Origin of the sequence: Ensifer sp. ENS10 (genome assembly GCF_014852025.1) — a bacterium.
Taxonomy (GTDB): Bacteria; Pseudomonadota; Alphaproteobacteria; order Rhizobiales; family Rhizobiaceae; genus Ensifer.
The window spans coordinates 1-115,343 of record NZ_JACVAS010000006.1; the positions used below are offsets into that span (position 1 = coordinate 1).

Consider the following 115,343-nt stretch of genomic DNA (forward strand, 5'->3'; position numbering starts at 1 on the left):
TTATAGACCCCCATCCTCACAGACGTCAACAGCGATCTTCAAAAAAACTTCAAAAAAGAACAAGCCATTGAATCTAAATGACTATTTCGACTGTTGATAAACTCGCTCGATTTTGAGGAGCGGAAACACGGGCGTTTGCGGCGCAAATCACCCCTTGGCCACGAAGAGACCCATCCCGGCATCACCCGACACGGATTACGATCGCGATATGCGCCGCATGCCCGTCATCAGCGACGCAGTTTCCCGGGTGAAATCCGCCCGGTGTTCCCGAACGATCTGCATCAGGAATTCGCGCACCGCCCTTACCCGCGGCACCGCGACCAGATCCCGGTGGCAAACCAGCCAATAGGTGCGCTTGAGCTCAATCTCTTCAGGCAGGACGATCTCCAAGTCTTCTTCCTGCTGCGCGATGAAGTACGGCAGCACGCATAGTCCCAGCCCCTGCCGCACAGCCTTTAGCTGCGTCAGGATGCTCGAACTCTGGAAATGAGCATGCAGGCCCGGCTGGAGTTCTCCCAGATAATCGAGGCCCGGCGCAAAGATCATGTCTTCGATATACCCGACGAAGCGGTGCGCGGCGAGGTCGTTGCGTCCGGTGATCGGCGGATGTTTCGAGAGATAGCTGCGCGCGCCATAGACATGCAGCGTATAGGGCGTCAGCACCTCGGATTGGTAAGGTCCGGCTTTCGGCGCCGTCAGCGCCACCTGGATATCCGCTTCCTTGCGCGATAGCGACATGATCTGCTGGATCGCCACCAGTTCCAGCGAGACGTTCGGATAGTTTTCGGCAAAATCCGCCAACCGATCGGCCAGGAAGAAATTGCCGAAGCCTTCAAGCGTGCTCAACCTCACGACGCCGCGCTGCGCCGTCAGGCCATCATTGATGTCGAGCTGCAATTGTTCGGTCTCGCGCTCGATCCGCTCGGCGGTTTCGATGAAACGCTTGCCCATGCCGGTCAACACGTAGCCGCGCGGATTGCGCTCGAACAGCTTGACCTTGAGCGCGAACTCCAGCCGATCGATGCGACGCGAGACCGTGGCATGGCTGGTCCTCAGGCGTCGGGCCGCCGTCGACAATTGTCCGGTACGGGCAACCGCGAGAAAGAACTGCAGATCGTCCCAGGTGAAATTCGGATTCATCGCCACCCCCATCTGTTCGAAAATGAACAGATCCTGTTTCGCAATTTACGGTCCAGGCCGCTTGCATCCAAGCGGTTTTTTCCGGATTGTAGTCGCCGGAGCCGACATCTGAGGAGCATGTCTGGCCAATTATGAACAGAACGAAACGGCACCGCCATCCGCGCAGAGGAGCCCGCGTACATTCCTACGCGCGCGTTTCGCGGCGGTTCCCGAACACCAAGAGAACCCAATGGACACGTTCGACTATATCGTCGTCGGGGCGGGTAGCGCCGGCTGCGTGCTTGCCAATCGCCTTTCCGAAAACTCGAGCCATCGCGTGCTCTTGCTGGAGGCCGGTGGCCGCGACAACTACCACTGGATCCACATTCCGGTCGGCTATCTCTACTGCATCAACAATCCGCGCACCGACTGGTGCTTTACGACGGCCGCCGAAGAGGGCCTCAACGGCCGCTCGCTCGGCTATCCCCGCGGCAAGGTGCTGGGCGGCTGCTCGTCGATCAACGGCATGATCTACATGCGCGGCCAGGCGCAGGACTACGACCATTGGCGCCAGCTCGGCTGCACCGGCTGGGCCTGGGACGACGTGCTGCCGCTCTTCAAGAAGTCGGAGGACCACTATAAGGGTGCCAACGACATGCACGGCGCTGGCGGCGAATGGCGGGTGGAAAAGGCCCGCGTGCGCTGGGACGTGCTCGACGCTTTCCAGAAGGCCGCCACCGAAGCCGGCATTCCAGAAACGCCGGATTTCAACCGCGGCAGCAACGAAGGCTCCGGCTATTTCGACGTCAACCAGCGCTCCGGCATCCGCTGGAACACGGCGAAGGCGTTCCTGCGCCCGGCGCAGAAGCGCGGCAACCTCACGGTTCTGACCAAAGCGCATGTGCGCAAGCTGATCATCGAAGGCGATCGCATCGCCGGCGTCGAGTTTCAGCACGATGGCACGGTCAAACGTGCCCGCGCAGCCCGTGAGACCGTGCTTTCCGCCGGCGCGATCGGCTCGCCGCATATCCTCGAGCTCTCAGGCATCGGCCGCGGTGACGTGCTTCAGGCCAACGGCATCGAGCTTCGCCACGAACGCGCAGGTGTCGGCGAGAACTTGCAGGATCATCTGCAGCTGCGCATGGCCTACAAGGTGACGGGCGTGCCGACGCTCAACGAAAAGGCCAATTCACTCTTCGGCAAGGCGTCGATCGGGCTGGAATATCTGCTGCGGCGCTCCGGTCCCATGGCGATGGCGCCAAGCCAGCTCGGGATCTTCACCCGGTCCGGCCCGGAGAAGGAAACGCCCGACCTGCAATATCACGTGCAGCCGGTCTCGCTCGACAAGTTCGGCGAGCCTGTTCATTCCTTCCCGGCAATCACCGCCAGCGTCTGTAACCTGCGTCCGGAAAGCCGAGGCTCGGTACACCTGAAGGGGCCGGATTTTGCCGCGGCACCGGACATCCGGCCGCGCTACCTGACCGCAGAGGCCGATCGCAACGTCGCCGTCAGCGCCATCCGCCTGACGCGGCAAATCGTCAAACAGCCTTCCTTCGCCCGCTTCAACCCGGTCGAGTTCAAGCCGGGCCCATCCTACGAGACGGAGGACGACCTGAAGCGCGCCGCTGGCGATATCGGCACGACGATCTTTCATCCGGTCGGCACCTGCCGCATGGGCGCTGACGCTGAAAGCGTCGTCGATCCTGAACTGCGCCTTCGCGGCCTCAAGGGGTTGCGCATCGCCGACGCCTCGATCATGCCGACGATCACCTCGGGCAACACCAATTCGCCGACGATCATGATCGCCGAAAAGGCGGCAAGCCTGATCCTGGCAGCCAATCGCTAGCGAAAATGCGGGGTGGTTTTGTGTCAGCGAATGCGACATCCAGTGTGATCGAAGGTGCTGATTCGACGCCGGATTCGGCCCGGAGAGGGGCAGCGGATAACGGTAAACTGTCCGAAAAGCGACGCGAAACGCTTAAATCACGGGCCTTGAACCCCTATATCGGGCCCTGATGGCTCAGTTTTGAGCCCAAGCAAGATTAGGGGTTGTGATGGCAATGCAGCGATTTGGGCGTTTTGGACGAGCTCTGGCAATGATGGCGATCGGCTTGACCGTCGCGCTGACAGTTGTGGACGTCGCCGAAGCGCGGCGTTCGGGCGGCGGCTTCGGCAGCCGCGGCACCCGCACCTTCTCGCAGCCGCCCGTTACCCGCACGGCGCCGACCAACGCGGCACCGATCGACCGCTCGATGACGCCGCGCCAGGACGCCGGCCCCACCGCCACCAATCCGGCGGCCGGCCAGACGCGCCCGAACGCTACCCAGCCGAACGCCCGTCCGGGCTTCTTCAGCGGCTTTGGCGGCTCGCTGCTCGGCGGCCTCATGGTCGGCGGCCTGATCGGCATGCTGATGGGCGGCGGCTTCGGCGGTGCGGCCGGTTTCCTCGGCCTGATCGTGCAGATGCTCCTCATCGGCGGTCTGATCATGCTTGCCATGCGCTTCTTCGGCCGCAACCGCCAGCAGACGGCCTATGCGGGCCCGTCCGAGCGGTCGTCGGCTCAGCCGAACGGCATGCCGTCGTTCAAGATTCCGAGCATCGGTGGCGCCCAGGCCGGCGGTCAGGCGAACGCGCGCCCGACGGCAGCACCTGCACCGGCCCCCGTCACCGACGGCCCGGCTGACGAAATCGGCGTCCAGCAGGCCGACCTCGAACAGTTCGAAAAGATGCTGAAGGACGTGCAGGCGGCCTACGCCGCTGAAGACTACGGCACGTTGCGTCGCCTGACGACGCCGGAAGCCATGTCCTACCTCGCCGAAGAGCTGAGCGACAACGCGACGAGCGGCGTCAAGAACGATGTGCGCGACGTGCACCTTGTCCAGGGCGACGTGGCCGAGGCCTGGTCCGAAAACGGGACCGACTACGCGACCGTTGCCATGCGTTACGAAAGCATCGACGTGATGCGAGACCGCGCCACGGGCAAGGTCATCAGCGGTGATCCGGACAAGCTGACCGAAGCGGTCGAGCTCTGGACCTTCGTCCGCAAGCCGGGCGCGGAATGGCAGGTTTCGGCGATCCAGGGCGTCAGCCACGACTGACGCGAAACAGAGTCTATGAGAAAGGCCCGGTCGGCATCGCCGCACCGGGCCTTTTCATTTTCAGGATCACATTTTCCCACGATCAAACGATGGCCGGAACCGACTCCGATGGCGCGAGAATGTGGGTGATCAGATCCCGGAGCCAGCGGTGGGCGGGATCGCCGTCGCGCCGCCGATGCCAGATCTGACGGAACGAAAAAGGCGGGATGGCGAAGGGCGGATCGAAGACGGTCAGTGACCCGGCCTCAGCATCACGCGGCAGGATGCGGTGTGCCACCGTAAGCACCATGTCCGTGCCGAGAACCAGGCCGGGCGCAGCACTCCAATGGGGCAGCGCCAGCACGATGCGGCGCTTGTGCCCCGCGGCCGCCAGCGCCAGGTCGATCTCGTTGCCGGTGTCGCCGCGCAGCGAAACGAGAATATGCGGCCGCTCCAGATAGGCCGTCAGATCCATCGCCTTTTCGCCACCAAGGCTCGCGCCATCTGCCAGGCAGGCGAAGTGTTCCTTAAACAGGAGCGATGTCCTCAGATCCTCGGTCAGCGTCGGAAACACCCCGAGCGCCAGATCGATCTCGCCGTCGACAATTTGCGACATCATCACTTCACGGCTCGCCTGGCTAACGATGAGATCGACGTACGGCGCTTGCCGGCGCAGCACCGCCATCAAGCGCGGCAGCAGAACGAGGGCGGCATAGTCGGACATCGCGAGCCGAAAGATATGGCGCTCCATTGCCGGATCGAACGGCTGAGACCCCATGAGCTGGCGCATGTGCGCCAGGGCCTCGGCAAGCTGTGGCGCGATCTCCAGCGCCCGCACCGTCGGTTCAAGCTGTCCGCCATGGCGGACGAGCAAGGGATCGTCGAAAAGAGCCCGCAAGCGCGCAAGCGCATGACTGACCGCCGGCTGGCTCTTGTTCAGCCGCAGGGCCGCACGCGATACATGGCGTTCCGCCAGCAGGGCATCGAGCACCACCAACAAGTTCAGGTCGATTCCGCCGAGATTATTCATGAGGCGAATGTAACACGTACGAAATTTGAATTTCCATTCCTCCCATCGATGCGTGAGGATGAGGCAATCAAGAAGGAAAAAACAATGCCCACTCTCTCCTCCCTCCTCATGCTTGCCACGGCGATCTTCGCCGGCGCCGTCGTCCCCCTCCAGGCCGGCGCCAATGCCAACCTTGGCCGCCTCCTCGGCCATCCGCTCTGGGCGACGGTCGTCTCGCTCGGCGTCAGTCTCGCGCTCATCCTGCCGATGCTGATCGCGTTGCGGGCGCCGTTGCCCAGCCTTGCGACGGCATTCAAGGGTCCGTGGTGGATCTGGATCGGCGGCGCCGCCGGCGTGATCTATATCACCGCTGCTCTCCTCCTTGCGCCGAAGCTCGGCGCGGCAAGCTTCATCGTCGCCGTCATCGCCGGCCAGATGGCGGTCTCCCTGCTCATCGATCACTTCGGCCTGATGGGTTTCCCCGCAAAGCCGGTCAATGCGGCGCGACTGACCGGCCTACTCTTCATCGTCGGCGGCATGGTGATCACACAGATCGCCAATGTTGCTCCGGCGCTCGCCAATGCAACGCGATAGCGGATCGCCGCAACCCGACGCGGCAGCCGAGACCAGCCTGGCTGCCGCTTGTCACATGAGAAGCACGCATGGTAGATGGCGACCATGTCGAGCGAACCGCATTTGATGGCCTGATCTGCCCCGCAAGGCGGGGCTTGCACCTGTGAGCCCAGAACCGTCCGCCTGTTGAGCGGACAAATCTCGTTCGCATCGATCCGCCCACCCCGTTTTAACGGGGCACCCGGATCGACTGCCTGCCATCGGGCTCGTCATGACCACATCCAATCTCTGGGGCTGCGCCGCCTTCCGGCGCATCAGCTTCGTTCTCGTCGTTCATTCCTTCTGCTCCTGGATGTTCGTTGCCGCGCTGCCGCTCATCGTCGCCGCACGCTTCGGCACCGGGGCGGAACTCGTCGGCAGCCTGGCGTTTGGCCTTTTGCCGCGCATCGTGTTTGCGCCGCTCGCCACCGCGCTCCTCCGGCGGACCGGCCCGCGTATTCCCGTGTTCTGCGCAATCCTTGGCGTCGCCACTGCGATCCCGGGCCTGGCGGTGGCGCCCGATGCGACGACGTTGCAAGCCATCGTCTTCCTCATCGGCCTTGCGGATACGGTGATCACGCCGGGCCTCCTGACGCTCCGCGCCGCCTCCGTTCCGCCCGGCCGCAACATGGAGGCCAATACGACCTTTCAGGCGATCGACCGCTGCGCCAAGATCTTCGGCCCGCCAGCGGCAGGCCTCACAGCGGCTGCGACTTCGATCGCGATTACACTTATCGCCTTGGCGCTCGGCCACGTCGTCGCGGCAACTCTCCTTTTGCGCCATTCCGGCAACCGGCGGCCGCGCGAGCCATTTGTCTCCTGCACGCCGAGCTTCCGGCAGGAGGCGATCGCGATCATGCGCGACAATCCGCTGCTCTGGGCTCTGCTGCTCCCTGCCCTCGGCTACATGGTTTCGCTCGGCGCGCTGCAGCCCTTCCTGTTCTGGCTCAACCGTGACCAGTTTCACCTGGGACCCGAGATGTGGACCGTGCTGCTCGGAGCCCAAGGGCTGGGCGCGCTGAGCGGCGCCCTCGTCTCGAACCGGCTGGCAAGGGTCTTCACCGATACGCGCGCACTACTGCTTGCCTATCTCGTCGCAAGCCTCTTCGAGGGCGTCTCGACCTTCGCGCTGATATTCGCGCCCAACCACGGCACAGCCACGGCGCTGCTGATCCTCGGCGGCATACCGGAGATGGTCGCTTTCGCGGCCTATTTCACCCTCGTGCAGCGCGGCCTGCCCCTGGAACGCCAGACGGCTTTCTACGCCCTTACCTTGCCCCTGATGGATCTTGGCCTTGCCGCAGGGGTGCTGTCGGGAGCGATGTTTACGAGTGGGCTCATGTCGCTTTGGACAATTCTGGCTGTATGCCAGTGCCTGTGCCGTGCTGCCGGTTCTGCCGTTCCTCGCATGGCGCGGGCGCGTTACCGACCTCTGAGCGACGTCTCCGAACCAAAAAGATCAACGCCAGCCGTAACTTGCGACTGGCGCGCTTCGCATAGTCTGGCCATACTTGCTCCGGGCTAAAAAGGGGTTATGGCATGCAGGATCGGCTGTTCATTGGCGGCAAATGGGAAAAACCGCGGCGCGGCGGCACGCTCGACGTGGTCGACCCGGCAACGGAAGAGGTCATCCACCGGGCGCCGGCCGCGACCTATGAAGACGTGGACAGGGCTGCAAAGGCCGCCCGCATCGCCTTCGACAGCGGTTCCTGGCCGAAACTGTCAGGCACTGAGCGTGCCGTCTATCTCCGGGCGATCGCGGCGAAGATCGAAGAGAAGCGCCACTCGCTGGCGCGGCTCGAAGTCGCCGACAACGGCAAGCCGCTGCCTGAGGCGCTCTGGGACATCGACGACGCCGCCGGTTGCTTCCGCTTCTATGCCGGCCTCGCCGAGGAACTGGACGCCGATCCGGAGGAGACGATCCCCGTCGGCGACAGCCGCTTCACCGCACGCGCCGTGCGCGAGCCGCTCGGCGTGGTCGGTGCCATCACCCCCTGGAACTATCCGCTGCTGATGGTCTCCTGGAAGGTAGCACCGGCGCTTGCCGCCGGCTGCACCATCGTGCTCAAACCCTCGGAACTGACGCCGCTGACGGCGCTTGAGCTTGGCGTCATTGCCGAGGAAGTCGGGCTGCCGCCCGGCGTGCTCAATATCCTCACCGGCACCGGCCAGGATGCCGGCCAGCCGCTCACCGAGCATCCGCTGATCGACAAGCTCGCCTTCACCGGCTCTGTCGTGACCGGCCGCAAGGTGATGATGGCCGGCGCTCAGGACATCAAGAATGTCAGCCTCGAACTCGGCGGCAAGTCGCCCTTCGTCGTCTTTGCCGACAGCGACATCGACAAGGCCGTCGAATGGATCATGTTCGGCATCTTCTGGAACCAGGGCCAGGTTTGTTCGGCAACCTCGCGGGTGCTGGTCGAGGAGGAGATTTACGAGACCGTCGTCAGCCGTCTTTGCGAAGAGGCCGCGAAGATCAAGATCGGCAATGGCTTGGAGGACGGCACGCTGCTCGGGCCGATCGTCTCCCGCGGCCAATATGACAAGGTTGTCGGCGCCATCGATCGCGCCCGGCAGGACGGGGCCACGGTCGCTGCAGGCGGTGGCCGCCCGGCCGGCCTCAACAGCGGTTACTTCCTCGAGCCGACCGTGCTGACCGACATGCGCGAAGACAGCTTCGTCTGGCGCGAGGAGATCTTCGGCCCAGTCGTCTGCGTCAAGCCGTTCCGCGAAGAGGCGGACGCGATCCGCATGGCCAATGACAGCCGCTTCGGTCTCGCGGCGGCTGTCATGTCGGCTGACCGCGAGCGTTGCGAACGCGTCGCCCGGGCTTTTCGCGCCGGTATCGTCTGGATCAACTGCTCGCAGCCCACCTTCCCCGAGGCTCCCTGGGGCGGCTACAAGCAATCGGGCATCGGCCGCGAACTCGGCCGCTGGGGCCTTTCGAACTATCTCGAGACCAAGCAGATCACCAGCTTCGACACCGACGAACCCTGGGGCTGGTATATGAAGGGATAGGGACGATCAGGGGCGCAGAAGCGCCCGGCGTCAAATTCCTTTCATGCGTCTGTGAAATAAGCCGACTAACGATAGAATTTGCAAAGCTGTCGGTGGACACATCGTATCGGAGGGTCAGATGAACAGGTCGAACGACGAGATCGAGACGCAGGACTGGCTGGAAGCGGAACTGGCCGACACGCTCGACGAAGACTACGAACTCGAGCTTTCAGAACCGGCGCTCTCTGAGGAGATCCGCAAGATCTATCGCAAGAGCCACCCGCCGACGATCCCGCGCATCGATTACTTCCGCGCGCTGCTGAAGCTGCAGTCGGAGCTGATCAAGCTGCAGGACTGGGTGGTCTACCACAAGGAAAAAGTGGTGGTGATCTTCGAGGGGCGTGACTCCGCCGGCAAGGGCGGCGTCATCAAGCGCATCACCCAGAGGCTCAATCCGCGCGTCGTGCGCGTCGTCGCGCTGCCGGCACCCTCCGACCGTGAAAAGACGCAATGGTATTTCCAGCGCTACGTGCCGCATTTGCCGGCCGGCGGCGAGATCGTGCTCTTCGACCGCTCCTGGTACAACCGCTCCGGCGTCGAGCGGGTCATGGGCTTTGCCGCCGAAGATCAGGTCGAGCAGTTCTTCAACGACGTCCCTGAATTCGAGCGCATGCTGGTGCGTTCGGGCATTCGGCTGGTCAAGTACTGGTTCTCGATCACCGATGAAGAACAGCAGATGCGCTTCCTTGTGCGCATCCATGATCCGCTGAAGCAGTGGAAGCTGTCGCCCATGGACCTGCAATCGCGGGTGCGCTGGGAGGGCTATACCAAGGCCAAGGAAGAGACCTTCGCCCGCACCAACATTCCGGAAGCGCCCTGGCATATCGTCGAAGGAAACGACAAGAAGCGTGCCCGGCTCAACTGCATCGATCATCTTCTGACGCAGTTCCCCTACGAGGAGGTGCCGCACGAGGAAATCTCGCTGCCGGAACGCGTCTTCAACCCGGATTACGAGCGCAAGGTGCTGCCGCCGGAACTCTACGTGCCGTCGAAGTACTGACGGCGGGGCTACTGCATGTCTCCTTAAATCGACCTCGATTTAAGGACGAAGACATGCAGCAAATCAAAGTGCTACAGCGACCTTCGCGCGTCTGATAAGACGCGCGGCGCTGTAGGACCTTCCCCCGTTCCCAGTTGAAAGCGAGGCGGCACCCGCCCGCCTCGCTTGCAATATCCTCTCGAAAATCAGAGATTGCCGTGAAACGACAGTTTCATGGAATCGACATGAGCCCCAAAGAACGCTCCTTCCTCACGCGCGTCCGCCAGGTGCTGCCGGAGCTGCATCCGGCCGAGCGGCGGCTGGGGGATTTCCTTTGCGATTTTCCCGGCGAGGTCGCGAGCTACTCGGCCCAGGAGCTGGCGGCGCTGGCGCATGTGTCGAAGGCGACCGTCTCCCGCTTCATCCAGCGCTTGGGCTACGACAACTACGAGGAGGCGCGCCGTCATGCTCGCGCCGACAAGCAGACGGGCTCGCGGCTGTTCCTTGCGACTGCCACCGACAGCGGCGGCGAACAGTCGCTCTCCTCACATGTGGCGCAAGGCGTGGCCAACATCGAGGCGACCTTTCTCGCCATCTCCGAGACCCAGGTGACGGCGGCGGCAAACGCCATTCTCGGCGCCCGCAAGGTCTGGGTCATCGGCTTCCGCGCCAGTCATTCCTTCGCCACCTATCTGCAATGGCAGATGACCCAGGTGGTCGAGCACATCGCCGCCATCCCCGGCGGCGGCCAGACGCTCGGCGAACATCTGGTCAGCATCGGCCGCGACGATGTCGTGATCCTCTTCGGGCTGCGCCGGCGCGTCTCCCTCATGGAGCCGATTCTCGGACAGCTGGAAAAATCCGGCGCGCGGCTGCTCTACATCACCGACGAGGGCGTGCCCTTCCTCAACCAGGCGGAATGGCATTTCCGCTGCCAGACACTGGCGCCAGGCCCCCTCTTCAACCACGTCTCGGTCATGGCGCTCTGCCATCTCTTGACGACACGATGCATCGAAATCGCCGGCACTGCCGGTCGAAATCGGCTGCGTGGCATCGAAGCCATCAACGATGCGCTCGAGGAATTGTGAGCGTAGATTGGGCAGCGGCCTGAAACGCCAGATTATTTTTTGCACATAAGAAATCTCAGTTTCGTTCGCTTGCGACACGACAGCCAGCCTCCAAGCCGCTGACTGCAAAAGAGAAACTGTGGTTTCTCTTGAGATGGCACGAAACCTGCATTCCACGAATTTTATGCAGCGAAGGGCTCCTTCCTTTCGCAGTGCATCACAGAATCTTCTATGAAACCTCAGTTTCATGATGTAGATTTCATGAAACTGAGTTTTCACATTTTCACGTTGTTAAGCCATAAAGGGGAACGAACCATGGCAGCGGAAAATATGGTGCCGTCCGGCAGGTCATCGCCGGTCATCAGACAGTTGGAATCAGCCTTCACCAAAATTGGCGTCACCGGCGCCCACAAGCAGATCCTCGCCCTCGTGCTCATCGGCTGCCTGTTCGACAGCTTCGAGCAGAACACCATCGGCGTCGCCGGCCCGATCCTGAAGGAACATTGGGGGCTCACCGGCACCGACATCGGCTTCCTCAACACCATCACCTTCGGCAGCGCCGCCATCGGCCGCCTGCTCTCCGGTATCCTTGGCGACCGCTACGGCCGCCGCGTGATGCTGACCATCAACCTCCTGCTTTTCACCATCGGTTCGGCCGCCTGCGCCATGGCGCCGAACTTCGCCACCCTCTGCTTTGCCCGCGCCATCGTCGGCTTCGGGGTCGGCGGCGAGATCTCCACGGCGGTCACGATGCTGTCGGAATTCTGCTCGCCAAAATTCCGCGGCACGGCAGCCGGCCTCGTCAATGTCGGTGCTGGCGGTTTCGGCAACTTCCTGGCACCTGCCTTCGGCCTGATGATCTTCACCCTCTTCCCGGGTGAAAACAGCTGGCGCTGGCTTTTCGCCTCGCTTGCTCTGCCGGCCCTGCTTGTCGTCTTCTATCGCCGTTTCGTGCCGGAAACACCGCGTTTCCTGGCATCACAGGGCAAGATCGACGAGGCCAATAAGGTGCTTTCGATCCTCGCCTCCGGGTCGCTGCGCCCGCGCAACCTCAAGGTCCAGGAATATCTGACCAAGGACCACCTCAAGGACCAAGAACCGGCCAAGAGCGACTGGAAGGAACTCTTCCGCGCGCCCTTCATCGGCCGCACCGTCCCGGTCGCCATCGCCATCCTGATGAGCTACGGCGCCCAGCTCTCGGTGCTCACCTTGATGCCGATCATCTTCGTGTCCATGGGCTACACGCTCCAGGGAAGCCTGCTCTACAGCATGATCATCCAGAGCGGCAGTGTGCTCGGTGCTATCGCCGCCTCGATGTTCGGCTATTACTTCCCGCGCAAGAGGGTGCTGACCCTGGGTGCCGTCTTCGCCTGCCTTGCGGCGGTCTCGATCGCCTATCTCGGCACCAACATCTATCTGGTGCTGATGTTCGGCGCGATCTTCCAGTTCTTCGTGCTCTTGCTCAACACCTCGATCTGGATCTATGCGCCCGAACTCTTCCCGACCCGCGTCCGCGCCTTCGGCGTGGCGCTGATCCTGGCAACCGGCTCGGCCGCGGGCTCCTTCATCCCAACCATCGCCGGCGCGCTCTTCGACGTCTACGGCATGGTCGGGGTCTTCGGTCTCGCCGCCGGCATGTATGCGGTCTTCGCCTTCTGCATCCAGCTCGGGCCCGAGACCTATGGCATGTCGATGGAAGACCTGACCCAGCCTGCCGATGCCGACCTCGCAAAGGCTGACACTTCTGAAATCAAAGTCGGCGCGGAACTGAGAACGTGAGTGCACATATCCTTCTGATTAACCCGAACAGCTCGCTTGCCACCAGCGACATGATGGTCTCCATCGCACGCCGGGCTGCATCAGGACGCATGGCCGTGGCAGTCGCCACGGCCATGCGGAACCCGCCGATGATCGTGACGCCCGAGCAGTTGGATGCGGCCGCTGCCGAGGTCGTCGAGATCGGCGAAAGGCATGAGGCTGGATGCCTCGGTATTGTCGTCAGCGCCTTCGGCGATCCCGGCCTTGCCGCCCTCAAACGCCGCCTCGCGATCCCCGTGATCGGCATCTGCGAGGCCTCGATGATCGAGGCCTCGCAGGGCGGCCGCAAGTTCGGCGTCGCCACCACGACGCCGGAATTGATCCAGGCGATCGACGACCGCGCCCGCGATCTCGGCGTCTGGGACCAGTATACCGGCATCCGCTGCACGTCAGGCGACCCGCTCGCGCTCTCCGCCCACCCCGAGCGCCTGCTGGAAGCCCTCGGCGACGCCGTCCGTCAGTGTGTTGAATTGGATGGCGCCGAGGCCGTCATCATCGGTGGCGGCCCGCTCGGCCAGGCGGCCGAACAGCTCCAGCCGCTGTTCCCGACGCCGATCATCGCGCCCATTCCGAGCGCGATCGACCGCATGCTCGACCTGATGCAGGTCGCCGCCTGACAGGCATTCATCATCGCAGCCACCCAAAAGGAGTATGGATCAGGCAACGGTAACGCCTGTTTCCACCGGTCGCCCTGTGGTATTTTCGCTCTTTCCAATTGGGCAAGACCGAAGCTGGGGCGGAGGTTGCGCGATGAAATCTATCCTGGCAGCATTCGTCGCGGTGGCGTCCTTTGCTGCGGTGGCCATGGCCGGCCCTTTGCATGACGCGGCACGGGACGGCGACACGGAGCGCGTCAAGCAGTTGCTCGATCAGGGAACCGACATAACCGAGCCCGATGCGGCCGGCGAGCCGGCGCTGTTGATTGCCGCTCTGAAAGGACGCACCGAGGTTGTCGCGCTCCTCATCGAGCGCGGCGGCGACATCGAGATCCGCAACAAGGGCGGCCTGACGGCCCTGCACGCCGCCGCCTATGGCGGCAATCTCGAAACCGTCAAACTGCTCGTCGCCAAGGGTGCTGCTGTCAACGACGTCGCCAACTTCTACAAGATGTCGCCACTGCATGCGGCAGCCGAAGAGGGCCACGCCGAGATCGTGGCTTTCCTGCTGACCAACAAGGCCGACATCGAGGCCAAGGAACGCAACGGCTACACGCCGCTGACGCAAGCGGGGTGGCGCTCCCACTGGCCGGCCGCCGAGCTGTTGCTGAAGGCTGGAGCCACCTGCCAGAAGGCCGACCTCGTCGGCGACTGGCTCTACGGCGAATGCACCAAGCGACAATAACAAGCACATCCGGAAACGGAGGACATGGCATGTCTCGACACTCCATACCATTTGCGACCGCGGCGACGGCGGTGCTGCTCGCATTCGCCAGTCCGGCGTTGGCGGAAGAACCCGTCAACACCGGCTATTTCGGCGACGTGGCGATCAAGGGTTATGATCCGGTCGCCTACTTTACAGAGAACAAGGCGGTCGAAGGATCGCCAGAATTCAGCTATCGCTGGCTCGGCGCCACCTGGCAGTTCGCCAGCGCCGAGCACCGTGACCAGTTCATCAAGGAACCCACCCGCTATGCGCCGCAATATGGCGGCTACTGCGCCGACGGCGTCTCCTTTGGCACGGTGACGACCAACATCGACCCCAAGGCCTGGCGCATCATCGAGGACAAGCTGTACCTCAGCTACGATCCGGGCGCTGCTGACGGCCTTGTGAAGAATCCGAACAAGGTGGTCGATTCGCGCAAGCACTGGTCCGAGGTCGAGCAGACGCTGCTCACTGAAAAGGCGTCGATCAACTGGACGAAGCCCTCGCCCTAAAGCAGTTCCAGAAAAGTGTGTAGCGGTTTTCCGTCCAGAACAGCGTCAATTGAGTGAATCGGAGTGCCTTCGATGCCGGGTGACTGCCGTCACCGCTCGATCGAGAAGAACTTCAGCGCCTGCGGCGTGACGTTGATGTAGTCCGCCGTGCGCTCGCCCTTTGCCGTGTTGCGGTAGACATAGCCGCAAACCATGCGGTCGAGGAAATATCCGTCATACTTCTCGCAGAGCTGGTTGCCCTTCACCTCGATGCGGCCGGTGATGTTCGTATTGCTGGTGCGGTAGGCGGTGTTTCCGTCCTTGTCGAAGAACTGCGCGAAGCTCGTGCCGTTCTTGTGCACGCCAACCCAGGTCTTGTCATCGGTCAGTTGCTTGAGTTCCGCCGGGCCAAGCCGGTCGCTGGCAGCACCAACAAAGCCGAAGGGCCATTCCGGAATGCCAGCGACACGCAGGCCGAAAAGGTGACGATAGAGGTCCTCTTCGCGCCAGTAGTCATAGAGATAGCTATAATAGGTCAGGTTGGTGTCCGGAAAGAGTTTTAGCAGTTCCGCGGCTACTGCCGCTGCGCTCTGCTGATCGCCGCGCTGGGCATAGGCCGAGGCGAGATACTCCTTCACGGCTTCCGCCTTCGGCAGCGTCTCGCGCGCCGCTTCGATCAATGGGATCGCCTTTTCGAGGCGGCGCGCCGTGTAGTAGACGATGCCCGCCAGAAGCTGCAGGCTCGATGAGGGCGACGGATCGAGCCTGAGTGCCCGTTCGATATCGTCTAAGGCCTGCTCGTGCTCCCCGGTCTGGGCAAGGATCAGCGCCAGATTGGCGAGCGCCTCGGCATCGTTAGGCTGCATGGAGACGGCCCTGAGCGCCGATTCCTTTGCCTCCGAAGCGCGTCCATCGACGAGCTGCAGCAACGCCAGCACCGTATGGGCGCGCGCATTGTTGGCGTCGAGTTTCAGCGCCTGCCCGGCCGCATCATAGGCGATCTTGCGCGCCACCGCCGCCGACCAGAGATAGTTGTAGTCGTTGCGCCAGACGTCGACCGCGATGCGGGCTATGCCGGCATGAGCATCGGCGAAATCGGGATCGAGATCGATCGCCCGCTGGTAAAAGGCGAGTGTCTGACGATTGGTCTCGACATCGCGCCAGATAAGGCCCTGCTGCTCGGCGCGCATGTAGTTGTCATAGGCTTCGAGATTATCGGTGGGGATCCGTGCCAACCGGTCGCGCTCGCCCTCGCTGAGCTTGACCTCAAGCGCGGCAATGATCTTGCCGATGACGTCATCCTGAACGGCGAAGAGATCGGCATATTGGCGGTCGTAGCGCTCCGCCCAGAGCGACAACCCGCTCACCGCGTCGAAGAGCTTGACGTTGATGCGCAGCCGCTGGTCGGCCCGCTGCAGCGTGCCCTCCAGCACATAATGCACGCCGAGTTCGGCCGCCACGTCCTGGATCTTGGTGGCGCTCCCTTTGAGCGCAAACACCGAGTGCCGGGCGATGACGAAGAGGCCGGACACTTTGGACAATTCGGTGATGAGATCGTCGGTCAGTCCCTCGGCCAAGTGGTCGTGGTCGCTGTCGCCGCTGACATTGATGAAGGGCAGCACCGCGACGGAAGGCTGGTCCGGCAGGGGATAGGCGAAACGCTGCGCCGGGCCGTCCTGCCCGATCCATGTCCACGGCTGCCACCAGGCGAGCGCGGCTGAAATTGCGATCGCCGCAAGCCCGGCCACCAGCCCCTTTACCCAGACAGTCTTTCGCCGGTTTTTCTCAACAACCGTCCTGCCCGCGGCTTCCGGGTCCAGGAGCACGCGGTAGACCCGTATCGGATCGCCGAGCCCCTTGACCGGCTGCTGCCCGAGCGACACGAAACCGGCCTTAAGCTTCGAGCTGACCTGGTCATAGGCCGTGCCGGATATCGCAATGCCGCCAGGCTCGGCCAATCCCTGCACCCGGTCGGCGATATTGACGCCATCGCCATGGATGTCGTCGCCCTCGACGATGATATCGCCGAGATTGATACCGATGCGGAAATCCAGCCTCTCGCCATCTGGCCCCTTGTCGGCTTCTGCCGCCTTGCGCCTCTGGATTTCGATTGCGCACTGCGTCGCATCGACAACGCTGCGGAATTCAACGAGCAGCCCGTCGCCCATCGTCTTCACCAGACGCCCGTGATGCTCGATAAAAAACGGCTCCAGGATGTTGGAAAGGTCCGACTGGAATCGCAGGCGCGTCCCTTCCTCGTCCAGCCGACTCAGGCGGCTGTAACCGACGACATCCGCGATCAGGACGGCAGCGAGACGGCGCTCCATCGACGAGCTCTCAACGTACGATGTACTCCAACACAGATGTTACCGCAGCTTGGCAGACGGCGCCATCGGCGCGGTCCGGCGATGGCGCCCCGCGTGCGTCGTAACCGTTACGTACTTGCGGTTCCCCGTCGAACTGGCACGATTTTGGGCTACCATCGGATGGAGTTTGCCACGCTAGGTGACGAAGCGAGCACCGCCGATGCAGCGCGGCAACTGACTGAGAAGGATCCGAGCATGATGTATTGTCGTTCGCTCTTCATGGCCGGCGCACTGGTGATGGCCGTCGCCACACAATCAACCGCCGCCGACCCCGTCACGGTCGGCGTCGACAACTTCGTCCGCGCCGAGAGCGACATGTATGCGGCCAGCATGGTCAAGGACGGCGCCTTCGGCAAATTCCTGCACCGCCGCGAACCGGCTTCGATCGACAACCAGACCGTCATTCGCCTCAACCGCGACACGCTCTATTCGTCGGCCGTGTTCGATCTCGATGCCGGGCCGGTTACCATCACCATGCCGGACGCGGGAAAACGCTTCATGTCGCTGCAGGTGATCAACGAGGATCACTACGTGCCCGAGGTCGTCTACGGCGCCGGCGAGACGACGCTGACGAAGGAAAAGGTCGGCACGCGCTACGTCGTCGTCGGCATCCGCACGCTCGTCGATCCGGCCGACCCGAAGGACATCGCCGAGGTTCACACCCTGCAGGACGCGATCAAGGCCAGCCAGCAAAAGGAAGGCAAGTTCGAGGTCCCGGCCTGGGATCCGGCCAGCCAGAAGAAGGTGCGCGAGGCGCTGCTCGCGCTCGGCGCCACCATGCCGGACTTCAAGAAGGCCTTCGGCACCAGGCAAGAGGTTGATCCGATCCGCCATCTGATCGGCACGGCCACCGGCTGGGGCGGCAATCCGGACAAGGATGCGACCTATCTCAACATCACGCCCACTAAGAATGACGGCAAGACGATCTACAAGCTTACCGTCAAGAACGTGCCGGTCGATGCCTTCTGGTCGGTCAGCGTCTACGATGCGCAAGGCTTCTACGAGAAGAACCGGTATGATGCCTATACCATCAACAACATCACCGCAAAGAAGGGCGACGATGGCAGCGTCTCGATCCAGTTCGGCGGCTGCGACGGCAAGATCCCCAACTGCCTGCCTGTGGTCGACGGCTGGAACTATACCGTGCGGCTCTACCGGCCCCGCAAGGAAATCCTCGACGGGTCCTGGCACTTTCCCGAGCCGCAACCGGTGAACTAAGCTTCCCGCGTGATGAATCAGGCACGGGAGACTGAGCGCATGGAGTTCCGGGACGATGGTCTTGTCGCGTTTGCCGGGCATGGCGCAGCGCCCCTGCCCGCCGCAACCGTCGAGGGCCATGTCGAGCGCGATGGTGCGCGCATCTGGTATGCGACCTATGGATCGGGTACGCCGGTGATCCTGCTGCATGGCGGCCTCGGCCATAGCGGCAACTGGGGCTACCAGGTGCCGGCACTGCTGGAGGCCGGGCACCGCGTCATCCTGATCGATAGCCGAGGTCACGGCCGCAGCACCCGCGATGCCAGGCCCTACACCTACGAACTGATGGCGTCGGACGTGCTCGCCGTTATGGACAGGCTCGAGCTTCAAAAAGCAGCCTTTGCCGGCTGGAGCGACGGCGCCTGCATTGCGCTCGTCCTCGCCTCGATGGAACCGGAGCGTGCCGCCGGCGTCTTCTTCTTCGCCTGCAACATGGACCCGAGCGGAACCATGGAAATCGAGCCGAGCCCGGTGCTCGACCGATGCTTCGGCCGCCATTCGAGCGACTACAGACAGCTGTCGGCAACGCCGGATGATTTCGGCGCCTTCGTCGATGCCGTCAGCGAGATGCAGAAGACTGAGCCGAACTACACCGCCGAAGAACTCGGCCGGATCCGCGTACCGGTCGCGATCGTCCAGAGCGAAAACGACGAGTTCATCAAGCGCGAGCACGCCGACTATCTGGCGCGCAGCATTCCCGGCGCCAAATTCATCCTGCTCCCCGACGTCAGCCACTTCGCCCCGCTGCAGCGGCCAGAGCGCTTCAACGTCGCGCTCATCGGCTTTCTGGCAAGCCTTCCCGACTGACTGCATGCCCCGGGTGCGACGGCCTCCGTGCGAATGGACGGGCCAAGACCGGCCCGTCTGCCTGCCGTTCGAACGAGATTACTCGGCCGCCTCACTCTCCGGCATCGGCACGTAGTTGAGGATCGGCGACAGCCAGCGCTCGACCTCGCGCACCGGCATGCGCTTGCGTGTCGCGTAATCCTCGATCTGGTCGCGCTCCACCTTGGCGACACCGAAGTAATAGGCCTCGGGGTGGCCGATATAGAGGCCTGACACTGACGAACCCGGCCACATCGCATAACTCTCGGTGAGGCTGACGCCAATCGCAGCTTCCGCATCGAGCAGCCGGAAGAGCGTCGCCTTTTCCGTATGGTCGGGCTGCGCCGGATAGCCCGGCGCCGGACGGATGCCGGCATAGGGCTCGCCGATCAGATCCTGCGGCGTGAAAACCTCGTCGGCCGCATAGCCCCAGAGCTCCTTGCGCACATATTCATGCATGCGCTCGGCGAAGGCTTCGGCAAAGCGGTCGGCCAGCGCCTTGACCAGGATCGAGGAATAGTCGTCGTTGGCGCGTTCGAAACGCTCGGCAATCGCAACCTCCTCGATGCCGGCGGTCACGACAAAGCCACCAACATAGTCGTTGGAGCTGCTGTCGGCAGGGGCGACGAAGTCGGAAAGGGCCACATTCGGGCGACCGTCGCGCTTCGTCAGCTGTTGGCGCAGCGTGAAGAAGGTCGCAAGCTCAGACGACCGGTCTTCTCCAGTGAAGAGCCGGATGTCGTCGCCGACCGTGCCGGCCGGCCAGAAGCCGACCACCGCCTTCGGCGCAAACCACTTCTCTTCGATGATCTGCGCAAGCATCGCCTGGGCGTCGTCGAACAGTTGCCGGGCGGCGGCACCTTGCGCCTCGTCCTCCAGGATCTTCGGATAGACGCCCTTCAGTTCCCAGGTCTGGAAGAACGGCGTCCAGTCGATATAGCGGGCGAGTTCCGCCAGGTCCCAGCTCTCGAAGACCCGCGTGCCGAGGAAGGACGGCGTCTTCGCCTGATAGACAGACCAGTCGACCTTGTGCTGGTTGGCGCGCGCCTGCGACAGCGGCAGCCGACGCTTTTCCGCTTCGTTGCGTGCATGTGCGTCGGCAACCTTGCGGTACTCCGCCCGGACCGTCTCGATGTAGTTGCCCCGCGCCTCCGGCGACAGGAGGCTCGAAACGACGCCGACGGCGCGGCTGGCATCGGTGACATAGACAGTCTGGCCACGATCGTAGCGCGGATTGATCTTGACCGCCGTATGGACGCGGCTGGTCGTCGCGCCGCCGATCAAAAGCGGAATGTCGAAGCCTTCGCGCTCGAGTTCGGAGGCGACATGCACCATTTCGTCGAGCGACGGGGTGATGAGCCCCGAAAGGCCGATGATATCGACCTTCCGCTCGCGCGCCACGTCGAGGATCTTCGCCGAAGGCACCATGACGCCAAGATCGATGATCTCGTAATTGTTGCAGGCGAGCACGACGCCGACGATGTTCTTGCCGATGTCGTGCACGTCGCCCTTGACCGTCGCCATCAGGATCTTGCCGGCGCTTTCGCGCGCTTCGCCGCCATTGGCAAGCTTCTCCGCCTCCATGTGCGGCAAGAGCACGGCAACCGCCTGCTTCATCACGCGTGCGGATTTCACCACCTGCGGCAGGAACATCTTGCCGGAACCGAAGAGGTCGCCGACGACATTCATGCCGGCCATCAGCGGGCCTTCAATGACGTGCAGCGGCCGCGCGGCGGTTAGCCGGGCCTCTTCGGTGTCGATCTCGATATACTCGGTGATGCCGTTGACCAGCGCGTGCTCAAGACGTTTTTCGACCGACCATTCACGCCAGGAGAGATCCTTCTCGCGCGCCTGTGAGCCGCCCTGGCCGCGATAACGCTCGGCGATTTCAAGCATGCGCTCGGTCGAATCGGCGCGGCGGTTGAGCACCACGTCCTCGCAGGCCTCGCGCAGCTCCGGATCGATTGCATCGTAAACGGCAAGCTGGCCGGCATTGACGATGCCCATGTCCATGCCCGCCTGGATGGCGTGATAGAGGAAAACGGCATGCATCGCCTCCCGCACCGGCTCGTTACCGCGGAAGGAGAAGGAAAGGTTGGAGACACCGCCGGAGATATGCACATGCGGCAGCGTGGCGATGATTTCGCGCGTCGCCTCGATGAAGTCGACGCCGTAATTGTTGTGCTCCTCGATGCCGGTCGCCACCGCAAAGATGTTCGGGTCGAAGATGATGTCCTCGGGCGGGAAGCCGGCCTCTTCCGTCAGGAGCTTGTAGGCGCGGCTGCAGATCTCGACCTTGCGCGCCTTGGTATCGGCCTGACCGACCTCGTCGAAGGCCATGATGACGACGGCGGCGCCATAGGCGCGGCAGAGTTTCGCGTGGTGCAGGAAAGCCTCTTCGCCTTCCTTCATGGAAATGGAATTGACCAGCGGCTTGCCCTGAACGCATTTTAGGCCCGCCTCGATCACTTCCCATTTCGACGAGTCGATCATCACGGGCACGCGGGCGATATCCGGCTCGGAGGCGACGAGGTTCAGGAACTCGATCATCGCCTGCTTCGAATCGATCAGGCCCTCGTCCATGTTGATGTCGATGATCTGGGCACCGTTCGCCACCTGGTCGCGCGCGACATCGAGTGCGGCCGAATAGTCGCCGGCGGTGATCAGTTTGCGGAACTTGGCCGAACCGGTGACGTTGGTGCGCTCGCCGACGTTGACGAAGGGAATGTCCGCGGTCAGCGTGAACGGTTCCAGGCCGGAGAGCCGCATCAGCGGTTCGACCTTGGGGATCTCGCGCGGCGGATGCTTGGCAACCGCTCTCGCAATCGCGCTGATATGAGCCGGCGTCGAGCCGCAGCAGCCGCCGACGATGTTGAGGAGGCCATCGCGCGCGAAGGCTTCCACTTGGGCGGCCATCTGCTCGGGTGTTTCGTCATACTGGCCGAACTCGTTCGGCAGACCGGCATTCGGATAGGCGCAGACAAGGGTATCGGCAACGCCCGAGAGCTCGTCGATATGGGCGCGCATGGCATTGGCGCCGAGCGCGCAATTGAGCCCGATGGTGAACGGATCGGCATGGCGAACGGAATGCCAGAAGGCGGTCGGCGTCTGGCCGGAAAGCGTGCGGCCCGAAAGGTCGGTGATCGTGCCTGAGATCATCACAGGCAGCTCGATGCCCTTTTCGGCGAAGACTTCCTTGGTGGCGAAGATCGCGGCCTTGGCGTTCAGCGTATCGAAAATCGTCTCGATCAGGATGATATCGGCGCCGCCGTCGATCAGCCCGCGGATCTGTTCGGCATAGGCGATCCTGAGGTCGTCGAAGGTGACGGCGCGATAACCGGGATTGTTGACGTCAGGCGAGATCGACGCCGTGCGGTTGGTCGGTCCGAGCGCGCCGGCGACGAAGCGCCGGCGGCCGTCCTCGGCCTCGGCACGCTTGGCGGCACGGCGCGCCAGCCGGGCGCCGTCGCGGTTGAGCTCATAGACCATGTCCTCCATGCCATAGTCGGCCTGGGCGATGCGGGTCGAGGAGAAGGTGTTGGTCTCGAGGATGTCGGCGCCGGCGATCGCATAGGCGTAGTGAATGTCCTCGATCGCCTTCGGCTGCGTCAGCGTCAGAAGATCGTTGTTGCCCTGCTGATGACACGCGCAGCCGCCGAACCGGTCACCACGGAAATGCTGCTCGATAAAGCCGAGCTGCTGGATCTCCGTGCCCATCGCGCCGTCCATGATCAGGATGCGTTCACTCGCCGCCCGACGCAGCGCCTCTTTGATCTCGGAGCCGTCCGGCTTGGAGGAAACGTCACCGAAAAGGGCGCCGATGGCGGACATGGGAAATCTCCCGTTCTGAAAACGACAAACAATAATCGAGTCAATCACATAAAGATATCTTTATGTCAACATATGGCGCGATCACATTTGGCCATCTGGACAAAGAAAATGGCCCGCCGCGATTGCGACGGGCCATTATGAAAGGACCTGCTCCGGACGGCAAATCAAAGCCGTGCCAGGCAATCCTCGGTTTCGTATATGGCGCAGAGGATGTGATAGAAGCTGCTGGCCGGTGCAGGCTCGTCAACGAAGCTGCCATCGGCCTTCTGCTTGTCGCGCCAGAGACCCGCGACCGGGGTCTCCAGGAAAGTCTGAAGCGCTGCCGCCGCCCGCGCAGCCGAAGCGAGATAACGCTCCCGCTCGGCGCCGCCGGTCAGCGCCGCGAAACGAACCGCGGCCTTCAGCCACTCGGTCTGCGGCCAGAGCCGCGCGATCGGGTCGGCCACCGAGAGATCGTCGAGAAGCGTCATGATCGCAACGTTGCGGTTCGCGCAGATGCCGTGCGCCTCGCCGATATCGAAGAGCCGCCGCGCTTTCACGATCGCCTCGGCGCTGCCGCGGCGTTCCGCCCAGCGCAACAGCAGCCAGGCCCATTCGAAGAGATGACCGGGCTCGACGATGCGGCCCTTGTCGCCGGCAATCGGCGCCCAGTCGTGATCGAAGAACTCACGCAGGACGCCGGTCTCAGCGTCGATGAAATGATCCATCGCCAGATCCGCAATCTCGTCAGCGAGATTGGCCCAGGCGACCTGATCGAAGCCCTCGACCGCCTCGCTGGCGAGGCACGCCTCGAAGAGATGCATGTGCGGGTTGGAGCAAAGCGGCAGCCGTGGGGGATTGTCTTCCTCGAAACCCGCAACCGGATGCTTGACATGCGCCTCGATCCGAGACCGAAGATCATTGCTGCGTTCGATCATTTCGGCCTTCCGTGCCGGCACGACCTCAGCGAGATAGGCGAAGGCGAGCAGCGCGAAGGCCTGGTTGTAGAGATCGAAGGATCCGTCGAGCAAATTGCCATCCGCATCGGCGAGCGCGCCGTAGAAGCCGCTCGGCTGCTTGAAGACGCGATCGAAATAGGCAAGCCCGCCTTCGGCAGCGCCGCACCAATCGCCGGACCAGCCGCGTCGGCCGGCTTCGGCAAAGCAATAGACCTGCCGCGGCTGGACGCGCGCGCGCCTGTTGGCGCGCGTCGGTTCACCCGCCATGTCGATCGTCTCGACGAAGCCGCCTGGGGAATCGACACCCTTGTCGCGCCATAGCGGCAGGGCCTTGTCGGCGAGCCATTGCGAAAGAGCCTGGGACTGAGACAAAATATCGCCTGACAACACTCAGCCCTCAAGCTTCAACGCGTCATGATCCTTGCCGAGCAAGGACGAAAGCGCTTCGACGACCATGTTGTGGTCCTCGCGCTGCGGCAGGCCGGAAACCGTGACCGCACCGATGCAGCCGGTGCCTTTGACGACGATCGGGAAGCTGCCGCCATGCGCGGCGTAATCAGCATCGGCAAGCCCGAGCTTTGCCTGCAGATTCGTCTGTGCCTTGGCGAGCTCGCGGCCCGTGGCATAGCTGCTCTTGAACAGCCGGAAGACCGTGTTGCGCTTGCGGCGCACCCAGTTCGGATTGTCGGGCGTCGCCCCTTCGAGCGCGGCGTAGAACACCGGCATCGAAAACAGCGTGATGTCGATGACGACGCCGAGCTTGCGCTCGACCGCCATCTTGCGCAGCAGCGCGCCGAGCTCCCAGGCCGTTTCGAGGTCGAAGCGCTCGAACTGCAATTCCTGTTCCTGCCGCGCGATGCGGCCCAAGTCCTTGTCGATATTCATGGGTTCAGTCCTTCCAGAGCCAGGCCGCACCGCGCACACCGGAACTGTCGCCATGCAGGGCCTTGCGGATGGGGGTTTCGAACGTGTCGCCGAAGAGATAGTTGACCACCCGCGGCGGCACGTCGTTATAGATCTCGTCGACATTCGACATGCCACCGCCGAGCACGAAAACGTCGGGGTCGACGATGTTGGTGAGCAGCGCCAGGCTGCGCGCCAGCCGGTCGACGAAGCGCTCGTAGACGCCCGTTGCAACCGGGTCGCCCGCCCGCTTTGCCTCGATGATGTCGCGGCCGCGGCGCTCCGCGCCTGTTGTGATCCGGTAGTCGAGCTCGACGCCGGTACCGCAGGCATACATGTCGAGGCAGCCGTGTTTGCCGCACCAGCACTTATGCCCGGGATATTCGTCCTTCGTCATCCACGGCAGCGGATAGTGGCCGATCTCGGCGGCAACGCCCTGATAGCCGGCATGCACCTTCTTGTCGATCGCAAGACCGCCGCCATGGCCTGTGCCGACGATGACGCCGAAAACCACATGCGCGTCCCTGCCCGCACCGTCGACCGCCTCCGAAACCGCCAGGCAGTTGGCGTCGTTGGCGAGCCTGACCGCACGGCCGAGTGCCGCCTCCAGGTCACGTCCGAGCGGCTTGCCGTTGATCAGCACCGCATTGGAATTGCGCACGATGCCCGTGCGCGGATTGGGGCTACCGGGAATACCGATGCCGATCGAGCCCTTTTCGCCCGCCGTCTGTTCGGCAGCAGTGACAAGATCGAGAACGGCGCGAATGCAGTCGTCGTAGCCGCTGTTCGGGGTCGCGACGCGATGCCGGGCGCGCGTTTCGCCATCGCGCCCGAGCGCGATGACTTCCATTTTCGTGCCGCCCCAATCTATTCCGATGAACATATGTGGATCAGGTCTCTGATGAAGGTCTCACGGGGAACGCCAGCCTCCTCAAGCCGACGCCCGCCTTGCTTAGCATTCGAGCGACCGGAAAGACCAGCCCCGTTTCGCAATCGATTTAAACACGCGGGAGATGGCGCCAATGCGTCGCTCTGACGAGATAACCCAGGCTCGGCGGCGCCGGCATTTCCGCGGACACACGCGCAAAAACACTTGGCTAAGACGCCTTGCTTTTGTATGGGTGCTATCCAAGTGGTCCCGTAGCTCAGCAGGATAGAGCACCAGATTCCTAATCTGGGGGTCGCGCGTTCGAATCGCGCCGGGATCACCATAAAAATCAAATAGATAGAATTCCAACCCTCCGACACATTCCCCGGGCCGTTCCCCACTCGCGTTTACGCAGCGCTCTATGCCCCCGGCCAAAATGTGAGATTCCAGCCAAACGCATTACACTGGTGCACTCATGGTTCAGTTGCTCGTGACCTATATGGAAATGCGTGGACAACGCGCGGGCGAAGCGCCTCCATCTCCGGTCGAGGGTGCGCGGGTCCTGCCCGAGTTGCCCGATGCCGCCACGTTCCTATCGCTCTACCGCGCCGTCGGCGATCCGTTGCGCTGGGATCAGCGCCTGCGCATGAGCGCAGCCGATCTCGACGGTTTTCTTCGCAGCGAATCGACTGGCCTCTACATCCTGCGGGTGGACGAGCGAGCGGTCGGGCTCTGCGAATTCGACCGCGTCGGGACACCCGACATCGAGCTCACCCATTTCGGCTTGGTCCCCGAGGCGTACGGCAGGAAGCTCGGACCGTTCCTGCTCGACAGCGCGCTGCGCGCTGTCTGGAGCGGCGGACCGAACCGCATCTGGCTGCACACGGACGAATGGGATCACCCAAAGGCGCAGGACACCTATCGCCGCGCCGGCTTCAGCGTTTTCGCGCAGAAGCTCGAAGAGGTCGATGGCTAGCGAAGCGGCTGCCATGCCGGGCCGCGCCAGGCTCTCAACGCCTGCAAGAAGACCTGAAGTCGCGACGGCAAAAACCGCCGCGTCGGACAGACCGCATGCACAAAGACATCCGGCGCCGACCATCCGGGAAGCACGCGCACGAGCTTGCCGCTCCCAAGCAGGCTGTCGCAGAAGATCGGCGGAAGCCGGCCGATGCCATGGCCGCGCTCGGTGATGGCGCTGGCCGACTGGATATCGTGGACCGAGACGGCTCCGGTCACGTGAAGCCTGATCGATTCGTCCCCGTTGACGAGATGCCATTCGGTTTCGTTGCTCCGGGCATTGACCAGCACACAACGGTGGTCGCGCAGATCTTCCGGCACGGAAGGCATGCCGTGTTCGTGCACGTATTCGGGAGCAGCCACGAGGAAGTGGGTGCTCCTGCCGATGCGCTGTGCGACGAGCGACGAATCGCGCAATTCGCCAAATCGGACCGCCACGTCGATGTTTTCGGCAACGAGATCCATGAACATGTTTGTGACCAGCAGGTCGACCTCGATCTCGGGGTATTTCTTCAGGAAACCAGACAGGAAATCAAAGAACGGCGGCTGCCCGAGAGTCATGGGGACTGTGATGCGCAAAAGCCCTTCGGGTTTTCTTTGCGCTTCGCTCAGGACCCGTTCCGCGTCGTGAAGCTGCTTCAGCGGTTCGCTGCACTCCGCGTAGTAAGCGCGCCCCTGAAGCGTGAGGTTCAGTTTGCGCGTCGTCCGCTGCAACAGAGTGACGCCCAGTTGCTCCTCAAGGGCCGTCACTTTGCGGCTAACCGTTGAAACCGGCATGCCGAGCGCGCGCGCCGCCCGGCTGAAACTCTCGAATTGCGCAACGGCAGCGAAGACCGCGATATCGTTCAGATCGACCATGGCAACGATTTTTGCACTGATGGAAAAGTAATTCCAGATAATTTCATCTAATCGTGCAATCGCACCTCGACCATATTGATCCCACGAACGCAATCCAACCGTGGAGAGATCAAATGACCAACAAGGTCGCCATCATCACCGGCGCGTCCCAGGGTATCGGCGCGGGCCTTACAAACGCCTTCCTCGCTCAGGGCTACAGTGTCATCGCAACCTCGCGAAGCGTCAGCCAGTCCCGGGACATCGTCGAATCGGACCGGCTGGCCCGCGTCGACGGCGATATCGCCGATCCGGCCACGGCGAAACGCGTGGTCGAAACCGCGATCGACCGGTTTGGCTCGATCGACGCGCTCGTCAACAATGCCGGCATCTTCTTCACCAAGCGCTTCGTCGACTACACCGCTGAGGACTACCGCCAGCTGAGCGCGACGAATATCGAAGGCTTCCTCCACACGACCCAACTGGTCGTCAGGCAGATGCTGGCGCAGAAGAGAGGCGGCAGCATCGTCAGCATCACGACGCCGCTGGCCGATCGCCCGATCGCGGGCATGAACGCCTCGGTCGCGATGCTGACCAAGGGCGGCATCAATGCGATCTCGAAGAATATCGCCATGGAATACGCAAGGGACGGAATTCGCGTCAACGTCGTTGCCCCCGGCGTCGTCGACACCCCGCTCCACAAGGACAACCCGAAGGATTTCCTCAACACGCTCTCGCCGATGCACAGCATTTCCAGCGTCGATGAGATCGTGGATGCCGTCCTGTTCCTGACCAGGGCGCCGCGCGTCACCGGGGAGGTGCTGAACGTCGACGGCGGCGCGCATTTGGGCAAATGGTAAGCCGCGGGCAAGCGACCGCCGCTGGCGCAGAACAGCGGCTGAATGAACTCGGCATCGCGCTGCCTCCTCCACCGACACCGTTCGGCAACTATGTCGAAGGGGTCAGGATCGGCAAGCTGCTCTATCTGAGCGGCATGCTGCCGGTCATCGACCGCAAGCCGCAGGTCGTCGGCCGACTTGGGGTCGAATTAACGGTCGATGAGGGACGTCGCGCGGCGGAAATCGCTACCCTGAGTGCATTGTCGGCAATCAACGCTGAGCTCGGTTCGCTCGACAAGGTCGCTGCCATCGCCAAGCTCGGCGTCTACATCGCAACATCAGGCGATTTCCGCGACCACCCCGCGGTCGCCGATGGCGCATCCGACCTGCTGGCCGATGTCTTCGGTCCCGAGCTTCTCTCGGGCCGTATCGTCCTCGGCGTCGCCAGCCTTCCGCTGGGATTGTCGGTCGAAATCGAGCTTTTGGTCGAAGTGGCAGATTGAGACCATCGGTCGGCGGCGATCCACGCCGCCGACTTTCGGGACGGAAGTCAGTTCGTCATTCGCCTGTCACGAACAGAAGCTATTTGAACAGTCACACCTTCTTGATGACCACGGATGAACTGGCGTCGATCGAAGGTGATGAGGAAGGTCGGGTTTGCCCCGGCCTTTTTTGTTTCGGTCATTGCCTACAGTGTCGTCGCAGCCTGCTCTGGCCGGTACCGTTCCCTTCCCAGCCCCATGACCGCTCTAACCACCAGGATTGAAACCACAGCGACCATTGCGCCGGCAATCACATCACTCAAATGATGTCCACCTTCCGGCAGCGTACCGATGATCATCACTGCGTTCAAAACAGCGATCGGGCCGGCGGCCCAGCGAACGCTGCGCAGGGAATACACGACCATGATTCCAAGGGCCGTGTGGTAGGAGGGGAAAGTCACAAGGCCTTGCGCGTTCCCAACGAACAGGTTGAAGTTGTCCCCCGACCTCAGCCTCAGCAGTTCGGAGTAGTGCCACATCCCGGCTTGTGCCGTAAACGCGTCGAAGGTTTCGGGCGGCGGATCGAAATAGGCATAGGCGCCCGCGGCCGGAAACATCGCCATCAACAGGCCGGTAAACACCGAGGAAACCGCAAGCAGCGCGACGAACTCCAAGGCTTTGTCCGCTCGCCGAGCCGCACTGTACAAGAGAAACAGCGCAATCACCTGAGGCGTCAGGCTGTGATAGGCGATTACCAATGCCCATGCGACCGGCGGAGACCCGTTCGTCGTCTCCAGAAACGAACGCCAATCGAAGCCTAGCGCCGCGTCGAGTGCGGCCAGTTTGCCATCGACCAGGGGAACCTGGGTTGCCGAGGCCAAATACATGAAGATGGCACTGACGAAGCCGAGTGGTAGAAAGATCGTGGAAACCGCGACCAGTACAATCAGGCGGTCCGCAGCCCATCGCATCGCACCGGCCGCCCACGATCTTTCATCGCGCAGGCGGTAGAGAACAAGCCTGCCGATCAGATAGGCAGCCAAAGCGGCCGACGCCGCCTTCGCAAGGTGACCAAAGTTTCGAGGATCAAGGCTGATCACTGAAAATGGCAGCCACACAACATCGATCGCCGCGAACAAGACAGTCACACAACGATGATCGAAACCAAACGACGATTAGCCCCCATATCGACATAGAACCATTCTTTGCCAGTACCGGCAATACTTGGTTCAACTCGAGCAAGGGCCGCGTCACTGCTTTCCCGAACAGGGATCGACCACCTGCAGGCTTAGGCAAAATCGGCCCGGAATCACAGCGTTCGCAGCACTTCAATCATCCGGCCGGCAGACGCGCAGGCGATGGCCATCCGGGTCGAGTGCGACGAAGGTGCGGCCGAAGACGGCCGTTTTCAGCTCCTGCTCGATCGTAAGCCCCCGCTCCCGCCAAGCGGTATAGAGCCGCTCGACCTCGGCATCGTCCTTCACCATGAAGGCGATTTCCGAGCGATGGCCCGTGCCGGAGGACATGAAATCCTTCGCCGCCGTGGACCAGAGACTGAACGTCAGGCCGTTTTTCAGTTCGAAGGCGACATAGCTTGGAAAGGCGGCGGCGGGCTCGCGATCGAGCAGGTCGGTGTAGAAGCGTGCGCTCGCCAGCGGGTCTTCGACATAAAGCAGGATGAGGTTTGGTGACAGCATGGTCGGGTCTCCCGTTTCGACAACGCGACCCTGGGCATAATGACTGTCAGCTTCCGTCAGCATCGACCGACCGCGCAGAAAAACCGCAGGCACATCGGAGCCGGCGGCTTTCACATTGGTTGGGAACGAGGCGCGTCAGAAGACGGCCAAGTATTTCAACAGAGAGATGATGCCGATGATGATGACGATGATCTGGACGATCTGTTTGGCGCGCGCGTCGAGCGGCAGCCGCTGGACGAGATAAAGCACCAACACGATGACAAGGAACGTAATCAGGATTCCGATAAGCAGCCCCATGGATCAACTCCCTTTTCACAACGACAGCGCGATAGCGCCGGGATTGTAACTATGGAGCGAGGGTAAAAGTTCCGATTCTCCCGGAAACTTCTTTAGCCGGGTTGGAAAGCGCGGTTGGAGAAGTTGCGGGGCAGCCTCCGCGTCAAGGCGCAGGCTTGCAGGCGATGCCCTGGTCCTGTTCGCCCTTCGTCGCGTCGAAAAGCGTCGCTTCGTCACCCTTGGTCCACCAGATATACTGGCCGCCGGCATATTTGGCGCCCGAAGCGGCAACCACATTGGCGGCGACGACAAAGGTATCGTCGATCGTGAAAGTCACCAATGAAACCGGGCCGGCATTGATGTACTCCGCTTCGACGGGCTTGCCGCCGCAGTCATAGCGCACCGATCGCCGATCCACCGTACCGGCTCCCGGAGCACGGAACGTCACGTCGATCCCTTCGGAACCCACCGTCATCGACGCCAGTTTGATCGCGGTCCTGCCCTCCGCCTTGTTGAGCACGAGTTTCGATCCCTCGACTGCCCAGGAGAGTTCGCTGCCAAGCGCCTCCAGGAATTTCTGTTCCTGGGTCATCGCCGCCGGCACGCACATCTTGCGTGTCGATGCGGCCGGGCCGAAGGTGATCTTCGTGCCCGACAGACTGAAGGTGCCGGTGAAATGGTTGCAGCCGGCCATGCCGCCGTAAGTGCCGTCCTCGCGGATTTCCAGCGTCGATTGCAGATCGTCGATGACGCCGCCGCCACCGATGTCCTCGGCAAGCCAGGTACCGACGAGCTGCGGCGGAACGTTTTCGGCTGCAACCGGCTGCATCGAGGCCATCTCGATGGTCACGCAGGCGCAGGAAACGGCGGTAATGATCTTCAGCATCGCGAACTCCTTCGGGCTCCGACTCAAAGCAGTCCGATTCTTAGCCCGTGGACGACACGGATTGAAGACCGCGCCCTTGTTGCCGGCGGAATTCGCCTGTAGAGCCTAGCAAACAACATAAAAAACTCGGATCGATCTCGCGAAGATCACGTGTCCGCAGCGCAGGCTGCGCCGGGCATCCCGTCCGAAAAGAAGAACATGGGTATTGGCATGGCATCCCGCGACAGTGCGAAGCGCCGACTGACGATCCTCGGATCAACCGGTTCGATCGGCACCAACACGCTCGACGTCATCGAGCGCCTTGGCGGTCGCGAGCGCTTCGACGTCGTCGCCGTCACCGGCAACGGCAACATCCCCCTGCTCGCAGAACAGGCCTTGAAGGTTGGCGCAGAACTCGCCGTCACCGCCAACGAAAACCAATTCGAAAACCTGAAGGCAGCCCTTGCCGGCACCGGCATTGCCGTCGCCGCCGGCCGAAGCGGTCTGATCGAGGCAGCCGAACGCGATGCCGACTGGGTGATGGCGGCGATCGTCGGCAATGCCGGTCTTGCTCCCACGCTCGCAGCCGCCCGCCGCGGCGCCGACATCGCGCTTGCCAACAAGGAGTGCCTGGTTTCCGCCGGAAGCCTGTTCATCGACGCGGTGAAGACGGGCGGCGGCCGATTGCTGCCGGTCGACAGCGAACACAACGCCATCTTCCAGGTGCTCGAGGAACAGCAGCGCCACGCGGTCGAGCGCATCATCCTGACGGCTTCGGGTGGCCCCTTCCGCACCAAGTCGCTCGAGGAGATGCGGCATGTAACCGCCGATGTCGCCCGCGCCCATCCCAACTGGTCGATGGGCCTCAAGATCTCGATCGACAGCGCCTCCATGTTCAACAAGGCGCTGGAGATGATCGAGGCGAAACACCTCTTTGCACTCAAGCCGGAGCAAGTCGAGGTGATCGTGCATCCGCAGTCGGTCATCCACTCGATGGTCGGCTACACCGATGGCTCAGTGCTGGCGCAGCTTGGCTGCCCGGACATGCGCACCGCCATCGGCTACGCGCTGTCCTATCCGAGCCGCTGCAGCCTGCCGATCGAGCGGCTCGATTTCGCCAAGCTGTCGCGCCTCGATTTCGAAGCGCCGGACGAAGTGCGCTTCCCGGCGATCAGCCTGGCGCGCCGCGCCATGGTCGAGGGCGGCGTGCAGGGGGCCGTGCTCAACGGCGCCAAGGAAACGGCGCTCGACGCCTTCATCGCCGGACGAACCGGCTTTCTCGCGATGGCCGAGATCGTCGAAAAGGTCATGGACAAGCTCGCCGACCTGCCGGCCGCCGCAACCATGGACGATGTCTTCGCCGCAGACGAAAAAGCCCGGCAACTGGCGGCCGGGCTGCTTCAATAACTGGTCTGGTCGGGCATCCCGCCCCTCATCCGCCTGCCGGCACCTTCTCCCCGCAAGCGGGGCGAAGGGACGTTGCAGCACCGCCTGATCCGCCCCTAACGCTCGAAGTTCCTGCTTCTCTGAATGGAGAGAGGCGGTGTTTCAGCATTGAACGGACACAGAGTTCAGCCGTTGTCCTCGTTCCCTCTCCCCGCGAGCGGGGAGAGGGTTAGGGTGAGGGGCATACTTCTCGGAAGCTAAGCCGCCGCTTACGCGACCGCGCGGGCCAGCGCACAGCGCGACCACAGCGAATGCAGCGCGTTGACGAGATGGTCGATATCGGCATCCGAATGCAGCGGCGTCGGGGTGATGCGCAGGCGCTCGGTCTTCTTGGGCACCGTCGGATAGTTGATCGGCTGCACATAGACGCCGAAATTGTCGAGCAGCAGGTCGGAGATCCACTTGCACTTGGCAGCGTCGCCAACCATGACCGGCACGATATGGCTCGGGTTCGGCATATGCGGAATGCCGCGCTGGTCGAGCAGCGAACGCAGACGACGGACGCGCTCCTGGTGTGCGAAGCGTTCGACCTGGCTTTCCTTCAGGTGGCGGATCGAGGCGAGCGCACCGGCGGCAAGCGTTGGCGGCAGCGCCGTGGTGAAGATGAAGCCGGAGGCAAACGAGCGGATGAAGTCGCAGAGCGCCGCAGAACCGGTGATATAGCCACCCATGACGCCGAAGGCCTTGCCGAGCGTGCCTTCGATCACCGTCAGGCGATGCATCAGGCCTTCGCGCTCGGCAATACCGCCACCGCGCGGACCGTACATGCCGACGGCATGCACTTCGTCGAGATAGGTCATGGCGCCGTACTTGTCGGCGAGGTCGCAGAATTCCTTGATCGGCGCGATGTCGCCGTCCATCGAATAAACCGACTCAAACGCAATGATCTTCGGCGCGCGCGGATCGGCGGCGGCGAGCTTGGCTTCGAGGTCAGCGACCGAATTGTGCTTGAAGATGACGCGTTCGCACTTGGAGTGACGGATCCCCTCGATCATCGAAGCGTGATTCCCGGCGTCCGAGAAGACGATGACGCCAGGAATCTTCGAACAGAGCGTCCCGAGTGCGGCCCAGTTGGACACGTAGCCCGAGGTGAACAGCAGCGCCGATTCCTTGCCGTGCAGGTCCGCGAGCTCGCGCTCAAGCAGGACGTGGTAATGGTTGGTACCGGAGATGTTGCGGGTGCCGCCGGCGCCGGCGCCGCATTCGTCGATGGCGCGCTTCATCGCCTCGGTGACGATGGAATGCTGGCCCATGCCGAGATAGTCGTTCGAACACCAGACGGTGACTTCCTGAACGCCCGCAGCCGTGTGGCGCGCTGCCTTCGGGAAGTTGCCGCGATGACGGGCGAGGTCTGCGAAAACCCGGTAGCGGCCTTCCTGATGCAGCCCGTCCAGCTCGTTCTTAAAGAAATTCTCGAAATCCATCATTTTCTCCAGTGCCCGGTCGCTTTTCTTCAATCAAAGCGACCTGGGGTCAACCTCGGAATGCTCGGCATCTGCCAACTGCGGCAAAAGGCCCCTGAAGCGCTGCGTGTCCAATGAATGCATCCGGAATGATCTAGCATTTTCGGACCGAAGCATCTTCACTGCTTTCACTGAAACCGTTTCAACCTGGAGAGCCCTAGTTTTGAAACATTCCAAAGAAAGCCCTAGCGCATGTTCATCTCTTCAAGCTTGATCGAAGTCAAGCAAGGATGAAAAAAGGACGGCCGAAGCCGCCCCCTTTTTTTGCTGTTTGGCGATACCCCATGCCGGTCAGGCCGCCGCCACGGCGCGCTTGGCCATGACCTTCACCAGATTGGCGCGGTAGGCCGCGTCGGCGTGAATGTCGGAGAGCAGTTCCGAGGCATCGACGCTGACATTGCTGAGCGCGTCCGGCGACCAGTTGGCAACCAGCGCCGCCTCCATATCGCCATGCCGGAACACCCCGTTCGCTCCCGCTCCGGTAACGGCCACCCGGACGTCGCCATTGTCCCGTCGCGCGACGAACACACCGGTCATCGCGTAGCGCGATGCCGGATTGGCGAACTTCTGATAGGCAGCCTTGGCAGGCGCTTCGAAGCTGATGGCGGTGACGATCTCGCTGTCCTCCAGCGCTGTTTCGAACAGGCCGGTGAAGAAATCATCTGCCGCAATCTCGCGCTTGTTGGTCACGATCGTCGCACCGAGCGCCAGCATCGCCGCCGGATAATCGGCCGCCGGGTCGTTGTTGGCGATGGAACCGCCGATCGTGCCCATGTGCCGCACATGCGGGTCGCCGATATGGCTGGCAAGGCTGCAGATCGCCGGACAGACGGCTTTGAGCGCCGCCGCCGACGCCACGTCATAATGTGTCGTGGCGGCGCCGATCCGCACTGACCGGCCGGAAACCGTGATGCCTTGCATCTCGGCGATATGCCGGAGGTCAATGAGATCGCTCGGTGCCGCCAGCCGCTGCTTCATCGTCGGGATCAGCGTCATGCCGCCGGAGACATACTTGCCTTCGCCGGCCGCTTCCATTCGGCTGACGGCATCCTGAACCGAGGACGCCCGGTGATATTGGGTCTCGTACATGCGGTGTCCTCCCGTTCACTTGGCCGCGTGCGCCGCCGCCCACACCTTCTGCGGTGTTGCCGGCATGGTGAGCGCGTTGTTGCCGATGGCATCCGTAATGGCGTTGATCAGCGCCGGCGGCGAGCCGATCGCGCCCGCCTCACCGCAACCCTTGATCCCCAAGGGATTGTTCGGGCAGGGCGTGTTCGAGGTCGAGACCTGGAACGACGGCAGATCGTCGGCACGCGGCATGGCGTAGTCCATGTAGCTTGCCGTCAGCAGCTGGCCCGAGGGGTCGTAGTGTACCCCTTCGAGCAGCGCCTGGCCGATGCCCTGGGCAATGCCGCCATGAACCTGCCCCTCGACGATCATCGGGTTGATGATATTGCCGAAGTCGTCGGCGGCGACGAACTGGACGATCTTGGTCCGCCCCGTATCGGGATCGACCTCCACCTCGCAGATGTAGCAACCGGCCGGGAAGGTGAAGTTGGCCGGATCGTAGAAGGCGCCCTCCTTCAGGCCCGGCTCCATGCCCGCGGGCAGGTTATGGGCGGTGTAGGCGGCAAGCGCCATCTGGAACCAGGGCACCGCCTTGTCGGTGCCGGCAACCTTCAGTTCGCCGTTCTCAATCACGATGTCGCTTTCGTCCGCTTCCATCAGATGCGCGGCGATCTTCTTCGCCTTGGCCTCCACCTTGTCGAGTGCCTTGACGACGGCGGACATGCCGACGGCGCCGGAGCGCGAGCCGTAGGTGCCCATGCCCATCTGCACCTTGTCGGTATCGCCATGCACGATGTTGACGCTGTCAATCGGAACGCCGAGGCGGTCGGCGACGAGCTGTGCAAAGGTGGTCTCGTGGCCCTGGCCGTGGCTGTGCGAGCCGGTCAAGACCTCGATCGTGCCGACCGCATTGACCCGCACCTCGGCCGATTCCCACAGACCGACGCCGGCCCCGAGGGAGCCCACCGCCGCCGACGGCGCGATGCCGCAGGCCTCGATGTAGCAACTCATGCCGATGCCGCGCTTCATGCCGCGGCGATCGGCTTCCGCCTTGCGGGCGGCAAAGCCGTTCCAGTCAGCCGCCTGCATCGCTGCGTTCAGCGACGCTTCGTAGTCGCCCGCGTCATAGTTCATGATCACGGGCGTCTGGTGCGGGAAGGAGCGGATGAAGTTGACCCGCCTCAGTTCCGCCGGTGAGACCCCGAGTTCGCGCGCCGCCGTCTCCATGGTGCGTTCGAGCAGATAGGTCGCCTCCGGCCGCCCGGCGCCGCGATAGGCATCCACCGGTGCGGTGTTAGTGTAGACCGTGCGCACATTCGCGTGGATCGCCGGGATGTCGTACTGGCCGGAAAGCAGCGTCGCATAGAGATAGGTCGGCACCGCCGAGGAGAAGAGCGACATATAGGCGCCGAGATTGGCGATCGTGTCGACCTTCAGCCCGATGATGCGATTGTTCGCATCGAAGGCCATCTTCACCGTCGACACGTGGTCGCGGCCATGGGCGTCGGTCAGGAACGCCTCGGTTCTGTCGGAGGTCCATTTGACCGGCACGCCGGTGCGCTTCGACGCCCAGAGACAGACGATCTCCTCCGGATAGATATAGATCTTCGAGCCGAAGCCACCGCCGACATCGGGCGCGATCACCCTGAGCTTGTTTTCCGGAGCGACATTATAGAAGGCGCTCATCACCAGCCGCGCCACATGCGGGTTCTGGCTGGTGGTGTAGCAGGTGTAGTGGTCGTCGCCGGCGTCATAGATGCCAAGTGCGGCCCGCGGCTCCATCGGATTGGGCGAGAGCCGGTTGTTATGAATCGTGACCTCGGTGACATGCGCGGCCGTTGCGATCGCCTTGTCAGTCTCCGATTCGTCGCCGATCTGCCAGTCGAAGATCAGGTTGTTGGGCGCTTCCGGATGAAGCTGTGGCTGTCCCGCCTCGAGCGCTTTCGACGCATCGATCACGACGGGAAGTTCCTGATAATCGACGACGACCGCCTCGGCCGCATCGCGTGCCTCGGCCACGCTATCGGCAACGACGATCGCCACGGCATCACCTACATAACGCACGGTCTCGTGCGCAAGCGGCCGCCAGGCGCCCATCTTCATCGGCGATCCGTCCTTGGAGTGGATCATCCAGCCGCAGATCAGGTTGCCGATACCGTCGGCGAGGATCTGCTTGCCGTCGAGCACGTCGATCACGCCGGGCATGTCCTTGGCCGCAGACGCGTCCACCTTCAGAATCTTCGCATGCGCATGCGGGCTGCGCACGAACACCGCATATTTCATGCCCGGCACGGACATGTCGTCCGTATAGCGGCCCTTTCCGGTCAGGAACCGTTTGTCTTCCTTGCGCGCCACCCGCGCGCCAATGCCTTCAACGCCCATTGCCTATCTCCTCCCGAGATATCCAGCGACAGTCCTTCGATGACATGCCTTCGGGGCGAGGTCCCGCCCCCAAATCTACCGCTATTCTGCGGCCACGCGGGCGCCACTCATCTCGGCGGCGGCAGCAAGGATCGCCTTGACGATATTGTGGTAGCCGGTGCAGCGACAGATGTTGCCTTCGAGCTCGGCGCGCACCGTCGCCTCGTCCAGTTGGCCCTGGTGCCTTCGGATCATGTCGACGGCCGTCATCACCATGCCGGGTGTGCAGAAGCCGCATTGCAGGCCGTGATTGGCCTTGAACGCCGCCTGCACCGGATGGAGTTCGCCGTCCGCCGCCAACCCTTCGATGGTGGTGATCGTGGATCCGGCCGCCTGTGCGGCGAGGATGGAACAGCTCTTGACCGATTTTCCGTCCATATGGATGACGCAGGCGCCGCACTGCGACGTGTCGCAGCCGACATGGGTGCCGGTCAGTCCGAGATTTTCGCGTATGAATTGCACCAGCAGTGTGCGGTCGTCGCAATGACCGCTCACCTGACGGCCGTTGACCGTCATTGTTACTTTCGCCATTTCGCTCCTCCGGGGTCGGTCAATGCCAACACGAGCGCGGCCGAAAAGTCGGGTGAGATGGTTCACGCGACTAGGGTACGCGCCAACTGATATCGATGCCCGTCGCCCACGGATCCGCTCCTCCGGATGTCGCAGGCTTGTTTGTATCATTTGTCTTTTTTGGGAATGCCGCAACCGCTACCGCCCGCCGGACGACAATATTTTTCCACGCGGGTTGTATCTCGCGGAACTGAGCCTTCATGTCCCGTTCAGGAACGATATCATTATCTTGCGCGCCGGAAGAAGCCGCAGGTCCCCGTAGACTTTCAATAGGGACCGCGTATTTTCCGAACTGCAAGTTCAGGTGGAGCGGGATGTTCCCGGCTTCGCCATCATCCACGGGACGGACTGAGCGCTAGGCTTAAGATCCGTAGAGATCGGAGAGAACAACATGAAGAAAGCCATCGCACTTGTGCTGGTCGCCCTGGCGGTCGCAAGCTGCACCCAGACGGAAAAAGGCGCCGGCATCGGTGCCGTTTCCGGCGCGATCATCGGCGGCGCTGTCACCGGCGACGTCCGTGGCGCAGCGGTCGGCGCGGCCATCGGCGGCGTTTCCGGCGCAGTCATCGGCAACGTCACCGAGCAGCCGGGCCAGTGCTACTACCGCGACCGCTATGGCCGCCGCTACATCGACTCTTGCCCGCGCTAAGGCGTAGCGAAGACGGTCATCCTTCGGCGTAGCGCAAGCTCTCCGTAGGATCCAATTACCCCCCTCATGGCGCAAAGCCTGAGGGGGTTTTTCGTTCCGGACGCGCCGGCGAAGCTAGGCATACCCCCAAGAAATGATCCGACGCGCGCAAACCGGGTGGTTATCGGCCGCGCAAATCCGTCTGCTGTCCTCGAAGTATCATCCATCGAGGCCGTCACATGTCGAAATCACCAGGCAATCCACTGCCGCCAGCCTTCAAGCGGATCGGCTGGTCCAATCTTTTTGCGCAATTCTCGGAGCAGATGGCGCTGGCTGCCGCTCCGCTCGCCGCGGTGCTGCTGCTCGCCGCCGGTCCGGCGGAAACCGGATGGCTGCAGATGGCCCAGACACTTCCGTTTCTCCTGCTCGCCATTCCGGCCGGGCTCGTCGCCGATCGCGCCTCGCGACTGAGGCTGATGGTCTCCTCGGAAATGCTGCGCGCGCTGTCGCTGGTCGCCACGCTGCTCCTGATGGTCAGCGGCCTTTTGACCCTGCCGCTTCTGGCTGCGATGGGGTTCGTCGGTGCCATCGGCACCGTTTGTTACAATGTCGCTGCCCCTGCCCTTATTCCGGTGATCGTTCCCCGCGCCCAACTGGCCGATGCCAACCGCTGGCTGGAACTCGCCCGCAGCCTTGCCTATTCGGGCGGGCCGGCGATCGGCGGCGCGATCGTCGCATGGACGGGCGCATCCCTGGCCTATGTCGCTGCCACATGCCTTTCTCTTCTCTCCGTCGTCCTGCTTGCCGGCCTTGGCGAGCATCACCAACCCGCCGCGGCAAAACGCAAACTTCTGCAGGATCTGACCGAAGGCGCACGGTTCCTTGCCGGCCACACGCTGCTCAGGCCGATCCTCGTCACGGCGATAGTCTTCAACACCGCCTGGTTCGTGCTGCAGGCGGTCTATGTCGCTTATGCCATTCAAACCCTCGGCATGACGGCGACAGGCGTCGGCATCACGCTCGGCATCTATGGCGCCGGCATGATGATCGGCGCATTCGCCGCGCCCGCCATTGCGCGCCGTGTCCCCTTCGGCGTGATGATTGCGCTTGGTCCGCTCGGCGGGTTGGCGGCGGCCGCCGTGATGCTCTCGACGATCTGGATGCCATCCGGCGTTCTTGCCGGCTTGAGCTTCTTCCTCTTTGGCGCAGGGCCTGTGCTCTGGTCGATCGCCACCCTCACCTTGCGCCAGGCCGTCACGCCGAATGCGATGCTGGGTCGAGTTTCCGCCTTCATCACCACAGCCACGTTCGGCGCGCGGCCGATCGGCGCAGCGCTGGGTGCCGTCGTCGCCACGCGTTTCGGCGTCGAGGCATGCCTGGCCGTTGCCGCGACGGGTTTCCTGGTCCAGTTTCTCGTTATCATAGCCTCTCGCGTGCCGCAGTTGCGGGCACTGCCGGAAGCCGCATAGGCTCGACGATCCGCGGACAAAACCAGCCAAACACCCAGCAAAATGCCGGCGCGCCTGGCTGGCAACCGTCCGTCCGGAGCCTATGGTTGTGCTGCGCCGACAACATTTCGGAGCTTTTTCCCGGAAAACGGCACCGAAAATCGGTATCAGGGGTGGATGCAGCCGGCTGTCATCGTTAACAGATGGAAAACCTTAGGCATGCAATAGTGACCCGGCCGCATAAGCAGGCAGTTTGTATTGGGTCGCCTGAAGACGGGATGCGGAAGCGAATGTCCCCACCACGGTCGAGTATTGCGTACTGGAAGGCCGCAACTGCGCTTGCAGTCGCCTTCTCGTTTGCGCTCGGCCCGATTTCCGCCAAAAACGCCCATGCCTTCAAGCTCTTCGGCATGAAGTTCTTCGAGAGCGACGAAGAGGAAGCGCCGGTCATCGACCCGGTCAACTATACGCTTACCTTCGACGCCGGCACCGAAGACAAGGAACTGAAGGAAGCGCTGGAAAACAGCTCGCAGCTCGTCCAGGGTCAGGAAAAGCCCGTGTCCGGCGATCTCGGTCTTGCCATCCGCGCGCGCGACGATCGCGACCGGCTGCTCGCCGCCCTCTACGAAAAGGCCCGCTACGGCGGCACCGTGGCAATTCGCGTCAACGGCCAGGACATCGACAGCCTGCCGCCGGATCCCGCCTTCCCCGACGGGCAGGCGATCCCGGTAACGGTCACCGTCACGCCCGGCCCCGCCTTTACGGTCGGTTCCGTCAGGTTCGAAGGTGATGCGGCCGGCTTCAATCCTGATAACTATGGCCTGCCTGCCGGCGCACGCGCCGATTCGACCCTGATCATCAAGGCTGGCGAAAAGGTCGTGAACGACCTGCGCGAGCAGGGCCGGCCACTCGCCAAGCTCACCGAACGCAGCGCCGTCGCCAACCACGCCAATTCCACCGTCGACGTCGTCATCGGCGCAAGCGGCGGGCCGGTCGCGCCTGTCGGCGATGTCAGCGTATCGGGAACCAAGACCGTCGATCCCGGTTTCGTGCGCGACTATTCGCGCCTCAACGAAGGGCGCCCCTATTCGCCCGAGGATATCCGCAAGGCATCCGAGCGCCTGCGCCAGCTCGGCGTGTTCTCAAGCGTGACGATCAAGGAAGCCAACACGCTGTCGCCTGACGGATCGATCCCAATGAAGATCGAGGTCTCGGAAGGCAAGCATAAATATTTCGGCTTCGGTGCGCAGGTTTCGACCACCGATGGTCTGGGTGTCTCGGGTTATTGGGGACACCGTAATCTCTTCGGGCGGGCGGAATCGCTGCGCATAGAAGGCTCGGTCGACCGCATCGGCGAGACGAAGGAACTGGACAAGCTCGACTATTCGGTCGGCATCCTCTTCGCCAAGCCCGGCGCCTTCGGCCCCGCCTCGACCTTTACCGCCAGCCTCAAGGCCAACATCCAGGATCCGGACGCCTACCGCGCCAAGATCCTGACGGGTGCTGCCGGCGCCACATTCGAACTCTCGCCGACCGACACCGTGTCCGGTGGCGGCGAGCTGAGCTGGGCCAACATCGACGACGCCTTCGGCTCGAACTCCTACCTGACTGCCGCCATTCCGCTCGAATATGTGCGCGACACTCGCGACGACAAGCTGAACGCGACCGACGGCTACCGGGCGATGATCAACGCCAAGCCGAGCTACGAGATCAAAGGCCAGACCTTCTTCTCGTCCTTCGAAGCGTCGGCATCGGGCTACCATGCGCTCGGCGACGAGAAGCGTTTCGTTCTCGCCGGCAAGATCGGCGCCGGCGTGCTCGTCGGCGGCAGCGGGCTTGAGGATATCCCGGCGAACCGTCGCTTCTATCTTGGCGGTGGCGGTTCCGTGCGCGGCTACTCCTACCAGGAGATCGGCCCGCGCAACGCCGACAACGAGGAGACCGGCGGGCGTTCCTATGTCAACGCCTCGCTTGAAGCCCGCATCGCGATCACCGACACGATCGGCGTGGTGCCGTTTATCGATGCCGGCACGGTGTCGGCGAAAACGACGCCCGATTTCTCCGACATTCGCGCCGGCGCCGGCATCGGCCTGCGTTATGCCACGCCCTTCGGCCCCATCCGTCTCGACTTCGCCGTGCCGCTCAACAAATATCCCGGTGGCACCAAGTACGGCATCTATGCCGGTATCGGCCAATCGTTCTGAGTAGGGCCGATTCTCCAGCAAGAACCGGCAAATTGCCGTCATTGCGCGATAGTTTCGCCCTGCGGCGATTCCGCTGCAGCGCAACTTGCGCTAAGGGTAGAGCATGAATCAGGTCGTCCGCTTCCTTCGCGCGACGCTGCGCTATGGCCTTCGTGTGCTTGGCGTGATTGCGGTCGTTGCCCTCCTTCTCGTCGCCTTCGTGGGCTTCACGACTCCAGGCGCCCGCCTCGTCGCCTGGGCAATCGAGAAATATGCGGCAACGCCTGACCAGATCGTGCGGATCGCTGATCCGAGTGCGCTGCTGACAGGTGAGTTTGCGGCAGGAAGCATCACGCTTTTCGACGGCCAAGGCGTCTATGCGGAGGTCCGCGACCTCAAGCTCAACTGGTCGCCGGCGGCCCTCCTCTCCTTCCGCTTCGACGCCGCGGCGTTGTCCGCCGGCTCGGTGCGTGTCGAACGCCTGCCGATCCCCTCGACCGAGACCAAGGAAGTGCGCGCGACCTTCGCGCTTCCCGTCGACGTCAAGATCGACGCGATCGATCTCAAGGAGATCGTCATCGGCAAGGCAATCGCCGGCGAAGATCAGTTCCTGACCGCCAGCGGCAAGATCAATGCGACCAACGAGAGCATTGCCCTCAGCCTGACCGCCGCCCAGCGTGACCGGCCGGAAGCGCGCGCCGTCGCCGATATCGTCTTCAATCCGGCGGGCAACGAGCTGAAGCTGGAGGCAACCGTCGACGAGCCCAACAACGGCGTGCTCGCAAAACTCCTTCGCCTGCCCAACGAGCCCGCGGTCAACATCAAGCTGACCGGCGAAGGTCCTCTTTCCGACTGGGCCGGCACTGCCACGGCCGCGCTCGACGGCAGCGAGATCCTCAAGCTCGACGGTCGCCACGTCCAGACACCCGACGGCATGCATCGGCTCACCGTCACTGGCGGCGGCGGCTTCGGTTCGCTGATGCCGCCGGCACTGCGTGCGATGTTCGAGGGCGAGACCAGCATCGACGTCGCAGCCGCGTTCAACGGCCAGGGCATGGTGCGCGTCGACAAGGGGCAGATCGCGACCGGCGCGCTGACCTTTGGCGCCTTCGGCACCTTCGACAGCAAGGGCGACAACAATCTGCAGGCCCGGCTTGCCGGCACCAACGGCGCGATCGACTTCCGCTGGCCGCTGCAGAAGGGCGAGGCCCAGGCAAAGATCAACGCCGTCAACCTGTCGCTGATCGGCGACGCGCAGGCCGCAATCCTCGATCTCGCCGCCGACGTCGCCTCCGTGACGCTGCCGGACGCGGCACTTGGCGCCGTCAAGCTGTCGGCGCGCAGCGACGGCTTCAACCTCGCTACACAATCAGGCCCGCTAAAAACGGTGATCGAAGTCGGTGAGGCAGGCTTCGTCGACGCCAACGTCACCCGGCTGGTCCAGGCGCCAATGAAGATCGACGCCAGCCTGTCGGTGACGAAGGAGAACATCGTCTTCGATCCGGTGACGATCGAAAGCCCCGGCATTGGCGGTTCGGTCACCGGTGCCGTCTCACGTGAGGAAAACACAGTTGCCGCCGCGTTCAAGCTCTTTACCGTTCCGGAGGCTCTGCCGCCGGCTGCGGCAGCGAAGTTCGACGGGACCATCGCGCTTGCCGGCGAAGTGAAGACGGCGACCGACGGCAGCGTGACCGTCGAGGGCCTCGAGCTCAAATCGAGCACGATCGAGGCGGCCGGCACGATAGCCTTGGCCCAGGGACAACTGACCACCGATCTCAAGGGAAAGCTGCCCAATCTCGGCAAGCTTCTGGCTGACGCCAAGGGCGAGGCTGAGTTTACCGCAGCCGTGACCGGCCCGCTCGCCGAACTCGGCATCAAGGCCGAACTGACCTCGAGCGGCGCCACGCTCGCCGGACGCACCCTCAGCGACCTCACGATCAAGGCCGACGCGAAGGCCAACCCCTCGAGCCCGCAGGCGAGCCTGACCGCAACCGGTGCGCTCGACGGCCAGGCGATCGACGTCAAGGCCGACGTCGTCTCCAAGGACGGACGCACCGCGATCCCCGTGCTCGAAGCCAGGATCGGTGAAAACAAGCTGACCGGTGCGATCAGTTTCACCCCGGACTTCAAACCGGACGGCAAGATCGATTTCAACCTGCCCGATCTCGGCCTGCTTGCCGCCATGGCCGGGCAGAAAGCCTCTGGCGATCTCAACGGGTCGGCCGCAATCAAGACCGCAAACGGCATCACCTCCGTCGTCGTCAAGGCCGGCGGCAGCGGCATCAAGCGTGATGCCCTGACGATCGCCAAGCCGACTGCCGATATCACGATCTCCGATGTCGCGGCCCTCGCCATCAAGGGCAGCGTGCGCGCCGAGACCATCGCTCAAGGCGCCAACCGCGTTGCCGGCCTCGCCGTCGATTTCCAGCAGCAGGCGGGACGCACCGGCTTTTCGATCGACGGCAAATATGATGGTGGCCCGCTCACGGCTAAGGGCGATCTCACGAGTGCGAAGGGACGCACGGAAATTCGCCTCGCCTCCTTCGGCGCGACGCCAAAGGGCATCCCGCTGAAGCTCGCGCAGCCGACGGTCATCGCCATCGAAAACGGCACCGTCCGCCTCAACGCGCTGACGATCCAGGCATCGAAGGGCACCATCGCGGTCAACGGAACGGCCGGCGAAAAACTCGACATCACCGCCAAGCTCAATGCGCTGCCCGCAGCGCTGGTCAACGCTTTTGTCCCGGACCTCGGCGCCGAGGGCACGATCGCCGGCACCGTCGACGTCGCTGGCGCAACGTCCGCACCTGTCGTCGCCTACAACCTCAAATGGTCTGGCGCGTCGCTGGCCGCCGCACGCACGGCCGGGGTCGCCGCCTTCGACATCGCCGCCAACGGCAAGTTCGCCAACAACAAGGTAACGCTCGACACGACGCTTTCGGGCGCCAGCGGCCTTTCCTTCAAGGGCGGCGGCAATGTCGATATCGGCGGCAACATGCCGATCGCAATGAAGTTCAACGGCAACCTACCCTTTGCCCTCATTGCCAACCTGATGGCGGAAAAAGGCTTCACGCTCACGGGCCAGGCCGGCATCAACCTCGCGATTTCCGGCTCCGCCAAGGCGCCGCAGATCGCCGGCACCGTCACGACATCCGGCGGGCGGCTCGTCGACGTGCGCCGCAACCTGGCACTGAACGATCTGACCGCCAATGTCGCGCTCGACGGAAAGCAGGCGACGATCTCCAAGCTCTCGGCCAATCTCGCGACCGGCGGCTCGATCGAGGCGACCGGCACCGTCGGCACGGTCCCCGGCTCCGGCTTCCCGGCCAATCTGACGATCCGCCTGAACAATGCCACCTATGTCGACGGCACGCTGTTCAACGCCAATCTCAATGGCGAAATGACGCTGACCGGTCCGCTGGTCGCGACCCCGACGCTCGGCGGCAAGGTTACGATCCGCAAGGCATCGATCACCATTCCCGAGAAGCTGCCCACCTCGCTCTCGGCAATCGACATCAAGCACAAGAATGCGCCGCCTAAGGTGCAGAAAATGGTCAAGGACCTGCGCAAGGACGAGGTGCCGGCAGCCGGCGCCAATGCCAGCGGCGGCATCGCCTTCGATCTGGCAGTTGCCGCCAACCAGGTCTTCGTGCGCGGCCGCGGCATCGACGCCGAACTCGGTGGCAACCTGACGATCCGGGGCACGGCCGTGCAGCCGATCGTTTCCGGCGGCTTCGAAATGCGCCGCGGGCGCCTCGAAATCCTCGGCAAGCGCCTGACCTTCACCGACGGCAATATCGGCTTCGGTGGCGACCTGATCCCGACGCTTGACCTCAAGGCGACCTCCAGCGTCGGCTCGACGACCATCACAGTCTCGGTTGCGGGCCTCGCTAACAATCCGCAGATCGCCTTCTCGTCATCGCCGGCGCTGCCGCAGGACGAGATCCTGGCACAGCTGATCTTCAACCGGTCGCTGTCGAACCTCTCGGCCTTCCAGATCGCCCAGCTCGCCTCCGCCGTCAGCCAGCTTGCCGGCGGAGGCTCGACGTCGCTGCTTGATGGCCTGCGCAACAAGCTCGGCGTCGACGACCTCGACGTCACCACCGACGAGAACGGCGGCGCTTCGGTGCGCGCCGGCAAGTATCTCAACGACCGGACCTATATCGAGCTGCAGCAGGGCTCTGATTCTGCCTCCAGCAAGGCGGTCATCAATCTCGATGTCGGCAAGGGCGTGAAGCTCAAGGGGTCGGCTGCGGGCGACGGCTCGGCATCGGGCGGTATCTTCTTCGAGAAGGAGTATTGAGGGGCGGTTTGTCTGGCGTCGCGCTCCTCGACGACATTTTGATCAGATCAAGGCACGGCCTGCGGACCGAATACGATCCGCAGCCGCGCGAATGCGTGCACGTCACGTGTGGAATCACCGCCACAGCGAACCCACATCGGCATCAGCCGCCGTCACGGCCAATTTGCTGCATTCATTTTTCAGGTGATTGTATTGTCTTCCCGAAAACCGCATCTCGAATTGCCCGAGAATCTCCTGCCGCTCGTTGCAGGCTATGACTGGAATCATGACACGCTCGGACAGTCGGACTCGAGCATCTATCTGCTGAAGGCGCCGGATCGCCCGATGCTGGTGCTGAAAGTCGAGGCTGCCGGCCCCTTCAGCGAATTCGTTGACGAGGCGGAGCGGCTTGATTGGCTGGCGTCTCAGGGCATGCCCTGTCCGCGGGCGATCGCCCGCGCCTTCGACGCGGAAACGAACTGGCTGCTGCTGCAGGCTGTCGAGGGCACGGACCTCGCCTCCACGACGCTGTCGCCAAAGGACCGGATCGTCATCTTGGTGGACGCCCTGAAACGCTTGCATGGGCTGGACGTCGCCGACTGCCCCTTCGATCACCGGATCGAAAAGCGCATCGCCATCGCGGGAGCGCGCACCGAAGCCGGCCTTATCGATGAAGACGATTTCGACGAAACGCGACTCGGCCGCACGGCGGCAGATCTTTTTGCAGAACTCCGAGCCCGCGTACCTTCGATCAGCAAGCTCGTCATTACCCACGGCGACGCCTGCCTGCCGAACATCATCGAGAAGAATGGCCGGTTCTCCGGTTTCATCGATTGCAGCCGGTTGGGCGTCGCCGATCCCTATCAGGACATTGCACTTGCCTGTCACAGCATCGCCCACAATCTCGGCGAGGAATGGGTGCAGCCGTTTCTGGCGCGCTATGGCATCGACAGGGACGATCCGGAGAAACGCGACCTCTACTGCCTGCTCGACGAGTTCTTCTGATTGCCACGCGGCGGGCAACATATCCCGCCAAAGTGCACGGCCATACAGCGAGAGGCCCGCAACGCCTCAGGCGGCGTTGCGGGCCTCGATGTTCAGATCGACGATTTCGGCATCCTCAATGGCGTTGAACAGCGCCCAGATATGGCCGAAAGGATCGATAAAGGCACCGACGCGGTCACCGGTCGACAAAGTCTCGGCCGGATTGCGCAGGCTTGCCCCCGCGCCGATCGCCCGGCCGATCACACGATCGACATCGCGAACATGCAGTTCCAGGATCACCGCCGTCGTGCCCAGCGCATGCGGAGAGCGCGGTCCCCCGAGCTTGGGCTCCGCATCGCGGCGCGGGTTGGCCCCGGCAATCCGGAAGACCGATTCCCCGATCCTCAGATCCGCACTCGTCAGAATGCCGCTCGGCCATTCGTGCCGCTGCAGGAGCTCGGCGCCGAGCGCCTCGCGATAAAAGGCGATGGCGCGATCCTCGTCGCCATGCCTGACAAACAGCTTCACACAGATCTGCCGATCGGCAAGCCTGCCGCCATTGGCAACCATGACATCCTCCATCTTGGGTGAGGCGCACATCATAGCGAAACATGAGAACAAAGCAAGAACAATTCGACTCAGAGACGCAATTTCCTCACCGCTTTGGGCGGCGAAAAATGCTCAGAATGCACCGGTCATCTTGCTGGTTTTCAACAGGATATTCGTCTCGGTGACGGTGATCCCGTCGATCAGGCGGATGCGCCGCAGCGTCTCGTCGAAGGAGACGAGATCGCGATCCTGCAGCTCGGCGATGAAGTCCCAGCGGCCATTGGTGCTGTGCAGCGCCCGGACCTGCGGCAGGCCGCGCAACTGTTCGGCAACGCGGTCGGCCATCTTTCCATGCACCTCGATCATCACCACGGCGCGGACCCCGGAAGCCGGGATTTCCGCGCCGGTTCGGATGGTAAAGGCGGCGATCGTGCCATTAGCGACGAGCCTGTCGATGCGGGCAGCAACGGTCGCGCGCGATACGCCTGTCATTTCCGATAGCGTTGAAACGGGGATGCGCGCATTCTGGCGCAAGGCGCTGATGAGAGCCTGATCGAGATCATCCATTGCTATCACTTTGTAACATGGTGCTTATCAATCTGTCGATTTTATCTCACTAATCGGCAGTTTTCCATCTTTTTGCTGACATGCATTTTGGCCATAATCCGCGCGATCCCAACCGGGTACACACGGAATTATCTTGAGAAGGAATCGGGCGGATATGACGACCATCACGCTGATCGGCGCACCCATCGAAGAAGGTTCTGGACGGCGCGGCGCAGCCATGGGGCCGACGGCCCTGCGCATAGCCGGCATCGACACGGTGCTGCGCGACCTCGGCCACACGGTTCACGACGAAGGCGACGTCAAGCCGCTGCCGGCCCGCGACCTCGCCAACCACCCGGGCGCCAACAATCTGCAGATCGTCGCAGCCTTTGCCCGCGCGCTGCACGATTCCGTGCACGACACGGTTCGCAAGGGCCACTTCCCGATCATCCTCGGCGGTGACCACGCGCTCTCCATGGGCAGCGTCTCCGGCATGGCGCGTTACGCCGCCGAAGTCGGCCGGCCGCTCTTCGTGCTCTGGCTCGACGCCCACGCCGACTTCAATTCGCCGTCAACCTCCCCCTCCGGCAACATGCACGGCATGCCGGTCGCGTATTTCTGTGGCGAAGCGGAATTCGCTCCGATTCTGCCGGCCGACCGGCCGTTCGTCGATCCGAAGAAGGTCTTCCAGGTCGGCATCCGCTCCGTCGACGATCGCGAGCGCGAAGAGATCACCGAGCACGGCGTACGCGTCTATGACATGCGCGCCGTCGACGAACTCGGCATGGCCCACATCATGCGCCAGATCCTCAGTGAGGTTCGCGCCGCCAACGGCCTGCTGCATGTCAGCCTCGATGTCGATTTCATGGATCCGGAACTCGCCCCCGGCGTCGGCACCACCGTTCCCGGCGGCGCGACCTTCCGCGAGGCGCACCTGATCATGGAAATGCTCTGGGAAAGCGAACTCGTTTCCTCGCTCGACGTCGTCGAGCTCAACCCCTTCCTCGATGACCGCGGCAAGAGCGCGCGTATCCTGGTCGAATTGACGGCGAGCCTCTTCGGCCGCCGTGTGCTCGACCGGCCGACCCGCAGCGCCTGAGATAACAAACGGAGGACAATGTATGAATACGACGGCAGCCCTGATCGAAACCGAATACCGGCTTGGCGCGCATAACTACAAACCGCTCGACGTGGTGCTCTCGCGCGGCGAAGGCGTCTATGTCTGGGACATGGAGGGCAATCGCTACCTCGATTGCCTCTCGGCCTATTCGGCCGTCAACCAGGGCCACTGCCATCCGAAGATCCTGAAGGCGATGATGGAGCAGGCGCAGAAGCTGACGCTCACCTCCCGCGCCTTCCGCAACGACCAGCTCGCGCATTTCTATGAAGAGATCGCAGCCCTCACCGGCTCGCACAAGGTGCTGCCGATGAACTCCGGCGCCGAAGCCGTCGAAACCGCCGTCAAGGCGGTGCGTAAGTGGGGTTACGAGGTCAAGGGCGTGGCCGAGAACCAGGCCGAGATCATCGTCTGCTCCAACAACTTCCATGGCCGCACCATGGGCATCGTCGGCTTCTCCACCGACCCGGATGCCCGCACCGGCTTCGGTCCTTTCGCACCGGGCTTCAAGGTCGTGCCCTTCGGCGACATCGACGCCTTCCGCGCTGCGATCAACGAGAACACCGTCGCCTTCCTCGTCGAGCCGATCCAGGGCGAAGCGGGCGTTATCGTTCCGCCGGTTGGCTATTTCACGACCGTTCGCGAGCTCTGCACCAAGCATGGCATCACGCTGATCCTCGACGAAATCCAGACCGGCCTTGGCCGCACCGGCAAGCTGCTCGCCGAAGAGCACGAAGCCATCGAAGCCGACGTGACGCTGATCGGCAAGGCGCTCTCTGGCGGCTTCTACCCGGTCTCCGCCGTGCTTTCGAACTCCGAAGTATTGGGTGTTCTGAAGCCGGGCCAGCACGGTTCGACCTTCGGCGGCAACCCGCTCGCCTGTGCCATCGCCCGGGCGGCGCTGAAGGCGCTGACGGAAGAAGGCATGATCGAGAACTCAGCCCGCATGGGCGAGCGCTTCCAGAAGGGCCTCACCGACATCCGCTCCAACATCATCAAGGAAGTTCGCGGTCGCGGCCTGATGCTGGCGGTCGAGCTGGTGCCGGAAGCCGGTGGCGCCCGCAAGCACTGCGAAGCACTGAAGCAGCTGGGTATCCTTGCTAAGGACACCCATGGCGACACGATCCGCATTGCGCCGCCGCTAGTGATCAACGCTGAACAGGTCGACTGGGCCGTGGAACAGTTCGCAAAGGTTCTCGCCTCCGCCTGACCCCAAGATCCGATCCGCCCCGAGCCAGGCTCAGGGCGGATCATCAATTGAAGCGACGCAATTCCGGACGGAAAACCGTTTCACACTTTTCCTGGAACTGCTCTAAGCACTTGCAAAAGCAAGTCTTAACGAATCCCGGCCTATAGTCCCTTCCCAAAGCGCAAGGCGGTTCTTCCGCGCATGATGCAGCTGCGCCCCGCCGGATGTGATCGGCGGACTGTAAGGATCTCTCCCCAACGGACCATCGCCGCGCTCCCATGCGCCGGCAGCCATGCGGAGATATCTCGAGTTTGGCGGTGTCGCGCCATGGGCGTCGACCGGAAAGCTGGAAGGACCTTCGATGACAAGCACACTCAGGACGGCCGGGTTTGACGGCGAGACGCTGGAGATCATTGCGTTCCGCCTCCACGATCAGGAATTCTGCGTCAAGACGACGACGATCCGCGAAATCCGCGGCTGGGCGCCCTCCACCCCCATTCCCCATTCGCCGCCGGAAGTGATCGGTGTCATGAACCTGCGCGGCACAGTGATCCCGATCATCGATCTTGCCCACAAGCTCGGCATGAAATCGACGACGGCCAACGAACGCAGCGCCATCGTCGTCGCCGAAGTGCACAACATGGTGATCGGCCTCGTCGTCGATCGCGTCTCCGACATCCTCACTGTTCAGGGCAGCCAGGTGCAGCCGGTGCCGGAAGTGACAGCGTCCTTCGACAAGAGCTTTGCCGAAGGCATCATCGCCAACGAGAACGGCATGATCTGCTTCCTCAACCTGGCGCGAATGTTCAAGGAACGTGAAGTCGAAGAACTGGCCGCCTGAGGTAACCCTGAGGTAGCAGACGAACGACATGAAGGCCGCCCTACGTGCCGTGGGGCGGCCTTTCTTATTGACGGCAGACCCAGATTGCACGGCAGTAGATTAGAAAAGCAGGATTAACTAATTCAACTAAAATTGGATATACGAGTTTTTACAACTGAAATTTGATAGTTGCTATTTTAACACCTGCTTAATAGTCCTGTTACTAACCTAGATTGTAGAAACACGGCGCCTTGGGCATGAAGCCCGGTAGTTCGAACTCCCCTCACGAAGCACGAAGCCGCTGACCCGGTGGGCCGGCGTAGGACGACCAGACAATTTTCGGCAGGCCGGTATTTGTCTTAGTCCGGGAGTTGCGCCGCTTTGGCCCCGCAAACCCTGTCAAAGAAGGCACGAAGCCCCGGCTTGAGCCAACAAACGAGATCAGAGGGTTACAATGTTCGCTCTCGGTAAAATTGCAGATGCGCGCCAGATCGTCGCCGCGCTTTCGAAGTCGCAGGCCATCATTCAGTTCGACCTGACCGGCAAGATCCTGACCGCCAATGAGAACTTCTGCCAGGCGCTCGGCTACGGCCTTTCGGAAATCGTCGGCCAGCACCATCGCATGTTCTGCCCGGCCGACTACACCCAGACGCAGGAATACCGCGACTTCTGGGCCCGCCTCGGGCGCGGCGAGTTCGACGCCAATGCCTACAAGCGCATCGCCAAGGGCGGCCGCGAAATCTGGATCCAGGCGACCTACAATCCTGTGTTCCGCGGCGGCAAGCCGTACAAGGTGGTGAAGTTCGCAACCGACATCACCGCCGCCAAGGCGCGGGCAACCGAGGATGCCGGCAAGCTCGACGCGATCTCCCGTTCGCAGGCGGTCATCGAGTTCACACCGACAGGCGAAATCCTGACGGCCAACGAGAATTTCTGCGCCGCACTCGGCTACAGCCTCTCGGAAATCCAGGGCAAGCATCACAGCATGTTCTGCGAACCGAATTACGCCCGCACCGCCGAATATGCCGACTTCTGGAAACGTCTCGCCGCCGGCGAATTCTTCTCCAACGAGTTCGTGCGCTACGGCAAGGGCGGCAAGGAGATCTGGATCCAGGCGGCCTACAACCCGATCCGCGACTTCAGCGGCAAGGTCTACAAGGTCGTCAAGTTCGCGACCGACGTCAGCGAGCGCATGAGCGCGATCAATAGCCTCGGCGCCGGCCTGAGGGCGCTCGCCGAGGGCGACCTGACCCGCAACCTCGACACGCCCTTCGTGCCCAGCATGGAAGCGGTGCGGACCGACTTCAACGGGGCGACCGCCAAGCTGCGCGAGGCGATGCGCACCGTCGGCGACAATGCCAGCGCGATTGCCTCCGGCGCCCGGGAAATCCGCTCAGCGGCCGACGACCTGTCGAAGCGCACGGAACAGCAGGCGGCCTCCGTCGAGGAAACCGCAGCCGCGCTCGACGAGATCACCACGACGGTTGCCGACTCCAGCCGCCGGGCCGAAGAGGCGGGCGGACTGGTGGCCAAGACCAAGGCCGGCGCCGAACGCTCCGGCAATGTGGTCAAGAGCGCCATCGGCGCGATGGGCCAGATCGAACAGTCGTCACGCGAAATCTCCAACATCATCGGCGTCATCGACGACATCGCCTTCCAGACGAACCTGCTGGCGCTCAACGCCGGCGTCGAGGCGGCACGCGCCGGTGAAGCCGGCAAGGGCTTCGCCGTCGTCGCCCAGGAAGTGCGCGAACTGGCGCAACGCTCCGCAAGTGCGGCCAAGGATATCAAGGCGCTGATCGGCACCTCCACCGAACATGTCAAGAACGGCGTGTCGCTGGTCGGCCAGACGGGTGCTGCGCTCGAAGAGATCCTTTCCCAGGTCCAGGAGATCAACGCCAACGTCTCGGCGATCGTCGAGGCCGCCCGCGAACAGTCGACCGGCCTCAAGGAGATCAACCAGGCGGTCAACTCGATGGACCAGGCGACCCAGAAAAATGCAGCGATGGTCGAGGAAAGCACGGCCGCAAGCCACGCCATGGCCCGCGAGGCAGACGCCCTGCACGAACTGCTCCGACAGTTCCGCTACGGCGAGCAAGCCCAGATCATCGACGCGAACCGCCACTTTGACGACCGCGCGCAACCGACCCGGCTCCACGCAACCGCCCGCGCCATGCGCAGCGGCCAACGAACAAGCCTTGCTGCGGCACCGGCCGCGGATGGCTGGCAGAATTTCTGAGCGCACATCCCTGCACCCCGCGCTCGGGAATGGGGAAGGCGGCTACCGGTAGCCGCCTTCCCTTCAATCTTTTCAGACACGGCAATTGCTTGGAAAACGCCCCGTCCGCGGAGAGCGGAGAACCTGCGGTCGATGATGAGCGCAGGCTAGCTAGGCGGCTTCCGGACGCTTGATCTTCGCCGCCGCTTCCAGCACCAGCGGCGTCAGCCCCTCGCCGCCATTGTCGATGTGCTCGAACAATTTCCGCCGCATGCGTGGTTCCCAATATTTGTTGATATGAGTGGCAACGCCCTGGGCCGCCTCGTTCTGCGGCTGGCTCTTGAAGAAGGTGGCGATCTGGTTCGCCATGTAGATCAGCTTGGCGTTGGTGTTGTCATGCGACATCGGCGACAGCTCCGGACTTGATGCGTTCGGTATGGGTGAATATCTCGAATTCGTCGCCGCGCACCAGCGCAATCAGCGTCATGCCCGCAGCCTCGGCCGTACGGATGGCCAGCGCCGTCGGCGCCGAAATGGCGATGATCACGGGGCTGCCGACGACCGCCGTCTTCTGCACCATCTCGACGGAAACGCGGCTGGTAACGACGACGGCGCCCTCGCTACCCCTAAAGCCGGCGCGCGCCGCAGCACCCACCAGCTTGTCGAGCGCATTGTGGCGGCCGACATCCTCTCGGACTGCGATCAGGCCGCGTCCAGGCACATAGAAGGCGGCACCGTGCACGGCGCGCGTCTCGAAATGCAGCGGCTGCTGGCCGTTGAGCAGTGCCACGGCCGAGACGACATCCTCCTGCGACAGCGTCAACTTCGACCCGGAAACATCAGGCGTCGGCCGCACCGCCTGCTCGATCGATTCGATGCCGCAAAGCCCACACCCGACCGGACCCGCCATGTGCCGGCGACGCTGGCGGAGCATGTCGTTCTCTTCGTCCTCAAGCACAATCTGCAGGTCGATGCCGAGATTGCCGGCCACCGTCTCGGCGACGATCTCGACCGTTTCGATCTGGCCGGGATCCGTGATGATGCCTTCGGTCAGGCTGAAGCCGACGGCGAAGTCTTCGAGATCGCCAGGCGTCGCCATCATCACTGCATGGGTCGAGCCGCCATAGCTGAAGGCGACCGGCGTCTCCTCCGGCACGGTGCGCGAGCCGTCCCGAAGCACGCCGCCGCGGCGGGCAGCCTCGGGAACGGTCTCGGATGTCCTAAACGTCGCCATGGTCGGTCGCGGCGCAAAACATCATTCCGCCGCCTCCAGCTTGCCGGAAATCCGGCGCGACTGGCGGGCCTGCTCGTCATAGTCCACCTGCCAATCCGAAGGCCCGTTCGAGGGCATCACCTGCACCGCCGTCACCTTGTATTCCGGGCAGTTCGTCGCCCAGTCGGAGAAGTCGGTGGTGATGACGTTTGCCTGCGTCGTCGGGTGGTGGAAGGTGGTGTAGACGACGCCCGGCGACACGCGATCGGTGATCAGCGAACGCAGGGTCGTTTCGCCGGCGCGGCTGGCAAGCCTGATCCAGTCGCCGTCGCGAATGCCACGCTGCTCTGCGTCGTGCGGGTGGATCTCCAGTCGATCTTCCGCGTGCCAGACAACGTTGTCGGTGCGCCGCGTCTGGGCGCCGACATTGTACTGGCTGAGGATACGGCCGGTGGTCAAAAGCAGCGGGAAGCGCGGGCCTGTGCGTTCGTCGGTCGCGACATATTCGGTGCGGATGAACTTGCCCTTGCCACGCACGAAGCCGTCGACATGCATGATCGGCGAGCCCTCGGGATGCTTCTCGTTACATGGCCACTGCACCGAGCCCAACTTGTCGAGATAGTCGTAGGAGACGAGCGCGAAGCTCGGCGTCGTGGCAGCGATCTCGTCCATGATCTCGGACGGATGACGATAGTTCCAGTTGAGGCCCATGGCCTGGGCAAGCTTCTGCGTGACCTCCCAGTCGGGATAGCCGTTTTTCGGCGTCATCACCTTGCGCACCCGGTTGATGCGGCGCTCGGCATTGGTGAAGGTGCCGTCCTTTTCCAGGAATGTCGAACCCGGCAGGAAGACGTGGGCGTAATTCGCCGTCTCGTTGAGGAAGAGGTCGTGCACGACGACGCACTCCATCGCGGCAAGCCCGGCGGCCACATGCTTGGTATCCGGGTCGGACTGCAGGATGTCTTCACCCTGAATGTAGATGCCCTTGAAGGTGCCATCGACCGCGGCATCGAGCATGTTCGGGATGCGCAGGCCAGGCTCGTTGGAAATCTCGACGCCCCAGAGTTTCTCGAACGTCTCGCGCGTCGCGTCGTCGGAGATATGGCGGTAACCCGGCAGCTCGTGCGGGAACGAGCCCATGTCGCAGGAGCCCTGCACGTTGTTCTGACCGCGCAAAGGGTTCACGCCGACGCCCGGCCGACCGATATTGCCGGTGACCATCGAGAGGTTGGCGATCGCCATGACCGTCGTTGAGCCCTGGCTGTGCTCGGTGACGCCAAGACCATAGTAGATCGCGCCATTGCCGCCGGTGGCATAGAGCCTTGCTGCACCGCGCACGAGTTCGGCCGGCACGCCGGTATAGGCTTCGGTCGCTTCCGGGCTGTGATAGGGCTCGGCGACGAAAGCCGCCCAGTCCTCGTATTCCGACCAGTCGCAGCGCTCGCGGATGAATTTCTCGTCGGCGAGGCCTTCGGTGACGATCACATGCGCCATCGACGTCAGGATCGCGACATTGGTGCCTGGCTGCAGCGGCAGGTGATAGGAGGCTTCGATATGCGGCGAGCGCACGATGTCGGTGCGCCTGGGATCGATGACGATCAGTTTGGCGCCCTCGCGCAGCCGCTTCTTCAGTCGTGACGCGAAGACCGGATGGCCGTCCGTCGGGTTGGCGCCGATGATGACGGCAACGTCAGTGAACTCGACCGAATCGAAATTCTGCGTGCCGGCCGATGTGCCGAAAGCCTGGCCGAGTCCGTAGCCGGTCGGCGAGTGGCAGACGCGGGCGCAGGTATCGACATTGTTGTTGCCGAAGCCGGCACGCACCAGCTTCTGCACCAGATAGGTCTCTTCATTGGTGCAGCGCGACGAGGTGATGCCGCCGACGGAATCACGGCCGTACTGATACTGGATCCGCCGGAACTCGGAGGCCACATGCGCATAGGCCTCCTCCCAGGTGACCTCGCGCCAGGGATCGGAGATCTTCTCGCGGATCATCGGGTTGAGGATGCGGTCCTTGTGGTTGGAATAGCCATAGGCAAAGCGACCCTTGACGCAGGAATGGCCGCGGTTGGCCTGGCCATCCTTCCACGGCACCATGCGCACCAGCTCCTCGCCGCGCATTTCCGCCTTGAACGAGCAGCCGACGCCGCAATAGGCGCAGGTGGTGACGACGGAATGTTCCGGCTGGCCGATCTCGATGACCGATTTCTCTGTGAGCGTCGCCGTCGGGCAGGCCTGCACGCAGGCGCCGCAGGAGACGCATTCGGACGACATGAAGTCTTCCGCCATGCCGGCCGAAACGCGACTGTCGAAACCCCGACCGCCGATCGTTAGCGCGAAGGTGCCCTGCACTTCCTCGCAGGCCCGCACGCAGCGCGAGCAGACGATGCACTTGGCCGGATCATAGGTGAAGTATGGATTGGACTCGTCCTTCGGCAGCCACTTGGCATTGATTTCGCCATTGTTGCGGGCCGTGACGTGGTTCTCGCCCTCATACCCGTAGCGCACGTCGCGCAGGCCGACGGCGCCGGCCATGTCCTGCAGCTCGCAATCGCCATTGGCCGCGCAGGTCAGACAGTCGAGCGGGTGGTCGGAGATGTAAAGCTCCATCACCCCCCGGCGCACGTCCTTCAGCCGCGGCGTCTGGGTGGAGACTTCGATACCCGCCGCCACCGGCGTCGTGCACGAGGCCGGCATGCCGGCGCGTCCCTTGATCTCGACGAGACAGAGCCGGCAGGAGCCGAAGGCATCCATCATGTCGGAGGCGCAGAGCTTCGGCACCTCGATGCCAGCATCCATCGCCGCGCGCATGATCGAGGTTCCCTCAGGTACCGTGACTTCGCACCCGTCGATCGTCAGCGTCACCAGTTTTTCGGACTTGGAAGCGGGAGTGCCGTAGTCGATTTCATGTATGAGAGACATGGTCTTCCTCCTCACTCCGCCGCTTCAACGCGCGGTGCCGGCTGAAAGTCATCCGGGAAATGGGTCATGGCGCTCATGACGGGATAGGGCGTGAACCCGCCAAGCGCGCAGAGCGAACCGAACTTCATCGTGTTGCAGAGATCGGCGAGCAGTTCGCGGTTTTTCTCCGGCTCGATGCCGGCGGCGATCTTGTCCGCCACCTCGACGCCGCGCGTCGAACCGATGCGGCAGGGCGTGCACTTGCCGCAGCTCTCGACGGCGCAGAACTCCATGGCGAAACGCGCCTGGTGCAGCATGTCGACGGTATCGTCGAAAACGACGATGCCGGCATGGCCGATGAGGCCGTCGCGCGCGGCAAAGGCCTCATAGTCGAACGGCGTGTCGAACAGAGCGCGAGGGAAATAGGCGCCGAGCGGGCCGCCCACCTGCACGGCCTTCACCGGCCGGCCACTCGCCGTACCGCCGCCGATGTGATCGATGATCTCACCGAGCGCGAGGCCGAAGGCGGTTTCGAACAGGCCGGCATGCTTGACGTTGCCGGCGATCTGGATCGGGATCGTACCGCGCGAGCGGCCCATGCCGAAGTCGCGATAGAAGGTAGCCCCCTTGTCCATGATAACAGGGACGGAGGCGAGCGAGATCACGTTGTTGATCACGGTCGGACAGTCGAAGAGGCCCTTGTGGGCCGGGAGCGGCGGCTTGGCGCGAACGATGCCACGCTTGCCTTCGAGGCTGTTGAGCAGCGCCGTTTCCTCGCCGCAGACATAGGCGCCGGCGCCGGTGCGCACCTCCATGTCGAAGGCCTTGCCGGAGCCGAGCACCGAAGCGCCGAGCACGCCGGCCTTGCGCGCGATCTCGATCGCCTCAGCCATCGCCGCGATCGCATGGGGATATTCGGAGCGGGTATAAATGAAGCCCTTGGTGGCGCCGGTCGCGATGCCTGCGATCGCCATGCCCTCGATCAGCACGAAGGGATCACCCTCCATGATCATCCGGTCGGCAAAGGTGCCGCTGTCGCCCTCGTCGGCATTGCAAACGATGTATTTGCGTGTCCCCGCGGCCTCGAGAACCGTCTTCCACTTGATGCCTGTCGGGAAACCGGCGCCGCCGCGGCCGCGAAGGCCGCTCTCGGTCACCTGCGCGACGATCGCCTCCGGCGCCATGGCGATGGCGTTGCGCAGACCGGCAAGGCCGCCATGGGCCTGGTAGTCGTCGAGCGACAGGGGATCGGTGATGCCGCAGCGCGCAAATGTCAGTCGCGTCTGCTGCTTGAGGAAGGGGATCTCCTCGGTCTTCCCGAGACAGAGCGCGTGGTCGCCGCCATCGAGCAGCCCGGCATCAAGCAGTGAACCGACATCGCGTGCCTTGACCGGACCGTAGGCGACGCGACCTTCAGCGGTTTCCACTTCGACCAGCGGCTCCAGCCAGTGCATTCCGCGTGAGCCATTGCGTATGATTGTCGCCTCGAGACCGCGGGCCGCGATCGTCTCGGCCACGGCCTTGGCGACCTTCTCGGCACCGAGCGCCACGGCGGCGGCGTCACGCGGGATATAGATTTTCACCGTCATCGCCGCGCCTCCTGAACGAGCGCCTCGAGATCGGCGGCATCGACCCGGGCATGCACCTCTCCGTCAAGCATGGCCGAGGGTGCGCAGGAACAGAGCCCGAGACAGTAGACCGGCTCCAGCGTCACCGCGCCATCCGGCGTCGTCTCATGGAAATCGATGCCGAGCAGCCGCTTGGCGCGCTCGGCGAGCTGATCACCGCCCATCGACTGGCAGGCCTCGGCGCGACAGAGCTTCAGCACATGGCGTCCGGCCGGATGCTCGCGGAAGTCATGGTAAAACGTCATCACACCGTAGACTTCGGCGCGCGACAGGTTGAGCTCGCGCGCAATCACCGGAAGGCACTCCTGCGGCACATAACCGAACTCTTCCTGAAGCTCGTGCAGGATCGGCAACAGCGGACCTTCGAGCCCTTTGAGCTCCTCGACGATGGCAAGGGTGGTTTCCGCGATGTCGGCGCGCGGCTGATGGATGTTCAACGGGAGCCCTCCCGGCTCATGGGCTAGACGGCGACACCCGCAAACGGGCGACCGGTCCAGCCGACATTTCAATACCTGGCGAAGGCCGATCCTCGGCGGTCTCCGGCCATGATCAAAAAAGCTTCGCGCTTATGGCCCGATGGGTCAATAAGGCTGTTCCGTCGATCGATAGAAATAATCTATTGAACCTGGTTTCGCTCACCCAGGATACGCGCCTCGTGCAACAGAGCCGAGACAAGCGGCGTAAACGGCTCACGATGGGTCGCAACCAGGCCGACCGTGTGACGGGCATCCGGCTCGACGATCGGGATCATCCGGATATCCTCATGAAAACCGAATGATTTCGCGACGTTGAACGGCATGATGCTGGCCCAGCGCCCGGTCCGCACATGCGAAAAAAGCACGATCATCGAGTTCGATTCGAGCGTCGGCCTGGCGACCACGCCTGCCTCGGCAAAATGCTGGTTGACGATGCGGCGGTTCTGCATGTCGGCCGTCAATAGACAAAGCCGAACGTCGCTAACCTCTTTCCACGTCACGCTTTCCCGCTCTGAAAGCGGCGTTCCGGCGGCGGTGACGAGGTGATAGCGCTCGACTTGCAGCGGAACGCTGGTTACCCGGCCGAGCGGCTCGTTCTCCAGATAGGTGAGACCTGCATCGATCTCGAGATTTTCGAGCAGCGCCAGAATCTGCAGCGACGTGGTCGACAGCACCGAGAAGGTGACATCAGGATGTTTCTCCTGGAATGGCGCGGTAATCATCGGCACCATCGCCAGCGTCGTCGGCACCGCGGCCAGGCGGATATGGCCGGAAAGGCCCTTGCGCGCCGCCCGCATCTCCTCGCGCATGGTGCGGGCATCGCCGACGATACGGCGCGCCCATTCGAGCACGCGCTGCCCCTCCGGCGTCAGTCCCTGGAAGCGCGACCCGCGGCTGACGAGCATCACGCCAAGCTGATCCTCGAGCTGGCGGATGGCGGCCGACAAGGTCGGTTGCGCTACGCCACACTCCTCCGCCGCGCGACCGAAGTGTCTTTCGCGTGCGAGAACGAGGAACATTTCCAGCTTGTCGATCATGTCATGCCTTTGGAGTTCTTGATTCTGCCACGCTACTGGACTGGCTTGCCCCTCACCCTAACCCTCTCCCCGCTCGCGGGGAGAGGGGACGTGCCCGGCGAGACAAGCCCGCTTGCAGTCAAGGCAGAACGAATACGGCGCAGCGCTGTCCCTTCTCCCTGCGCGCGGGGAGAAGGTGCCGGCAGGCGGATGAGGGGCGAACGCCGACGCAAACACATGTTCAAGCAATCAATTGCCCGCCATTGACCTCCAACACCTGCCCGGTGATGTAGCCCGACAGCGCGTGCGAAGCGAGGAACAGATAGGCCGGCGCGCAATCTTCCGCCGTCCCGAGCCGGCCGAGCGGGATGGTCTTGCGGGTCGCCTCCAGTTTTTCCGGCGACGAATAGCGCTCGTGGAAGTCGGTGGTGATCGTGCCCGGCGAAACGCAGTTGACCCGGATGTCCTCGGGCGCGAGCTCGCGCGCCAACGCCTTCGAATAGGTGGCGACGAAGGCCTTGCTGGCCGAATAGATCGAAGAGCCGGCGCTGCCCCCAGTCAGGGCCGAAATCGATACGGTGTTGACGATCGCCGGGTGCGTGCCCTTGCGCAGAAGCGGCAGCATCGCCCGCGTCATCTCGACGACTGCGGTCTGGTTGAGCTGCACGACGGTCTGGTACTGCTCGTCGGTCAGCTCCGCCGCGGGAAAGCGACCGACCATGGTGCCGGCATTGTTGATGAGGATATCGACGCTATCGAACTGGCCTCTGACCACCTCGGCCAGCCCCTCGACGCCGCCGGGCGCCAGAAAATCCGCGGTGACGACATGCGCCCGGCCTTCCGTCGCCGCCGATTCGAGAAAATCGGGCAGATCGCCGATCGACCGGCCGGCATGGACGAGCACATGCGCGCCGCAATCCAGAAACTGCCGGGCAACCTCCAGCCCGATGCCGCGCCCGGCACCGGTGACCACAACGGTCATGCCCTTGAACAACGCCGGATGAAACATGTCCTTCCCCTCTTCATTCCTCAAGCAGAGTCGCCCATCGGCGAAACGAATGCAACGCGCACTGATCCTTTCGCTCGCAGCGAAAGCGATTTCATCGAAACCGCCGAATCTGAAATTGCATGGCTTTCGTTTTTGCATATTATGAAACAAAACGAAAATGGGGAGGACGGAATGTACCTGACAGGTCGGCAGGCGGAGATCCTGGAGCTGGCAAAGAGCGAGGGCCGGGTGCTCGTGGAGGAACTGGCGCAGCGCTTTTCCGTTACGCCGCAAACCATCCGAAAGGACCTGAACGACCTCTGCGACGCCAAGGTTTTGAACCGCATTCATGGCGGCGCCATCTTCCCGAGCGGCAAGGAAAACGTCAAATACGATGCCCGCCGCCAGATCGCAGCACCGGAGAAGCAGGCGATCGGCAAGGCGGCCGCCGAACTCATCCCCGACAACGCCTCGCTGTTCATCAATATCGGCACGACGACCGAGGCCGTGGGTGAAGCGCTGCTCGACCACAAGGAATTGATGGTCATCACCAACAACATCAACGTCGCCAACCGCTTGCGAGTGTTCCCCTCGATCGAGGTGGTGATCACCGGCGGCGTCGTGCGTGGCTCCGACGGCGGTATCGTCGGCGAGGCCGCCGTCGACTTCATCAAGCAGTTCAAAGTCGATTTCGCGGTCATCGGCGCCTCGGCGATCGACCATGACGGCGCGCTACTCGATTTCGATTTCCGAGAAGTGAAAGTCGCCCAGGCGATCATCGCCAATGCACGCCATGTCATCCTCGTTTCCGACTCCACCAAGTTCGAAAGAACCGCGCCGGTGCGCATCGGCCATATCTCCCAGGTCCAGACCTTCATCACCGATCGCTGTACGCTTGAAAATGTCAGGAAAATCTGTGCCGAACAGGATGTTCGGCTGATCGAAACCGACGTCTGAATCGGGAGGTTTAGACACCCCTAAAGATTCGGGGCGCATTCGTTTGACATTCGGTATGTTTTCGTTTTAACTGATTTCACTTTCGCTCATGCATCAATTTGTGCATCGCGAAAAGTGGAGGGGAAACAGCAGTGTCAGAGCAGGCAATCTACGACGTCTTCGTCATCGGCGGCGGCATCAACGGATGCGGCATCGCGCGCGACGCGGTCGGCCGCGGATACTCGGTCGCCTTGGCCGAAATGAACGATTTCGCCTCCGGCACCTCTTCCGGCTCCACCAAGCTCATTCATGGCGGCCTGCGCTATCTCGAGCATTACGAGTTCCGCCTCGTGCGCGAAGCGCTGATGGAGCGTGAAGTGCTCTGGGCAATGGCGCCGCACGTCATCTGGCCGATGCGCTTCGTGTTGCCCTATCATAAGGGCGGCCTGCGCCCGGCCTGGCTCATCCGCCTCGGCCTCTTCCTTTACGATCACATCGGCGGCCGCAAGCTGTTGCCGGCGACGGCGACGCTGGACATGAACCGCGATCCGGCCGGCAAGCCGCTGAAGCGGCTGTTCAACAAGGCGTTCGAATATTCCGACGGCTGGGTCAATGACGCCCGCCTGGTTGTGCTCAATGCCCGCGATGCTGCCGATCGCGGCGCCGTGATCATGGCCCGAACCCGCGTCGTCTCGGCACGGCGTAACGGCGGGCTCTGGACCGTCGAGACCGAAAATCAGGCAACCGGCGAACGCAAGACCCTGCAGGCGCGCATGCTCATCAATGCGGCCGGCCCCTGGGTCGATGCGGTGCTTTCGGGCGCGCTCGGCAAGAACGACGTCCACAATGTCCGCCTCGTCCAGGGCAGCCACATCGTCGTGAAGAAGAAGTTCGACGATCCGCGTGCCTATTTCTTCCAGAACCCGGATGGCCGCATCATGTTCGCCATCCCTTACGAGGAAGACTTCACGCTGATCGGCACCACCGATCGCGACTACACCGGCAACCCGGCGGATGTGCGCATCAGCGATGCCGAGGTCGACTATCTCTGCAGCGCGGCGAGCGAATATTTTCTGGAACCGGTGACGAAGGACGATATCGTCTGGACTTATTCGGCCGTGCGCCCGCTCTATGATGACGGCGCCAGCAAGGCGCAGGAAGCAACCCGCGACTACGTGCTGCGCGTCGAGGGCGACAAGGGTGCGGCACCGCTGCTCAACGTCTTCGGCGGCAAGCTCACGACCTACCGCCGCCTCGGTGAATCCGCGCTCGAAAAGATCGGCGAGGCGATCGGCGTCAAGGGTTCGAAATGGACCGCAGGATCAAAGCTGCCGGGCGGAGAATTCCCCGCCCAGGGTTATGCCGACGAAGTCGCAAGACTGCAAAAGCAATACCCCTTCCTTGCGCCTGTGCATGCCCGTCGCCTTGTGCGCCTCTACGGCACGCAGGCAGCCACCCTCCTGGGTTCGGCCTCGAACGAGGCGGCGCTCGGCCGCCGCTTCGGCGCCGATCTCTACGAGGCGGAAGTCAAGTGGCTGATCGCCAAGGAATGGGCACGGCGCGCTGAGGACGTGCTGTGGCGCCGCACGAAACTGGGATTGAAGCTGACGCCCGGCGAGGCGGCGGCACTGGAGGAATACATGCGAGGCGCGGCCGACGCAGCCGCGTGAGGATCCTCGCATTCCGAAGCATTTCCAGCCAAAGCGCGCTGCGGTTCTGGGTCCGGAAATGCGAAAAACGACGAGATGGAGCGTTTCCACGCCGGCTTGGAAACGCTCAGGACTGCCGACAGGCTGGGTGGAGAATTCAATGCTTGAAATGAAGAAGATATCCAAGGTCGTGGGCGGGGAGACGCATATCTACCCGACCGACCTGGTGCTGGAGAGGGGGTCGCTCAATGTACTGCTCGGCCCGACCCTGTCCGGCAAGACGTCGCTGATGCGGCTGATGGCCGGTCTCGACAAGCCGGCTTCCGGTTCGCTGATCTTCGACGGCATCGATGTGACGGGCCTGCCGGTGCAAAAGCGCTCGGTCGCCATGGTCTACCAGCAGTTCATCAACTACCCGGCGATGACCGTCTATGAGAACATCGCCTCGCCGATGCGCATCAGCGGCGCCGACACCGCGACGATCGACCGCGAAGTGCGCAAGGCCGCCGATCTCCTGAAGCTGACGCCCTATCTCGACCGCACGCCGCTCAATCTCTCGGGTGGCCAGCAGCAGCGCACGGCGCTGGCGCGCGCCATCGTCAAGAACGCCGATCTCGTGCTGCTCGACGAACCACTCGCCAACCTCGACTACAAGCTGCGCGAGGAACTGCGCGAGGAACTGCCGAAGATCTTTTCCGCCTCCGGTGCCATCTTCGTCTATGCGACGACAGAGCCTTCGGAAGCGTTGTTGCTTGGCGGCAATACGGCAGCCCTCAGCCAGGGCCGCATCACCCAGTTCGGCAAGACCATCGACGTCTATCGTCGTCCAGTCGACCTCATCACCGCCCGCACCTTCGCCGATCCGCCGCTGAACTGCATCGAACTCGTCAAATCAGGTTCGGCCTTCACGCTTGAGGGCAAATCTGTGCTCGCGGTGCCTTCGCATCTGGCTGGCATTGCCGACGGTCCCTGCACCGTCGGCTTCCAGCCGCACCATATTTCGTTCGACCGTCCGCAAGGCAGCGGCGACGCACTCACCGTCAAGACCGCGATCTCCGAGATCGCAGGCTCGGAAAGCTTCATTCACGTCGGATTTGCCAATGCGCGCTGGGTCATGCTCGCGCCAGGCATTCACGACATCGAACCCGACGCGACCCTCGAGGTCTTCGTCGACACCCGTCATCTCATGGCCTTCGGGCCTGATGGACGCGCCATCGGCGGCGCGGCCTAAAGGGGGCGCTGGGAGGAAAACATGGCACGCATCGATCTCGAACATATCCGCCACGCCTATGGCGCCAAGCCGAAGTCTGAAAACGACTACGCGCTGAAGGAAGTGCATCACGAATGGAACGACGGCGGCGCCTATGCGCTGCTCGGCCCTTCCGGCTGTGGCAAGACCACGCTGCTCAACATCATCTCCGGCCTGATCAACCCGTCGGAAGGGCACATCCTCTTCGACGGCAAGGACGTGACGCATCTCTCGACCCAGGAACGCAACATCGCCCAGGTGTTTCAGTTCCCGGTGATCTACGACACGATGACGGTCTACGACAATCTGGCCTTCCCCTTGCGCAACCGGCATGTGCCGGAAGCCGAGGTTGACCGCCGCGTCAAGGAGACGATCGAAATGATCGGTCTCGGCGGCTGGGCGAAGAAGACCGCCCGCGGGCTGACCGCCGACCAGAAGCAGAAGATCTCGCTTGGCCGCGGCCTCGTGCGCAACGACGTCAGCGCCATCCTGTTCGACGAGCCGCTGACGGTCATCGATCCGGAAATGAAGTGGGTGCTGCGCTCACAGATCAAGCGGCTGCACAAGCAGTTCGGCTTCACCATGGTCTATGTCACCCACGACCAGACCGAGGCGCTCACTTTCGCCGACAAGGTCGTCGTCATGTATGACGGCCAGATCGTTCAGATCGGTACCCCGGCCGAACTCTTCGAGCGCCCGCGCCACACGTTCGTCGGCTACTTCATCGGTTCGCCGGGCATGAACGTGCTTCCGGTCAAGCTCGACGGCAACACCGCGACGGTCGGCGGCGAACACGTGGCGTTGAACTTCCTGCCCAAGTTCAAGGCCGGCGCCAAGACCGAGCTCGGCATCCGCCCGGAATTCGTCTCGCTCGGCCGCGAAGGCATGCCCGTGGCGATCACCAAGGTAGAGGACATCGGCCGCCACAAGATCGTGCGTGCCCGCTTCGCCGATCAGCCGATCTCGATCATCGTCGACGAGGATGGCGAGATCCCCGCCGATCCGCGCGTCCGCTTCGATCAGAAAGCCATCAACATCTACGCCGATTCCTGGCGCGTCGGCGAGGAGGCCTGACCATGGAAAAAACCTGGAACAACAAGGCCTGGTTCATGGTGCTGCCGGTTCTCGTGCTGGTCGCCTTCTCGGCCGTCATCCCGCTGATGACCGTCGTCAACTATTCGGTCCAGGACACCTTCGGCAACAACGCGTTCTTCTGGGCCGGCACCGACTGGTACGTGCAGGTGCTGACCTCCGACCGCTTCTGGGACGCGCTCACCCGCAACCTGATCTTCTCGGCGATCATTCTGGCCATCGAAATCCCGCTCGGCATCATCATCGCCCTCAACATGCCGAAGAAGGGTCTCGGCGTCCCGGTCTGCCTCGTGCTGATGGCGCTGCCGCTCTTGATCCCGTGGAACGTCGTCGGCACCATCTGGCAGGTCTTCGGCCGCGTCGATATCGGCCTGCTCGGCCGCACGCTCGAAGGCATGGGCATCAACTACAACTACGTGCAGAACCCGGTCGCTGCCTGGGTGACGCTGATCGTCATGGACGTCTGGCACTGGACGAGCCTCGTCGTGCTCTTGTGCTATGCCGGCCTCGTCTCGATCCCGGACGCCTATTACCAGGCGGCCAAGATCGACGGCGCCTCGCGCTGGTCGGTGTTCCGCTACATCCAGCTGCCGAAGATGAAGCGTGTGCTCCTGATCGCCTTCCTGCTGCGCTTCATGGATAGCTTCATGATCTACACCGAGCCCTTCGTCGTTACCGGCGGCGGCCCCGGCAACTCCACCACCTTCCTGTCGATCGACCTCGTCAAGACGGCCATTGGCCAGTTCGACCTCGGTCCGGCGGCAGCGCTATCGATCATCTACTTCCTCATCATCCTGCTGCTCTCGTGGATCTTCTACACCGTGATGACCACGAGCGACGCGCAAGGCTGATAAAGGCGGGAGGAGAACCAACATGCAAACACAACCGCTTACCGAACGCCTTTCCTGGCTGGTGCCGACGATCTACATCGTCTTCCTGCTCCTGCCGATCTATTGGCTCGTCAACATGAGCTTCAAGGAAACGAGCGAGATCCTCAGCACCTTCTCGCTCTGGCCGGTGAACCCGACGCTCAGGAACTATCAGGTGATCTTCACCGATCCATCCTGGTACAACGGCTACATCAACTCGATCATCTACGTCGTGATGAACACGGTGATCTCGGTATCGGCAGCGCTGCCGGCGGCCTACGCCTTCTCGCGCTACCGCTTCCTCGGCGACAAGCACCTGTTCTTCTGGCTCTTGACCAACCGCATGGCGCCGCCGGCCGTTTTCGCCCTGCCGTTCTTCCAGCTCTATTCGGCCTTCGGCCTGATCGACACGCACATCGCCGTGGCACTTGCCCACTGCCTGTTCAACGTGCCGCTCGCCGTCTGGATCCTCGAAGGCTTCATGTCGGGCGTGCCGAAGGAAATCGACGAAACCGCGTATATCGACGGCTATTCGTTCCCACGCTTCTTCGTGAAGATCTTCATGCCGCTGATCGCCTCGGGCATCGGTGTCGCCGCCTTCTTCTGCTTCATGTTCTCCTGGGTCGAACTGCTGCTAGCCCGCACGCTGACGACCACGGACGCCAAGCCGATCGCCGCCACCATGACCCGCACCGTTTCCGCTTCCGGCCTCGACTGGGGCGTGCTGGCCGCTGCCGGCGTGCTCACCATCATTCCGGGCGCGCTGGTGATCTATTTCGTCCGCAACTACATCGCCAAGGGCTTTGCCCTGGGGAGGGTATGATGACCGCTCAACCCATTCGCAAGGCCCGTTGGCAACTGCCCTTCGCCGCCGTTCTGATCGTCTATGCCGCCGCCGCCGGGCTGCTCATGAGCATGCTGCCGATCAAGGACGGTGCGCGCGACTGGTTCGCGCCGCTGGTCGCCGGTGGCTGGATGGCCTGGTCGTTTCCGTCGGCCATGTTCTTCCTCACCATCTTCGCGCTGCTGTCGATGATGGCGGTCTGGGAATATGCCGCGCCGGGGGGAAACCCGCGCGTCGGCATCCTGCGCTTCGAGACGACACGGGGCGATCGCCTCTTCGTGTCGCTGCTCGGAAGCGCCTTCATTCACCTCGCATGGCTCGGTTTCGTCGGCGGGCAGAACCTGTGGTGGGCGCTCGCGCTCTCGCTGGTCTATGCCGTCGGCGTCTTCCGCTATGTCTGAGGCGAGCCGATTTGAGGGGCCGCGGGAGCGGCCCCTCAAAAGCTAAAGAACCGCATTCGCAAACCTAAGGGAGGGAATTATGCGACGGCATCTTTTGACTACGACGGCGGCTATGCTGCTGGCTTTCACCGGCACCGCTTTTGCCGGCATGGACGAGGCAAAGAAGTTCCTCGATACCGAAATCGGCGACATGTCCTCGCTCGACCGCGCGGCCCAGGAAGCCGAAATGCAGTGGTTCGTCGATGCGGCCAAGCCCTTCGCCGGCATGGAAATCAAGGTCGTTTCCGAAACGATCACCACCCATGAATACGAATCGAAGACGCTGGCCAAGGCCTTCGCCGACATCACCGGCATCAAGATCACCCACGACCTGATCGGCGAAGGCGACGTCGTCGAAAAGCTGCAGACGCAGATGCAGTCGGGCGAAAACGTCTACGACGCCTACATCAACGACTCTGACCTGATCGGCACCCATTGGCGTTACCAGCAGGCGCGCAGCCTGACGGACTTCATGGCCAATGAAGGCAAGGACGTCACCAACCCGAACCTCGACATCGACGACTTCATCGGCAAGTCCTTCACGACCGCGCCGGATGGCAAGCTCTACCAGCTGCCCGACCAGCAGTTCGCGAACCTCTACTGGTTCCGCTACGACTGGTTCAACGACGAGAAGAACAAGGCGGACTTCAAGGCGAAGTACGGCTACGACCTCGGCGTTCCGGTCAACTGGTCGGCCTATGAGGACATCGCCGAGTTCTTCACCGGCCGCGAAGTCGACGGCAAGAAGGTCTATGGCCACATGGACTACGGCAAGAAGGACCCGTCGCTCGGCTGGCGGTTCACCGACGCCTGGCTGTCGATGGCCGGCAACGGCGACAAGGGCATCCCGAACGGCAAGCCGGTCGACGAATGGGGTATCAAGGTCGACGAGAACTCGCGTCCGGTCGGCTCGTGCGTTGCCCGCGGCGGCGACACCAACGGCCCGGCGGCCGTCTACTCCATCCAGAAGTACCTCGACTGGATGAAGGCCTATGCACCGGCTGCTGCCCAGGGCATGACCTTCTCGGAATCCGGTCCGGTTCCGTCGCAGGGCGAAATCGCCCAGCAGATGTTCACCTACACGGCCTTTACCGCCGACTTCGTCAAGCCGGGCCTGCCCGTCGTCAACGAGGACGGCTCGCCGAAGTGGCGTTTCGCTCCGAGCCCGCACGGCGTCTACTGGAAGGACGGCATGAAGCTCGGCTACCAGGACGCCGGTTCCTGGACGCTCTTGAAGTCCACCCCTGACGATCGCGCCAAGGCCGCCTGGCTCTATGCGCAGTTCGTGACTTCGAAGACCGTCGACGTGAAGAAGAGCCATGTCGGCCTCACCTTCATCCGCCAGTCGACGCTTGACCACAAGAGCTTCACGGACCGTGCTCCGAAGCTCGGCGGTCTGATCGAGTTCTACCGTTCGCCGGCCCGCCTGCAGTGGTCGCCGACCGGCACGAACGTTCCTGACTATCCGAAGCTGGCTCAGCTGTGGTGGCAGGCGATCGGCGACGCATCCTCGGGTGCCAAGACCGCTCAGGAAGCCATGGACTCGCTGTGCGCCGAGCAGGAGAAGGTTCTCTCCCGTCTCGAACGTTCGGGCGTTCAGGGCGACATCGGCCCGAAGCTCGCCGAAGAGCATGACCTTGAGTACTGGAACGCCGAAGCCGTCAAGGCTGGCAACCTCGCTCCGCAGCTGAAGGTCGAGAACGAGAAAGAAAAGCCGCAGACCGTCAACTACGACGATCTGGTCAAGAGCTGGCAGAAATAACAAGAAGGCCGCCCCCACCGGGCGGCCTTTTTCTTTCAGGAGATGCGGCACCGGGGTCGGCAACGGCCCCGGTATTTCTTTGCCGGCAATCCCTGAGGGGGCATGGCCGTGCCTACATCCGGGCCAGCCGAAGGCGTCCGGACTTCTCGGACCGGCGCTTGTCGAAGATCGCTCGGACGGCGTGCGTCGAGCCGTCGTCCATCTGCACGGTCATGTCCATGTAGAGATGCTTGTCGACGATAGCGATCCGGATATCGAATGGCTGGCCGCGATAGTGGCTGTCCCCGTCCTCGCTCCAGCGACCGATCCCCTCGGCGCTATGGCCGCCTCCAGCGCGTCCGAGATGGACCACCGCGAACCATCCGTCCTTGCCCGTCACCTTCAGGACCGGACCGTTCCGCCTGATTTCGACCCAGCAGGCCTCGCACGCGTCCGTTCCTGACGCCACCTGCTGCCACTGCCCCGGAAAGGTGGCGCCGTTGGCGCGCGCGGCAACCGGTGGAAGCGCGAAGGCGAGCGCGAACAGCACAGCGAGCAAACGCCAGAAGGCCAATCTCCAAGATACCATCGACCATGATCCCAAACGAACAGCGCCGGAGCACCGGCGTAAGAGACCATCGCTGCTTCGCATTGCGGCTACGTTGCATGGTCTCCCGCCTCGTCAGGCTCGCCTGTAGCTTTTCGTCAAGGCTCGCGACCTTGGCGGCAACCGTTCCCGCCACCAGGGCATCGTGACTGATTTCCCCCGGATTCCGGAAAGTGTTTTCGCTTTCGCAATACTTGCGACATTCTGCCTCGGCACGGAAAAATTGCGCTCCCCTGTTGGAGGACGGGGGAACCGGACTGGTCGACGTGATGGGAGGAGGAACCATGAGCGACGTTTCCAGCATACACCCGGTGGACGAGAAGCTGCCTGTGGGCAGGCTCGCCACGCTTGGGATCCAGCACGTTCTTGTCATGTATGGCGGCGCCGTCGCGGTACCGCTGATCGTCGGCCGGGCATTGCAGCTCAGCCCCCAGGATGTTGCCTTCCTGATCTCGGCCGATCTGTTCGTCTGCGGCATCGTCACCATCATCCAGTCGCTCGGCCTCGGTCGCAGCTTCGGCATCCGCCTTCCCGTCATGATGGGCGTTACGTTCGCGTCCGTCGGCCCGATGGTTTCGATGGCGGCGATGACCCCGGACCAGGAGGGCGCGCGCATGATTTTCGGCGCCATCATCGGCGCCGGCCTCGTCGCCCTGCTGATCGCGCCGTTGATGGGCAGATTGCTCAAGTTCTTCCCGCCGATCGTCACTGGCACCATCATTCTCGTCATCGGCGTTTCGCTGATGCGGGTGGGCGTCAACTGGATCTTCGGCAATCCTTTCGGCCCAACGGCGCCGAAACTGGTCGACCCAGCCCATGCCGAATGGCTGGCCGCGATGAAGGCCGCGGCCGCCGCCGGCGGCGGGCCTGCTATTCCTGATGGTCTGGTGCTCGGCGCCACGGTGCCGAACCCGCTCTATGCGGAGCCGAGCCACATCGCGCTTGCCGCCTTCGTGCTTGTGTCCATCCTCGTCATCGCACGCTTCGGCCGCGGATTGATCAGCAACATCGCGGTGCTGACCGGCGTCGTCCTCGGCTGCGTCCTCGCCGCCGCACTCGGCATGATGCACTTCGACCGGGTGGCCGACGCCGGCTGGTTTGCCGTGGTCACGCCGCTGCGCTTCGGCATGCCGATCTTCGATCCGGTGCTGATCGCCACCATGTCGCTCGTGATGATCGTCGTCATGATCGAATCGACCGGCATGTTCCTGGCGCTCGGCGAAATGACCAACCGCGAAGTATCGCAGCAGCAACTGACGGCGGGGCTGCGGGTCGATGGCCTCGGCACGATGATCGGCGGCCTGTTCAACACCTTCCCCTATACGAGCTTCTCGCAGAATGTCGGTCTCGTCGGCGTCACCGGCGTAAAGAGCCGCTATGTCTGCGTGATGGGGGGCGCCATCATGATCGCGCTCGGACTGATCCCGAAGATGGGCGCGCTGGTGGAAGCGGTGCCGACCTTCGTGCTCGGCGGCGCCGGCCTGGTGATGTTCGGCATGGTGGCGGCCACCGGCGTGCGCATCCTGTCGACCGTCGACTTCAAGTCGTCGCGCAACAACCTCTTCGTTGTCGCCGTCTCGGTCGGCTTCGGCCTGATCCCTTTGATCGCGCCGAACTACCTGATGTGGCTGCCGCATGCGATCCACCCGATCATCGAGTCCGGCATCGTGCTCGCCTCGATCTCGGCCGTGGTGCTCAATGCCTTCTTCAATGGCTTGAGCTTCGAAAGATCCGCGTCCGTCGACGCGGCCAAGCTCGCCGACAGCCACTGAGCATAAACGAAAGCATCTGCCCCGCCCCCCCCGAAAGGTGGGTCGGGGCTTTGTCGTCTCACGTCCGCGGAGAGATCTCGATACTTCGATCGCCACCGAAGCATCTGTCGTCTCCATCGCGCTAGAGGAAGGACAACGACGACGACACGAAGGTTCTCTGCCATGGCCAAGACCAATCTCACCCTTGAACTCCTCCTGCTGCTTGCGCTTGCGACGCTCTGGGGCGCTTCCTACACCTTCATCAAGATCGGCGTTGAAACCATTCCGCCGGTCACGCTGATTGCCGCCCGTACCTTGATCGCCGGCGCCCTGCTTCTCGCGGTTCTCCGTTGGCGTGGCCTGAAGATGCCGCGCGACCTCGCAACCTGGCGGCGGTTCCTGTTCCAGGCTTGCCTCAACAGCGTCGTGCCCTTCACGCTGATTGCCTGGGCGGAACAGACGATCGATGCCGGCATCGCTTCGATCCTCAACGCGACGACACCGATCTTCGCCTTCCTGATGACGGCCCTGATTACCCGCCACGAGGCGGTAACCGCCCGCAAGCTCGTCGGCGTGATTGCCGGCATGACCGGCATCAGCCTGATCATCGGCATGGAGGCCTTCGGCGGTCTCGGCGCGCAATTGCTGCCACAGCTGGCCGTGGTGCTCGCCACCGTCTGTTATGCCGGTGCCGCCATCTTTGGACGCAGCTTCAAGGGCCTGGATCCAATGATGCCCGCTGCCGGCTCGCTGATATCAGGCACGGTGCTGCTGATTCCCACCAGCCTCATCGTCGACAGGCCCTGGACGCTGGCTCCATCCATGGATTCGCTGCTTGCGCTCCTTGGCCTCGCAGTCTTTTCGACAGCACTTGCCTTCGCCATCTACTTCCGGCTGATCCAGACGCTGGGTTCGGTCGGCGCCACGGCCCAGGCCTATCTGCGCGTGCCGGTCGGTGTCGCCATCGGCGCGCTCTTCCTCGGCGAACGGCTGTCGGACACCGCCTGGATCGGCCTTGGCTGCGTCATCATCGGCGTTGCGGCCATGACCATACCGGCACGGCGGCGCACCTCCGCCGTCGCGCGCCGCGGCTGACACTCTTTCATTTGAAAGCAAGAGGAGACGTTGCGCGACATCACGAGCGCAACGACTCTGACGAGCTTCGCTCAGTCCTTGCGCTTGCGGCAGTAGAGCTCGAGCCGGTGGCGCACGAGATCGTAGCCGAGCTCGGCGGCAATCTCCGCTTGCAGTTGCTCGATCTTGTCGGAACGGAACTCGATCACAGCCCCCGTGTCGATATCGATCAGATGATCGTGATGCGGGGCGTCGGCGGTCTCGAAACGCGCCGTCGCGCTTTCGAAGGCATGGCGCTGCACGACGCCCTGCTGCTCGAGCGCTGACAGCGTCCGGTAGACCGTCGAAAGCGAGACGGTGGCGTCGATTTCCTTCGCCCGGCGATGCAGTTCGTTTGCATCCGGATGGTCTTCGGCGGTGGCGAGAATCTTCAGGATTGCGGAGCGCTGGCGCGTAACGCGCACGCCGCCATCCCGCAAAACGCCTTCCAGCTCTTCGACACGATTCTTGTTCTGTTTCATGGTCGTTACACTAGCCAAGGGCATTGGTTTTGAAAATAGCTAGTTGCGAATGCTTCGCATTTGCATTGACTTATGCAAATCATTCCCCTACTCCTGTGATGTCAACATCTGGGAGTAGCGAATGATCGATCAGACGAAGCGCGCGATCCTGGCAGCGGCAGCTGCCCTGGCAGCCATCGCGCTCCTTCCCGGCGCCGGCTCAGCGCAGGAGAAATTCAAGGCAGTGACGACCTTCACGGTCATTGCCGACATGGCCAAGAACGTCGCGGGCGACGCCGCAATCGTCGAATCGATCACCAAACCGGGTGCCGAGATCCACAACTACCAGCCGACCCCGCGCGACATCCTGAAGGCGCACGACGCCAAGCTGATCCTGTGGAACGGTCTGAACCTGGAGCTCTGGTTTGAGAAATTCTTCCAGAACTTTGATGACGTCCCCGGTGCCGTCGTCTCGACCGGCGTCGAGCCCATGGGCATTGCCGAAGGCCCCTACAGCGGAAAGCCCAATCCGCATGCCTGGATGTCGCCATCGGCAGCCCTCATCTATGTCGACAACATTCGCGACGCCTTCGTGAAGTACGATCCCGCCAATGCCGAGACCTACAAGGCGAATGCCGAGGCCTATAAGCAGAAGATCGAGGCGACCATCGCGCCGATCCGCGCCGAGATCGCCAAGATCCCCGAAGACAAGCGCTGGTTGGTTTCGAGCGAAGGCGCCTTCAGCTACCTGATCCGCGATTTCGGCATGAAGGAACTCTACCTCTGGCCGATCAATGCCGACCAACAGGGTACCCCGCAACAGGTCCGCAAGGTCATCGACGCCGTCAGGGCCAACCACATTCCGGTCGTCTTTTCCGAAAGCACGATCTCGCCCGATCCGGCTGAGCAGGTGGCGCGCGAAACCGGTGCAAAATACGGTGGCGTGCTCTACGTTGATTCCTTGAGCGAGGCGGACGGTCCGGTTCCCACCTATATCGATCTGCTGCGCGTCACATCGGAAACCATCGCCAAGGGGCTTTCGCAATGAACCTTCAGGTGAAGCCCCGCTCCGGCCCCGCGCCGGCGTCCGGCGAACAGGGCAGCGGCATCCGTGTCTCTGGCGCGACAGTCACCTACCGCAACGGCCTGCGGGCCCTGCGCGACGCGACCTTCGAGATCCCGACGGGCACGATCACCGCGCTCGTCGGCGTCAACGGCAGCGGCAAGTCGACACTCTTCAAGGCGATCATGGGCTTTGCCCGGCTCTCGCGCGGCGAGATCTCGATCCTTGGCCGTTCGGTTCCGGAAGCGCTCAAGAAGAACCTCGTCGCCTATGTGCCGCAGGCCGAGGAGGTCGACTGGAACTTCCCGGTCCTGGTCGAGGACGTCGTCATGATGGGCCGCTACGGCCACATGAACATGCTGCGCATCCCGAAGACGGCGGATCATGAGGCGGTCGAGGCAGCGCTTGCGCGCGTCGGCATGAGCGACTATCGCAAGCGCCAGATCGGTGAACTCTCCGGCGGCCAGAAGAAGCGCGTCTTCCTGGCGCGCGCGCTCGCCCAGGATGGCAAGGTCATCCTGCTCGACGAACCGTTCACCGGCGTCGACGTCAAGACCGAGGACGCGATCATTCGCCTCCTGATCGGCCTGCGTGACGAGGGCCGGGTCATGCTGGTTTCCACCCACAATCTCGGCAGTGTGCCGGAATTCTGCGACCGCACCGTGCTCCTCAAGAACACCGTGCTCGCCTATGGCCCGACGGAAACCACCTTCACCCGCGAAAACCTGGAACTCGCCTTCGGCGGCGTTCTCCGGCACTTCGTGCTCGGCGGCGAAAACCTGCATGACGATGCCGATCCGCGGCAGCTCGCCGTCATCACCGACGACGAGCGCCCGCTCGTCATGTATGGCGACAAGGATCGGATGGTGGCGCAGCCGGCAAAACCCGAGACCAACGGGGAACCGAACGGCAAATGATCGCCACGCTCCTGGAACCCTTCACCTATGGCTACATGGTCAATGCCATGTGGGTGAGCGCGCTGGTCGGCGCCGTCTGCGCCTTCCTCTCCTCCTATCTGATGCTCAAGGGCTGGTCGCTGATCGGTGATGCCCTCTCGCATTCGATCGTCCCGGGGGTCGCCGGCGCCTATATGCTGGGCCTGCCCTTCTCGCTCGGCGCCTTCTTCTCCGGCTCGCTTGCCGCCGGCGCCATGTTGTTTCTCAATCAGCGCACAAGGCTCAAGGAAGACACGATCATCGGCCTGATCTTCACCTCCTTCTTCGGCCTCGGGCTTTTCATGGTCTCGCTGTCGCCGACATCGGTGAATATTCAGACCATCGTGCTCGGCAACATCCTGGCGATCACGCCCGCCGACACACTGCAGCTCGCGATCATCGGCATCGTCTCGCTGGTCATTCTGACAGCGAAGTGGAAGGACCTGATGGTGACCTTCTTCGATGAGAGCCACGCCCGCTCGATCGGCATTCCCACCACCTTCCTCAAGGTGCTGTTCTTCACCCTGCTCTCGGCCTGTACGGTCGCAGCACTGCAGACCGTCGGCGCTTTCCTTGTCATCGCCATGGTGGTGACGCCTGGCGCGACCGCTTACCTGCTCACGGATCGCTTTCCGCGGCTGATCCTGATCAGCGTCGCCATCGGTGCGCTGACGAGCTTCTTCGGCGCCTATTTCAGCTACTTCCTCGACGGTGCCACCGGCGGCATCATCATCGTGCTGCAGACACTCATCTTCCTGACGGCCTTCGTCTTGGCCCCGAAGCACGGGCTGCTCGCCGCGCGCAGGCGCAGCGCCGAACCGATGGAGGCTGCCCGATGATCTCGCTCGACATGCTGCTTGCGGTCCTCGAATTCGAGTTCATGCGCAACGCGCTTCTGATCTCGGTGCTGGTGGCGATCCCGACCGCCATGCTCTCCTGTTTCCTGGTGCTGAAGGGCTGGTCGCTGATGGGCGACGCGATCTCGCATGCGGTCTTCCCCGGCATCGTCATCTCCTACATCGTCGGCCTGCCGCTTGCCGTCGGCGCCTTTGCCGCCGGCATGTCCTGCGCGCTTTTGACCGGCTATCTCAAGGAAAACAGCCGCATCAAGCAGGATACGGTGATGGGCGTGGTCTTCTCCGGCATGTTCGGCTTCGGGCTGGTGCTCTACACCAAGATCCAGAGCGACGTGCACCTCGACCACATCCTCTTCGGCGACATGCTCGGCATCGGCTGGCGCGACATCGCCGAGACCGGCGTGATCGCCTTGGTCGCCACCGGTATTCTCGCCGTCAAATGGCGCGATTTCCTGCTGCACGCCTTCGATCCCGCCCAGGCCAAAGCCGTCGGTCTTCCGGTTAACTGGTTGCACTATGGGCTGCTCGCGATCCTGTCGCTGACGATCGTCGGCGCGCTGAAGGCGGTGGGGCTGATCCTTGCCATCGCCATGCTGATCGCACCCGGCGCCATCGCCTTCCTGGTCACCCGCACCATGGGCGCCATGCTCATCGTCGCCGTGCTCATCGCGATGACGGCCTCCTTCTGCGGCGTCTATCTCTCCTTCTTCATCGACAGCGCGCCGGCGCCGACCATCGTGCTCCTGATGACCGTGATGTTTCTCATCGCCTTTGCCTGGACCTCCTGGCGGACCTACCGGAACGAAGCGCGGCGGGCGATCGAATGACAAAGAGGCTCCCGGTGCAGGGAGCCTCATCGCCTGTTCTCAGTGGCTCGGATGGAGCGCGTCGTTGAGATACATGCAGGTCAGCATGGTGAAGATATAGGCCTGGATGAGCGCCATCAGCAGTTCGAGCGCGGTCAGCGCCACCGTCATCAGCAGCGGCATGACCGCGGCCAGGATCCCGAGCGCCCCAAAGCCGCTGAGGCCCACGACGAAACCGGCGAAAACCTTGAGCGTGATGTGGCCGGCCAGCATGACCGCGAATAGACGAACCGAGTGGCTGACGGGACGCGAGAGGTAGGAGACCACCTCGATCGGGATGATGATCGGCGCCAGAATCAACGGCACGCCCGCCGGCATGAACAGCCTGAGGAAGCCGAAGCCGTGCCGGTAAAGGCCATAGAGCGTGACCGTCAGGAACACCAGCATGGCCAGCGCGAAGGTGACCGCGATATGGCTCGTCACCGTGAAGGCATAGGGGAACATGCCGATCAGGTTGGCGGTGAGGATGAACACGAAAAGCGAGAAGACCAGCGGGAAGAAGCGCATGCCCTTCTCGCCGGCATTGTCGCGCAGCGTCTTTGCCGCAAACTCATAGAGGATCTCGGCCGCCGACTGCGCCCGGTTCGGCACGAGGCCGCGTCTTCCCGTTGACAGGATCAGGAACAGACTGGCGATCGCCACCGTCAGCACCATATAGGCGGCCGAGTTGGTAAAGCTGATCTGGTGACCGCCGATCTCGGCGATCGGTAGGAGTGACTTGATCTCAAATTGTTCGATGGGTCCGGCCATCATCAACCTCATGTGTTGGCGGAGACGCATCGGCGGCGCGCGTCGGCGGCCGCCGGCGCGTCAATGTGTTGGACAAGCGATCGGCGGCCGAGATCGTTCCACGAAGCGATTGCTTCCGATGGAATGACTAGGCTGTTCAATAAAGGGAAAGGTCGCGCGGACGTGCCGCGAGCTTTGGGGCTGCATGATGCGATCGACTCCAAGTATCTCGGTCGAGATACTGGGGCCGTCCCCAGGCGAAGCACCGACGCGGGTCGTCCCGCGTGCGCCTGACCTAGAGGCAATTTGCAGCGGGGTCAAGCTGGCTTGCCCCCGATCGTGGCTTGGGCGCTAGCCGAAGCGGCGATGATCCGCAAGCACGTCTTCGATCACCGTGCGCTGCTTTGCCTGCTCGCTTGCAGGTGCGCCGGTCATGCCGGCAAGCACGATCAGCGCCTTCCACAGGGTCCAGCCACGCCCGCGGGCCCAGGCACCGCGATCGAGTGCCATGCCATGACGGAAGACCTCGCGGCTCTCGCCATGGAAGAACGTCCAGGCGATCGCCAGATCGCAGGCGGGGTCGCCGACACCCGAAGTGCCGAAATCGATGACCGCGCTCAAGCGACCCTGCGCGACCAACAGGTTGCCCCAGGCGATATCGCCGTGAAACCAGACGGGCGTCCCCTCGAATGGCGCAGCAAGGGCCGCTTCCCAGACCTCTCTGGCCGCCGCCGTGTCGACCTGTCCCTCAAGCAGTGGGAGCGCCTGACGTGTCTGCTCGTCATAGAAGGCAGGCGGACCGCCGCGGTGGAAGTTATGGTCGCCGGGCAAAGGCCCACTCGCAGCATCCGCCTGCCGCAAGGCGCGCAGAAACCGCGTGAGATCCTTCGCCACTTGCCCGAGATCTGCGACCCGTTCCACCACCAATGTTTCCCCCTGAAGCCAGCGGTAGACAGACCAGGGCCAGGGAAAGCCTTCTCCCGGCGTGCCCTTGGCAAGCGGCACGGGAATGGGCAGCGGCAATTGGGGAGCCAGCCGCGGCAGCCAGCGGTGCTCCTTTTCCACTTGCAGCACATAGCGCTCGGCGCTTGGAAGGCGCACGGTCATCTGCTCGCCGAGCCGGAAGCTTCTGTTGTCCCAGCCGCCGGGCTCGATCGGGCGCACCGCAAGATCCGACCATCGCGGAAACTGTGTCGCGATCAGCCGCCGTACCAGCGACGCATCGATCGCAAGCTCGGCTGAATTCGGGTTTGCCATGACGTATTCCATTCGATGTTTGCGTCCAGCAAGCTATGGGATCGTCCCCGAATTTCAACTTCCTAGTTCACCGTAACACTCGCTCAGCGGCGCGTTGTGTTGAGACGTGACAGTCGCTTGCCGATATCGGCGGTTGCATATTGCCGCCGCGACGGATTTCGAGGATGAAGAAGGCCTAGACCCGTTGATAGCTTGAGATCATGGAAGCCCGGCCGACCGATCATCTTTTGCTGGAGGTCCCGCGCCTCATCGCACCCCGCCGGGCAGGCGGGACCGCATGAGCACGCCCCGTGGCAAGACGCCGGCTCCAAAGCCTGCCGGTCGGACGGGACTGCGCTTCTTTCTCGTCGCTCTCATCCTGATCGTCACCGCCATTCTCGCGACGGCCCTGCTTGCCAACGAACAGCGCAACCTCAAGAAAGTTCTCGTGGCATTGGGTCTGCCGACGACCTTCCTGGCGAAGAGCAAGCCCTCCGAATCGACGGCCGAGAAGCCGGCAAGGCGCGAACCGCCACGCATCGCCCTGCCCGCCTGGACCTTCCAGGATCTGCAGACGCCGGAGCAGCAGTTCCTGCGCGTCATCCGCAGCGATCCCAAGGCGCTCTGCGACGAGTTGCGCGACGCCGGCTTTCGCGAACTCGAATGGAAAGCCGGTGCCGGTGAGCGTGCCCAATGGGAATGTTCGTCACTCGTCTCCTTCCCGCGTCCGGGCGAGGACAAGCCCTCATCGATCTTCATCTTCGTCAAAGGCAGCGGCGAGGAGGAAATCACCTCCTTCCGCGTCAAGCTCAACATCGAGCGACCGGAGGACCGCCAGGCCGTGACCACGGCAGCGGCGCGGGCAGCGGCGGTGTTCCTCGACCACGTGCGCTGGGCCGATGCCGCAAGCGTCACCCTGCAAATCCAGGCGCTGAAGGAATTCGATCTCAAGCGTTTCGGCAGCCGCATCCAGTTCAAGCGCGAGTCCGACGAGGTGACGCCGCGCTTTAACTTCCTTGCCAACCAGCCGCGCGCGCGGCCGAAGAGCATTGCCGAGCTTTACTTCGACCGGAGCAAATGGCTCGCCTATGGCGATGCCGGACTGCGTAGCTTCGTCAAGGGCCCGACAGACTGGAACGTGCCGGCAAAAGTGCCGAATGGGAAGGAGCCAGCGACGGACGCCACGCTCGGCGAGAAGCCCTCCGCGGGTCATGCGCCATGACGATTCCGTCGCTCGCTGACTTAGGAAAGCAACGGCCTACCGATCGATCCGGGTCGAAAGGATAATCGAAGAAAGCGTCCGGTCGACGCCGTCGATCTCGCCGATGCGGTCGATCAGAAGATCAAGTTCGCTGATCGACGTCGCCGCGACCACGGCGATAAGATCGAAACTGCCGCTGACAGAATGCAGCGTCTGGATTTCACGGATGGCACTGAGTTCAGGGGTCACGCGGCTCAGCGCCCGCGGCGCGATGGTGATCAGCACATGCGCCTTGACCAGCCCCTTCTCGTAGCTCTCCGACAGGCGCACGCCGTAGCCGGCGATGATTCCCTCGCGCTCCAACCGCTCGATCCTCGCCTGCACTGTCGTGCGCGACAGGCCGAGCCGGCGCGCGATCGTCGCCGTCGGCATGCGGGCATTTTCGCTGAGGACGGCGAGGAGCTCTCGATCCTTGTCCGTGATTTGCATTTCGTCGGTCCTGTTGGGCAATCTGCCGAATATCTATAGGCGATTTAGTCGTTTCGGCGCTTCAAATCAACCACCCCTCCCACGACAATAGGGGCACACACAGTTCTCATGCCCTGGGGGAAAGAATGAAGAATATCGTCGTCATCGGAGCAGGCAAGATCGGCTCCACCATCGCTCGCATGCTCGCCCATACCGGCGACTACAGCGTCTGCGTCGCCGACCGCAGCGCCGAACAGCTGGAGCAGGTGGAAAAGCACGCTGCCATCACGACCGCGACGGTCGATATCGCCGACAAGAAGCAGCTCGTCGCTCTTCTCTCGGGCAAGTTCGCCGTCCTCAGCGCCGCTCCGTTCCACCTGACGGTCGCAATCGCCGAAGCCGCTGCTGAAGCCGGCATCCACTACCTGGACCTGACCGAAGACGTCGAATCCACCCGCCAGGTCAAGGCGATCGCCGCCAAGGCCAACACCGCCTTCATCCCGCAGTGCGGCCTCGCACCGGGCTTCATCTCGATCGTCGCCAACGATCTCGCCAGCCACTTTGAGACGCTGGAAAGCGTGCGCATGCGCGTTGGCGCCCTGCCGCAGTACCCGTCGAACGCGCTCAACTACAATCTCACCTGGAGCACCGACGGCGTTATCAACGAATATATCGAGCCCTGCGAAGCGATCGTCGAAAACAACCTCATCGAAGTGCCGGCCATGGAAGAGCGCGAAGAATTCTCGCTCGACGGCGTCACCTATGAAGCCTTCAACACCTCGGGCGGTCTCGGCACCCTCTGCGAAACGCTGAAGGGCAAGGTTCGCACGCTTAACTACAAGACGATCCGCTATCCGGGCCATGCCGCCATCATGAAGGCGCTCCTCAACGACCTCGGCCTGCGCCACCGCCGCGAAGTCCTCAAGGACATCTTCGAGAACGCCCTGCCGACCACCACCCAGGACGTCGTCGTGATCTTCGTTACGGTTTCGGGCTTCCGCAGCGGCCGCCTGATCCAGGAAACCTACGCCAACAAGGTCTATAGCGGCGTCGTTGCCGGCCGCATGCAGAGCGGTATCCAGATCACCACGGCAGGCAGCATCTGCGCCGTGCTCGACCTGCTCGCCGAAGGCAAGATCGCCTCCAAGGGCTTCGTTCGCCAGGAAGACATCAGCCTCGACACCTTCCTCGCAAACCGCTTCGGCCACTACTACGCTCAGAAGGGCGAAACCGAGCGCGTCGCCGGCTGATCCTTCAGCTATAAGCGTGCCGAATTTGGAGCGGGACAGACGTCCCGCTCTCACCTACGCAAAGCCCGGGTCTTGGCCCGGGCTTTTTTCGTGTCGTCCGATCATTCGGGCCTGCGGCGCCGCGTCGTATCAGACGCGCACAAAGGTCGCCGTAGCACTTTGACGGATACCCCTTAGCTTCGGCCGAATTCGTCCTCGATACGGATGATGTCATCTTCGCCGAGATAGGAGCCGGTGCGCACCTCGATCAGTTCCAGCGGGATTTTGCCCGGGTTGTGAAGCCGGTGCACGATCCCCGGCGGAATATAGACCGACTCATTCTCGTGCAGCATTCGCGTTTCCCCGGACATCGTGATCTCCGCAGTGCCGCGCACCACGATCCAATGTTCCGCCCGATGATGATGCTTCTGCAGTGAGATCTTCTTGCCGGGGTTCACGCGCAGACGTTTGACGGCAAAGCGTTCTCCGTCCGAAATGGCCGCGACCGCCCCCCAGGGGCGATAGGACGTCGGGTGGATCTCGGTCAGCACCGCCGTCTGTGGCGACTTCGCCAGCGTCTTGACGATGGAACCGACGCTCTGGCTGTCGGCCAGCCGTCCGACATAGACGGCATCCTCGCCGGCAATGACGGCGACATCGTCCAGCCCTTGAACTGCAAGGTGAATGTCGCGCGACAGGACCAGCGAATTGCGCGTGTTCGACACCGTGGCCTTGTCGGTGACGACATTGCCGTCGCCGTCCTTTTCTCCCGTCTTCCAGACCGCGTCCCAGCTGCCGAGATCGGACCAGAGGAAGGAAGACGGCACCACGGCCGCCCGCTCAGTCTTTTCAAAGACCGCATAATCGACGGAGATATCAGGCGCAGCGGCAAAGCTCGCCGCGTGCAGCCGGGTGAAGTCGAGATCCTTCTGAGCCCCTTCCACCGCGAGCTTCGTCGCTTCCCAGACCTGGGGCGCGTGGCGCTTCATCTCATCAAGAAAGTGCTTTACCGGCAGCATGAACATGCCGGAGTTCCAGAGGTAGCGCCCGGTCTCGAGCATTGCCTCGGCTTTGGCGCGGTCCGGCTTCTCGACGAACCGCGCCACACGGTTCGTGCCAGCCGTCAGTTCTTCGCCGCGCTCGATGTAGCCGTAGCCGGTCGCCGGTTCCGTCGGCGTGATGCCGAAGGTCACCAGTTCTCCGTGGCGGGCGGCCTGGTGCGCCCTGAGTATGCAATCCCTGTAGACCTCGCCGGCATCGATCTCATGGTCAGAAGCAAGCACCTGCATGACCGCACCCTTGCCGTAACGGCTGAGTACCTGGAAAGCCGCGGCAGTCAGCGCCGGCGCTGTGTTGCGTGCAACCGGCTCAAGGAGGATGTCGCCCAGATGTACGTCGATCGCCCGCGCCTGCTCCGCGACGATGAAGCGAAAGTCGCTGTTGGTGACGATGATGGCCGGCTCGAACTGGCCGGCGTCGCGCACGCGCTCCAGCGTCTGCTGGAACAGTGAACGATCGGAAAGGATCTGCAGGAATTGCTTCGGAGCGGCGGCGCGAGAGAGCGGCCACAAACGGGTGCCGCGCCCGCCCGCCATGATCACCGGAACAATCTTTGACGTCATGCCGGCGCCTCTTCTTCTTTGAGCTGAACTTTCAGGGACCAATAAAGGGCTTCTGATGAAGAATAGCTAAAGCGCCGATCCGGGCAAGCCATTCACCGACGCGAAGGCTAATACTGATGAGGAAGGGTATACGGTTGTCCGCCCGCATCCCGCTCCACTTAAGCGAAGCGTCACGGCAAAGAACTCGCGATCAACAAAAAACCCCGCACGAAGGCGGGGCTTTCGGATTTGCATTACCCTTCCGGGTGTCCCTTTCAGGCCGGGATCACGATCTCGCCGAGCTTCGTCAGTTCGGCGACGAACTGCTCGAGACGGGTCTTCTTCTCGTCGCCGGCGCCTTCCAGCTCGGCACGAACCGCATCGATGCGGTTTTCAAGAACCGTACGGTCGAGTTCGTCGACGTGGACGGCGGACTCGGCCAAAAGCGTGCAGCCGGTCGGCAGGATGTCGGCAAAGCCGCCGAACACAGCAAAGCGCTCGGTCTTGCCGTCAGCCGTCTTCACCGTGACCACGCCGGGCTTGACCGTCGTCATCGTCGGAGCGTGATTGGCCATCACGGTCATCTCGCCCTCGGTCGCCGGAATGACGACTTCCGTCACCTTTTCGGAGAGGAGCAGGCGCTCGGGGGAAACAAGCTCAAAGTTGAAATCGGCCATGACCATTCACTTCTCGTGGGCGCGCCACCTAAAAGGCGGCTGTGCATGTCTTCCCTGCCTTCTGATAAGGCAGGATGAAAGCCTCGGCGCTTGGATCGCGCCGAGGCTTAACAGTGCAATCAAGCGGCTTCAGCAGCCAGCTTCTTGGCCTTTTCGACCGCTTCTTCGATCGAGCCGACCATGTAGAAGGCAGCTTCCGGCAGGTGGTCGTATTCGCCGTTGACCAGGCCCTTGAAGCCCTTGATCGTGTCTTCGAGAGCGACGAGCTTGCCCGGCGAACCCGTGAAGACTTCGGCGACGAAGAACGGCTGCGACAGGAAGCGTTCGATCTTACGAGCGCGGGCAACGGCGATCTTGTCTTCTTCAGACAGTTCGTCCATGCCGAGGATGGCGATGATGTCCTGGAGCGACTTGTAGCGCTGCAGGGTCGTCTGCACCTTACGCGACACTTCGTAGTGCTCCTCGCCGACGATCATCGGGTCCAGCATGCGCGACGTGGAGTCGAGCGGGTCAACGGCCGGGTAGATGCCCTTTTCGGCGATCGAGCGCGACAGAACCGTCGTTGCGTCCAGGTGGGCGAACGAGGTAGCCGGCGCCGGGTCGGTCAAGTCGTCGGCCGGAACGTAAATGGCCTGAACCGAGGTGATCGAACCCTTGGTCGTCGTGGTGATGCGTTCCTGCATCTGACCCATGTCGGTCGCCAGCGTCGGCTGGTAACCCACGGCCGAAGGAATACGGCCGAGCAGAGCCGACACTTCGGAACCTGCCTGGGTGAAGCGGAAGATGTTGTCGACGAAGAACAGAACGTCCTGGCCCTTGTCGCGGAAGTCTTCAGCGATCGTGAGGCCCGTCAGAGCGACGCGAGCGCGGGCGCCCGGCGGTTCGTTCATCTGGCCGTAAACGAGCGCAGCCTTGGAGCCTGCGCCGCCGCCATGCTTGTTAACGCCGGACTCGATCATTTCGTGGTAGAGGTCGTTGCCTTCGCGGGTGCGTTCACCCACGCCTGCAAACACCGAGTAACCACCGTGCGCCTTGGCGACGTTGTTGATCAGTTCCATGATGAGAACGGTCTTGCCGACGCCTGCACCACCGAAGAGGCCGATCTTGCCGCCCTTTGCGTAAGGCGCGAGAAGGTCGACGACCTTGATGCCGGTGACAAGGATCTGTGCTTCCGTCGACTGCTCGACGTAGGACGGCGCATCCTGGTGGATCGCGCGCTTGCCCGAGGTAACGAGCGGACCGGCTTCGTCGACCGGCTCGCCGATGACGTTCATGATGCGGCCGAGCGTTTCGTCGCCAACCGGAACCGTGATCGGCGCACCGGTGTCGGTGACCGGCTGGCCGCGCACGAGACCTTCGGTCGAGTCCATGGCGATCGTGCGGACGGAGTTTTCGCCGAGGTGCTGAGCGACTTCGAGAACGAGGCGGTTACCGTGGTTGTCGGTCTCCAGCGCGTTCAGGATCTGCGGAAGCTGGCCTTCTTCGAACACGACGTCAACGACGGCGCCGATGACCTGCGTTACGCGACCGACAGCGCCGGTTGCGGCAACTGCTGCGGTCTTGGCGGAAGCTGCCTTCCTCGGTGCAGCGGGCTTCTTCTCCACTGCGGTTTCTTTCGGGGTAGCTGCCTTAGCCATAATCCTTACCCTCTTTCCGTAACCTTAGAGCGCTTCCGCGCCCGAGATGATTTCAATGAGTTCCTTGGTGATCTGAGCCTGGCGCTGACGGTTATAGTTCAGCGTCAACTTGTTGATCATCTCACCAGCATTGCGCGTCGCATTGTCCATCGCGCTCATCTTCGCGCCCATTTCGCCGGCGACGTTCTCGAGCAGGGCCCGGAAGATCTGCACGGAAATGTTGCGCGGAATGAGGTCGCTCAGGATCGCGCCCGCGTCCGGCTCATATTCATAGACGGCCGAAGCATCCGATGCTTGCGCTGCGACCGGGCCGGCCGAAGCGGGGATCAGCTGCTGAGCCGTCGGAATCTGGGCGATAACGGACTTGAACTCGGAGTAGAACAGCGTGCAGACATCGAACTCGCCCTTTTCGAAGAGCGCGATGACCTTGTGGCCAATCTGGTCGGCGTTTTCGAAGCCGATCTTCTTGACTTCACGCAGGTCGACACGATCGATGATCAGCGACGCGAATTCGCGACGCAGAATATCGAAGCCCTTCTTGCCCACGCAGATGATCTTGACCGTCTTGCCGGCTGCGAGCAGCTTGCGAACGTGGTCGCGGGCATGACGGGCGATCTGCGAGTTGAAGCCGCCGCAAAGGCCGCGTTCAGCCGTGCAGACGACCAGAAGGTGCGTATCGTCCTTGCCGGTTCCGGTCATCAGGGCAGGCGCGCTGTCGTCCGCACCAACCGCCTGGGCGATGTTGGCGAGAACGGTAGCCATGCGCTGCGAGTAAGGCCGGGCGGCCTCGGCCGCCTCCTGCGCACGCCGAAGCTTCGCCGCGGCGACCATTTTCATCGCCTTGGTGATCTTCTGCGTCGCCTTGACGGAGGCGATCCGGTTCTTCAGATCCTTAAGTGAAGGCATCCGTTATCCGTCCTAAATGAAATCCGCTCAGGCGAAAGACTTGGCGAAGCTGTCGATTGCAGCCTTCAGCTTGCCCTTGACGTCGTCGGAGATCGCCTTGTCCTTGCGGATGGTTTCCAGGATGTCCTTGCCTTCCGAACGCATGTACGAAAGCAGGCCCTGCTCGAACTTGCCAACCTGGTTGACCGGCAGCTTGTCGAGGTAACCGTTGACACCTGCGAAGATGACAGCGACCTGCTCTTCCGTCTTCAGCGGCGAGAACTGCGGCTGCTTCAGGAGTTCGGTCAGGCGCGCACCGCGGTTCAGCAGGCGCTGCGTAGCGGCATCGAGGTCCGAGCCGAACTGCGCGAAGGCGGCCATTTCACGATACTGAGCGAGTTCGCCCTTGATCGAGCCGGCAACCTGCTTCATCGCCTTGATCTGCGCGGCGGAGCCGACGCGCGAAACCGACAGACCGACGTTAACGGCCGGACGGATGCCCTGGTAGAACAGGTCGGTTTCAAGGAAGATCTGGCCGTCGGTGATCGAGATCACGTTGGTCGGGATGAACGCCGAAACGTCGTTGCCCTGCGTTTCGATGACCGGCAGAGCCGTCAGCGAACCGGCGCCGTTGTCGTCCGAGAGCTTTGCAGCGCGCTCGAGCAGGCGGGAGTGCAGGTAGAAAACGTCGCCCGGGTAAGCTTCGCGGCCCGGCGGGCGGCGCAGCAGGAGCGACATCTGACGGTAGGAAACAGCCTGCTTCGACAGGTCGTCGTAGCCGATGAGGGCATGCTTGCCGTTGTCACGGAAGTATTCGCCCATCGCGCAACCGGCGAACGGTGCGAGGTACTGCATCGGAGCCGGGTCGGACGCGGTCGCAGCAACGATGATCGAGTACTGCAGAGCGCCACGCTCTTCCAGAACCTTCACGAACTGCGCAACCGTCGAACGCTTCTGGCCGATTGCGACGTAGACGCAATACAGCTTGTCACCTTCCGGACCATTGTCGTGAATGGCCTTCTGGTTGAGGATCGTGTCAAGGATGATCGCGGTCTTGCCGGTCTGGCGGTCGCCGATGACGAGCTCGCGCTGGCCACGACCAACCGGGATCAGAGCGTCGATGGCCTTGAGGCCGGTCGACATCGGCTCATGAACCGACTTGCGCGGAATGATACCCGGAGCCTTGACGTCAACGCGCGAGCGCTGCTTGGCGTTGATCGGGCCCTTGCCGTCGATCGGGTTGCCGAGCGCGTCGACGACGCGGCCGAGCAGTTCCGGACCAACAGGAACGTCCACGATGGCGCCGGTCCGCTTAACGGTGTCGCCTTCCTTGATGTCACGGTCGGAACCGAAAATAACGACACCGACGTTGTCGGCTTCGAGGTTCAGCGCCATGCCGCGAATTCCACCCGGGAATTCGACCATCTCGCCTGCCTGAACATTGTCGAGGCCGTAGACGCGGGCAATACCGTCACCGACGGAAAGCACCTGACCGACTTCGGAGACTTCTGCTTCCTGGCCGAAATTTTTGATCTGATCTTTGAGAATTGCGGAAATTTCCGCGGCGCGGATATCCATCAGCCGACCTCTTTCAGTGCAAGCTTAAGGGTAGAGAGTTTGGTGCGAAGGGAGGTGTCAATCTGGCGGGACCCGACCTTGACGATCAGACCTCCAAGAATAGACGGGTCGACGGTGACGTTGACCGTCACGTCTTTGCCGGTGACGCTTTTCAGCGTCGCCTTCAATTCATTTTCCTGCGCTGCAGAGAGCGCATGGGCCGACGTGACGTCGGCGGAGACTTCGCCACGATGGCGTGCGGCGATCAGGCGGAACGCCTTGATCATGCCCGGCAGCGCGAAGAGGCGGCGATTGCGGGCAACGACCTTGAGGAAGTTGCCGACGAGCCCGGAGATGCCAGCCTTCTCGGCAACTGCCGAAATGGCCTTGAACTGGTCGTCTGCAGAAAAGACCGGGCTTACGATCAGCCGCTTCAGATCATCGCTGCCGTCGATCAGGGCCTGGACGCGGGTCAGATCCGCGCCGACTGCCTCGACGGAACCGGCGCCGAGCGCGAGTTCAAAAAGCGAGGACGCGTATCTTTCTGCAACACCGGAAATAAGCTGGGATGTGTCTGCCACGGGCACAAGCTTCTCTCATTTTCATCCAAGAACCGAGCTGGCGGTGGGCCGTCAACTTAAATTCTTGAATTTGCTGCAATAATTTGCAGGATATCGAGGCCTGGCGACCCACTTCCCCCGCAATTCGCGGTTCGTCTAGCATAGGATGTTTGGACTCGCAACACGCGAACGGCAGGAATGCGGCATAAGTCGGCCACCTTGGCCGAATTTTGCCGTAAATTCGTTTCCTGCGTTGTGAATCGCGGAATGGCCCGCGGCACGATCAGATCATGCCGAAGACGTATGCGAGCGGAAGGATGGCGAGTGCCGCCTGAACGAAGAGCGCCAGCCAGTTGTAGACCGTGCCGCCGTTGTCGCTCATCATCGAGAGGATTCGGCCGAAGGCGGCAAGCGCGAACGCCGCTCCGACGGCAAGATAGACCATCGGCTGCGCCAGGAGGATCGCGGCAAGGCCGAGCCCCACATGCATGCCGCCCATGGTGGAGCGAGCCTCGGCATAGCCGCCGCGCCGCCCCTCGGCAATGCCGATGCCAGCCGCACGAAAGGTAAGCCGCGGCGCAAACAGCATGACGACGCCGATCAGCGCCGCAGCCACGGCCGCGCAGAAGGCGAGGAATTCGCCGGTTTCCGTCGGAATGTAGAATTCCATGCCCGTTCCTGCAGATGAGCCCTTGTCATGCCGTTTCGTCTTCGGCCGAAGCGGCGCGTCCTTGACCTCTAGCGCATGTCGCCCCGGTTGTGAATCGCCCGCGGCCTGTTCAACGCGACGATCACAGGAAACTTGAATTTACAGGAAGCTTTGGGGATCGATGTCGAGCTGGACGCTGATCGAGCCGCGCTCCTTGGGGCCGGCGGCGATCATCGCCTTGACGAAAGCCTGCATGTCGCTGTTGCGCCGGCCATGCACCAGCAGGCGGAAGCGATGCCGTCCACGGATCAGCGCCAGCGGCGCCTCCGCCGGGCCGAGAATGGTGATGCCGTCGGTCCGCGGCGCAGCCATGCGCAAGCCCCGCGCATGGCCCTCGGCATCCTGACGGGTATCGGCCGAAACGATCAGCGAGGCGAGCCGGCCGAAGGGCGGCAGCAAGGCCTTTTCGCGCTCGGCGATCTCGCGGTCGTAGAAGGCATCCGCATCGCCGGAGACGATGGCCCGCATCACCGGATGCTGCGGCTGGTAGGTCTGCAACAGGCCGAGACTCTTGAGGCCGGTTCGCCCGGCGCGGCCGGTCACCTGCGAAAGAAGCTGGAACGTCCGCTCGGCTGCCCGCGGATCGCCATTGGCCAAGCCGAGGTCGGCATCGACGATGCCGACCAGCGTCATCAGCGGAAAGTTATGCCCCTTGGCGACAAGCTGGGTGCCGATGACGATGTCCGCTTCGCCGCGCGCAATGGCGTCGAGTTCCAGCCGCAGCCGCTTGACGCCCATGAGGTCGGAGGACAGCACGATCGTGCGCGCCTCGGGGAAATGCCGCTCCACCTCCTCGGCAATGCGTTCGACCCCCGGGCCGCAGGCAACGAGGTGATCGAGCGTGCCGCATTCGGGGCAGGCCTCCGGCGTCTTCTCCGTATAGCCGCAATGGTGGCACTGGATCTGCCCGCGGAAGCGGTGTTCGACGAGCCAGCTTGAACAGTCCGGGCACTGGAAGCGATGGCCGCAGACGCGGCAGAGCGTCAGCGGCGCATAACCGCGGCGGTTGAGGAAAAGCAGCGCCTGTTCGCCGCGCTCAACGGCCTTGCCGATCTGGTTGATGAGAACCGGCGAAAGGAAGCCGCCGCGCGCCGGCGGATGCTGGCGCATATCGACCACGCCGAGCCGCGGCAGCGCCGCATCGCCGAAACGCGTCGGCAGGTGGATCGGCTTGTAACGGCCGACTTCGCCATTGACTCGGCTTTCGACCGATGGCGTCGCCGAGACGAGCACGACGGGAAAGCCGGTGATCCGACCGCGCACGACCGCCATGTCGCGCGCATTGTAGAAGACGCGGTCTTCCTGCTTGTAGGCCGGGTCGTGCTCTTCGTCGACGATGATGAGACCGAGCTCTTCGAACGGCAGGAACAGCGCGGACCGCGCGCCGGCAACGACACGCACCGTGCCGGTCGTCACCTGGCGCCAGACCTTTTCGCGCGTCCGCGGCGCAAGGTCCGAGTGCCACTCCGCCGGCTTCGCCCCGAAACGATCCTGGAAGCGCTCGAGGAAACTCGATGTCAGCGCGATCTCCGGCAAGAGTATCAGCACTTGCTTGCCTGCCCGAAGCGTCGCGGCAATCGCCTCGAAATAAACCTCGGTCTTGCCGGAGCCGGTGATGCCGTCGATCAGCGACACAGAGAAGCCGCCCTCCTCCACCGCCGCCAGGAGATCGGCTGCCGCATCCTTCTGGGGCCCTTCGAGCCGGGGCGCGACAAAATCGGGATCAGGCAAGGCAACCACCGGCGGCGGCGCCATGAATACGGTTTCTAAGACGCCTTGCTGCGTCAGCCCCTCGATCACGCTCGACGATGTGCCGGCCGCATGCGCAAGCCCGGAGCGCGTCCAGGAGAGGCCGTCGCTCGCGGTCGCGATGACGCGCTCACGAGCCGCCGTCATGCGCTCCGGTCGCATCTCCGTGAGGCGCAGCGCTTCCACCATCGGCTCGGGATCGAAGGCGGCCGGTGCCCGGAGCGCCATGCGCGCGACGAGCCCCGGCGGCGTCACGGTGTAGGCAGCAACCCAGTCGAGAAAAGTTCGCATGTCCCTCGTCAGCGGCGGGCAGTCAAAAACCTTCTCGATTGTCTTGAGTTTCTTCGGATCGACATTGCCGTCATCGTCTCCATCCCAGACCACGCCGACGACGAGCCGGGGGCCGAGCGGCACCTGCACGATCGAGCCCGGCTCGACCGCCATGCCGTCGGGAACCGCATAGGAATAGGCTTTCGGCGCCGGCATGGGCACCAGGACCGGCACGACGCGACGGGCAGAAATCGGCCCGAGCAAATCGCCGAATAAATCGGTTGAATCGCGAGTCATTTTGCCGTGACCTTGCCACGTGTTTCGGTTAAAGAAAACTGCGCTGCGAACCGCAGCCTTGCCGGCGCAGGGTTTGTCACGGTTCCACCAGAGTTTCAACGCGCGCGATCTCTGCCAACGGAATTCCTCCCCGGTAGAGATGCGCCCGAGCGGCAATCGTGCCCAAGGAGTGACTCCATGAAATTTTTCGTTGATACCGCCGACGTCAAGGAAATCCGCGAGCTGAACGATCTCGGCCTTCTCGATGGCGTCACCACCAACCCGTCGCTGATCCTGAAGTCGGGCCGCGACATCACGGAAGTCACCAAGGAAATCTGCTCGATCGTCGAAGGCCCGGTTTCGGCTGAAGTGACCGCCACCGAATACGCCGAGATGATGAAGGAAGCGGCCGTTCTTTCGAAGATCGCCGACAACATCTGCATCAAGCTGCCGCTGACGCTTGACGGTCTCAAGGCATGTAAGGCGCTGACCTCGGACGGCCACCAGACCAACGTGACGCTGTGCTTCTCGGCCAACCAGGCCCTGCTCGCCGCCAAGGCCGGCGCGACCTTCGTTTCGCCCTTCGTCGGCCGCCTCGACGACATCGCCTTCGATGGCATGGACCTGATCCGCGAGATCCGCCACATCTTCGACAACTACGGCTATGAGACCGAGATCCTTGCCGCCTCGATCCGCACCGTGAACCACGTCAAGGAAGCCGCCCTCATCGGCGCCGACGTCATCACCGCGCCGCCGGCAACGCTGAAGGCTCTGGTCAAGCACCCGCTGACCGACAAGGGCCTCGAGATGTTCCTGGCCGACTGGGCCAAGACCGGCCAGAAGATCGCCTGATTGCTTCAGGAATGAATGGAAAACCCCGCAGCGATGCGGGGTTTTTTGTTGCTACTCGTCGCCGTCCATCAGCCCCGTCAGCCGCATGCCCTCGATCCAGGTGGCGCTGTCCTTGCGGATCACCCGGCGCGGACGGATGCCGCAACGCTGGCGCACTTCCTCCGCCAACCGCTCAGAATGGGTGACGATCCAGATCTGGCTTTCGCGCGAAGCGCTGGCGACCATGTCGGCGAGCGCCGGCAGCATGTCCGGATGCAGGCTCGTCTCCGGCTCGTTGAGCGCAATGAACCGGGGCCGGCGATAGGAAAGCAGCGCTGCCGCCAGCGCCAGGAACCGCATCTGCCCATCCGACAGCTCGCGCGGCGAGAACGGCCGGTTGGGGAAATCCGGAAAGACCAGCGAAAACTCGGCAAACTGTCCCGGTTCGGGAACGTCGAGATAGGCGCCGCCGAAGGCGTCGGCGACCGCTCGATCGAGATCAACCGTATCCTCACGTGTGTGCCTGAGCGTCGCAAACACCGCAGCCATGTTGACACCCGTCTCGTCAAGCATCGGCGCCGTGACGGCGAGGCAAGGCAACCGCAACGGCGAATCGCGATCGGTGCGGAAGCCATGGAAGAACCGCCATTGGTCGACCGCGCGGCGAAAGGTGCCGACCTCCGGATAGTGACCGGCATCGCCGAGCAGCGAGATCGCCGTTTCCGAAGTCAGAGCCGTTTCCGGATAGTCCTCCATCCGCCCGCGCTCGCCGCGCACGAAGATGCCGGGGCCAGACCGCTTCATCATCGTCACCGGCCGGCGGCCGGTTTCGACCGTCAACTCCTCTTCCTTGACCTGAGGCTCATAGGCAAAGCCGGCGGCAGCCGTGGGCGGGCGCAGTCCCGCCTCGATGCGGTAGCGGAAGGTGATCGCCCGTTCCTCGTCCAAAAGCTCCGTTTCGAGCCGGATGCGCGCCGGCTTGTCGGCGCGGCGGCGGCCACTCCAGAGCGCCGACGACATGCCGCCCTCCTCCGCGATCTCGCGCGCCAGAGTGCCGCGCGTCGCCGACTGCACGAGTTGAAGCGCACGATAGAGATTGGACTTGCCGACGCCGTTCTCGCCGATGAACAGGTTGACGCCGGTCAGATCCATGCGGATCGACTTCAACGAACGGTAGTTTTCGGCAAACATGGATTGAAGCTGCATGCCCAAGACCTAGCCGATCCGCCGCACGGCGTGAAGCCCGGCAGGCATGGCGCGGCTGATCGCTAGAGCGCGACCTCTGCTTGCAACCGGGGCTGGAACGCCACGTCCGCGTCCATGGCCAGATCGAACACCGTGTGCCGCTCGAGCGCCTTCGTCACCTCGCCAGGCTCGCCTTCCAGCGCCTCCGGCGGGATCAGGTTGCCGATGCGGAAATCGAAGAAGTCGCCCTTCTTGTTGAGCAGCTCGTGGAACACGGTCATGTCGCGCAGTTCCGTCGACCATTTGGCGAACCAGTAGAACAGGCCGGAATTGCGGGCGCTCATGTGCACCGGCAGGATCGGCAGGCCGTATTTGCGCGCAAAGCCCACCGCAGACGTCTTCCACGGCCGCTCGTTGAGGCAGCCGTCCGCCCAATAGGCGATGCGCCCGGAAGGGAAGAGCACCGTCGCCTTGCCCTCGCCGATCGCCCGGTTGGTCACCTGCAGCGTCTCGCGGGCCTTCAGCTTGCTCTTGTGCTCCTCGCGCCATTCGACCGGGATGACCATCTCGACAAAGCGTGGATTGACGCGGATGGCGTCGCGGTTGGCGAAGAACATCATGTCCGGCCGCCGTGTCTTGAGCAGGTCGAAAACAGCGATACCGTCGGCTATGCCGGTCGGGTGGTTGCTGACGAGCAGGAAGCCGCCCTTGGCCGGAATGCGCTCGGCCCGGTCGACCCGCACCTCCAGCGAGAGAAGCGAACTCAGATGTTCGAAGGCCTGGAAGCCGGGCATGTTGGCGACCGCATCGGCGAACTCGTGCGCCTTGCGGTAGTTCAGCAACGCGTAGAGAAAAGGTCGCATCAACGGCCACATCGGGCTCTTGACGATGCGCTGCCCGCGCTCGGCAATCAGGGTGTCAACGATGTGACCAGGTTTTCCCTGTGAGACCAGGGCGAGTACTTCAGCAAAATGCGCGAATCCGTTCACCGAATCCCGTCCCACCATAGTCCGATCCGATTCTTTCCGGCTGACCATCGCAATTCTATATGATCGAAGAATGACAGATTCCAAGGGCGCATTAGCAAAAACATAAGATGCGTCAGGGCATTGTCGCCGATGGACCAACTTGGGAAGCGACAATGAACGAGCTCCTCGTCATCGGCCATCCGGAACTCCTTGCCGAACGCCAACGTTGGCTCAATGGGCTCATGCGGGAGCGGCGCCTCTCCGACAACACCGTCGAGGCCTATGAGCGCGACACCCGTCAATTCCTGACATTCCTGACCGGCCATCTGGCCGGGCCGCCGCGCCTTTCCGACATCCGGACGCTGCGGCCGGCGGATCTGCGCGGCTTCCTCGCCCAGCGCCGCAAGGGTGGCGCCGGTGCACGCACGCTCGGCCGTGGCCTCGCCGGCTTGCGCTCCTTCCTGCGCTTTCTCGAACGCAATGGCCTTGCGAACGCAGCAGGTGCCGCCGCCGTGCGCTCGCCGAAGCAGCCGAAATCGCTTCCGAAGCCGCTGACCGACCGAGAGGCGCTGAACGTCGTGACCTCGGAGGCGCAGCTTGCCGAGGAGCCCTGGATCGCCGCGCGCAATGCCGCGGTGCTGACCCTGCTCTATGGCTGCGGCCTGCGCATTTCCGAAGCGCTCGGGCTGACATCGGGCGATTTCGCCGGCACGCCCTCGTCGCTGCGCATCATCGGCAAAGGCGGCAAGACGCGGCTCGTGCCGCTGATACAGGCCGCACGTGAAGCCGTCGCAGCCTATATCAAACTCTGCCCCTATCAGCCGCCTGCTGATGAACCGTTGTTTCGGGGTGCCCGTGGCGCCAAGCTGCAGCCGGCAATCATCCAGCGGGAAATGCAAAAGCTGCGCGGCGCCCTCGGCCTGCCGGACACGGCAACGCCGCATGCGCTGCGACACTCCTTCGCCACCCATCTGCTGGCCGGCGGCGGCGATCTCAGGACCATCCAGGAACTGCTCGGCCACGCCAGCCTGTCGACCACGCAGGTCTATACCGGTGTCGATTCCGCGCGGCTTCTGGAAATCTACGATCGCGCCCATCCGCGCGCCTGATTTTCGGCGAAACGATGGATTAACCATGCCCTTTAAGGAAGCCGTGACCGGCCCGGCCCTAGGGTTCAGCAACGACCGTCCGACCGTCGGGGAACAACGATGACCGCCTTTGCGAGACCTGATCGAAATCTGCCCCGCGACCTGCTTGCGTTGGTCGCCGACGGTACACTTTGGCTCATTGCCCTCTTGCATGTCGTTCTTGCCGCCAGCCTCGTCGTTGCACTCTTCTTCGTCGCGGAAGCCGATGCACAGGAAGCCGAATGCGGCGGTTCGAATGTGCTTACCGCCCTTGCCCAGTCGGATCCGACCAAATTCGCCGCACTTGAAGCGGAAGCCGCCGCCGTGCCGAACGGCAAAGGCATCTTCTGGAAGATCGAGAAGGAAGGCATCGCGGCCTCCTGGCTGCTCGGCACCATGCACGTGACCGATCCGCGCGTACTGGCATTGCCTGCCGAGGCGCCGGCCGCTTTCGAAGCAGCCTCAACCGTCATCGTCGAATCGGACGAGATCGTCGACGAGAAGAAATCGGCCGCCGCGATCCTGATGCGGCCCGACCTCACCATGTTCCCGGATAACAAGACGATCGCCGATTTCCTGAAGCCCGGCGATCGCGAACAGCTCGAAGCGGGCCTCAAAGCCCGCGGCATTCCGCTGACGCTCGTTGCGCGCATGAAACCCTGGATGATCGCGAGCTTCGTCGCATTGCCCGCCTGCGAGATCAGCCGCAAGGCGACCGGCGCCTCCTTCCTCGACAAGAAGATTGCCGAGGATGCGGTCAGCCAGGGCAAGACGCTCAAGGGCCTGGAGACGCTGATCGAACAGCTCGCAGCGATGGATTCGCTTCCGACCGAACTGCACCTGCGCGCGCTCATCGAGACGCTGGCGCTCGGCAAGACGATCGACGACGTCTTCGCGACAATGACCGACCTCTACCTTTCCGGCGACACCGGCATGATCATGCCGATGATGAGATCCGTTTCCGACAAGGGCACAGCGGAGGATTTCGGCTATGCCGATTTCGAGCAGCGCATCATCGTCGACCGCAACAAGACGATGGCGACACGTGCCGAACCGATCCTGAAGGACGGCGGCGCTTTCATGGCCGTCGGAGCGCTGCACCTTCCGGGCAAGGAAGGCCTGGTCGAACTGCTCCGCGCCCAGGGCTTCACGGTCACGCGCGCCAACTGACTGGCGGGCGTTCAAGCCGGAGACTGATCAGCCAATCTGACCGCCCGGACCCGCCACCCGGGCCAGAAGCGTCGGCACGATCACCTTGTGAAACGGCGTGACCGCCGCGAGGTAAACCCGCCCGAGCGCATTGTGCCGCCGGACGAGCGTGGTGACGCCGACGATCTGGTTGACCGCGGATCCCGCCCTGACATCGACGACGATGCGAAAATCGAGATGCTTGTCGTCAAAACCGAGCACCACTTCGTCATCGCTTTTCGACAGCACCGGAAACGCCCCGACCAGCCCGAAGCGACCCGGTTTCGGCGCCGCCGATTTCAGGCCAATGAGCGAGACCACGCGGTTGCGCAGGCGCAGCAGTTCGCGAATCCATCGCGGCGAACGGCCAAGCGAACGTTCGGCCGCTTCCGCGGCGGTCACGCCCTTGCCGTCGAGGGCGAGCTCGAAACGGTCGGCCCAATCGGCGTGCGGTAGATGCCGGTTCGGCAACGAGGTGGCCACGGCTCTCGGTTTCATGTTTCCTCCTGACGCCACGGCGTCGTTTGTCCTTTGAAACATGATTGCGCCCTCCGTCGTGCCTGGACAGGAGACCGCTTGTCGCAGCCCTCGGTCCAATCGTCACACCCAGTCTGCCGCCGGGGCCGTCCTACGCCGATGCGGTGGGGCCTTCCCTTCGCGCCGACAAGCTGCATAACTCAAGCTGAACGTTGCAAATTCTGGAGATGGACAATGGAAACCAGCCACGACACACGCGAACTCGAAATGGTCGTGCTGATGACGCCGGACATGGCCAATTTCAGCGGCAAGGTCCATGGCGGCGCGCTGCTCAATCTCCTGGATCGCGTGGCTTTCTCATGCGCCTCGCGCTATTCGCAGCAATATGCGGTGACGCTTTCGGTCGACCAGGTGACCTTCCGCCAGCCGATCCATGTCGGCGAGCTCGTCACCTTCCGTGCCGCGGTCAACAATGCCGGCCGAACCTCGATGGAAATCGGCATCCGCGTCGAGGCCGAGAACATCAGGAGTGGCGAGCGGCGACACACCAACTCCTGTTACTTCACGATGGTCGCGGTCGACGCCGACGGCGCGCCGACGCCCGTACCTCCGCTGAACACTGACACCGCTGACCGCAAGCGCCGGCAGCGCGCGGCCGAAGCACGACGCAGCCTCAGGCGGGAGTTCGAGGAGCGCTTCCACGCGCTCCGATCTGCTTCTGAAGAGTGAGAGATAATCGCCATCCGCCACGAAATATCCGGGGGGATGTCAGCGAACGCTGACGCGGCACTGGCGAAAGCACCGCAACAACAGCCGGCATGTTGAAAGCGCGCGGCTGGAACAAGGGGGCCGCTTGCTGCAGCCCCCTCGCTGGATCATTACATGTGAATCGGCTTGAAGAAGGTCGAAAGAGCCGCTTCCTTGACCGCTTCCGACATGGTCGGATGCGCATGGCAGGTGCGGCCGAGGTCTTCCGACGAACCGCCGAATTCCATCAGCACGGCGATTTCGTGGATCATCTCGCCGGCGCCGAAGCCGACGATGTGGCCGCCGAGAACCCGGTCGGTTTCCTTGTCGGCGAGAATCTTCACGAAGCCGTCGGTGGCAAGCATGGCGCGCGCGCGGCCATTGGCTGTGAAGGGGAACTTGCCGATCTTGTAGGCGACGCCTGCAGCCTTCAGCTCTTCCTCGGTCTTGCCGACGGAGGCGACTTCCGGCTGGGTGTAGACGACGCTCGGGATGACGTCATAGTTCACGTGGCCGGCCTGTCCGGCGAGGATCTCGGCAACGGCGACGCCTTCGTCTTCCGCCTTGTGGGCGAGCATCGGGCCGCGCACGACGTCACCGATCGCGTAGATGCCGGTAACGCTCGTCTGGTAGTGATGGTCGATCTCGACACGACCGCGCTGGTCCATGACGACGCCGGCCTTATCGAGGCCAAGACCATCGGTGTAAGGCTTGCGGCCGGTGGCAATCAGCACCACGTCGGCATCGAGCGTCACGGCGTCGCCGCCCTTGACCGGCTCGAAGGTCACCTTGGCGCCCTTGCCGTCCTTGACGACGCCGGTCACCTTGGCGCCCAGCTTGAAGTCCATGCCCTGCTTCGCGAGCATGCGCTGGAACTGCTTGGCAACTTCGCCGTCCATGCCGCCGAGGATGGTATCGAGATATTCGACAACCGTAACCTTGGCGCCGAGGCGCGCCCAGACCGAGCCGAGCTCGAGGCCGATGACGCCGCCGCCGACGACGATCATGTTGGCCGGGACCTTTTCGAGCGCGATGCCGCCGGTCGAGGAGATGATCACCTTCTCGTCGATATCGACCTGAACGCCCGGAATGCCGGCGACGTCGGAGCCGGTGGCGATCACGATGTTCTTGGTTTCGAGGATCTGCTCCTCGCCCTTGTCGTTGGTGACCGAAACCTTGCCCTGACCGAGAACCTTGCCGGTGCCCTGGATGCCGTCGATCTTGTTCTTCTTGAACAGGAACGAGACGCCCTCGACGTTGGACTTAACGGTCGCGTCCTTGTGGGCCAACATCTTTTCGAGGTTCAGCTTCGGTGCTGCGACTTCGACGCCAAGCGCGTCGACGCCATGGGCGACCTGATGGAACACCTCCGAAGCATGCAGTAGCGCCTTCGACGGGATGCAGCCGATGTTGAGGCAGGTGCCGCCATAGGTGGCGCGCTTCTCGACGACGGCCACCTTCAGGCCGAGCTGAGCCGCCTTGATGGCGCAGACATAGCCGCCGGGGCCGCTGCCGATAACGATGAGATCATAAGCCATTAGAATATCCTTCCTTCAGGGCGGTTACCGCCCGCCGCTGACATTGAGAATTGCCCCCGTCACATAAGTCGCCTTGTCTGACAGGAGGTAGAGAACCGCGTCAGCGACTTCCTCGGCGGTGCCGGGTCGCTGAACGGGAATGGTGGGAGCAAGATCGCGCGCCCGGTCCGGCAGGCCGCCGGAGGCATGGATCTCGGTATCGATGACGCCGGGACGGATCGCATTGACGCGAATGCCCTCGGTCGCAACCTCGCGCGCAAGGCCGATGGTGAAGGTGTCGATCGCACCCTTCGAGGCGGCGTAGTCGACATATTGCGCCGGCGAGCCGAGCACGGCTGCGGCCGAGGAGATGTTGACGATGGCGCCACCCTTGCCGCCGTAGCGCGTCGACATGCGCCGAACCGCTTCCGCCGCGCAGCGAATGGAGCCGGTGACGTTAATGCGGAACATCCGCTCCAGCCGCTCGACCGACATCTCGTCGATCCGCGCGGTCGGCCCAACGATGCCGGCATTGTTGACGAGGCCATCCAGCCGGCCGAAGGCCGCATCGACGGCAGCGAACATCGCCTGGATATCCGCCTCCGAGCCGACATCGCCCTGAACCGCAATCGCCGAGCCGCCGGCCGCTTCGATCGCGCCGACAACCGCATCTGCCGCATCACGGTTCGTCGCGTAGTTGACTGCGACACGCCAGCCGGCTTTCGCCGCGGCGACACAAACCGCCGCGCCGATACCGCGGCTACCGCCTGTCACGAGAAGAACGGGGCCTGCGCTCATGCGGCGCATCCCTTGAGGGTGAAAGAATCCCAGCTGTCGGCCTCGGCCTTGCCCTTGCCCCAGGCGCTCGATGCTCTGAGGGAAGGCCCGAAATCGGGAAGCAGCAACTGCTCGGCCGCCTGTTCGGCTTCACCAGGGATCTCGCTGATCGCACCGGCCTTGTCGAGCGCATAGACGACGCCCTGCCATACCGTGCAGGCGCGCAGTTCCTCGCCGGTCGCGTCACCCTCCGGGCAATTGTGCATGATCAGCCCCGTGGCGCGTTCCGGCTCTCCCGCCGGCATCACGACGCCGTCGAGCAGAAGCCCGGGTTTGAGCACCGCCACCTTGAAGTGGTTGCTGGTCGCCGCACTTGCCGAGCCGACCGGCTCGAAGCGCAGCTCATAGCCGCCGTCACGATCGGCGTAGATCGCGTGCGACTGCTTGCAATCGGCAGCGGCAGCCGGCGCTGCAAGCGCGGTGCAGAACAGCATCAAGATGAAGCGACCGGAGATCATGATCAGGCTGCCTTCTCCGTCGCGAGCCTGAGACCAAGCGCAATGAAGACCACGCCGCTGGCGCGGTCGATCCACTTGCTGGCGCGGGTGAAGGCGGCGCGCATCCGCGGCGTCGTCATGAACAGGCTGACGCCGACGAACCAGAGGATCAGGCAGGTGGCCATGACCAGCCCATAGCCGAACTTGACGAGGATCGGCGTGTGGGCGCTGACGACGGTCGAGAAGATCGACAGGAAGAAGAATACCGGCTTCGGATTGAGCGCATTGGCGGCAAAGCCGAGGCCGAAAGCCTTGGCGGTCGACTGGCCCTTGGCCGGCTCATTGCCTTCCGCGCGCTCGACCTTGATCTCCGTCTGGCCGGCACGGAGCGCCTTGATGCCGATATAGATCAGGTAAGCGACGCCGCACCATTTGACGATGTTGAAGAGGTAGATCGACTGCGAAATGATCAGCCCCAGACCGAGGATCGTGTAAGTCACATGGAACATCAGCGAGGTGCCGATGCCGAAGGACGTGATGATGGCCGGGCGCCGGCCATGCACGATCGACTGGCGCATGACCATGGCCAGATCGGCGCCGGGAGAGACGATCGCAAAGGCGAAGATCGCCATCAGCGATGCGAGTTCTAGGAGATATTGGCTCATGGTTGTGCGACCGGTGCGTTGAAGGCCCAGACGTGGCCGAAGGGATCCTGGATGCGCGCGTAACGTGCGTGCCAGAAGGTATCCTGCGGCTCCAGAACTGTCGATGCCCCGGCGGCGATCGCCCGGTCATAGGCTGCATCGACGTCGGCGGCATCAGGCAGATTGATGTTGATGGCGACGCTCGCACCACCGACCGTCTTCGGCGAAAGAACGTTCGAGCCGAATTCGGGAAATTCGTCGTGCAGCATGATCTCGCCGCCGAAGAGCGCGAGATTGGAATGCATCACGCGCTTGCGATCCTCCGCCAGCTGGCAAAAGGTGTGTTGGGCACCAAAGGCCTTCTCGTAAAAGGCGATCGCCGCGATGCCGTCCTTGACGCAGAGATGCACCTGGATCGGCGGAACGTTTGGTTCGGATGCCATGCGAGTTCCTCCGTTCAGATCAGAATACCCGCAATCATCAGCAGGAGCCCGACCGCCGAAACGGTCCAGACGGCGGAGCGAACCAATCCGAGGCCGCCAATATAAATCGGCAGGTAGGCGGCTCTTGCCCAGAACCAGATCCCCACGCCCCATTGGGTGAGCGGTCCGCTCCGTCCGGAGAATTCTATCACGACCGCAAGGGCGATGAAGACCGGATAGGTCTCGTGAAAATTGCGCAGCGCCCGTCCCGCCCGCCCGGTAAAGACATTGGGCTCCGGCACGACGTCGCGATTGGTATCAGCTTCGATGACGCCGTGCTGCAGGCGATAGGCGCCCGCCTGCGCCATCATATAGGCGAAGGCGAGAACGGCACTCCAGAGCAGGTAGGTCAGTTCGAACGACATCGATGCGATCCGGAGAAGCGCGGCGCAGAAAGAAGCGGGGGCTGCAATCGCCCCCGCCCAACTCTTAGAGATCGAGAACCAGACGCTCCGGATCCTCGAGGCTTTCCTTGACGCGGACGAGGAAGGTCACGGCTTCCTTGCCGTCGACGATGCGGTGATCGTACGAGAGCGCGAGGTACATCATCGGGCGGATGACGACCTGGCCGCCGATGGCGACCGGACGGTCCTGGATCTTGTGCATGCCGAGAATGCCCGACTGCGGCGCGTTGAGGATCGGCGAGGACATCAGCGAACCGTAGACGCCGCCGTTGGAGATGGTGAAGGTACCGCCCTGCATGTCGGCCATCGACAGCGCGCCATCACGCGCAGCCTTGCCGAGACGGCCGATGTCCTTCTCGATCTCGGCGATCGACATCTGGTCGGCATCGCGCACGATCGGAACGACAAGGCCCTTGTCGGTGCCGACGGCGACGCCGATGTGGCAGTAGTTCTTGTAGATGATGTCGGTGCCGTCGATCTCGGCGTTAACAGCCGGGATTTCCTTCAGCGCGTGGGTCACGGCCTTGGTGAAAAAGCCCATGAAGCCGAGCTTCACGCCATGCTTCTTCTCGAAGATGTCCTTGTACTTGTTGCGCAGCGACATGACGGCGCTCATGTCCACCTCGTTGTAGGTGGTGAGCATGGCGGCGGTGTTCTGCGCATCCTTGAGGCGCTTGGCGATCGTCTGGCGCAGGCGGGTCATCTTGACGCGCTCTTCGCGCACGACATCTTCTGCCGTCGACGGCGCACGGGCCTGGACCTTTGCGGGCTCTGCGACAGCAGGGGTCGAGATGCCCTTGGCGACGGCTGCAAGCACGTCACCCTTCAGCACCTGGCCACGCTTGCCGGAGCCATCGAGCTGATCGGCCGACAGGTTGTTTTCGGCGAGCAGCTTCGCGGCAGCCGGTGCCGGCGGCATCGACGAGGCAGCGGGTGCTGCAGCGGCAGCCGGGGCAGCCGGAGCGGCAGCGGCCGGCTCGGCCTTCTTTTCGGCAGCAGCCGCCGGAGCGGCAGCAGCAGCGCCGGCAGCGATCTGGCCGAGCAGCGCGCCGAGACCGACGGTCTCGCCGGCCTGCGCAACGATTTCGGAAAGCGTGCCAGCGGCTGGCGCCGGCACTTCGATCGTCACCTTGTCGGTTTCGAGTTCGAGCAGGGGCTCATCGGCCTTGATGGCATCGCCGACCTTCTTGAACCAGGTGCCGACGGTCGCTTCGCTGACGGATTCGCCGAGGGTGGGAACGCGGATTTCTGTTGCCATGATTTTTGTTCCGTTGATCAGATATCTGTTTCTATTGGCTCAGAGCGTGGGGAGCGTCAGCCCCCCAGCGCGTCCTCGAGGAAGGCGGCAAGCTGCGCCTGGTGCTTCGACATCAGGCCCGTTGCCGGCGAGGCGGCAGCCGGACGGCCGGTGTAGCGCACGCGCTGATACTTGGCGTCGATATGGGCGAGAACCCATTCGAGATAGGGGTCGATGAACGACCAGGCGCCCATGTTCTTCGGCTCTTCCTGGCACCAGACCATCTCCGCGTTGCGGAAGCGGCTGAGCTCGTTGATCAGCGCCTTGGCCGGGAACGGATAGAGCTGTTCGACGCGCAGCAGGTAGACGTCGTCGATGCCGCGCTTCTCGCGCTCTTCGAGCAGGTCGTAGTAGACCTTGCCCGAGCAGAGCACGACGCGACGGATCTTCGAGTCCTTCTGCAGCTTGATCGGACCATCCTTGATCACCTCGGCATCGTCCCACAGCAGGCGGTGGAACGAGCTCTCGCCGGCCATTTCCGACAGACTCGAAACCGCCCGCTTGTGGCGCAGCAGCGACTTCGGCGTCATCAGGACCAGCGGCTTGCGGAAGTCGCGCTTCACCTGCCGGCGCAGGATGTGGAAGTAGTTCGCCGGCGTCGTGACGTTGGCGACCTGCATGTTGTCTTCGGCGCAGAGCTGCAGGAAGCGTTCGAGGCGGGCGGACGAGTGCTCCGGACCCTGGCCCTCATAACCGTGCGGCAGCAGGCAGACGAGACCAGACATGCGCAGCCACTTGCGTTCGCCCGACGAGATGAACTGGTCGAAGACGACCTGTGCACCGTTGGCGAAGTCGCCGAACTGGGCTTCCCAAAGCGTCAACGCGTTCGGACGGGCGAGCGAGTAACCGTATTCGAAGCCGAGGACCGCTTCTTCCGAGAGCATCGAGTTGATGACTTCGTAGCGGGCCTGGGTCGGCGACAGGTTCGCAAGCGGAATGTAGCGCTCTTCGCTCTGCTGATCGTAGAGCACGGAATGACGCTGCGAGAAGGTGCCGCGTTCGCAATCCTGGCCCGAAAGGCGGATCTTGGTGCCTTCGGTGACGAGCGTGCCGAAGGCGAGTGCCTCGGCCATCGCCCAGTCGACGCCTTCGCCGGTCTGGATCATCTGAGCGCGGTTTTCCATGAAGCGCTGGATCGTGCGGTGTGCATTGAAACCGGCCGGGATCTCCGAGATCTTGCGACCGACTTCCTTGAGCTGCTTCATCGGCACCGAGGTCTTGCCGCGGCGCTGTTCGTCCTGGTTGTCGGCCGAGCGCAAGCCCGACCAGACACCATCCAGCCAGTCGGCCTTGTTGGGCTTGTAGGACTGGCCAGCCTCGAACTCCTGCTCGAGGTGAGCGCGCCAGTCGGCCTTCATCTTCTCGACTTCGCCTTCCGACATCAGGCCCTCGGCGACCAGACGGTCGGAGTAGAGCTGGACGACGGTCTTGTGGGCGCGGATGACCTTGTACATCTTCGGCTGCGTGAACGCAGGCTCGTCGCCTTCGTTGTGGCCGAAGCGGCGGTAGCAGAACATGTCGATGACGACAGGCTTGTGGAACTTCATCCGGAATTCGGTGGCGATCTTGGCCGCGTAGACAACCGCTTCCGGATCGTCGCCGTTAACGTGGAAGATCGGCGCCTCGATCATCTTGGCGACGTCGGACGGATAGGGCGACGAACGCGAGAAGGCCGGATTGGTGGTGAAGCCAATCTGGTTGTTGATGATGAAATGGACGGTACCGGCAACGCGGTGGCCGCGCAGGCCGGAAAGGCCGAGGATTTCAGCAATCACGCCCTGGCCGGCAAAGGCGGCGTCGCCATGCAGCAAGAGCGGCATGACCTTCGAGCGTTCGCGCAACGGAATGATGTCGCCTTCAAACACGGTCGCCATCTGGTCCTGCTTGGCACGGGCCTTGCCCATGACGACAGGGTTGACGATTTCGAGGTGCGAGGGGTTCGCCGTCAGCGACAGGTGAACCTTGTTGCCATCGAATTCGCGGTCCGAGGAAGCGCCGAGGTGGTACTTCACGTCGCCCGAACCTTCGACGTCGTCAGGCGCGTAGGAGCCGCCCTTGAACTCGTGGAAGATGGCGCGATGCGGCTTGGCCATCACCTGAGACAGCACGTTCAAGCGGCCGCGGTGGGCCATGCCGAGCACGATTTCCTTGAGGCCTTCCTGGCCGCCGCGCTTGATGATCTGCTCGAGTGCCGGGATCAGCGATTCGCCACCGTCGAGACCAAAGCGCTTGGTGCCCTTGTACTTGACGTCGATGAACTGCTCGAAGCCTTCCGACTCGATCAGCTTCTGGAGGATCGCCTTCTTGCCCTCGGGCGTGAACTCGACGCCCTTGTCCGGTCCTTCGATGCGCTCCTGGATCCAGGCCTTCTCTTCCGGGTTGGACATGTGCATGAATTCGACGCCGATCGTCGAGCAGTAGGTGCGCTCGAGGATTTCGACCATTTCGCGAATGCTCGCGTATTCGAGGCCGAGCACGTTGTCGATGAAGATCTTGCGGTCGAGATCCTTCTCCTCAAACCCGTAGTTCGAGGGCGAAAGCTCGTTGTAGTCCTCGACCGGGGCAGCAAGGCCGAGCGGATCGAGCTTGGCATGCAGGTGGCCACGGGCACGATAGGCGCGGATCATCATGATGGCGCGGACGGAATCGCGCGTCGCCTGAAGGATATCTGCCTCGCTCACGGCAGTGCCGGTGGCGACGGCGGCTTCCTCAGCCTTCGCCTTGACCTTCTTCTCGATGACCTTTTCGACCGTGCCCCAATCGCCGTCGAGCGCAGAGACGAGTTCGCCATTGGCCGCGATCGGCCAGTTGTTCTTTTTCCAGGAGGCGCCCTTGGCTGCCTTCACCACATCTTCCGGCCGGTCGGCGAGCGCCTTGAAGAAGGCCTGCCATTCGGCCGAGACGGACGCCGGGTCCGTTTCATAGCGTGCTTGGAGCTGCTCGATATAGGCGGCGTTGGCGCCGTCCAGAAACGAAGTGAGCTGGAATTGCTCGTTGGCCTCTTGCCTTGTCATGGTCTCACGCGGACTGTTCTGTCCGCCTCCTGACTGAAGTTGGGTTGCCGGGTATCCCGGTCGTTCATGTTCGTTCGGCGCGTTGGCGCCTGGTGTTCCTACGGCGCCGCGCATCGAAAGGACGCGCCGGGATCCGTGGCACTAAGGTTGCCGCGCATCCTGATCTTCAATCAGCCAAGGAAACACGCGGCAGGCACGCTGTCCGGACCGGAATGGTCCGGCCCGGACAGAAGTCTTGAGATCAGCCCTTGAGGACTTCGACCAGCGTCTTGCCGAGACGGGCCGGCGACGGCGACACGCGGATGCCTGCCTGCTCCATCGCAGCGATCTTGGATTCCGCATCGCCCTTGCCGCCGGAAACGACGGCGCCGGCGTGACCCATGGTGCGGCCCTTCGGCGCGGTACGGCCCGCGATGAAGCCGGCCATCGGCTTCTTGCGGCCCTTCTTGGCTTCGTCGATGAGGAACTGCGCCGCATCCTCTTCGGCCGAGCCGCCGATCTCGCCGATCATGATGATCGAGGTCGTGGCTTCGTCCGCCAGGAACATCTCCAGCACGTCGATGAACTCGGTGCCCTTGACCGGGTCGCCGCCGATGCCGACGGCCGTCGTCTGGCCGAGGCCTTCGTTGGAGGTCTGGAACACGGCTTCATAGGTCAACGTACCGGAGCGCGAAACGATGCCGACCGAACCCTTGCGGAACATCGAGCCCGGCATGATGCCGATCTTGCATTCTTCCGGCGTCAGGATACCGGGGCAGTTCGGGCCGAGCAGGCGCGACTTGGAGCGGTCGAGACGAGCCTTGACGCGCACCATGTCGGCAACCGGGATGCCTTCGGTAATGCAGGTGATGAACGGGATTTCCGCATCGATCGCCTCGATGATCGCGTCCGCGGCGCCTGCCGGCGGAACATAGATCACGGATGCGTCCGCACCGGTCTTTTCACGGCCTTCGGCAACCGACGCGAAGATCGGCAGGGTTTCGCCCTTGGAGCCGGTCCAGGTTTCGCCGCCCTTCTTCGGGTGAATGCCGCCGACCATCTGCGTGCCGTAATAGGCAAGCGCCTGTTCGGTATGGAAGGTGCCGGTCTTGCCGGTCAGGCCCTGAACGAGGACCTTGGTGTTCTTATTGACGAGAATCGACATGAGGTCTGGTCCTTCAGTTAGCCGTTGATCGCGGCGACGATCTTCTTGGCAGCGTCATCCAGATCGTCGGCGGCGGTGATCGCCAGGCCGGATTCGTTCAGGATCTTCTTGCCAAGCTCGACATTCGTGCCTTCGAGACGAACGACCAGCGGAACCTTGAGGCCGACTTCCTGCACGGCCGCAACGACACCTTCAGCGATGACATCGCACTTCATGATGCCGCCGAAGATGTTGACGAGGATACCCTCGACCTTCGGGTCGGCGGTGATGATCTTGAAGGCTGCCGCAACCTTCTCCTTGCCGGCGCCGCCGCCGACGTCACAGAAGTTCGCCGGCTCCTTGCCGTAGAGCTTGATGATGTCCATCGTCGCCATCGCAAGGCCGGCGCCGTTGACCATGCAGCCGATGTTGCCGTCGAGCGCGACATAGGCGAGGTCCCACTTGGAGGCCTCGATTTCCTTGGCGTCTTCTTCGGTTTCGTCGCGCAGTGCCTTGATGTCGTCGTGGCGGAAGAGCGCGTTGCCGTCGAACGAGACCTTGGCGTCGAGAACGCGCACGCGGCCGTTCTTCATGACGATCAGCGGGTTGATCTCGAGCAGGCTCATGTCCTTCTCGACAAAGGCCTTGTAGAGGATCGGGAAGAGCTTTTCGGCATCAGCCTTGGCTTCGCCTTCGAGCTTCAGGGCCGAGGTGAGCTTGGCGAGATCAGCGGCGGTAACGCCGGCTTCCGGGTTGATCGCGACGTTGACGATCTTTTCCGGCGTGTCGTGCGCAACAGCCTCGATGTCCATGCCGCCTTCGGTCGAAACGACGAAGGCAACCTGGCCGACCGAGCGGTCGACGAGCAGCGACAGATAGAGTTCGCGGTCGATGTCGGCGCCATCCTCGATATAGAGGCGGTTCACCTGCTTGCCGGCAGGGCCGGTCTGCGCAGTGACGAGCGTGTTGCCGAGCATGTCCTTGGCATGAGCCTTGGCTTCATCGATCGAGAAGGCAAGACGAACGCCGCCCTTGGCGTCGGCGGAAAGTTCCTTGAACTTGCCCTTGCCGCGGCCGCCAGCATGGATCTGGCTCTTGACCACGTAGAGCGGGCCCGGGAGCTTCTTGGCAGCGGCTTCTGCCTCTTCTGCGGAGAAGATCGCGACACCTTCCGCGACCGGCGCGCCATAGCTCTTCAGGAGAGCCTTGGCCTGATATTCATGAATGTTCATGGTGTTTTTCCTGTCTGGAGCATTCTGCAGACAGGTGAAACACCTGCCGTCGCACAAATGCGGCAAAAACAAAGAGGTTGAGCGGATGCCAGCATCCGCTCAACGGGACGCGATTACTGCTTCAGGCTCGGCGCAATGCCGATGCAGGCTTCGCAAAGGCCAGCGACCGAAGCGACCGACTTGTCGAACGCTTCCTTCTCGGCCTTGTTGAGATCGATCTCGATGATGCGCTCGACGCCGCCGGCGCCGATGACCGTCGGAACGCCGACATACATGTCCTTGACGCCGTACTGGCCGGTCAGATGCGCGGCGCAGGGCAGCACGCGCTTCTTGTCCTTGAGGTAGGCTTCCGCCATCTCGATCGCCGAAGCGGCCGGAGCGTAGTAGGCCGAGCCGGTCTTGAGCAGGCCGACGATTTCAGCGCCGCCGTCACGGGTGCGCTGGACGATTTCTTCGAGGCGCTCCTTGGTGAGCCAGCCCATCTGCACGAGGTCGGTCAGCGGGATGCCGGCAACGGTCGAGTAGCGGGCGAGCGGCACCATGGTGTCGCCGTGGCCGCCGAGAACGAAGGCGGTGACGTCCTGGACCGAAACGTTGAATTCCTGGGAAAGGAACAGGCGGAAGCGCGCGCTGTCGAGAACGCCGGCCATGCCGACGACCTTGTTCTTCGGCAGGCCCGAGAACTTCTGCAGCGCCCAGACCATGGCGTCGAGCGGGTTAGTGATGCAGATGACGAAGGCGTTCGGAGCGTACTTTTTGATGCCGGCGCCGACCTGTTCCATGACCTTGAGGTTGATGCCGAGCAGATCGTCGCGGCTCATGCCGGGCTTGCGGGCAACGCCGGCGGTGACGATGCAGACATCGGCGCCTTCGATGGCGGCGTAGTCGCTGGCACCCGTCAGGTTCGCGTCGAAACCTTCGACCGGGGAGGACTGGCCGATGTCGAGACCCTTGCCCTGGGGGATGCCGTCGGCAATGTCGAAGAGGACGATGTCGCCCAGTTCCTTCAGGCCGGCGAGATGCGCCAGCGTGCCACCAATCATCCCTGAACCGATAAGTGCGATCTTGTTGCGAGCCATGAAAGTGCTTCCTTTGTGATCCCAATATGATCAAGGCCTGAAACGCGGCAAACGCCAAACCTTCGCCGAAAGCCATTAAACGGCAAATGGTAAAATATCAAACGATACTTTTGGATGAAGCAATTTCAATCGGTTAGATCATAAAAGTCTTACGTAAACGTAAGACTTTCCGTCACAACCGCGTCACGAAACGGTCCGATTGGCGGGGTGTTCGGCGGCATATTCCTCGCTTTGCATCTCGATCAGACGCGAAACCGTGCGGTCGAACTCGAAGCCTTCCGTACCCTTCTTCTGGGTCAGGAGATCCTGTGGCTCGGCCGCGGCCGACGCGAACAATCGGGCGCCATTGTCGTAGAGCGTGTCGACCAGAAGGATGAAGCGCTTGGTCTCGTTGCGCATATGGGGTCCCAGATGCGGCACGTGGTCGACGAAGATCGTCGAGTAACGCTCGAGGATTGCCAGATAATCGGCAGCACCCAGTGGCTGCTGGCAGAGATCGGCGAACGCAAAGCGGGCGCTCTGCCCGGCGGCAGCCGGCACATGGATCTTGCGGCCCTTGCGCGGCACTTCGGCCGGAGCAACAGCCTCGTTGCGGGTTTCCCGCATCCAGGCGCGCGCCATCGCCGCATCCGCCTCCGGGCCGAGCGGCGAAAGCCACACCGGACTTCCGTCCGTCTTCGTGAGGCGATAGTCGGTATCCGTGTCCAAGGAAATGACCTCGGCATTCGCCTTGAGCAGATCGATGAAGGGCAGGAACAGGCCGCGATTGAGGCCGTCACGATAGAGATCGTCAGGCGCCACGTTCGACGTCGCGATCAGCACGCAGCCCTTTGCGAAAAGCTCGCCGAAGAGCCGCCCAAGGATCATCGCGTCGGCAATATCGGTCACCGAAAACTCATCGAAGCAGAGCAGCCGGGCCTCGCCGAAAAGCTCCGAGGCGACGGGCGGGATCGGATCGGCCTGTTTCGTCTCGCCGTTCTTCAGCTTCTGGCGGTGCTTGTAGATGCGCTCGTGCACATCGGCCATGAACTCGTGGAAATGCGCCCGACGCTTGCGCTGGATCGGCACGGTATCGAAGAACAGGTCCATCAGCATGGTCTTGCCACGCCCGACGCCGCCATGGATGTAGAGACCCTTTACCGGCGGATGGTCCTTCTTGCGCGAGGCGAACAGCCAGCCGAGCGCATTGGTCTTGCGCGACGGGCGGCTGGCGAGCAGCTCTGCGGAAAGATGATCGAAACGCCGCGCAATCGTAAACTGTGCGGGGTCGCGCTTACGCTCGCCACTCGTAACGAGCGCTTCGAGCTTGCGGTAGATACTGTCGTCAGGATTGAGCACGTCTCACCCGAGAGGAGCCGGAAAACAAAAGCCCGGCGCGAGACCGGGCTGGAAAAGCGTCAGCGGCTGAGGCTGACCGGCTGGCCGCCATTGGTCGAGCCGTCGAACCGGGCGTCGGCCGTCTTGTAGAGACGGGCGATGGCGTTGCCGCTGCGGTCCTTCAGAACCACCTGCTTGCCGGCCACTTCCCAGGAGCCCATGGTCGTCAGCTCACCGGCGCAGCCACGGGTGCCGCCGCGCGAGCCGGAGCCGAGATTGGTGAGTGTCAGGAACATGTCACAGGAGGAGCCGGCGCTCGAGACGCGCCAGTTGCCAACCATCGATTCCTTGGTGACGTCGAGCCCGCCTCCTGCAGCCGCGGCGACCTGCGTGCCGGGCTGCTGAACACCGCCGCCGGCGATCGCCGTGCCGCTCGCCGGTGCAGCCGGGAATTGCGAGGTGTTGCCGCTCGGCGCCGGAAGCTGATTGGACGAAACCGAGGGAACCGGTGCGGCCTGGATGGGAGCGGGTGAAACATCCTGGGAACCGAAACCGCCCATCGATGTTCTTTGGCATCCGGTCAGCGCAAGCACAACTGCCAGCCCCGCCGCCGCATGAATAACCCGCATATCCCTACTCCTGTTCGTGTCCGCGAACCATGATGCAACGCGACAATATAGGCCGAAATACAGCAAATCCACCTGACAAATCAAGCGACGACGATTCCTTGCGACCTGTTGCAGGATTGAAACGTCCTGACAGCCCGGCTGCAAGACGCATGCTCGGCGCGGTTATCGCCACATTGCCAATCACCGATCCCCTGTCGCCGCGGCACAATCACGAATTGTCGATCGCCGTTTCACCGATGACATCAAAAAGAAAACGGCGAGCCAAGGCTCGCCGTCTCCTGAACTTCGTTTCCAATCCGGCCGGTCAGACGCGGCGCTCGACCAGCATCTTCTTGATTTCGCCGATCGCCTTCGCCGGGTTCAGGCCCTTCGGACAGGCCTGGGCGCAGTTCATGATCGTGTGGCAGCGGTAGAGGCGGAAGGGGTCCTCGAGATTGTCGAGACGCTCGCCGGTCGCTTCGTCGCGGCTGTCGATCAGCCAGCGATAGGCCTGCAGCAGCACGGCCGGACCGAGGTAGCGGTCGCCGTTCCACCAATAGCTCGGACAGGAGGTCGAGCAGCAGGCGCACAGAATGCACTCGTAGAGGCCGTCGAGTTTCAGGCGGTCCTCGTGGCTCTGCTTCCATTCCTTGGCCGGCGTCGGCGACACCGTCTTCAGCCAGGGCTCGATCGAGCGGTGCTGGGCGTAGAAGTTGGTGAGGTCCGGCACAAGGTCCTTGACGACAGGCATGTGCGGCAGCGGATAAACCTTCACCGTGCCCTTCACCTCGTCCATGCCCTTGGTGCAGGCGAGCGTGTTGGTGCCGTC

General features: G+C 62.9%; 101 protein-coding genes and 1 tRNA gene (1 of these 102 running past the window's edge). 47 read left to right on the forward strand and 55 right to left on the reverse strand.

Annotation, left to right across the window (positions count from 1 at the left end; all coding sequences use genetic code 11):
* Positions 1–195: 195 nt before the first annotated feature.
* Positions 196–1,140 (reverse strand): LysR family transcriptional regulator, encoded by a 945-nt coding sequence (locus IB265_RS20520; protein WP_192495151.1) that lies wholly within the window; start codon positions 1,138–1,140, stop codon positions 196–198.
* Positions 1,141–1,369: 229 nt separating this feature from the next.
* Here IB265_RS20520 and IB265_RS20525 point away from each other — a divergent pair, with 229 nt between their 5' ends.
* Together IB265_RS20525 and IB265_RS20530 are read left to right on the forward strand one after the other, a co-directional pair.
* Entirely contained in the window at positions 1,370–2,965 is a 1,596-nt protein-coding gene (locus tag IB265_RS20525; protein ID WP_192495152.1) for a GMC family oxidoreductase, read from the forward strand.
* 253 nt (positions 2,966–3,218) lie between these two features.
* Complete coding sequence (locus IB265_RS20530; RefSeq protein ID WP_375293081.1) at positions 3,219–4,217, forward strand: Tim44 domain-containing protein; 999 nt, start codon at positions 3,219–3,221, stop codon at positions 4,215–4,217.
* 82 nt (positions 4,218–4,299) lie between these two features.
* Here the strand turns inward: IB265_RS20530 and IB265_RS20535 are convergent, their stop codons facing one another.
* Positions 4,300–5,226 carry a LysR family transcriptional regulator gene (locus IB265_RS20535; protein ID WP_057255078.1) on the reverse strand — a complete coding sequence of 309 codons (927 nt, stop codon included), beginning with the start codon at positions 5,224–5,226 and terminating at the stop codon, positions 4,300–4,302.
* An 84-nt stretch (positions 5,227–5,310) separates the two neighbouring features.
* On the opposite strand from IB265_RS20535, the gene IB265_RS20540 reads away from it, so the two are divergent.
* The 9 genes from IB265_RS20540 (at position 5,311) to IB265_RS20580 (ending at position 14,612) form a co-directional block, all read left to right on the forward strand.
* Positions 5,311–5,799: a DMT family transporter gene (locus tag IB265_RS20540; protein WP_057255111.1), complete on the forward strand. Its 489-nt coding sequence runs from the start codon at positions 5,311–5,313 to the stop codon at positions 5,797–5,799.
* 250 nt (positions 5,800–6,049) lie between these two features.
* Complete coding sequence (locus IB265_RS20545) at positions 6,050–7,342, forward strand: MFS transporter (protein ID WP_192495153.1); 1,293 nt, start codon at positions 6,050–6,052, stop codon at positions 7,340–7,342.
* 14 nt (positions 7,343–7,356) lie between these two features.
* A complete protein-coding gene (locus tag IB265_RS20550; protein WP_057255076.1) occupies positions 7,357–8,835 on the forward strand; it encodes an aldehyde dehydrogenase family protein in 1,479 nt (492 codons plus the stop codon).
* Positions 8,836–8,953: 118 nt separating this feature from the next.
* Positions 8,954–9,874 carry a polyphosphate kinase 2 gene (gene ppk2, locus IB265_RS20555; protein WP_057255075.1) on the forward strand — a complete coding sequence of 307 codons (921 nt, stop codon included), beginning with the start codon at positions 8,954–8,956 and terminating at the stop codon, positions 9,872–9,874.
* Positions 9,875–10,098: 224 nt separating this feature from the next.
* Complete coding sequence (locus IB265_RS20560) at positions 10,099–10,941, forward strand: MurR/RpiR family transcriptional regulator (protein WP_057255074.1); 843 nt, start codon at positions 10,099–10,101, stop codon at positions 10,939–10,941.
* A 294-nt stretch (positions 10,942–11,235) separates the two neighbouring features.
* A complete protein-coding gene (locus tag IB265_RS20565; protein ID WP_057255073.1) occupies positions 11,236–12,699 on the forward strand; it encodes an MFS transporter in 1,464 nt (487 codons plus the stop codon).
* On the forward strand, positions 12,696–13,355 hold the full coding sequence (locus tag IB265_RS20570; protein ID WP_057255072.1) for an aspartate/glutamate racemase family protein: 660 nt from the start codon (positions 12,696–12,698) through the stop codon (positions 13,353–13,355). Before IB265_RS20565 ends, IB265_RS20570 begins: the two co-directional genes overlap by 4 nt.
* A 133-nt stretch (positions 13,356–13,488) precedes the next feature.
* A complete protein-coding gene (locus IB265_RS20575; protein WP_057255071.1) occupies positions 13,489–14,079 on the forward strand; it encodes an ankyrin repeat domain-containing protein in 591 nt (196 codons plus the stop codon).
* A 29-nt stretch (positions 14,080–14,108) separates the two neighbouring features.
* A complete protein-coding gene (locus tag IB265_RS20580) occupies positions 14,109–14,612 on the forward strand; it encodes a YHS domain-containing (seleno)protein (RefSeq protein ID WP_057255070.1) in 504 nt (167 codons plus the stop codon).
* Positions 14,613–14,701: 89 nt separating this feature from the next.
* Here IB265_RS20580 and IB265_RS20585 read toward each other — a convergent pair whose 3' ends face one another.
* A complete protein-coding gene (locus tag IB265_RS20585; RefSeq protein ID WP_057255069.1) occupies positions 14,702–16,918 on the reverse strand; it encodes an adenylate/guanylate cyclase domain-containing protein in 2,217 nt (738 codons plus the stop codon).
* 234 nt (positions 16,919–17,152) lie between these two features.
* Here IB265_RS20585 and IB265_RS20590 point away from each other — a divergent pair, with 234 nt between their 5' ends.
* On the forward strand, positions 17,153–18,175 hold the full coding sequence (locus IB265_RS20590) for a DUF1254 domain-containing protein (RefSeq protein WP_057255110.1): 1,023 nt from the start codon (positions 17,153–17,155) through the stop codon (positions 18,173–18,175).
* 39 nt (positions 18,176–18,214) lie between these two features.
* Positions 18,215–19,021 carry an alpha/beta fold hydrolase gene (locus tag IB265_RS20595; RefSeq protein WP_057255068.1) on the forward strand — a complete coding sequence of 269 codons (807 nt, stop codon included), beginning with the start codon at positions 18,215–18,217 and terminating at the stop codon, positions 19,019–19,021.
* Positions 19,022–19,099: 78 nt separating this feature from the next.
* Here IB265_RS20595 and metH read toward each other — a convergent pair whose 3' ends face one another.
* The 4 genes from metH to IB265_RS20615 form a co-directional block, all read right to left on the reverse strand.
* A complete protein-coding gene (metH, locus tag IB265_RS20600; RefSeq protein WP_192495154.1) occupies positions 19,100–22,870 on the reverse strand; it encodes a methionine synthase in 3,771 nt (1,256 codons plus the stop codon).
* A 164-nt stretch (positions 22,871–23,034) separates the two neighbouring features.
* Complete coding sequence (locus tag IB265_RS20605; RefSeq protein WP_373419845.1) at positions 23,035–24,183, reverse strand: AGE family epimerase/isomerase; 1,149 nt, start codon at positions 24,181–24,183, stop codon at positions 23,035–23,037.
* 15 nt (positions 24,184–24,198) lie between these two features.
* Positions 24,199–24,693 (reverse strand): heme-degrading domain-containing protein, encoded by a 495-nt coding sequence (locus IB265_RS20610; RefSeq protein ID WP_057255066.1) that lies wholly within the window; start codon positions 24,691–24,693, stop codon positions 24,199–24,201.
* Between the two features lie 4 nt (positions 24,694–24,697).
* Positions 24,698–25,594, reverse strand: a complete 897-nt coding sequence (locus IB265_RS20615; protein ID WP_057255065.1) for an ROK family protein — start codon at positions 25,592–25,594, stop codon at positions 24,698–24,700.
* Between the two features lie 251 nt (positions 25,595–25,845).
* Here IB265_RS20615 and IB265_RS20620 point away from each other — a divergent pair.
* Both IB265_RS20620 and IB265_RS20625 read left to right on the forward strand, forming a co-directional pair.
* Positions 25,846–25,922, forward strand: a tRNA-Arg gene (locus tag IB265_RS20620).
* A gap of 132 nt (positions 25,923–26,054) precedes the next feature.
* A complete protein-coding gene (locus tag IB265_RS20625; RefSeq protein WP_057255064.1) occupies positions 26,055–26,555 on the forward strand; it encodes a GNAT family N-acetyltransferase in 501 nt (166 codons plus the stop codon).
* Here IB265_RS20625 and IB265_RS20630 read toward each other — a convergent pair.
* Positions 26,552–27,547 (reverse strand): LysR family transcriptional regulator, encoded by a 996-nt coding sequence (locus tag IB265_RS20630; protein ID WP_246806018.1) that lies wholly within the window; start codon positions 27,545–27,547, stop codon positions 26,552–26,554. The genes IB265_RS20625 and IB265_RS20630 overlap by 4 nt on opposite strands.
* Before the next feature lie 20 nt (positions 27,548–27,567).
* Between IB265_RS20630 and IB265_RS20635 the strand changes: the two genes are divergently transcribed.
* Positions 27,568–28,290 carry an SDR family NAD(P)-dependent oxidoreductase gene (locus tag IB265_RS20635; protein ID WP_057255062.1) on the forward strand — a complete coding sequence of 241 codons (723 nt, stop codon included), beginning with the start codon at positions 27,568–27,570 and terminating at the stop codon, positions 28,288–28,290.
* Positions 28,284–28,772 carry a RidA family protein gene (locus IB265_RS20640; protein ID WP_057255061.1) on the forward strand — a complete coding sequence of 163 codons (489 nt, stop codon included), beginning with the start codon at positions 28,284–28,286 and terminating at the stop codon, positions 28,770–28,772. Before IB265_RS20635 ends, IB265_RS20640 begins: the two co-directional genes overlap by 7 nt.
* A 185-nt stretch (positions 28,773–28,957) precedes the next feature.
* Here IB265_RS20640 and IB265_RS20645 read toward each other — a convergent pair whose 3' ends face one another.
* From IB265_RS20645 to IB265_RS20660, 4 genes are all read right to left on the reverse strand, one after another.
* Positions 28,958–29,890 (reverse strand): phosphatase PAP2 family protein, encoded by a 933-nt coding sequence (locus IB265_RS20645; protein ID WP_057255060.1) that lies wholly within the window; start codon positions 29,888–29,890, stop codon positions 28,958–28,960.
* Positions 29,891–30,079: 189 nt separating this feature from the next.
* Positions 30,080–30,448 (reverse strand): VOC family protein, encoded by a 369-nt coding sequence (locus IB265_RS20650; RefSeq protein ID WP_057255108.1) that lies wholly within the window; start codon positions 30,446–30,448, stop codon positions 30,080–30,082.
* 135 nt (positions 30,449–30,583) lie between these two features.
* On the reverse strand, positions 30,584–30,745 hold the full coding sequence (locus IB265_RS20655; RefSeq protein ID WP_089044368.1) for a Thivi_2564 family membrane protein: 162 nt from the start codon (positions 30,743–30,745) through the stop codon (positions 30,584–30,586).
* Positions 30,746–30,887: 142 nt separating this feature from the next.
* A complete protein-coding gene (locus IB265_RS20660) occupies positions 30,888–31,610 on the reverse strand; it encodes an META domain-containing protein (protein ID WP_057255059.1) in 723 nt (240 codons plus the stop codon).
* Positions 31,611–31,820: 210 nt separating this feature from the next.
* On the opposite strand from IB265_RS20660, the gene dxr reads away from it, so the two are divergent.
* On the forward strand, positions 31,821–32,996 hold the full coding sequence (dxr, locus tag IB265_RS20665; RefSeq protein WP_057255107.1) for a 1-deoxy-D-xylulose-5-phosphate reductoisomerase: 1,176 nt from the start codon (positions 31,821–31,823) through the stop codon (positions 32,994–32,996).
* 248 nt (positions 32,997–33,244) lie between these two features.
* On the opposite strand, the gene hemA is transcribed toward dxr, so the two are convergent.
* From hemA to IB265_RS20685, 4 genes are all read right to left on the reverse strand, one after another.
* Complete coding sequence (gene hemA / locus IB265_RS20670) at positions 33,245–34,459, reverse strand: 5-aminolevulinate synthase (RefSeq protein WP_057255058.1); 1,215 nt, start codon at positions 34,457–34,459, stop codon at positions 33,245–33,247.
* Positions 34,460–34,789: 330 nt separating this feature from the next.
* On the reverse strand, positions 34,790–35,587 hold the full coding sequence (locus tag IB265_RS20675) for a xanthine dehydrogenase family protein subunit M (protein WP_057255057.1): 798 nt from the start codon (positions 35,585–35,587) through the stop codon (positions 34,790–34,792).
* A 15-nt stretch (positions 35,588–35,602) separates the two neighbouring features.
* The gene (locus tag IB265_RS20680) at positions 35,603–37,948 is read right to left on the reverse strand and encodes a xanthine dehydrogenase family protein molybdopterin-binding subunit (protein ID WP_192495155.1); all 2,346 of its coding nucleotides are present in this window, start codon (positions 37,946–37,948) and stop codon (positions 35,603–35,605) included.
* 81 nt (positions 37,949–38,029) lie between these two features.
* Positions 38,030–38,518, reverse strand: coding sequence for a (2Fe-2S)-binding protein (locus IB265_RS20685; protein WP_034802397.1), 489 nt, complete (start codon positions 38,516–38,518; stop codon positions 38,030–38,032).
* Between the two features lie 430 nt (positions 38,519–38,948).
* Between IB265_RS20685 and IB265_RS20690 the strand changes: the two genes are divergently transcribed.
* The 5 genes from IB265_RS20690 to IB265_RS20710 all read left to right on the forward strand — a co-directional run bounded on the left by IB265_RS20690 (position 38,949) and on the right by IB265_RS20710 (position 48,103).
* Positions 38,949–39,206: a glycine zipper domain-containing protein gene (locus tag IB265_RS20690; RefSeq protein WP_034802400.1), complete on the forward strand. Its 258-nt coding sequence runs from the start codon at positions 38,949–38,951 to the stop codon at positions 39,204–39,206.
* A 218-nt stretch (positions 39,207–39,424) separates the two neighbouring features.
* Positions 39,425–40,654, forward strand: a complete 1,230-nt coding sequence (locus IB265_RS20695) for an MFS transporter (RefSeq protein WP_058325673.1) — start codon at positions 39,425–39,427, stop codon at positions 40,652–40,654.
* A gap of 269 nt (positions 40,655–40,923) precedes the next feature.
* On the forward strand, positions 40,924–42,837 hold the full coding sequence (locus IB265_RS20700) for an autotransporter assembly complex family protein (RefSeq protein WP_082616183.1): 1,914 nt from the start codon (positions 40,924–40,926) through the stop codon (positions 42,835–42,837).
* A gap of 103 nt (positions 42,838–42,940) precedes the next feature.
* Positions 42,941–47,119 carry a translocation/assembly module TamB domain-containing protein gene (locus IB265_RS20705; RefSeq protein WP_057255054.1) on the forward strand — a complete coding sequence of 1,393 codons (4,179 nt, stop codon included), beginning with the start codon at positions 42,941–42,943 and terminating at the stop codon, positions 47,117–47,119.
* 192 nt (positions 47,120–47,311) lie between these two features.
* Entirely contained in the window at positions 47,312–48,103 is a 792-nt protein-coding gene (locus IB265_RS20710; protein WP_057255106.1) for an APH(3') family aminoglycoside O-phosphotransferase, read from the forward strand.
* Between the two features lie 66 nt (positions 48,104–48,169).
* Here the strand turns inward: IB265_RS20710 and IB265_RS20715 are convergent, their stop codons facing one another.
* Positions 48,170–48,652 (reverse strand): VOC family protein, encoded by a 483-nt coding sequence (locus IB265_RS20715; RefSeq protein WP_057255053.1) that lies wholly within the window; start codon positions 48,650–48,652, stop codon positions 48,170–48,172.
* 111 nt (positions 48,653–48,763) lie between these two features.
* Positions 48,764–49,198, reverse strand: coding sequence for an Lrp/AsnC family transcriptional regulator (locus IB265_RS20720; RefSeq protein ID WP_043614769.1), 435 nt, complete (start codon positions 49,196–49,198; stop codon positions 48,764–48,766).
* A 154-nt stretch (positions 49,199–49,352) separates the two neighbouring features.
* On the opposite strand from IB265_RS20720, the gene rocF reads away from it, so the two are divergent.
* The 4 genes from rocF (at position 49,353) to IB265_RS20740 (ending at position 54,542) form a co-directional block, all read left to right on the forward strand.
* Positions 49,353–50,276 (forward strand): arginase, encoded by a 924-nt coding sequence (gene rocF / locus IB265_RS20725; protein WP_057255052.1) that lies wholly within the window; start codon positions 49,353–49,355, stop codon positions 50,274–50,276.
* A 22-nt stretch (positions 50,277–50,298) separates the two neighbouring features.
* The gene (rocD, locus tag IB265_RS20730; RefSeq protein WP_057255051.1) at positions 50,299–51,504 is read left to right on the forward strand and encodes an ornithine--oxo-acid transaminase; all 1,206 of its coding nucleotides are present in this window, start codon (positions 50,299–50,301) and stop codon (positions 51,502–51,504) included.
* Positions 51,505–51,844: 340 nt separating this feature from the next.
* Positions 51,845–52,324: a chemotaxis protein CheW gene (locus IB265_RS20735; protein WP_057255050.1), complete on the forward strand. Its 480-nt coding sequence runs from the start codon at positions 51,845–51,847 to the stop codon at positions 52,322–52,324.
* 433 nt (positions 52,325–52,757) lie between these two features.
* On the forward strand, positions 52,758–54,542 hold the full coding sequence (locus tag IB265_RS20740) for a PAS domain-containing methyl-accepting chemotaxis protein (protein ID WP_057255049.1): 1,785 nt from the start codon (positions 52,758–52,760) through the stop codon (positions 54,540–54,542).
* A gap of 150 nt (positions 54,543–54,692) precedes the next feature.
* Here IB265_RS20740 and IB265_RS20745 read toward each other — a convergent pair whose 3' ends face one another.
* The 7 genes from IB265_RS20745 to IB265_RS20775 form a co-directional block, all read right to left on the reverse strand.
* Positions 54,693–54,926: a formate dehydrogenase subunit delta gene (locus tag IB265_RS20745; RefSeq protein ID WP_057255048.1), complete on the reverse strand. Its 234-nt coding sequence runs from the start codon at positions 54,924–54,926 to the stop codon at positions 54,693–54,695.
* Entirely contained in the window at positions 54,916–55,755 is an 840-nt protein-coding gene (gene fdhD, locus IB265_RS20750) for a formate dehydrogenase accessory sulfurtransferase FdhD (protein ID WP_057255047.1), read from the reverse strand. The genes IB265_RS20745 and fdhD overlap by 11 nt, the downstream gene beginning before the upstream one ends.
* Before the next feature lie 21 nt (positions 55,756–55,776).
* Entirely contained in the window at positions 55,777–58,656 is a 2,880-nt protein-coding gene (gene fdhF, locus IB265_RS20755) for a formate dehydrogenase subunit alpha (RefSeq protein WP_192495156.1), read from the reverse strand.
* Between the two features lie 11 nt (positions 58,657–58,667).
* Positions 58,668–60,224 carry an NADH-quinone oxidoreductase subunit NuoF gene (locus IB265_RS20760; RefSeq protein WP_057255045.1) on the reverse strand — a complete coding sequence of 519 codons (1,557 nt, stop codon included), beginning with the start codon at positions 60,222–60,224 and terminating at the stop codon, positions 58,668–58,670.
* Complete coding sequence (locus tag IB265_RS20765; protein ID WP_057255044.1) at positions 60,221–60,700, reverse strand: formate dehydrogenase subunit gamma; 480 nt, start codon at positions 60,698–60,700, stop codon at positions 60,221–60,223. The genes IB265_RS20760 and IB265_RS20765 overlap by 4 nt, the downstream gene beginning before the upstream one ends.
* A 179-nt stretch (positions 60,701–60,879) precedes the next feature.
* Positions 60,880–61,776: a LysR family transcriptional regulator gene (locus IB265_RS20770; protein ID WP_057255043.1), complete on the reverse strand. Its 897-nt coding sequence runs from the start codon at positions 61,774–61,776 to the stop codon at positions 60,880–60,882.
* A gap of 220 nt (positions 61,777–61,996) precedes the next feature.
* Complete coding sequence (locus IB265_RS20775; RefSeq protein WP_057255042.1) at positions 61,997–62,764, reverse strand: SDR family NAD(P)-dependent oxidoreductase; 768 nt, start codon at positions 62,762–62,764, stop codon at positions 61,997–61,999.
* A gap of 171 nt (positions 62,765–62,935) precedes the next feature.
* On the opposite strand from IB265_RS20775, the gene IB265_RS20780 reads away from it, so the two are divergent.
* The 8 genes from IB265_RS20780 (at position 62,936) to IB265_RS20815 (ending at position 71,584) form a co-directional block, all read left to right on the forward strand.
* Positions 62,936–63,700 (forward strand): DeoR/GlpR family DNA-binding transcription regulator, encoded by a 765-nt coding sequence (locus IB265_RS20780; RefSeq protein ID WP_057255105.1) that lies wholly within the window; start codon positions 62,936–62,938, stop codon positions 63,698–63,700.
* A gap of 131 nt (positions 63,701–63,831) precedes the next feature.
* Complete coding sequence (gene glpD / locus IB265_RS20785; protein ID WP_057255041.1) at positions 63,832–65,349, forward strand: glycerol-3-phosphate dehydrogenase; 1,518 nt, start codon at positions 63,832–63,834, stop codon at positions 65,347–65,349.
* A gap of 139 nt (positions 65,350–65,488) precedes the next feature.
* A complete protein-coding gene (locus tag IB265_RS20790; RefSeq protein WP_057255040.1) occupies positions 65,489–66,559 on the forward strand; it encodes an ABC transporter ATP-binding protein in 1,071 nt (356 codons plus the stop codon).
* A 21-nt stretch (positions 66,560–66,580) separates the two neighbouring features.
* On the forward strand, positions 66,581–67,651 hold the full coding sequence (locus IB265_RS20795; protein ID WP_057255039.1) for an ABC transporter ATP-binding protein: 1,071 nt from the start codon (positions 66,581–66,583) through the stop codon (positions 67,649–67,651).
* Between the two features lie 2 nt (positions 67,652–67,653).
* Positions 67,654–68,520 carry a carbohydrate ABC transporter permease gene (locus IB265_RS20800; protein WP_057255038.1) on the forward strand — a complete coding sequence of 289 codons (867 nt, stop codon included), beginning with the start codon at positions 67,654–67,656 and terminating at the stop codon, positions 68,518–68,520.
* Between the two features lie 22 nt (positions 68,521–68,542).
* Positions 68,543–69,361: a carbohydrate ABC transporter permease gene (locus tag IB265_RS20805; RefSeq protein ID WP_057255037.1), complete on the forward strand. Its 819-nt coding sequence runs from the start codon at positions 68,543–68,545 to the stop codon at positions 69,359–69,361.
* Positions 69,361–69,783 carry a DUF2160 domain-containing protein gene (locus IB265_RS20810; RefSeq protein ID WP_082616181.1) on the forward strand — a complete coding sequence of 141 codons (423 nt, stop codon included), beginning with the start codon at positions 69,361–69,363 and terminating at the stop codon, positions 69,781–69,783. The genes IB265_RS20805 and IB265_RS20810 overlap by 1 nt, the downstream gene beginning before the upstream one ends.
* Positions 69,784–69,862: 79 nt before the next feature.
* Entirely contained in the window at positions 69,863–71,584 is a 1,722-nt protein-coding gene (locus IB265_RS20815) for an ABC transporter substrate-binding protein (RefSeq protein WP_057255036.1), read from the forward strand.
* A gap of 112 nt (positions 71,585–71,696) precedes the next feature.
* Here the strand turns inward: IB265_RS20815 and IB265_RS20820 are convergent, their stop codons facing one another.
* Entirely contained in the window at positions 71,697–72,152 is a 456-nt protein-coding gene (locus IB265_RS20820) for a hypothetical protein (RefSeq protein WP_156414740.1), read from the reverse strand.
* Positions 72,153–72,454: 302 nt separating this feature from the next.
* Here IB265_RS20820 and IB265_RS20825 point away from each other — a divergent pair, with 302 nt between their 5' ends.
* Positions 72,455–73,942, forward strand: a complete 1,488-nt coding sequence (locus IB265_RS20825; RefSeq protein WP_057255034.1) for a nucleobase:cation symporter-2 family protein — start codon at positions 72,455–72,457, stop codon at positions 73,940–73,942.
* Between the two features lie 162 nt (positions 73,943–74,104).
* Positions 74,105–75,016: a DMT family transporter gene (locus IB265_RS20830; RefSeq protein ID WP_192495157.1), complete on the forward strand. Its 912-nt coding sequence runs from the start codon at positions 74,105–74,107 to the stop codon at positions 75,014–75,016.
* A 71-nt stretch (positions 75,017–75,087) separates the two neighbouring features.
* Here the strand turns inward: IB265_RS20830 and IB265_RS20835 are convergent, their stop codons facing one another.
* Entirely contained in the window at positions 75,088–75,516 is a 429-nt protein-coding gene (locus IB265_RS20835) for a Fur family transcriptional regulator (protein WP_057255032.1), read from the reverse strand.
* A gap of 121 nt (positions 75,517–75,637) precedes the next feature.
* Here IB265_RS20835 and IB265_RS20840 point away from each other — a divergent pair, with 121 nt between their 5' ends.
* Genes IB265_RS20840 through IB265_RS20855 form a run of 4 tightly spaced genes read left to right on the forward strand, consistent with a single transcriptional unit; the run spans position 75,638 to position 79,177 of the window.
* Positions 75,638–76,543, forward strand: coding sequence for a metal ABC transporter substrate-binding protein (locus IB265_RS20840; protein ID WP_057255031.1), 906 nt, complete (start codon positions 75,638–75,640; stop codon positions 76,541–76,543).
* Positions 76,540–77,475, forward strand: a complete 936-nt coding sequence (locus IB265_RS20845) for a manganese/iron ABC transporter ATP-binding protein (protein ID WP_057255030.1) — start codon at positions 76,540–76,542, stop codon at positions 77,473–77,475. Before IB265_RS20840 ends, IB265_RS20845 begins: the two co-directional genes overlap by 4 nt.
* Entirely contained in the window at positions 77,472–78,332 is an 861-nt protein-coding gene (locus IB265_RS20850) for a metal ABC transporter permease (protein ID WP_057255029.1), read from the forward strand. The genes IB265_RS20845 and IB265_RS20850 overlap by 4 nt, the downstream gene beginning before the upstream one ends.
* The gene (locus tag IB265_RS20855) at positions 78,329–79,177 is read left to right on the forward strand and encodes a metal ABC transporter permease (protein WP_057255028.1); all 849 of its coding nucleotides are present in this window, start codon (positions 78,329–78,331) and stop codon (positions 79,175–79,177) included. Before IB265_RS20850 ends, IB265_RS20855 begins: the two co-directional genes overlap by 4 nt.
* 39 nt (positions 79,178–79,216) lie before the next feature.
* On the opposite strand, the gene IB265_RS20860 is transcribed toward IB265_RS20855, so the two are convergent.
* Both IB265_RS20860 and IB265_RS20865 read right to left on the reverse strand, forming a co-directional pair.
* The gene (locus IB265_RS20860) at positions 79,217–79,966 is read right to left on the reverse strand and encodes a F0F1 ATP synthase subunit A (RefSeq protein WP_156414739.1); all 750 of its coding nucleotides are present in this window, start codon (positions 79,964–79,966) and stop codon (positions 79,217–79,219) included.
* A 330-nt stretch (positions 79,967–80,296) separates the two neighbouring features.
* A complete protein-coding gene (locus IB265_RS20865; RefSeq protein WP_057255103.1) occupies positions 80,297–81,202 on the reverse strand; it encodes an aminoglycoside phosphotransferase family protein in 906 nt (301 codons plus the stop codon).
* Between the two features lie 277 nt (positions 81,203–81,479).
* On the opposite strand from IB265_RS20865, the gene IB265_RS20870 reads away from it, so the two are divergent.
* The gene (locus tag IB265_RS20870) at positions 81,480–82,403 is read left to right on the forward strand and encodes a DUF6030 family protein (RefSeq protein WP_057255026.1); all 924 of its coding nucleotides are present in this window, start codon (positions 81,480–81,482) and stop codon (positions 82,401–82,403) included.
* A gap of 36 nt (positions 82,404–82,439) precedes the next feature.
* Here IB265_RS20870 and IB265_RS20875 read toward each other — a convergent pair whose 3' ends face one another.
* On the reverse strand, positions 82,440–82,871 hold the full coding sequence (locus IB265_RS20875; protein ID WP_057255025.1) for an Lrp/AsnC family transcriptional regulator: 432 nt from the start codon (positions 82,869–82,871) through the stop codon (positions 82,440–82,442).
* A 125-nt stretch (positions 82,872–82,996) separates the two neighbouring features.
* Between IB265_RS20875 and IB265_RS20880 the strand changes: the two genes are divergently transcribed.
* Entirely contained in the window at positions 82,997–84,100 is a 1,104-nt protein-coding gene (locus IB265_RS20880) for a saccharopine dehydrogenase family protein (protein ID WP_057255024.1), read from the forward strand.
* A gap of 173 nt (positions 84,101–84,273) precedes the next feature.
* Here IB265_RS20880 and IB265_RS20885 read toward each other — a convergent pair whose 3' ends face one another.
* From IB265_RS20885 to IB265_RS20920, 8 genes are all read right to left on the reverse strand, one after another.
* Positions 84,274–85,701: a mannose-1-phosphate guanylyltransferase/mannose-6-phosphate isomerase gene (locus tag IB265_RS20885; RefSeq protein WP_057255023.1), complete on the reverse strand. Its 1,428-nt coding sequence runs from the start codon at positions 85,699–85,701 to the stop codon at positions 84,274–84,276.
* A gap of 254 nt (positions 85,702–85,955) precedes the next feature.
* On the reverse strand, positions 85,956–86,357 hold the full coding sequence (locus IB265_RS20890) for a F0F1 ATP synthase subunit epsilon (protein ID WP_057255102.1): 402 nt from the start codon (positions 86,355–86,357) through the stop codon (positions 85,956–85,958).
* Positions 86,358–86,476: 119 nt separating this feature from the next.
* Positions 86,477–87,994, reverse strand: a complete 1,518-nt coding sequence (gene atpD / locus IB265_RS20895; protein ID WP_093233134.1) for a F0F1 ATP synthase subunit beta — start codon at positions 87,992–87,994, stop codon at positions 86,477–86,479.
* Positions 87,995–88,018: 24 nt separating this feature from the next.
* Positions 88,019–88,900, reverse strand: coding sequence for a F0F1 ATP synthase subunit gamma (locus IB265_RS20900; protein WP_057255021.1), 882 nt, complete (start codon positions 88,898–88,900; stop codon positions 88,019–88,021).
* 27 nt (positions 88,901–88,927) lie between these two features.
* On the reverse strand, positions 88,928–90,457 hold the full coding sequence (gene atpA, locus IB265_RS20905; RefSeq protein WP_057255020.1) for a F0F1 ATP synthase subunit alpha: 1,530 nt from the start codon (positions 90,455–90,457) through the stop codon (positions 88,928–88,930).
* The gene (locus IB265_RS20910) at positions 90,457–91,017 is read right to left on the reverse strand and encodes a F0F1 ATP synthase subunit delta (RefSeq protein ID WP_057255019.1); all 561 of its coding nucleotides are present in this window, start codon (positions 91,015–91,017) and stop codon (positions 90,457–90,459) included. Before IB265_RS20910 ends, atpA begins: the two co-directional genes overlap by 1 nt.
* 262 nt (positions 91,018–91,279) lie before the next feature.
* Entirely contained in the window at positions 91,280–91,666 is a 387-nt protein-coding gene (locus IB265_RS20915; protein WP_057255018.1) for a hypothetical protein, read from the reverse strand.
* A 138-nt stretch (positions 91,667–91,804) separates the two neighbouring features.
* Positions 91,805–94,021, reverse strand: a complete 2,217-nt coding sequence (locus tag IB265_RS20920) for a primosomal protein N' (RefSeq protein WP_057255017.1) — start codon at positions 94,019–94,021, stop codon at positions 91,805–91,807.
* 177 nt (positions 94,022–94,198) lie between these two features.
* On the opposite strand from IB265_RS20920, the gene fsa reads away from it, so the two are divergent.
* Positions 94,199–94,852 carry a fructose-6-phosphate aldolase gene (fsa, locus tag IB265_RS20925; RefSeq protein ID WP_057255016.1) on the forward strand — a complete coding sequence of 218 codons (654 nt, stop codon included), beginning with the start codon at positions 94,199–94,201 and terminating at the stop codon, positions 94,850–94,852.
* Positions 94,853–94,903: 51 nt separating this feature from the next.
* Here the strand turns inward: fsa and IB265_RS20930 are convergent, their stop codons facing one another.
* Both IB265_RS20930 and IB265_RS20935 read right to left on the reverse strand, forming a co-directional pair.
* Positions 94,904–96,037 carry an AAA family ATPase gene (locus tag IB265_RS20930; RefSeq protein ID WP_057255015.1) on the reverse strand — a complete coding sequence of 378 codons (1,134 nt, stop codon included), beginning with the start codon at positions 96,035–96,037 and terminating at the stop codon, positions 94,904–94,906.
* Positions 96,038–96,099: 62 nt separating this feature from the next.
* Positions 96,100–97,023 carry a GNAT family N-acetyltransferase gene (locus IB265_RS20935; RefSeq protein WP_057255014.1) on the reverse strand — a complete coding sequence of 308 codons (924 nt, stop codon included), beginning with the start codon at positions 97,021–97,023 and terminating at the stop codon, positions 96,100–96,102.
* Between the two features lie 134 nt (positions 97,024–97,157).
* Here IB265_RS20935 and IB265_RS20940 point away from each other — a divergent pair, with 134 nt between their 5' ends.
* Together IB265_RS20940 and IB265_RS20945 are read left to right on the forward strand one after the other, a co-directional pair.
* Positions 97,158–98,093 carry a tyrosine recombinase XerC gene (locus IB265_RS20940; RefSeq protein WP_057255013.1) on the forward strand — a complete coding sequence of 312 codons (936 nt, stop codon included), beginning with the start codon at positions 97,158–97,160 and terminating at the stop codon, positions 98,091–98,093.
* Between the two features lie 99 nt (positions 98,094–98,192).
* The gene (locus IB265_RS20945; RefSeq protein WP_057255012.1) at positions 98,193–99,281 is read left to right on the forward strand and encodes a TraB/GumN family protein; all 1,089 of its coding nucleotides are present in this window, start codon (positions 98,193–98,195) and stop codon (positions 99,279–99,281) included.
* Positions 99,282–99,308: 27 nt separating this feature from the next.
* Here IB265_RS20945 and IB265_RS20950 read toward each other — a convergent pair whose 3' ends face one another.
* Positions 99,309–99,797, reverse strand: coding sequence for a DUF2867 domain-containing protein (locus tag IB265_RS20950; RefSeq protein WP_057255011.1), 489 nt, complete (start codon positions 99,795–99,797; stop codon positions 99,309–99,311).
* 213 nt (positions 99,798–100,010) lie between these two features.
* On the opposite strand from IB265_RS20950, the gene IB265_RS20955 reads away from it, so the two are divergent.
* Positions 100,011–100,505 carry an acyl-CoA thioesterase gene (locus IB265_RS20955; RefSeq protein WP_057255010.1) on the forward strand — a complete coding sequence of 165 codons (495 nt, stop codon included), beginning with the start codon at positions 100,011–100,013 and terminating at the stop codon, positions 100,503–100,505.
* A 149-nt stretch (positions 100,506–100,654) separates the two neighbouring features.
* On the opposite strand, the gene lpdA is transcribed toward IB265_RS20955, so the two are convergent.
* The 14 genes from lpdA to IB265_RS21025 all read right to left on the reverse strand — a co-directional run.
* A complete protein-coding gene (lpdA, locus tag IB265_RS20960; protein ID WP_057255009.1) occupies positions 100,655–102,061 on the reverse strand; it encodes a dihydrolipoyl dehydrogenase in 1,407 nt (468 codons plus the stop codon).
* A 24-nt stretch (positions 102,062–102,085) separates the two neighbouring features.
* Entirely contained in the window at positions 102,086–102,838 is a 753-nt protein-coding gene (locus IB265_RS20965; protein ID WP_057255101.1) for an SDR family oxidoreductase, read from the reverse strand.
* Positions 102,835–103,335, reverse strand: a complete 501-nt coding sequence (locus tag IB265_RS20970) for a hypothetical protein (protein ID WP_057255100.1) — start codon at positions 103,333–103,335, stop codon at positions 102,835–102,837. Before IB265_RS20970 ends, IB265_RS20965 begins: the two co-directional genes overlap by 4 nt.
* 2 nt (positions 103,336–103,337) lie before the next feature.
* Positions 103,338–103,979 (reverse strand): LysE family translocator, encoded by a 642-nt coding sequence (locus IB265_RS20975; RefSeq protein WP_057255008.1) that lies wholly within the window; start codon positions 103,977–103,979, stop codon positions 103,338–103,340.
* Positions 103,976–104,401, reverse strand: a complete 426-nt coding sequence (locus tag IB265_RS20980) for a VOC family protein (RefSeq protein ID WP_057255007.1) — start codon at positions 104,399–104,401, stop codon at positions 103,976–103,978. The genes IB265_RS20975 and IB265_RS20980 overlap by 4 nt, the downstream gene beginning before the upstream one ends.
* 14 nt (positions 104,402–104,415) lie before the next feature.
* Positions 104,416–104,805, reverse strand: coding sequence for an MAPEG family protein (locus IB265_RS20985; RefSeq protein ID WP_057255006.1), 390 nt, complete (start codon positions 104,803–104,805; stop codon positions 104,416–104,418).
* A 64-nt stretch (positions 104,806–104,869) separates the two neighbouring features.
* A complete protein-coding gene (gene odhB, locus IB265_RS20990) occupies positions 104,870–106,102 on the reverse strand; it encodes a 2-oxoglutarate dehydrogenase complex dihydrolipoyllysine-residue succinyltransferase (RefSeq protein ID WP_057255005.1) in 1,233 nt (410 codons plus the stop codon).
* Positions 106,103–106,158: 56 nt separating this feature from the next.
* Positions 106,159–109,155, reverse strand: coding sequence for a 2-oxoglutarate dehydrogenase E1 component (locus tag IB265_RS20995; RefSeq protein ID WP_057255004.1), 2,997 nt, complete (start codon positions 109,153–109,155; stop codon positions 106,159–106,161).
* A gap of 241 nt (positions 109,156–109,396) precedes the next feature.
* Entirely contained in the window at positions 109,397–110,299 is a 903-nt protein-coding gene (gene sucD, locus IB265_RS21000) for a succinate--CoA ligase subunit alpha (protein WP_057255003.1), read from the reverse strand.
* 17 nt (positions 110,300–110,316) lie between these two features.
* Positions 110,317–111,510, reverse strand: a complete 1,194-nt coding sequence (gene sucC, locus IB265_RS21005) for an ADP-forming succinate--CoA ligase subunit beta (protein ID WP_057255002.1) — start codon at positions 111,508–111,510, stop codon at positions 110,317–110,319.
* Between the two features lie 113 nt (positions 111,511–111,623).
* Positions 111,624–112,589 (reverse strand): malate dehydrogenase, encoded by a 966-nt coding sequence (gene mdh, locus IB265_RS21010; RefSeq protein ID WP_057255001.1) that lies wholly within the window; start codon positions 112,587–112,589, stop codon positions 111,624–111,626.
* 183 nt (positions 112,590–112,772) lie between these two features.
* Positions 112,773–113,927 carry a cell division protein ZapE gene (gene zapE, locus IB265_RS21015; RefSeq protein WP_057255000.1) on the reverse strand — a complete coding sequence of 385 codons (1,155 nt, stop codon included), beginning with the start codon at positions 113,925–113,927 and terminating at the stop codon, positions 112,773–112,775.
* 59 nt (positions 113,928–113,986) lie between these two features.
* Positions 113,987–114,535: a protease inhibitor Inh/omp19 family protein gene (locus tag IB265_RS21020; RefSeq protein ID WP_057254999.1), complete on the reverse strand. Its 549-nt coding sequence runs from the start codon at positions 114,533–114,535 to the stop codon at positions 113,987–113,989.
* Positions 114,536–114,839: 304 nt separating this feature from the next.
* Positions 114,840–115,343, reverse strand: partial view of a succinate dehydrogenase iron-sulfur subunit gene (locus tag IB265_RS21025; RefSeq protein ID WP_057254998.1) — the 3' portion only. It continues 276 nt past the right edge of the window; the window shows 504 of its 780 coding nt (coding positions 277–780); its start codon lies off the right edge, out of view; its stop codon occupies positions 114,840–114,842.

Excerpts from the sequence above, each read along its gene's own strand:
- IB265_RS20520 (WP_192495151.1), bottom strand. The coding sequence starts at position 1,140 with ATGAATCCGAATTTCACCTGGGACGATCTGCAGTTCTTTCTCGCGGTT.
- IB265_RS20525 (WP_192495152.1), top strand. The coding sequence starts at position 1,370 with ATGGACACGTTCGACTATATCGTCGTCGGGGCGGGTAGCGCCGGCTGC.
- IB265_RS20530 (WP_375293081.1), top strand. The coding sequence starts at position 3,219 with ATGGCGATCGGCTTGACCGTCGCGCTGACAGTTGTGGACGTCGCCGAA.
- IB265_RS20535 (WP_057255078.1), bottom strand. The coding sequence starts at position 5,226 with ATGAATAATCTCGGCGGAATCGACCTGAACTTGTTGGTGGTGCTCGAT.
- IB265_RS20540 (WP_057255111.1), top strand. The coding sequence starts at position 5,311 with ATGCCCACTCTCTCCTCCCTCCTCATGCTTGCCACGGCGATCTTCGCC.
- IB265_RS20545 (WP_192495153.1), top strand. The coding sequence starts at position 6,050 with ATGACCACATCCAATCTCTGGGGCTGCGCCGCCTTCCGGCGCATCAGC.
- IB265_RS20550 (WP_057255076.1), top strand. The coding sequence starts at position 7,357 with ATGCAGGATCGGCTGTTCATTGGCGGCAAATGGGAAAAACCGCGGCGC.
- ppk2 (WP_057255075.1), top strand. The coding sequence starts at position 8,954 with ATGAACAGGTCGAACGACGAGATCGAGACGCAGGACTGGCTGGAAGCG.
- IB265_RS20560 (WP_057255074.1), top strand. The coding sequence starts at position 10,099 with ATGAGCCCCAAAGAACGCTCCTTCCTCACGCGCGTCCGCCAGGTGCTG.
- IB265_RS20565 (WP_057255073.1), top strand. The coding sequence starts at position 11,236 with ATGGCAGCGGAAAATATGGTGCCGTCCGGCAGGTCATCGCCGGTCATC.
- IB265_RS20575 (WP_057255071.1), top strand. The coding sequence starts at position 13,489 with ATGAAATCTATCCTGGCAGCATTCGTCGCGGTGGCGTCCTTTGCTGCG.
- IB265_RS20580 (WP_057255070.1), top strand. The coding sequence starts at position 14,109 with ATGTCTCGACACTCCATACCATTTGCGACCGCGGCGACGGCGGTGCTG.
- IB265_RS20585 (WP_057255069.1), bottom strand. The coding sequence starts at position 16,918 with ATGGAGCGCCGTCTCGCTGCCGTCCTGATCGCGGATGTCGTCGGTTAC.
- IB265_RS20590 (WP_057255110.1), top strand. The coding sequence starts at position 17,153 with ATGATGTATTGTCGTTCGCTCTTCATGGCCGGCGCACTGGTGATGGCC.
- IB265_RS20595 (WP_057255068.1), top strand. The coding sequence starts at position 18,215 with ATGGAGTTCCGGGACGATGGTCTTGTCGCGTTTGCCGGGCATGGCGCA.
- metH (WP_192495154.1), bottom strand. The coding sequence starts at position 22,870 with ATGTCCGCCATCGGCGCCCTTTTCGGTGACGTTTCCTCCAAGCCGGAC.
- IB265_RS20610 (WP_057255066.1), bottom strand. The coding sequence starts at position 24,693 with ATGAATATCGACAAGGACTTGGGCCGCATCGCGCGGCAGGAACAGGAA.
- IB265_RS20615 (WP_057255065.1), bottom strand. The coding sequence starts at position 25,594 with ATGTTCATCGGAATAGATTGGGGCGGCACGAAAATGGAAGTCATCGCG.
- IB265_RS20625 (WP_057255064.1), top strand. The coding sequence starts at position 26,055 with ATGGTTCAGTTGCTCGTGACCTATATGGAAATGCGTGGACAACGCGCG.
- IB265_RS20635 (WP_057255062.1), top strand. The coding sequence starts at position 27,568 with ATGACCAACAAGGTCGCCATCATCACCGGCGCGTCCCAGGGTATCGGC.
- IB265_RS20640 (WP_057255061.1), top strand. The coding sequence starts at position 28,284 with ATGGTAAGCCGCGGGCAAGCGACCGCCGCTGGCGCAGAACAGCGGCTG.
- IB265_RS20650 (WP_057255108.1), bottom strand. The coding sequence starts at position 30,448 with ATGCTGTCACCAAACCTCATCCTGCTTTATGTCGAAGACCCGCTGGCG.
- IB265_RS20655 (WP_089044368.1), bottom strand. The coding sequence starts at position 30,745 with ATGGGGCTGCTTATCGGAATCCTGATTACGTTCCTTGTCATCGTGTTG.
- IB265_RS20660 (WP_057255059.1), bottom strand. The coding sequence starts at position 31,610 with ATGCTGAAGATCATTACCGCCGTTTCCTGCGCCTGCGTGACCATCGAG.
- dxr (WP_057255107.1), top strand. The coding sequence starts at position 31,821 with ATGGCATCCCGCGACAGTGCGAAGCGCCGACTGACGATCCTCGGATCA.
- hemA (WP_057255058.1), bottom strand. The coding sequence starts at position 34,459 with ATGGATTTCGAGAATTTCTTTAAGAACGAGCTGGACGGGCTGCATCAG.
- IB265_RS20675 (WP_057255057.1), bottom strand. The coding sequence starts at position 35,587 with ATGTACGAGACCCAATATCACCGGGCGTCCTCGGTTCAGGATGCCGTC.
- IB265_RS20680 (WP_192495155.1), bottom strand. The coding sequence starts at position 37,948 with ATGGGCGTTGAAGGCATTGGCGCGCGGGTGGCGCGCAAGGAAGACAAA.
- IB265_RS20685 (WP_034802397.1), bottom strand. The coding sequence starts at position 38,518 with ATGGCGAAAGTAACAATGACGGTCAACGGCCGTCAGGTGAGCGGTCAT.
- IB265_RS20690 (WP_034802400.1), top strand. The coding sequence starts at position 38,949 with ATGAAGAAAGCCATCGCACTTGTGCTGGTCGCCCTGGCGGTCGCAAGC.
- IB265_RS20695 (WP_058325673.1), top strand. The coding sequence starts at position 39,425 with ATGTCGAAATCACCAGGCAATCCACTGCCGCCAGCCTTCAAGCGGATC.
- IB265_RS20700 (WP_082616183.1), top strand. The coding sequence starts at position 40,924 with ATGTCCCCACCACGGTCGAGTATTGCGTACTGGAAGGCCGCAACTGCG.
- IB265_RS20705 (WP_057255054.1), top strand. The coding sequence starts at position 42,941 with ATGAATCAGGTCGTCCGCTTCCTTCGCGCGACGCTGCGCTATGGCCTT.
- IB265_RS20715 (WP_057255053.1), bottom strand. The coding sequence starts at position 48,652 with ATGGTTGCCAATGGCGGCAGGCTTGCCGATCGGCAGATCTGTGTGAAG.
- IB265_RS20720 (WP_043614769.1), bottom strand. The coding sequence starts at position 49,198 with ATGGATGATCTCGATCAGGCTCTCATCAGCGCCTTGCGCCAGAATGCG.
- rocF (WP_057255052.1), top strand. The coding sequence starts at position 49,353 with ATGACGACCATCACGCTGATCGGCGCACCCATCGAAGAAGGTTCTGGA.
- rocD (WP_057255051.1), top strand. The coding sequence starts at position 50,299 with ATGAATACGACGGCAGCCCTGATCGAAACCGAATACCGGCTTGGCGCG.
- IB265_RS20735 (WP_057255050.1), top strand. The coding sequence starts at position 51,845 with ATGACAAGCACACTCAGGACGGCCGGGTTTGACGGCGAGACGCTGGAG.
- IB265_RS20740 (WP_057255049.1), top strand. The coding sequence starts at position 52,758 with ATGTTCGCTCTCGGTAAAATTGCAGATGCGCGCCAGATCGTCGCCGCG.
- IB265_RS20745 (WP_057255048.1), bottom strand. The coding sequence starts at position 54,926 with ATGTCGCATGACAACACCAACGCCAAGCTGATCTACATGGCGAACCAG.
- fdhD (WP_057255047.1), bottom strand. The coding sequence starts at position 55,755 with ATGGCGACGTTTAGGACATCCGAGACCGTTCCCGAGGCTGCCCGCCGC.
- fdhF (WP_192495156.1), bottom strand. The coding sequence starts at position 58,656 with ATGTCTCTCATACATGAAATCGACTACGGCACTCCCGCTTCCAAGTCC.
- IB265_RS20760 (WP_057255045.1), bottom strand. The coding sequence starts at position 60,224 with ATGACGGTGAAAATCTATATCCCGCGTGACGCCGCCGCCGTGGCGCTC.
- IB265_RS20770 (WP_057255043.1), bottom strand. The coding sequence starts at position 61,776 with ATGATCGACAAGCTGGAAATGTTCCTCGTTCTCGCACGCGAAAGACAC.
- IB265_RS20775 (WP_057255042.1), bottom strand. The coding sequence starts at position 62,764 with ATGTTTCATCCGGCGTTGTTCAAGGGCATGACCGTTGTGGTCACCGGT.
- IB265_RS20780 (WP_057255105.1), top strand. The coding sequence starts at position 62,936 with ATGTACCTGACAGGTCGGCAGGCGGAGATCCTGGAGCTGGCAAAGAGC.
- IB265_RS20790 (WP_057255040.1), top strand. The coding sequence starts at position 65,489 with ATGCTTGAAATGAAGAAGATATCCAAGGTCGTGGGCGGGGAGACGCAT.
- IB265_RS20795 (WP_057255039.1), top strand. The coding sequence starts at position 66,581 with ATGGCACGCATCGATCTCGAACATATCCGCCACGCCTATGGCGCCAAG.
- IB265_RS20800 (WP_057255038.1), top strand. The coding sequence starts at position 67,654 with ATGGAAAAAACCTGGAACAACAAGGCCTGGTTCATGGTGCTGCCGGTT.
- IB265_RS20805 (WP_057255037.1), top strand. The coding sequence starts at position 68,543 with ATGCAAACACAACCGCTTACCGAACGCCTTTCCTGGCTGGTGCCGACG.
- IB265_RS20810 (WP_082616181.1), top strand. The coding sequence starts at position 69,361 with ATGACCGCTCAACCCATTCGCAAGGCCCGTTGGCAACTGCCCTTCGCC.
- IB265_RS20815 (WP_057255036.1), top strand. The coding sequence starts at position 69,863 with ATGCGACGGCATCTTTTGACTACGACGGCGGCTATGCTGCTGGCTTTC.
- IB265_RS20820 (WP_156414740.1), bottom strand. The coding sequence starts at position 72,152 with ATGGTATCTTGGAGATTGGCCTTCTGGCGTTTGCTCGCTGTGCTGTTC.
- IB265_RS20825 (WP_057255034.1), top strand. The coding sequence starts at position 72,455 with ATGAGCGACGTTTCCAGCATACACCCGGTGGACGAGAAGCTGCCTGTG.
- IB265_RS20830 (WP_192495157.1), top strand. The coding sequence starts at position 74,105 with ATGGCCAAGACCAATCTCACCCTTGAACTCCTCCTGCTGCTTGCGCTT.
- IB265_RS20835 (WP_057255032.1), bottom strand. The coding sequence starts at position 75,516 with ATGAAACAGAACAAGAATCGTGTCGAAGAGCTGGAAGGCGTTTTGCGG.
- IB265_RS20840 (WP_057255031.1), top strand. The coding sequence starts at position 75,638 with ATGATCGATCAGACGAAGCGCGCGATCCTGGCAGCGGCAGCTGCCCTG.
- IB265_RS20845 (WP_057255030.1), top strand. The coding sequence starts at position 76,540 with ATGAACCTTCAGGTGAAGCCCCGCTCCGGCCCCGCGCCGGCGTCCGGC.
- IB265_RS20850 (WP_057255029.1), top strand. The coding sequence starts at position 77,472 with ATGATCGCCACGCTCCTGGAACCCTTCACCTATGGCTACATGGTCAAT.
- IB265_RS20855 (WP_057255028.1), top strand. The coding sequence starts at position 78,329 with ATGATCTCGCTCGACATGCTGCTTGCGGTCCTCGAATTCGAGTTCATG.
- IB265_RS20860 (WP_156414739.1), bottom strand. The coding sequence starts at position 79,966 with ATGGCCGGACCCATCGAACAATTTGAGATCAAGTCACTCCTACCGATC.
- IB265_RS20865 (WP_057255103.1), bottom strand. The coding sequence starts at position 81,202 with ATGGCAAACCCGAATTCAGCCGAGCTTGCGATCGATGCGTCGCTGGTA.
- IB265_RS20870 (WP_057255026.1), top strand. The coding sequence starts at position 81,480 with ATGAGCACGCCCCGTGGCAAGACGCCGGCTCCAAAGCCTGCCGGTCGG.
- IB265_RS20875 (WP_057255025.1), bottom strand. The coding sequence starts at position 82,871 with ATGCAAATCACGGACAAGGATCGAGAGCTCCTCGCCGTCCTCAGCGAA.
- IB265_RS20880 (WP_057255024.1), top strand. The coding sequence starts at position 82,997 with ATGAAGAATATCGTCGTCATCGGAGCAGGCAAGATCGGCTCCACCATC.
- IB265_RS20885 (WP_057255023.1), bottom strand. The coding sequence starts at position 85,701 with ATGACGTCAAAGATTGTTCCGGTGATCATGGCGGGCGGGCGCGGCACC.
- IB265_RS20890 (WP_057255102.1), bottom strand. The coding sequence starts at position 86,357 with ATGGCCGATTTCAACTTTGAGCTTGTTTCCCCCGAGCGCCTGCTCCTC.
- atpD (WP_093233134.1), bottom strand. The coding sequence starts at position 87,994 with ATGGCTAAGGCAGCTACCCCGAAAGAAACCGCAGTGGAGAAGAAGCCC.
- IB265_RS20900 (WP_057255021.1), bottom strand. The coding sequence starts at position 88,900 with ATGCCTTCACTTAAGGATCTGAAGAACCGGATCGCCTCCGTCAAGGCG.
- atpA (WP_057255020.1), bottom strand. The coding sequence starts at position 90,457 with ATGGATATCCGCGCCGCGGAAATTTCCGCAATTCTCAAAGATCAGATC.
- IB265_RS20915 (WP_057255018.1), bottom strand. The coding sequence starts at position 91,666 with ATGGAATTCTACATTCCGACGGAAACCGGCGAATTCCTCGCCTTCTGC.
- IB265_RS20920 (WP_057255017.1), bottom strand. The coding sequence starts at position 94,021 with ATGACTCGCGATTCAACCGATTTATTCGGCGATTTGCTCGGGCCGATT.
- fsa (WP_057255016.1), top strand. The coding sequence starts at position 94,199 with ATGAAATTTTTCGTTGATACCGCCGACGTCAAGGAAATCCGCGAGCTG.
- IB265_RS20930 (WP_057255015.1), bottom strand. The coding sequence starts at position 96,037 with ATGCAGCTTCAATCCATGTTTGCCGAAAACTACCGTTCGTTGAAGTCG.
- IB265_RS20935 (WP_057255014.1), bottom strand. The coding sequence starts at position 97,023 with ATGGTGGGACGGGATTCGGTGAACGGATTCGCGCATTTTGCTGAAGTA.
- IB265_RS20940 (WP_057255013.1), top strand. The coding sequence starts at position 97,158 with ATGAACGAGCTCCTCGTCATCGGCCATCCGGAACTCCTTGCCGAACGC.
- IB265_RS20945 (WP_057255012.1), top strand. The coding sequence starts at position 98,193 with ATGACCGCCTTTGCGAGACCTGATCGAAATCTGCCCCGCGACCTGCTT.
- IB265_RS20950 (WP_057255011.1), bottom strand. The coding sequence starts at position 99,797 with ATGAAACCGAGAGCCGTGGCCACCTCGTTGCCGAACCGGCATCTACCG.
- IB265_RS20955 (WP_057255010.1), top strand. The coding sequence starts at position 100,011 with ATGGAAACCAGCCACGACACACGCGAACTCGAAATGGTCGTGCTGATG.
- lpdA (WP_057255009.1), bottom strand. The coding sequence starts at position 102,061 with ATGGCTTATGATCTCATCGTTATCGGCAGCGGCCCCGGCGGCTATGTC.
- IB265_RS20965 (WP_057255101.1), bottom strand. The coding sequence starts at position 102,838 with ATGAGCGCAGGCCCCGTTCTTCTCGTGACAGGCGGTAGCCGCGGTATC.
- IB265_RS20970 (WP_057255100.1), bottom strand. The coding sequence starts at position 103,335 with ATGATCTCCGGTCGCTTCATCTTGATGCTGTTCTGCACCGCGCTTGCA.
- IB265_RS20975 (WP_057255008.1), bottom strand. The coding sequence starts at position 103,979 with ATGAGCCAATATCTCCTAGAACTCGCATCGCTGATGGCGATCTTCGCC.
- IB265_RS20980 (WP_057255007.1), bottom strand. The coding sequence starts at position 104,401 with ATGGCATCCGAACCAAACGTTCCGCCGATCCAGGTGCATCTCTGCGTC.
- IB265_RS20985 (WP_057255006.1), bottom strand. The coding sequence starts at position 104,805 with ATGTCGTTCGAACTGACCTACCTGCTCTGGAGTGCCGTTCTCGCCTTC.
- odhB (WP_057255005.1), bottom strand. The coding sequence starts at position 106,102 with ATGGCAACAGAAATCCGCGTTCCCACCCTCGGCGAATCCGTCAGCGAA.
- IB265_RS20995 (WP_057255004.1), bottom strand. The coding sequence starts at position 109,155 with ATGACAAGGCAAGAGGCCAACGAGCAATTCCAGCTCACTTCGTTTCTG.
- sucD (WP_057255003.1), bottom strand. The coding sequence starts at position 110,299 with ATGTCGATTCTCGTCAATAAGAACACCAAGGTCCTCGTTCAGGGCCTG.
- sucC (WP_057255002.1), bottom strand. The coding sequence starts at position 111,510 with ATGAACATTCATGAATATCAGGCCAAGGCTCTCCTGAAGAGCTATGGC.
- mdh (WP_057255001.1), bottom strand. The coding sequence starts at position 112,589 with ATGGCTCGCAACAAGATCGCACTTATCGGTTCAGGGATGATTGGTGGC.
- IB265_RS21020 (WP_057254999.1), bottom strand. The coding sequence starts at position 114,535 with ATGCGGGTTATTCATGCGGCGGCGGGGCTGGCAGTTGTGCTTGCGCTG.